At 69.0% G+C, this 112293-nt stretch carries 101 protein-coding genes, 1 pseudogene and 1 riboswitch; of the genes and pseudogenes, 44 read left to right on the top strand and 58 right to left on the bottom strand.

The features are described from left to right. Positions 1-395 precede the first annotated feature (395 nt). From HTY53_RS02370 to HTY53_RS02355, 4 genes are all read left to right on the top strand, one after another. Complete coding sequence (locus HTY53_RS02370; RefSeq protein ID WP_174104796.1) at positions 396-1700, top strand: bifunctional alpha/beta hydrolase/OsmC family protein; 1305 nt, start codon at positions 396-398, stop codon at positions 1698-1700. Between the two features lie 152 nt (positions 1701-1852). Then, positions 1853-2860, top strand: coding sequence for an isocitrate/isopropylmalate dehydrogenase family protein (locus HTY53_RS02365; protein ID WP_174105053.1), 1008 nt, complete (start codon positions 1853-1855; stop codon positions 2858-2860). A 150-nt stretch (positions 2861-3010) separates the two neighbouring features. After that, positions 3011-3739 carry an IclR family transcriptional regulator gene (locus HTY53_RS02360; RefSeq protein ID WP_174104795.1) on the top strand — a complete coding sequence of 243 codons (729 nt, stop codon included), beginning with the start codon at positions 3011-3013 and terminating at the stop codon, positions 3737-3739. A gap of 162 nt (positions 3740-3901) precedes the next feature. Next, the gene (locus tag HTY53_RS02355; RefSeq protein WP_368040885.1) at positions 3902-5236 is read left to right on the top strand and encodes a diguanylate cyclase; all 1335 of its coding nucleotides are present in this window, start codon (positions 3902-3904) and stop codon (positions 5234-5236) included. A gap of 91 nt (positions 5237-5327) precedes the next feature. On the opposite strand, the gene HTY53_RS02350 is transcribed toward HTY53_RS02355, so the two are convergent. Together HTY53_RS02350 and HTY53_RS02345 are read right to left on the bottom strand one after the other, a co-directional pair. Continuing rightward, on the bottom strand, positions 5328-6182 hold the full coding sequence (locus HTY53_RS02350; protein WP_174104794.1) for a citryl-CoA lyase: 855 nt from the start codon (positions 6180-6182) through the stop codon (positions 5328-5330). Beyond that, positions 6179-7420 carry a CaiB/BaiF CoA transferase family protein gene (locus HTY53_RS02345; RefSeq protein WP_174104793.1) on the bottom strand — a complete coding sequence of 414 codons (1242 nt, stop codon included), beginning with the start codon at positions 7418-7420 and terminating at the stop codon, positions 6179-6181. Before HTY53_RS02345 ends, HTY53_RS02350 begins: the two co-directional genes overlap by 4 nt. Before the next feature lie 316 nt (positions 7421-7736). Here HTY53_RS02345 and shc point away from each other — a divergent pair, with 316 nt between their 5' ends. Further along, positions 7737-9773 (top strand): squalene--hopene cyclase, encoded by a 2037-nt coding sequence (shc, locus tag HTY53_RS02340; protein WP_368040892.1) that lies wholly within the window; start codon positions 7737-7739, stop codon positions 9771-9773. Further along, positions 9761-10429 (top strand): annotated as a pseudogene (locus tag HTY53_RS02335) (phosphorylase family protein); the annotation flags it as partial. The gene shc and the pseudogene HTY53_RS02335, both read left to right, overlap by 13 nt. Before the next feature lie 53 nt (positions 10430-10482). Here the strand turns inward: HTY53_RS02335 and HTY53_RS02330 are convergent. Next, on the bottom strand, positions 10483-11325 hold the full coding sequence (locus tag HTY53_RS02330; protein WP_174105052.1) for an MlaA family lipoprotein: 843 nt from the start codon (positions 11323-11325) through the stop codon (positions 10483-10485). 129 nt (positions 11326-11454) lie between these two features. Further along, on the bottom strand, positions 11455-14076 hold the full coding sequence (locus HTY53_RS02325) for an MMPL family transporter (RefSeq protein ID WP_174104791.1): 2622 nt from the start codon (positions 14074-14076) through the stop codon (positions 11455-11457). 104 nt (positions 14077-14180) lie between these two features. Here HTY53_RS02325 and HTY53_RS02320 point away from each other — a divergent pair, with 104 nt between their 5' ends. Next, complete coding sequence (locus tag HTY53_RS02320; protein WP_174104790.1) at positions 14181-14822, top strand: MlaC/ttg2D family ABC transporter substrate-binding protein; 642 nt, start codon at positions 14181-14183, stop codon at positions 14820-14822. 11 nt (positions 14823-14833) lie between these two features. Here HTY53_RS02320 and HTY53_RS02315 read toward each other — a convergent pair whose 3' ends face one another. The 6 genes from HTY53_RS02315 to ispH all read right to left on the bottom strand — a co-directional run bounded on the left by HTY53_RS02315 (position 14834) and on the right by ispH (position 21643). Beyond that, complete coding sequence (locus tag HTY53_RS02315) at positions 14834-15880, bottom strand: lysylphosphatidylglycerol synthase domain-containing protein (protein ID WP_174104789.1); 1047 nt, start codon at positions 15878-15880, stop codon at positions 14834-14836. Beyond that, the gene (hpnK, locus tag HTY53_RS02310) at positions 15877-16725 is read right to left on the bottom strand and encodes a hopanoid biosynthesis-associated protein HpnK (protein WP_217435473.1); all 849 of its coding nucleotides are present in this window, start codon (positions 16723-16725) and stop codon (positions 15877-15879) included. The genes HTY53_RS02315 and hpnK overlap by 4 nt, the downstream gene beginning before the upstream one ends. Before the next feature lie 77 nt (positions 16726-16802). Then, entirely contained in the window at positions 16803-18224 is a 1422-nt protein-coding gene (gene hpnJ, locus HTY53_RS02305) for a hopanoid biosynthesis associated radical SAM protein HpnJ (protein WP_174104788.1), read from the bottom strand. After that, positions 18221-19462 (bottom strand): bacteriohopanetetrol glucosamine biosynthesis glycosyltransferase HpnI, encoded by a 1242-nt coding sequence (gene hpnI / locus HTY53_RS02300; RefSeq protein ID WP_438820916.1) that lies wholly within the window; start codon positions 19460-19462, stop codon positions 18221-18223. Before hpnI ends, hpnJ begins: the two co-directional genes overlap by 4 nt. Next, entirely contained in the window at positions 19463-20641 is a 1179-nt protein-coding gene (gene hpnH, locus HTY53_RS02295) for an adenosyl-hopene transferase HpnH (protein ID WP_174104786.1), read from the bottom strand. It lies immediately after the preceding gene. Between the two features lie 66 nt (positions 20642-20707). Further along, positions 20708-21643 (bottom strand): 4-hydroxy-3-methylbut-2-enyl diphosphate reductase, encoded by a 936-nt coding sequence (gene ispH, locus HTY53_RS02290; protein WP_174104785.1) that lies wholly within the window; start codon positions 21641-21643, stop codon positions 20708-20710. 240 nt (positions 21644-21883) lie between these two features. On the opposite strand from ispH, the gene hpnA reads away from it, so the two are divergent. After that, positions 21884-22885 (top strand): hopanoid-associated sugar epimerase, encoded by a 1002-nt coding sequence (gene hpnA / locus HTY53_RS02285; RefSeq protein WP_174104784.1) that lies wholly within the window; start codon positions 21884-21886, stop codon positions 22883-22885. A gap of 86 nt (positions 22886-22971) precedes the next feature. Here hpnA and HTY53_RS02280 read toward each other — a convergent pair whose 3' ends face one another. Then, positions 22972-23454, bottom strand: a complete 483-nt coding sequence (locus HTY53_RS02280) for a hypothetical protein (RefSeq protein WP_254599753.1) — start codon at positions 23452-23454, stop codon at positions 22972-22974. 250 nt (positions 23455-23704) lie between these two features. Between HTY53_RS02280 and HTY53_RS02275 the strand changes: the two genes are divergently transcribed. Continuing rightward, positions 23705-24043 carry a hypothetical protein gene (locus HTY53_RS02275; protein WP_174104783.1) on the top strand — a complete coding sequence of 113 codons (339 nt, stop codon included), beginning with the start codon at positions 23705-23707 and terminating at the stop codon, positions 24041-24043. Between the two features lie 88 nt (positions 24044-24131). Here the strand turns inward: HTY53_RS02275 and HTY53_RS02270 are convergent, their stop codons facing one another. After that, positions 24132-24728 carry a lipocalin family protein gene (locus tag HTY53_RS02270; RefSeq protein ID WP_174104782.1) on the bottom strand — a complete coding sequence of 199 codons (597 nt, stop codon included), beginning with the start codon at positions 24726-24728 and terminating at the stop codon, positions 24132-24134. A 169-nt stretch (positions 24729-24897) separates the two neighbouring features. Here HTY53_RS02270 and mdtD point away from each other — a divergent pair, with 169 nt between their 5' ends. Then, positions 24898-26346: a multidrug transporter subunit MdtD gene (gene mdtD / locus HTY53_RS02265; RefSeq protein WP_174104781.1), complete on the top strand. Its 1449-nt coding sequence runs from the start codon at positions 24898-24900 to the stop codon at positions 26344-26346. A gap of 25 nt (positions 26347-26371) precedes the next feature. Here mdtD and HTY53_RS02260 read toward each other — a convergent pair whose 3' ends face one another. Continuing rightward, the gene (locus HTY53_RS02260; protein ID WP_174104780.1) at positions 26372-26674 is read right to left on the bottom strand and encodes a hypothetical protein; all 303 of its coding nucleotides are present in this window, start codon (positions 26672-26674) and stop codon (positions 26372-26374) included. 246 nt (positions 26675-26920) lie between these two features. After that, positions 26921-27160 (bottom strand): hypothetical protein, encoded by a 240-nt coding sequence (locus HTY53_RS02255; protein ID WP_174104779.1) that lies wholly within the window; start codon positions 27158-27160, stop codon positions 26921-26923. 149 nt (positions 27161-27309) lie between these two features. Between HTY53_RS02255 and HTY53_RS02250 the strand changes: the two genes are divergently transcribed. Next, on the top strand, positions 27310-28464 hold the full coding sequence (locus tag HTY53_RS02250; protein ID WP_174104778.1) for an AGE family epimerase/isomerase: 1155 nt from the start codon (positions 27310-27312) through the stop codon (positions 28462-28464). Positions 28465-28488: 24 nt separating this feature from the next. Here HTY53_RS02250 and HTY53_RS02245 read toward each other — a convergent pair whose 3' ends face one another. From HTY53_RS02245 to HTY53_RS02235, 3 genes are all read right to left on the bottom strand, one after another. Next, positions 28489-28860 (bottom strand): hypothetical protein, encoded by a 372-nt coding sequence (locus HTY53_RS02245; protein ID WP_174104777.1) that lies wholly within the window; start codon positions 28858-28860, stop codon positions 28489-28491. An 82-nt stretch (positions 28861-28942) separates the two neighbouring features. Continuing rightward, positions 28943-29665 carry an alpha/beta hydrolase gene (locus tag HTY53_RS02240; RefSeq protein ID WP_174104776.1) on the bottom strand — a complete coding sequence of 241 codons (723 nt, stop codon included), beginning with the start codon at positions 29663-29665 and terminating at the stop codon, positions 28943-28945. Between the two features lie 105 nt (positions 29666-29770). Then, positions 29771-30121, bottom strand: a complete 351-nt coding sequence (locus HTY53_RS02235) for a hypothetical protein (RefSeq protein ID WP_174104775.1) — start codon at positions 30119-30121, stop codon at positions 29771-29773. Between the two features lie 511 nt (positions 30122-30632). On the opposite strand from HTY53_RS02235, the gene HTY53_RS02230 reads away from it, so the two are divergent. From HTY53_RS02230 to HTY53_RS02205, 6 genes are all read left to right on the top strand, one after another. After that, on the top strand, positions 30633-31013 hold the full coding sequence (locus tag HTY53_RS02230; RefSeq protein ID WP_174104774.1) for a hypothetical protein: 381 nt from the start codon (positions 30633-30635) through the stop codon (positions 31011-31013). 302 nt (positions 31014-31315) lie between these two features. Further along, positions 31316-31936 (top strand): TetR/AcrR family transcriptional regulator, encoded by a 621-nt coding sequence (locus HTY53_RS02225; RefSeq protein ID WP_174104773.1) that lies wholly within the window; start codon positions 31316-31318, stop codon positions 31934-31936. Positions 31937-32123: 187 nt separating this feature from the next. Next, a complete protein-coding gene (locus HTY53_RS02220; protein ID WP_174104772.1) occupies positions 32124-33773 on the top strand; it encodes a histidine kinase N-terminal 7TM domain-containing protein in 1650 nt (549 codons plus the stop codon). Positions 33774-33823: 50 nt separating this feature from the next. After that, positions 33824-34450 carry a LysE family translocator gene (locus tag HTY53_RS02215; RefSeq protein WP_174104771.1) on the top strand — a complete coding sequence of 209 codons (627 nt, stop codon included), beginning with the start codon at positions 33824-33826 and terminating at the stop codon, positions 34448-34450. Between the two features lie 225 nt (positions 34451-34675). Further along, on the top strand, positions 34676-36319 hold the full coding sequence (locus tag HTY53_RS02210; RefSeq protein ID WP_174104770.1) for a hypothetical protein: 1644 nt from the start codon (positions 34676-34678) through the stop codon (positions 36317-36319). Between the two features lie 70 nt (positions 36320-36389). Continuing rightward, positions 36390-37901: a hypothetical protein gene (locus HTY53_RS02205; RefSeq protein WP_174104769.1), complete on the top strand. Its 1512-nt coding sequence runs from the start codon at positions 36390-36392 to the stop codon at positions 37899-37901. Between the two features lie 72 nt (positions 37902-37973). Here the strand turns inward: HTY53_RS02205 and HTY53_RS02200 are convergent, their stop codons facing one another. The 3 genes from HTY53_RS02200 to HTY53_RS02190 all read right to left on the bottom strand — a co-directional run bounded on the left by HTY53_RS02200 (position 37974) and on the right by HTY53_RS02190 (position 40860). Further along, a complete protein-coding gene (locus HTY53_RS02200; protein ID WP_174104768.1) occupies positions 37974-38756 on the bottom strand; it encodes an alpha/beta fold hydrolase in 783 nt (260 codons plus the stop codon). Next, positions 38753-39790: a M14 family zinc carboxypeptidase gene (locus HTY53_RS02195; protein ID WP_174104767.1), complete on the bottom strand. Its 1038-nt coding sequence runs from the start codon at positions 39788-39790 to the stop codon at positions 38753-38755. Before HTY53_RS02195 ends, HTY53_RS02200 begins: the two co-directional genes overlap by 4 nt. Positions 39791-39972: 182 nt before the next feature. Then, a complete protein-coding gene (locus HTY53_RS02190; protein ID WP_174104766.1) occupies positions 39973-40860 on the bottom strand; it encodes a LysR family transcriptional regulator in 888 nt (295 codons plus the stop codon). A gap of 166 nt (positions 40861-41026) precedes the next feature. Here HTY53_RS02190 and HTY53_RS02185 point away from each other — a divergent pair, with 166 nt between their 5' ends. Further along, on the top strand, positions 41027-41428 hold the full coding sequence (locus tag HTY53_RS02185) for a tautomerase family protein (protein ID WP_174104765.1): 402 nt from the start codon (positions 41027-41029) through the stop codon (positions 41426-41428). Positions 41429-41465: 37 nt separating this feature from the next. On the opposite strand, the gene HTY53_RS02180 is transcribed toward HTY53_RS02185, so the two are convergent. After that, a complete protein-coding gene (locus tag HTY53_RS02180) occupies positions 41466-42128 on the bottom strand; it encodes a histidine phosphatase family protein (RefSeq protein ID WP_174104763.1) in 663 nt (220 codons plus the stop codon). A 149-nt stretch (positions 42129-42277) separates the two neighbouring features. Next, positions 42278-43522 carry a DSD1 family PLP-dependent enzyme gene (locus HTY53_RS02175; RefSeq protein ID WP_174104762.1) on the bottom strand — a complete coding sequence of 415 codons (1245 nt, stop codon included), beginning with the start codon at positions 43520-43522 and terminating at the stop codon, positions 42278-42280. A 410-nt stretch (positions 43523-43932) separates the two neighbouring features. On the opposite strand from HTY53_RS02175, the gene HTY53_RS02170 reads away from it, so the two are divergent. From HTY53_RS02170 to alaC, 4 genes are all read left to right on the top strand, one after another. Then, entirely contained in the window at positions 43933-45180 is a 1248-nt protein-coding gene (locus HTY53_RS02170) for an AI-2E family transporter (protein ID WP_238511037.1), read from the top strand. Positions 45181-45284: 104 nt separating this feature from the next. Beyond that, entirely contained in the window at positions 45285-45923 is a 639-nt protein-coding gene (locus tag HTY53_RS02165; RefSeq protein ID WP_174104760.1) for a PadR family transcriptional regulator, read from the top strand. A gap of 3 nt (positions 45924-45926) precedes the next feature. Continuing rightward, positions 45927-46769 carry a siderophore-interacting protein gene (locus tag HTY53_RS02160; protein WP_174104758.1) on the top strand — a complete coding sequence of 281 codons (843 nt, stop codon included), beginning with the start codon at positions 45927-45929 and terminating at the stop codon, positions 46767-46769. 157 nt (positions 46770-46926) lie between these two features. Further along, positions 46927-48207, top strand: a complete 1281-nt coding sequence (gene alaC, locus HTY53_RS02155; protein WP_174104756.1) for an alanine transaminase — start codon at positions 46927-46929, stop codon at positions 48205-48207. 28 nt (positions 48208-48235) lie between these two features. On the opposite strand, the gene HTY53_RS02150 is transcribed toward alaC, so the two are convergent. Genes HTY53_RS02150 through HTY53_RS02135 form a run of 4 tightly spaced genes read right to left on the bottom strand, consistent with a single transcriptional unit; the run spans position 48236 to position 53111 of the window. Further along, the gene (locus tag HTY53_RS02150; protein ID WP_174105048.1) at positions 48236-49441 is read right to left on the bottom strand and encodes an enoyl-CoA hydratase/isomerase family protein; all 1206 of its coding nucleotides are present in this window, start codon (positions 49439-49441) and stop codon (positions 48236-48238) included. 17 nt (positions 49442-49458) lie between these two features. Further along, a complete protein-coding gene (gene mmsB, locus HTY53_RS02145) occupies positions 49459-50358 on the bottom strand; it encodes a 3-hydroxyisobutyrate dehydrogenase (RefSeq protein WP_174104755.1) in 900 nt (299 codons plus the stop codon). A 38-nt stretch (positions 50359-50396) separates the two neighbouring features. Next, on the bottom strand, positions 50397-51920 hold the full coding sequence (locus HTY53_RS02140; protein WP_174104753.1) for a CoA-acylating methylmalonate-semialdehyde dehydrogenase: 1524 nt from the start codon (positions 51918-51920) through the stop codon (positions 50397-50399). Positions 51921-51977: 57 nt separating this feature from the next. Next, positions 51978-53111: an acyl-CoA dehydrogenase family protein gene (locus HTY53_RS02135; RefSeq protein ID WP_174104751.1), complete on the bottom strand. Its 1134-nt coding sequence runs from the start codon at positions 53109-53111 to the stop codon at positions 51978-51980. Positions 53112-53359: 248 nt separating this feature from the next. Here HTY53_RS02135 and HTY53_RS02130 point away from each other — a divergent pair, with 248 nt between their 5' ends. Then, positions 53360-54397 carry an AraC family transcriptional regulator gene (locus HTY53_RS02130; protein ID WP_174104750.1) on the top strand — a complete coding sequence of 346 codons (1038 nt, stop codon included), beginning with the start codon at positions 53360-53362 and terminating at the stop codon, positions 54395-54397. A gap of 35 nt (positions 54398-54432) precedes the next feature. On the opposite strand, the gene ybaL is transcribed toward HTY53_RS02130, so the two are convergent. Beyond that, positions 54433-56241 carry a YbaL family putative K(+) efflux transporter gene (gene ybaL, locus HTY53_RS02125; protein WP_174104748.1) on the bottom strand — a complete coding sequence of 603 codons (1809 nt, stop codon included), beginning with the start codon at positions 56239-56241 and terminating at the stop codon, positions 54433-54435. 209 nt (positions 56242-56450) lie between these two features. Here ybaL and HTY53_RS02120 point away from each other — a divergent pair, with 209 nt between their 5' ends. Beyond that, the gene (locus tag HTY53_RS02120) at positions 56451-57443 is read left to right on the top strand and encodes a GlxA family transcriptional regulator (RefSeq protein WP_174104746.1); all 993 of its coding nucleotides are present in this window, start codon (positions 56451-56453) and stop codon (positions 57441-57443) included. On the opposite strand, the gene HTY53_RS02115 is transcribed toward HTY53_RS02120, so the two are convergent. The 12 genes from HTY53_RS02115 to HTY53_RS02060 form a co-directional block, all read right to left on the bottom strand. Continuing rightward, positions 57400-58263 (bottom strand): ABC transporter permease, encoded by an 864-nt coding sequence (locus tag HTY53_RS02115; protein ID WP_174104743.1) that lies wholly within the window; start codon positions 58261-58263, stop codon positions 57400-57402. The genes HTY53_RS02120 and HTY53_RS02115 overlap by 44 nt on opposite strands. 61 nt (positions 58264-58324) lie before the next feature. Beyond that, positions 58325-59593, bottom strand: coding sequence for an ABC transporter permease (locus tag HTY53_RS02110; RefSeq protein ID WP_174104741.1), 1269 nt, complete (start codon positions 59591-59593; stop codon positions 58325-58327). A 46-nt stretch (positions 59594-59639) separates the two neighbouring features. After that, entirely contained in the window at positions 59640-60692 is a 1053-nt protein-coding gene (locus HTY53_RS02105; protein WP_174104740.1) for an ABC transporter substrate-binding protein, read from the bottom strand. A gap of 63 nt (positions 60693-60755) precedes the next feature. After that, positions 60756-61844 (bottom strand): ABC transporter ATP-binding protein, encoded by a 1089-nt coding sequence (locus HTY53_RS02100; RefSeq protein WP_174104738.1) that lies wholly within the window; start codon positions 61842-61844, stop codon positions 60756-60758. 201 nt (positions 61845-62045) lie between these two features. Beyond that, entirely contained in the window at positions 62046-62936 is an 891-nt protein-coding gene (gene fghA / locus HTY53_RS02095) for an S-formylglutathione hydrolase (protein ID WP_174104736.1), read from the bottom strand. Between the two features lie 19 nt (positions 62937-62955). Continuing rightward, positions 62956-64062, bottom strand: a complete 1107-nt coding sequence (locus tag HTY53_RS02090; protein ID WP_174104734.1) for an S-(hydroxymethyl)glutathione dehydrogenase/class III alcohol dehydrogenase — start codon at positions 64060-64062, stop codon at positions 62956-62958. 196 nt (positions 64063-64258) lie between these two features. Continuing rightward, entirely contained in the window at positions 64259-65665 is a 1407-nt protein-coding gene (locus tag HTY53_RS02085; protein ID WP_174104733.1) for an NTP/NDP exchange transporter, read from the bottom strand. A 27-nt stretch (positions 65666-65692) separates the two neighbouring features. Continuing rightward, on the bottom strand, positions 65693-66625 hold the full coding sequence (locus tag HTY53_RS02080; protein WP_174104731.1) for an aldo/keto reductase: 933 nt from the start codon (positions 66623-66625) through the stop codon (positions 65693-65695). 162 nt (positions 66626-66787) lie between these two features. Next, entirely contained in the window at positions 66788-68149 is a 1362-nt protein-coding gene (locus HTY53_RS02075) for a GntP family permease (RefSeq protein WP_174104729.1), read from the bottom strand. 108 nt (positions 68150-68257) lie between these two features. Further along, positions 68258-68650, bottom strand: coding sequence for a RidA family protein (locus HTY53_RS02070; protein ID WP_006579898.1), 393 nt, complete (start codon positions 68648-68650; stop codon positions 68258-68260). Between the two features lie 99 nt (positions 68651-68749). Then, entirely contained in the window at positions 68750-70276 is a 1527-nt protein-coding gene (locus HTY53_RS02065; RefSeq protein ID WP_174104727.1) for an N-acyl-D-amino-acid deacylase family protein, read from the bottom strand. Between the two features lie 2 nt (positions 70277-70278). Then, on the bottom strand, positions 70279-71193 hold the full coding sequence (locus HTY53_RS02060) for a MurR/RpiR family transcriptional regulator (protein WP_174104725.1): 915 nt from the start codon (positions 71191-71193) through the stop codon (positions 70279-70281). A 219-nt stretch (positions 71194-71412) separates the two neighbouring features. Here HTY53_RS02060 and HTY53_RS02055 point away from each other — a divergent pair, with 219 nt between their 5' ends. From HTY53_RS02055 to HTY53_RS02040, 4 genes are all read left to right on the top strand, one after another. After that, on the top strand, positions 71413-72714 hold the full coding sequence (locus tag HTY53_RS02055; RefSeq protein WP_174104723.1) for an amino acid deaminase: 1302 nt from the start codon (positions 71413-71415) through the stop codon (positions 72712-72714). 12 nt (positions 72715-72726) lie between these two features. Then, complete coding sequence (locus tag HTY53_RS02050) at positions 72727-73662, top strand: sugar kinase (RefSeq protein ID WP_174104721.1); 936 nt, start codon at positions 72727-72729, stop codon at positions 73660-73662. Between the two features lie 131 nt (positions 73663-73793). Continuing rightward, positions 73794-74435 carry a bifunctional 4-hydroxy-2-oxoglutarate aldolase/2-dehydro-3-deoxy-phosphogluconate aldolase gene (gene eda, locus HTY53_RS02045; RefSeq protein ID WP_174104720.1) on the top strand — a complete coding sequence of 214 codons (642 nt, stop codon included), beginning with the start codon at positions 73794-73796 and terminating at the stop codon, positions 74433-74435. 124 nt (positions 74436-74559) lie between these two features. Continuing rightward, positions 74560-76266 carry a phospholipase D family protein gene (locus HTY53_RS02040; protein WP_174104719.1) on the top strand — a complete coding sequence of 569 codons (1707 nt, stop codon included), beginning with the start codon at positions 74560-74562 and terminating at the stop codon, positions 76264-76266. A 27-nt stretch (positions 76267-76293) separates the two neighbouring features. Here HTY53_RS02040 and HTY53_RS02035 read toward each other — a convergent pair whose 3' ends face one another. Both HTY53_RS02035 and HTY53_RS02030 read right to left on the bottom strand, forming a co-directional pair. Beyond that, on the bottom strand, positions 76294-77262 hold the full coding sequence (locus HTY53_RS02035) for a TerC family protein (RefSeq protein ID WP_254599751.1): 969 nt from the start codon (positions 77260-77262) through the stop codon (positions 76294-76296). Positions 77263-77281: 19 nt separating this feature from the next. Next, on the bottom strand, positions 77282-77788 hold the full coding sequence (locus HTY53_RS02030; RefSeq protein WP_174104718.1) for a universal stress protein: 507 nt from the start codon (positions 77786-77788) through the stop codon (positions 77282-77284). Between the two features lie 200 nt (positions 77789-77988). On the opposite strand from HTY53_RS02030, the gene nhaR reads away from it, so the two are divergent. Then, positions 77989-78912 (top strand): transcriptional activator NhaR, encoded by a 924-nt coding sequence (gene nhaR / locus HTY53_RS02025; RefSeq protein WP_174104717.1) that lies wholly within the window; start codon positions 77989-77991, stop codon positions 78910-78912. 101 nt (positions 78913-79013) lie between these two features. Here nhaR and HTY53_RS24605 read toward each other — a convergent pair whose 3' ends face one another. The 4 genes from HTY53_RS24605 to HTY53_RS02005 all read right to left on the bottom strand — a co-directional run bounded on the left by HTY53_RS24605 (position 79014) and on the right by HTY53_RS02005 (position 81669). Further along, positions 79014-79145 (bottom strand): entericidin A/B family lipoprotein, encoded by a 132-nt coding sequence (locus tag HTY53_RS24605; protein WP_174104716.1) that lies wholly within the window; start codon positions 79143-79145, stop codon positions 79014-79016. A 128-nt stretch (positions 79146-79273) separates the two neighbouring features. Next, the gene (locus tag HTY53_RS02015; protein ID WP_174104715.1) at positions 79274-79780 is read right to left on the bottom strand and encodes a hypothetical protein; all 507 of its coding nucleotides are present in this window, start codon (positions 79778-79780) and stop codon (positions 79274-79276) included. An 18-nt stretch (positions 79781-79798) separates the two neighbouring features. Further along, a complete protein-coding gene (locus HTY53_RS02010; RefSeq protein ID WP_254599750.1) occupies positions 79799-80191 on the bottom strand; it encodes a DUF6152 family protein in 393 nt (130 codons plus the stop codon). A gap of 164 nt (positions 80192-80355) precedes the next feature. Beyond that, the gene (locus HTY53_RS02005; protein WP_174104714.1) at positions 80356-81669 is read right to left on the bottom strand and encodes a hemolysin family protein; all 1314 of its coding nucleotides are present in this window, start codon (positions 81667-81669) and stop codon (positions 80356-80358) included. Positions 81670-81829: 160 nt separating this feature from the next. Here HTY53_RS02005 and HTY53_RS02000 point away from each other — a divergent pair, with 160 nt between their 5' ends. After that, positions 81830-82732 carry a helix-turn-helix domain-containing protein gene (locus tag HTY53_RS02000; protein ID WP_174104713.1) on the top strand — a complete coding sequence of 301 codons (903 nt, stop codon included), beginning with the start codon at positions 81830-81832 and terminating at the stop codon, positions 82730-82732. On the opposite strand, the gene HTY53_RS01995 is transcribed toward HTY53_RS02000, so the two are convergent. Beyond that, positions 82720-83316, bottom strand: coding sequence for an acyloxyacyl hydrolase (locus tag HTY53_RS01995; RefSeq protein WP_254599749.1), 597 nt, complete (start codon positions 83314-83316; stop codon positions 82720-82722). The genes HTY53_RS02000 and HTY53_RS01995 overlap by 13 nt on opposite strands. A 251-nt stretch (positions 83317-83567) precedes the next feature. Next, positions 83568-83748: riboswitch (FMN riboswitch) on the top strand. 235 nt (positions 83749-83983) lie between these two features. Here HTY53_RS01995 and ribB point away from each other — a divergent pair. Both ribB and HTY53_RS01985 read left to right on the top strand, forming a co-directional pair. Then, positions 83984-84703 (top strand): 3,4-dihydroxy-2-butanone-4-phosphate synthase, encoded by a 720-nt coding sequence (gene ribB / locus HTY53_RS01990; protein WP_174104712.1) that lies wholly within the window; start codon positions 83984-83986, stop codon positions 84701-84703. A 237-nt stretch (positions 84704-84940) separates the two neighbouring features. After that, positions 84941-85579, top strand: a complete 639-nt coding sequence (locus HTY53_RS01985; RefSeq protein WP_174104711.1) for a surface-adhesin E family protein — start codon at positions 84941-84943, stop codon at positions 85577-85579. A gap of 40 nt (positions 85580-85619) precedes the next feature. Here the strand turns inward: HTY53_RS01985 and HTY53_RS01980 are convergent, their stop codons facing one another. Further along, entirely contained in the window at positions 85620-86036 is a 417-nt protein-coding gene (locus HTY53_RS01980; RefSeq protein ID WP_254599748.1) for a hypothetical protein, read from the bottom strand. 713 nt (positions 86037-86749) lie between these two features. Here HTY53_RS01980 and HTY53_RS01975 point away from each other — a divergent pair. Both HTY53_RS01975 and mdoH read left to right on the top strand, forming a co-directional pair. Continuing rightward, complete coding sequence (locus tag HTY53_RS01975; RefSeq protein WP_174104709.1) at positions 86750-88330, top strand: glucan biosynthesis protein G; 1581 nt, start codon at positions 86750-86752, stop codon at positions 88328-88330. Continuing rightward, the gene (gene mdoH / locus HTY53_RS01970; protein WP_174104708.1) at positions 88303-90882 is read left to right on the top strand and encodes a glucans biosynthesis glucosyltransferase MdoH; all 2580 of its coding nucleotides are present in this window, start codon (positions 88303-88305) and stop codon (positions 90880-90882) included. The genes HTY53_RS01975 and mdoH overlap by 28 nt, the downstream gene beginning before the upstream one ends. Before the next feature lie 193 nt (positions 90883-91075). Here mdoH and HTY53_RS01965 read toward each other — a convergent pair whose 3' ends face one another. Next, on the bottom strand, positions 91076-91606 hold the full coding sequence (locus HTY53_RS01965) for a hypothetical protein (RefSeq protein WP_174104707.1): 531 nt from the start codon (positions 91604-91606) through the stop codon (positions 91076-91078). A 383-nt stretch (positions 91607-91989) separates the two neighbouring features. Between HTY53_RS01965 and HTY53_RS01960 the strand changes: the two genes are divergently transcribed. The 4 genes from HTY53_RS01960 to HTY53_RS01945 all read left to right on the top strand — a co-directional run bounded on the left by HTY53_RS01960 (position 91990) and on the right by HTY53_RS01945 (position 94890). Further along, positions 91990-93210 (top strand): Bcr/CflA family multidrug efflux MFS transporter, encoded by a 1221-nt coding sequence (locus tag HTY53_RS01960; protein WP_174104706.1) that lies wholly within the window; start codon positions 91990-91992, stop codon positions 93208-93210. A gap of 243 nt (positions 93211-93453) precedes the next feature. Continuing rightward, positions 93454-93735 carry an HU family DNA-binding protein gene (locus HTY53_RS01955; RefSeq protein WP_006577833.1) on the top strand — a complete coding sequence of 94 codons (282 nt, stop codon included), beginning with the start codon at positions 93454-93456 and terminating at the stop codon, positions 93733-93735. 154 nt (positions 93736-93889) lie between these two features. Beyond that, positions 93890-94375: an acyl-CoA thioesterase gene (locus tag HTY53_RS01950; protein ID WP_149318152.1), complete on the top strand. Its 486-nt coding sequence runs from the start codon at positions 93890-93892 to the stop codon at positions 94373-94375. 2 nt (positions 94376-94377) lie between these two features. Beyond that, positions 94378-94890 carry a CreA family protein gene (locus tag HTY53_RS01945; RefSeq protein ID WP_174104705.1) on the top strand — a complete coding sequence of 171 codons (513 nt, stop codon included), beginning with the start codon at positions 94378-94380 and terminating at the stop codon, positions 94888-94890. A gap of 29 nt (positions 94891-94919) precedes the next feature. Here the strand turns inward: HTY53_RS01945 and HTY53_RS01940 are convergent, their stop codons facing one another. The 4 genes from HTY53_RS01940 to HTY53_RS01925 all read right to left on the bottom strand — a co-directional run bounded on the left by HTY53_RS01940 (position 94920) and on the right by HTY53_RS01925 (position 99293). Next, entirely contained in the window at positions 94920-96704 is a 1785-nt protein-coding gene (locus HTY53_RS01940) for a class I adenylate-forming enzyme family protein (RefSeq protein WP_174104704.1), read from the bottom strand. 23 nt (positions 96705-96727) lie between these two features. Next, positions 96728-97492 (bottom strand): SDR family oxidoreductase, encoded by a 765-nt coding sequence (locus HTY53_RS01935; RefSeq protein WP_174104703.1) that lies wholly within the window; start codon positions 97490-97492, stop codon positions 96728-96730. A 194-nt stretch (positions 97493-97686) separates the two neighbouring features. Beyond that, positions 97687-98541: an arylamine N-acetyltransferase family protein gene (locus tag HTY53_RS01930; protein ID WP_174105044.1), complete on the bottom strand. Its 855-nt coding sequence runs from the start codon at positions 98539-98541 to the stop codon at positions 97687-97689. 2 nt (positions 98542-98543) lie between these two features. Next, the gene (locus HTY53_RS01925) at positions 98544-99293 is read right to left on the bottom strand and encodes a Crp/Fnr family transcriptional regulator (protein ID WP_174104702.1); all 750 of its coding nucleotides are present in this window, start codon (positions 99291-99293) and stop codon (positions 98544-98546) included. A gap of 220 nt (positions 99294-99513) precedes the next feature. On the opposite strand from HTY53_RS01925, the gene HTY53_RS01920 reads away from it, so the two are divergent. Continuing rightward, positions 99514-100011, top strand: coding sequence for a DUF962 domain-containing protein (locus HTY53_RS01920; protein WP_174104701.1), 498 nt, complete (start codon positions 99514-99516; stop codon positions 100009-100011). A 279-nt stretch (positions 100012-100290) separates the two neighbouring features. Continuing rightward, positions 100291-100734 (top strand): HU family DNA-binding protein, encoded by a 444-nt coding sequence (locus HTY53_RS01915; protein WP_174104700.1) that lies wholly within the window; start codon positions 100291-100293, stop codon positions 100732-100734. A gap of 181 nt (positions 100735-100915) precedes the next feature. On the opposite strand, the gene HTY53_RS24685 is transcribed toward HTY53_RS01915, so the two are convergent. Then, positions 100916-101302, bottom strand: a complete 387-nt coding sequence (locus HTY53_RS24685) for a hypothetical protein (RefSeq protein ID WP_254599747.1) — start codon at positions 101300-101302, stop codon at positions 100916-100918. Between the two features lie 341 nt (positions 101303-101643). On the opposite strand from HTY53_RS24685, the gene HTY53_RS01905 reads away from it, so the two are divergent. Genes HTY53_RS01905 through HTY53_RS01895 form a run of 3 tightly spaced genes read left to right on the top strand, consistent with a single transcriptional unit; the run spans position 101644 to position 105091 of the window. Further along, positions 101644-102327, top strand: coding sequence for a heavy metal response regulator transcription factor (locus HTY53_RS01905; RefSeq protein ID WP_006580091.1), 684 nt, complete (start codon positions 101644-101646; stop codon positions 102325-102327). Further along, positions 102324-103742: a heavy metal sensor histidine kinase gene (locus HTY53_RS01900; RefSeq protein WP_174104699.1), complete on the top strand. Its 1419-nt coding sequence runs from the start codon at positions 102324-102326 to the stop codon at positions 103740-103742. The genes HTY53_RS01905 and HTY53_RS01900 overlap by 4 nt, the downstream gene beginning before the upstream one ends. 38 nt (positions 103743-103780) lie before the next feature. After that, positions 103781-105091 (top strand): alpha/beta hydrolase, encoded by a 1311-nt coding sequence (locus HTY53_RS01895; RefSeq protein ID WP_174104698.1) that lies wholly within the window; start codon positions 103781-103783, stop codon positions 105089-105091. Positions 105092-105104: 13 nt separating this feature from the next. Here the strand turns inward: HTY53_RS01895 and HTY53_RS01890 are convergent, their stop codons facing one another. Together HTY53_RS01890 and HTY53_RS01885 are read right to left on the bottom strand one after the other, a co-directional pair. Continuing rightward, positions 105105-105473 carry a 5-carboxymethyl-2-hydroxymuconate Delta-isomerase gene (locus tag HTY53_RS01890; protein ID WP_174104697.1) on the bottom strand — a complete coding sequence of 123 codons (369 nt, stop codon included), beginning with the start codon at positions 105471-105473 and terminating at the stop codon, positions 105105-105107. 64 nt (positions 105474-105537) lie between these two features. Then, positions 105538-106632, bottom strand: coding sequence for a malate/lactate/ureidoglycolate dehydrogenase (locus tag HTY53_RS01885; RefSeq protein WP_174104696.1), 1095 nt, complete (start codon positions 106630-106632; stop codon positions 105538-105540). Between the two features lie 304 nt (positions 106633-106936). Here HTY53_RS01885 and HTY53_RS01880 point away from each other — a divergent pair, with 304 nt between their 5' ends. Beyond that, complete coding sequence (locus HTY53_RS01880) at positions 106937-108640, top strand: thiamine pyrophosphate-binding protein (protein WP_174104695.1); 1704 nt, start codon at positions 106937-106939, stop codon at positions 108638-108640. On the opposite strand, the gene HTY53_RS01875 is transcribed toward HTY53_RS01880, so the two are convergent. The 3 genes from HTY53_RS01875 to HTY53_RS01865 all read right to left on the bottom strand — a co-directional run. After that, complete coding sequence (locus tag HTY53_RS01875; protein ID WP_174104694.1) at positions 108630-109778, bottom strand: hypothetical protein; 1149 nt, start codon at positions 109776-109778, stop codon at positions 108630-108632. The two genes, HTY53_RS01880 and HTY53_RS01875, sit on opposite strands and share 11 nt — an antisense overlap. Positions 109779-109863: 85 nt before the next feature. After that, complete coding sequence (locus HTY53_RS01870) at positions 109864-110745, bottom strand: IclR family transcriptional regulator (RefSeq protein ID WP_238510953.1); 882 nt, start codon at positions 110743-110745, stop codon at positions 109864-109866. A gap of 7 nt (positions 110746-110752) precedes the next feature. Beyond that, positions 110753-112293: class I adenylate-forming enzyme family protein (locus HTY53_RS01865; protein ID WP_438820915.1), on the bottom strand; the 1541-nt coding region annotated here is incomplete at its 5' end.

Below are 112293 nucleotides of genomic sequence, written 5' to 3'. Positions count from 1 at the left end.
GTCTGGAATTGCGATGCGGTGGCCGGCCCGCGGCGACTGCCGATTCAGGGGGCGGCGTGCAAGTGGTTTGTAATTGACTTCATGTTAGGAATTGCAACCAAGCGCAACAATGTAGGGATTACCCGTGACGCATCGGCCTTGTCATCCGGCGTCTTTCATACCGCTTTCGCGTGGGTTTCCATGTCTATCGCTTGTCTACACCTTGTCTACGCCATGTCTGCTGCATGTGTTGCTGCATGTGTTGCTGCAAGTCCGAGGTCGCGCGCTCGATCGGCGTTGTTCCGCGTCGCCAGCGGGCCTGTTCGCATGACGCATGACCTTTCGGCCACTTCGATGGTCAGAGCGGCTACAGTAGCAAGGACCCGCCATCGCGCCATTTTCGCCAGGAGCCACGCATGCCCGAACCCGCCAACCCCAAGGTGCAATTTCCCGGTCACGACGGCCAGCCTCTCGCGGGCCGGCTCGATCTGCCGTCCGGCCCGGTCAAGGCCTACGCGCTGTTTGCGCATTGCTTCACCTGCGGCAAGGATGTGGTGGCGGCCAGCCGCATCGCGCAGGCGCTGACCCAGCATGGCATCGCGGTGCTGCGCTTCGATTTCACCGGCCTGGGCGGCAGCGGCGGCGATTTCGCCAATACCAACTTCTCCTCCAACGTGGCCGATCTGCTCGCAGCCGCCGACTACATGCGCCAGCATCTGCAGGCGCCGGCGCTGCTGATCGGCCATAGCCTCGGCGGCGCCGCCGTGCTGGCCGCGGCGGGCGACATTCCCGAGGCCAGGGCCGTGACGACCATCGCCGCGCCGAGCGATCCGTCGCATGTGGTCGGCCTGCTGCGCGAGCACGCCGAGACGATCGCGCAGCAGGGCGAGGCCGAGGTGCAGTTGGCCGGCCGTCCCTTCCGCATCCGCAAGCAGTTTCTGGACGACGTCGCCGAGCAGACGCTGCTGACCCGGGTGTCGCAGCTGCGGCGCGCGCTGCTGATCATGCATTCCCCGATCGACGACACGGTTGGCATCGACAATGCGACCCAGCTGTTCATCGCCGCGCGTCACCCGAAGAGCTTCGTCTCGCTCGACCATGCCGACCATCTGCTGACGCGGCGCGAGGACGCGACCTATGTCGCCAACACCATCGCCGCCTGGAGCCAGCGCTATCTCGGCATCGATGCGGCCACGCTGCCGGCCGCCGCGGTCGAGGAGGGGCTGGTGCGGGTCGAGGAGAACCATGCGGGCAAGTTCCAGCAGCAGGTCAGCGTCGGCAAGCACCGGCTGCTGGCCGACGAGCCGGTCTCGTTCGGCGGCCTGAACGGCGGACCGGCGCCTTACGATCTGCTGCTGGCGGCGCTGGGCGCCTGCACGTCGATGACGATCCGGATGGTGGCCGAGCGCAAGGGCTGGCCGCTCGAACACGTCAGCGTGTCACTGAGGCACGAGAAGATTCATGCCGCGGACTGCGCGGAATGCGACACGCGCGACGGCAAGGTCGACTGGATCGAGCGCGAGGTCACGCTGCGCGGTCCGCTTGACGCGCAGCAGCGCGAGGCCCTGCTGGCCATCGCGGACAAGTGCCCGGTGCACCGAACCTTGCATTCGGAGGTGGTGGTGCGCACGCGCGCGGCGCCGGAAGAAGGGTCGGGCGAACCGGCCATGGGCCCGGGCGGGGCGGGCGCGAGCCCTGCCGACAAGGCGCCTGGCCGCTGATCGGCCCCGCGCCCCCAGCCTGGGCCGTTGTCGCTGGCGTGCTGCTGCCCTCTGTAGTCATTGTCATTTTGTGGAGATCGCCTGTGCAAACCGATGCAAATCCGACCAACAAGGCCGTCCCGGCAAATGGAACGACCACCGGCGGCGCCGCCATCCCCGCCACGCTGATTCCCGGCGACGGCATCGGCCCGGAAATCATGGATGCCACCTTGCAGGTGCTCGACGCGCTGGGCGCGCCGTTTGCCTGGGAAACGCAGCAGGCCGGCATGGCCGCGCTGGAGGCCAGCGGCGATCCGCTGCCCGAGGCCACCCTCGACAGCATCCGCCGCACCGGCCTGGCGCTGAAGGGGCCGCTCACCACGCCGGTGGGCGGGGGCTTTCGTTCGGTCAATGTCCGGCTGCGCGAGCTGTTTCAGCTGTACGCCAACGTGCGGCCGGCGCGCACGCTGATTCCGGGCCGCTACGAGAACATCGACCTGGTGCTGGTGCGCGAGAACGTCGGCGGCTTCTATGTCGCGCACGACTACTACATCGCGGTCGGCGACGATCCGCGCGCGGTAGCGGTGTCCACCGGCACCAATACACGCGCCGACTGCCTGCGCATCGCCCGCTTCGCCTTCGAATACGCGCTGCGCAACGGCCGCAAGAAGGTCACCGTGGTGCACAAGGCCAACATCCTGAAGGCGCTGACCGGCATCTTCCTGGAGGCCGCGCGCGAGGTGGCGGCCGATTATGCGGGGCGGGTCGAGATGGAGGACCGCATCGTCGATGCCTGCGCGATGCAGCTGGTGCTCGACCCGTGGAAGTTCGACGTGCTGCTGTGCACGAATCTGTTCGGCGACATCCTGTCGGACCAGATCGCCGGACTGGTCGGCGGGCTGGGCCTGGCGCCAGGGGCGAATATCGGCGAGCACGCGGCAGTCTTCGAGGCCGTGCATGGCTCGGCGCCGGACATCGCCGGCAAGGGCGTCGCCAACCCGGTCGCGCTGATGCTGGCGGCCGGCCTGATGCTCGAACACGTCGGCCGCCAGGACCTGGCGCAGCGGCTGCGCACCGCGATCGACCGGACGCTGAACGAGGACAACATCCGTACCGGCGACCTGAAGGGCAAGGCCAGCACGCGCGAGTTTGCCGACGCGGTGGTGCGGCGGCTCGGGTAAACGATGCTGCCGTCCCCGCGAAAGCGGGTTCCGGCGGCCCGCGCAGTACCGCATTGACAAAGAAGGCGCCGTTCTATACGGTGCACGGTCGCCGCGCGCCCGCCGAATTCCTCTGCCGAACCCCCTCGCCGACCCGCTCCCTCGCAGCCGATGCCCCGTAAAGCCGCCCAGGTTTCCGAAGCCGACAAGCATGCCGCCGAAGGCGGTGCAGTGGCGGTGGATCGCGCGCTGTTCCTGCTGCGCGCGTTCCGGCTCGGCGATACCGCGCTGACGCTGGCCGAGCTGGCGCAGCGCTCCGGCCTCTACAAAAGTACGCTGCTGCGGCTGCTCGCCTCGCTCGAGCATGCGCGGCTGGTGGTGCGCCACGCCGACGGCCGCTATGGCCTTGGCCCCGAGGTCGCCCGCCTGCATGCGGTCTATGCCGCGTCGTTTTCGCTGGAAACGGCGGTGATGCCGGTGCTGCGCCAACTGGTGCAGGACACGCGCGAGAGCGCCGCCTTCCATGTCGAGCAGGGCGAGCATCGCCTGTGCCTCTATCGGGTCGATTCGCCGCAACCGGTGCGTGACCATGCCCGCGCCGGCGATCTGTTGCCGCGCAACCGCGGCGCGGGTGGACGCGTGCTGCGCGCATTCGCCGGCGCGCGCGGCCAGCTGTACGACACCATCCGGCGGGACGGCGTGGCGACGCTGGTCGGCGATCGTGTGCCCGATATCGCCGGCGTGTCGGCGCCGGTGTTCGGCCCCGGCGGCGAGTTGCGCGGCGCGCTGACGCTGACTTGTCCGGCCTCGCGATATCGGCCGGATTTTCGCGCGGACGTGCTGCGCGCCGCCCGCACGCTGACGGAAACGCTGGGCGGCAGTTTCCCCTTCGACGACTGAGTCGGCGCCGGCCCGCGGGCGGTACGGTCGATGCCGCCGCCGGCCCCCATGCCCGACTCAAGGGGGATGCCCGGCGCCGGTGCGCCGGCTATCATCAAAGGTTTTGGGACGAGCGGCCGTGCCGCCGGGGCATATGCAACGCGGCATTTTCCGAGGGATACCGTGCAGCTAGACCAGCACAGCATTGTGATCGTCATGATGGTGGTGTTTTCCAGCACGCTGCTGATCTCGACGGGCCTTGTGTTCGCGCTGATCCGCACCGATGCCGGCCGCCTATGGGCCGGCGGCCACCTGGTGCTGTCCGCTGGCGGTCTGGCGCTGACGCTCAATGCCGCCACGGCGCATCTGGTCGAAGTGGGCGCGGTGGCGGTGATGGTCTATCTGGCCGGCAAGCTGACGATCTATTGCGGCGTGCGGGTGCATCATGGTTTGCCCGGATTTACCCGCATGCAGGGCGCCGCGGTGGTGGTCACCGTCGCCGCCGCGCTCGATGCGCTGACCGGACCGTATCCGGTGCTGCAACTGCATCGCGTCGCCTATGCCGCGTTGGCGCTGCTGTCGCTGACGACCATCCTGGTGCTGCTGCGCTCGCGGGTGCGCCATAGCGAAATCGGGCTGCCGCTGGTGCTGCTGGCCAGCGCCGTCCAGCTGTGCGCCCAGCTCTATGGCGCGGCCGCGGCCTGGCAGGGCGACGGCGCGATTTCCCCGTCGCCGTTCAACGCCACCAATACCACCGAAAACGCGGTCCTGGTGCTGGCGCCGCTGGTGGCGACGCTGCTTGGCCTATTCGGCTTCACGGTGATGGCGCTGGAGCAGGTCATCGCCAACAAGGAGCGCGGCGCCCGCATCGATGGGCTGACGGGCCTGCTCAATCGCGCCGCGCTCGACAACGCCGCCACCCGCCTGATCGTGTCCGCGCTGCGCAACCGGCAGGCGGTCGCCTGTCTGGTCATCGACGTCGATCATTTCAAGCAGGTCAACGACCGCAGCGGACATCGCGCCGGCGATGCCGTGCTGCAGGCGATCGCCGAAGCGCTCGACAACTCGCGCCGCGCCTCCGATGTGGCCGGCCGCTACGGCGGCGAGGAATTCTGCGTGCTGTGTCCCCATACCGACGAACATCAGGCTACCGCGCTGGCCCGGCGGATCCTGCGCAAGGTCCGCGCGATTCCGCTGCCGGGACCGGCCGGCAAGTTCGCCAGCGTCAGCATCGGCGTGGCGCAGCTGCGCGACGACGGCTCGGACTCGGCGGGCCTGTGGCAGCAGCTGTTCGGCAATGCCGACCGGGCGTTGTACGAGGCGAAGCGGCGCGGGCGGGATCGCTATGTGCTGGCGTCCACGCTGGAGCGCGAGGAGGCGTGGGCCGCGGCCAGCGCCGCCGACAGGCCTGCGGCAGCGGCGGATTCCGATCTGCAGGCCGTCTCCGACTTCGAGCCCGAATTCGACGCCGAGTCCGACGCCACGCTGGCGCCCGGTCTTCGAGGCGACGCTCGCTGACGCGCCAGCGTCAGCCCTGGTCAGCGCACCGGAGCCTTTCACCCCATCCCTTTCACCCCATCCCTTTCACCCCATCCCTTTCACCACATCGTCAGTCCGCGATCGCGTCCGGCACGTCCCGCGGCGGATGCCCGTCGTAAGTCCAGATGAACTCGCGCGGCATCGGCCCCTTGTTGCGGCCGCCTTGCTCGGTCTGCTCCCAGGCATGCGCGAGGATGCCGACCGAGCGCGACAGGCAGAACAGCCCGCGCGCCAGCGGCGGCGGAAACCCCAGCTCGGCATAGATGACCGCGGTGGCGCCGTCGATATTCATCGGCACCGGCCGCGATCGTCCCGCACCGAGTTCGACCTCCACCGCCCGCGCGATCGCGGCGAACCGTCCGTTCACGACGCCATCGGCTGCGGCCTGGTCGACCAGTTCCAGCAGCCGCGGCGCGCGCGGATCGACCGGATGGAAGCGATGGCCGAAGCCCGACACGTACTTGCCGTGGAGTTCCCGCCAGGCCTGCAGACCCGCGCGTACCGCCTCGGGCAGTGCCAGTCCCGCGTCGGCGCGGGCGGCGATATCCAGATAGAGCGCGACCGCTTGCTCGCCCGCGCCGCCATGTACATCGCCGAGCAGATTGACGGCCGACGCCATCGCATTGTTCAGGCCCACGCCGCAGGTCGCGGCCATGCGGGCCACCGCGATGCTGGGCGCCTGCGGACCGTGGTCGACCGCGGACATCAGCGCGGCGTCGAGCAGGGCGGCCTGTCGCGGCGGCGGCAGTTCGCCGCGCAGCATCAGCCAGATCATCTGGGCGAACGTGGTACGCCCGATCAGCTGTTCGATCGGATAGCCGCGATAGCGGATCACGCCCGGCTGCATGTCGATGATGGCGCTGTGCCACCAGTCTTCGGCGCGGCGCTGGCCGGCGTCCGGGGTGGAAGGATCGAATGCGGTCATAGGGCCTGCTCCGCCTGCATGGTGTCGATCTGCTCGGCCGTGTAGCCGAGTTCGAGAAGGATGTCGCGGGTGTGCTGGCCCAGTTCGGGCGGCGGCGCATCGACGGCCGGCGCGGCGCCATCGAGCTTGAAGCCGGTGCGCAGCAGCCGCAGATCGCGCCCCACCCCGGGCGCATCGGGAAACTCCGCGACAAGGCCGCGCGTGGCGACCTGCGGATGCGCCAGCGTCTGCGGCACCGTATAGACGGGCCCGGCCGGCACGCCGGCCTGGTTCAGCAGCGGCCACCAATGCGCCGTGGGCTGCCGCGTCAGTTCGGCCTCGAGCTCGTGCTGCAGCGCGCCGCGATGCTGCAGCCGGGCCTGCCGCTCGGCGAAGCGCGGGTCCGTGGCCAGCTCCGGCCGGCCGATCACGCGGCAGACCGCCTCGAACTGTTCCTGCTTGTTGGCGGCGATATTGATCAGCCCGTCGCCGGTGCGGAAGGTGCCGGACGGGCTCGCGGTCATGTTGTCGTTGCCCATCGGCGCCGGCTCGCGCCCGGCCACCAGATAGTTCGACACCACCCAGCCCATCGTCGCCAGCGTCGATTCGAGCATCGACACGTCGATCAGGTAGCCCTCGGTGCGATCGCGGTCGGCCAGCGCCGCCGCCACTGCCAGTGCCGCCGTCAGCCCGCCGACGGTGTCCGACACCGGATAGCCGACGCGATACGGCGCGGTCTCGGCATCGCCGGTGATGCTCATCACGCCGGCCATGCCCTGAATGATCTGGTCGTACGCCGGCAGGTCGGCGAGCGGACCGTCCTGGCCGAAGCCCGAGATCGCGCAATAGATCAGCCGCGCATTGTCCTGCTTCAGCGTGTCGTAGCCGAGCCCGAGCCGCGCCATCACGCCCGGCCGGAAATTCTCGACCAGCACGTCCGATTCCGCGACCAGCCGGCGCAGCGCCTGCTTGCCGAGCGGATGCTTGAGGTTCAGCGTGATCGAGCGCTTGCCGGGGTTCTGCGCGAGGAAGGACACGCCCATCAGCCTGCGGTTCAGCTCGGCGTCGGCGCCAAGCTGGCGCGCCAGGTCGCCGGTGCCGGGCGTTTCCACCTTGATCACGTCCGCACCCAGATGGGCCAGCTGGTGGCAGCAGAAGGGGCCGGCCAGCACATTGGTCAGATCGAGCACACGGATGCCGCGCAGCGGCTTGCGCGGGTCGCGTTTCGGCGGGTCGGTATCAGGGGAGGCTGGATTCATCGCGGTCGGTTCGATGTTTCGACGTTTCGATGTTTTGCGGTTCTATACAACAGAACATCGGTCTTTTGAAAGGAACAATGCGCGCCAGCATAGAAGGCGGGGAGGGGGCTGTCAAGGCGAGCGGGCACGGCCGGCCGGCTTCGGACCTTGTTGCTATAATCGCCCGACCCCCAACACCGATCGCGAGATTCCACGCGCGCCGGTCCGTGGTCCCGCCCCGCCGGCTGCCTCGCGATGTCATTGCGTGACGAGGAGTGATGTGGCTGAAATCCAGATCGCCTTGCGAGGTTCGCCGCAAGCCGCCGATGCGGCGGATATCGCGAATCCGCCGGATCCCGCAGTCTTCCCTTCGTCATCCCCCGCTTCATCGCGTCACAACCAGGCCGGGTTCGATGCCGCGCTCGATGCCGCGATCGCGCATGCCGTCGACGCGCTGATCGCGCGGCAACGGCCCGACGGCCACTGGGTGTTCGAGCTCGAAGCCGACACCACGATCCCGTCCGAATACGTGCTGCTGGTCCACTATCTGGGCGAGCCGCCCGATGCCGCGCTGGAAGCGCGCATCGGGCGCTATCTGCTGCGCCGGCAGAACGAGGACGGCGGCTGGCCGCTGTTCCATGGCGGTGCGTCGGACATCAGCGCCAGCGTCAAGGCGTATTTCGCGCTGAAGATGATCGGCGAGCCGATCGATGCGCCGGCGATGCGGCGCGCGCGCGAGCGCATTCTTGCGCTGGGCGGCGCCGAAGCCAGCAATGTGTTCACGCGCACGCTGCTGGCGCTGTACGGCGTGATGCCGTGGCGCGCGGTGCCGCTGATGCCGGTCGAGATCATGCTGCTGCCGCTGTGGTTTCCGTTTCATCTGTCGAAGATCTCGTACTGGGCGCGGACGGTGATCGTGCCGCTGCTGGTGTTGAACACGCTGCGGCCGTGCGCGGCCAATCCGCGCCGGGTCGGTATCGACGAACTGTTTCGCGGGCCCAGTCAGGCGGCCCGGATGCCGGGCAGGGCGCCGCACCAGAGCCGGCTCTGGTATGCGGTGTTCCGCGGGGTCGATGTCGCGCTGCGCGTGTTCGAGCCGTTGTCGCCGCGCCGGCTGCGCCAGCGGGCCATCCAGCGGGCCGAGCAGTTCGTGCGCGAACGCCTGAACGGCGACGATGGCCTGGGCGCGATCTTTCCGGCGATGGTCAATGCGGTGATGATGTTCGACGCGCTGGGCGTGCCGCGCGACGAGCCGGCCGTTGCGCAGGCGCGCGCGGCGCTGGACCGCCTGCTGGTCGAACATGGGGATGAGGCCTACTGCCAGCCCTGTTTTTCGCCGGTGTGGGACACCTCGCTGACCTGCCACGCACTGCTCGAGGCCGGCGGCGAACGCGCGCTGACGGCGGCACGGCAAGCGCTCGACTGGCTGCTGCCCTTGCAGGTGCTGGATGTGCGCGGCGACTGGACGGTGCGCCGTCCGCATCTGCGCCCGGGCGGCTGGGCATTCCAGTATGCCAATCCCCACTATCCCGACGTCGACGATACCGCCGTGGTGGCGATGGCCCTCGACCGTGCGGCGCGCGGCGATTCACGCTGGCGCGCCCGTGTCGAGCCGGCGCTGGGCAGGGCCTGCGAATGGATCGAAGGCATGCAAAGCAGCGACGGCGGCTGGGGCGCCTTCGAGCCGGAGAACACGCACCGCTATCTGAACAGCATCCCCTTCGCCGATCATGGCGCGCTGCTGGACCCGCCTACCGCCGACGTGTCGGCGCGCTGCCTGTCGATGCTGGCGCAGCTCGGCAAATTGCCGGCGAACAGTCGCGCGGCCGCGCAGGCGCTGCGCTATCTGCTGGCGCAGCAGGAGGGCAACGGCAGCTGGTACGGCCGCTGGGGTACCAACTATCTGTATGGCACCTGGAGCGCGCTGTGCGCGCTGCAGGCGGCCGGGCTCGGGCCCGATGCCGCGCCGGTGCGCCGCGCCGCGCAGTGGCTGCTGTCGGTGCAGAACGACGATGGCGGCTGGGGCGAGGACGGCAGCAGCTACCGGCTCGATTACCGCGGCCACGAGAGCGCGCCGAGCACGCCGTCGCAGACCGCCTGGGCGCTGCTGGGCCTGATGGCGGCCGGCTGCCGCGATCTGCCTGCGGTCGCGCGCGGCATCGACTATCTGCTGCGGCAGCAGCGGGCAGACGGACTGTGGGACGAGGCGCATTTCACCGCGGTCGGCTTTCCGCGCGTGTTCTATCTGCGCTATCACGGCTATGCGCGGTATTTCCCGCTGTGGGCGCTGGCGCGATATCGAAATCTCGGCGATGCCGGCAATCCCGCCGACAATACCGCCCGCGGTGCGAGCCGCATGCCATGGGGCATGTGAGCGAGCCCGCGAACTGCGCCGATGCGGCCGCGCCGCGCTGGCTCGTCGTGACCGGCATGGCGTTCGAAGCGCGGCTGCTGGCGTGGCCTGGTGCAGGCACGCTGAGCGGCCTGCGTGGCGAAGCCCTCGATGCGGCGCTGACCGCCGCCTTGCATGACAGCGAAGGATTGGCGCACCGCTGCATCGGGCTGATCAGCTTTGGTGTGGCTGGCGGGCTCGACCCCGCGCTGCCGCCGGGCAGCGTGATCGTGGCCGATGCGGTCGCGGCCGGAGATCGGCGCTTCGACACCGATGCCCGCTGGTCCAACGCGATTCGCATGGCCTTGCCCAAGGCGGTCGGCGGAACGGTGGCGGGCGTCGATGCGCCCGCCGCGGCCATTGCTGACAAGCGGGCCTTGCATGCGGCGACAGGCGCCGTGGCCGTCGATATGGAATCGCACCGCATTGCGGCCGCGGCGCGCGCGGCCTGCCTGCCTGTCGTGGTCTGCCGGGCGGTTGCCGATCCGGCAGCGCGCCGCGTGCCTGCAGCGGCGCTGGCCGCGTTCGGGCCGGATGGCGGCATCGATCTGCGCGCGCTATGCGCAAGCCTGCTGAAGCAACCTTCGCAACTTGGCGAACTGGTGCGGCTCGCGGCCGATGCCGCCGCGGCACGGCGCAGTCTGCGCCGGCTGGCGGCAGCGCTGCAGCGCGCGATGGCCGATTCGCGCGATTATCGTGAGGCCGGAGCCGGAGCGGGCGCGGGCGCGGGCGCGGGCTCCGGCGTGGGCAGAGAAGGCGGCTGCGCTCCCGCCGCGCCTTCTCCCTCGCCTCCCTCGCCTCCCTCGTCTCCCTCGTCGCCATAGTCGGGCAGATCGCCGCCCGCGGCGCCGCGCAGCCGTTGGCGCCGCTGCTGCAGATAGGCGTCGCGCACGAAGCTGTATTTGTCCAGCGCGGCCTGCTCCAGCAGGCTGGTAGCGTCCAGCAGATTGCTGCGCGTATTGACGAACTGCAGCGCGAACAGGCTGTTGCGCCAGGCCGGGTCCATATAGCTCACCGGATAGGCGTAGGCGTCGCCGACGCGCCCCACGCCGTCGCGCACGGTGCTCGGCCCGAACAGCGGCAGCACCAGATACGGCCCCGACGGAATGCCCCAGGTGCCCAGCGTCAGGCCGAAATCCTGCGGATGGCGGGGCAGCCCCGCGGGCGTCGCGATATCGATCAGTCCGCCCAGGCCCAGCACGGTATTGATCGCCACGCGCATCGCGCTCTCGGCTGCCGCCACGCCCTTGCCTTGCAGCAGGTTGTTGATCGCATTGCCGACGTCCCCCACATTGTTGAAGACATTGGTCACCGCGGTGCGCACCGGCTGCGGCGTGATGCGGCGATAGCCCTTGGCGACGGGCACCGCGACATAGGTATCGACCTTGTCGTTGACGGTGTAGATCGCGCGGTTCATCGGTTCGAGCGGGTCCGCCGGATTGGCGTTCGGGCCGGTCGCGCAGGCTGTGCAGCACAGCACCGCGAGCGGGACCAGTCGGCGCAGCGGTAGCGAAGGGGGCGAGGGCTCTGGCATCGGGATCATGTTGGCGTCGTGATGGCGTCGTTGTTGTTGCGTCGTTGTTGTTGCGTCGGGATGCGTCTGCGGCTTGGGTCAAGGCCCAGGCAAAGCTCAGGCGAGGCTCGGGCAAGGCTCGGCAAGACTTCATGGGTCTCGGCGCGACTGTCGCGGCCGCCCCATCAGGATAGGCTGGAAAAACACCGCGCCGGCCAGCGTGCACACCAGCGACAGCGCCAGCAGCTTGCCCATGCTGGCGGTGCCGGCATGTTTCGACAGCCACAGGCTGCCGAACGCGGTCGCGGTGGTCGCCGCGCTGAACAGCACAGCATGGGTCAGGCTGGACTGCAGCAGACCGGTCTTGCCCTCGCGCCACGCGATCACGTAGTAGATCTTGAAGGCGACGCCAATGCCCAGCAGCAGCGGCAGCGCGATCACGTTGGCAAAGTTCAGCGCGATGCCGAACACCACGCACAGCTCCAGTGTCAGCACTGCCGACACCAGCAGCGGCACCAGCGTGCGCAACACGTCGCCGAAGCGGCGCAGCGTCAGCCACAGCAGGATGGCGATCGACAGCACCGCCCAGGCGCCCGCCTGGGCGAACGCGCTCAGGATGGTGTGCGCGGAGCCCCGTACCGCGATCGGGCCGCCGGTTGCCTCCGGCGCGATCGCCAGTACGGTAGGCACGAAGACGTCGAGCGCCGCCTCGCGGGCGCGCTCGCCCGGCGGCAGCCGCGGGCTGACCGTGACCAGCGCGCGCCCGTCGGGCGTCAGCCAGTCGCGCACCAGTTCGCGCGGCAGCGAATCGATGGTGACGCGGTTCGCCTGCAGTGCCTGTGTCAGGCCGGCCAGCCCGAGCTGCAAGGGCAGGGCGATGGCCCGTTCGGCGCGATCGCGGGCCGCGGCGTCGGCATCGGCCAGCTTGCGCAGCGCCTGCGCCAGCCGCCGTGCTTCGGCCACGCCGGCGGCAGGCGTGGTGCCCGGCGCCGAGCGGGCGTTCGCCGCCAGGTCGAGCTCGGTGGCGGTCCGGCGCAGCGCGGCCACGCGCAGTGCATCGGTGGCCGCGGGCGCGGCCGGCTGGGTCAGCGCAGGCCGCAGCGCTTGCGCTGCGTTCGCGATCAACGGCAGCCTGGCGTCCTGATCGGGCGGCACGAAGCTGTCCAGCGTGGTGACGCGCGCAACCTCGGGCCGCGCCGACAGCCGCGTCGCCAGCGCGCGTGCCGCGTCGAGCGAGGGCGCCAGCACGCTGACATCCTCGGTGCCGGCCTGCGGCGCGTCCTTCAGCGCGCGCAGCGTCGCCATCGATTCGGAGGCAGGGTCTTTCAGGTTCAGCGGATCGAAATCGAAGCGCAGCTGCGTCAGCAGCGGCGAGGCGGCCACGATGATTGCGCAGGTGACCCACAGCACCGCCGTGCGATGGCGCTCGAAGAATTCGTCGGCGGGCGCCAGCCAGCGGATGCCCGGCGCGACGGTCTCGCCGTCCGGCTGCAGCACGCGGATCAATGCCGGCAGCAGCGTGACAGTGGTGAAGAACGCGACGAACATGCCGACGCCGGCGATCAGGCCGAGCTCGGCCACGCCGCGATAGTCGGTCGGCAGGAAGGCGAAGAACGCCGCCGCGGTGGCGGCCGCGGCCAGCGACAGCGGCACCGCCAGCGCCTGCGCGGTATGGCAGAGCGCCGTGACGATATGGTCGCGGTCGTGCCGCTCGGCCCGGTAGCGCACGCCGAACTGGATGCCGAAGTCGACGCCGAGGCCGACGAACAGCACGGCGAAGGCGACCGAGATCATGTTCAGCGCGCCGACCATCGCCAGGCCCAGCGCCGCGGTGACGGCCAGGCCGGCGAACAGGCTCAGCAGCACGGCGACGATCAGCCGGGCCGACCGCAGCGCCAGCCACAGGATCAGGATCACGACCAGCACCGTCACCGCGCCGTTCAGTGCCGCGCCATCGGCCACCGAGGCAAATTCCTCGTCGGCCAGCGCCTGTGGCCCGGTCAGCCGCACGTCCGCGCCGTAGCGCTGCGCGAGTTGCAGCTGCGCCGCGCTGGCGCGGATCGCCGCGGAGGCATCGGCCCCTGCCTGCAGGTCGCCATAATCGAGCACCGGACTGACCGCGACGAAGGCCAGCGCGGGCCCGGCCGCCGGCGTGGGATCGGCCAGCGTGCGCCACGACAGGGCCGCCGGCCGGCCCGCCAGCACCTGCTCCAGCGTCATCGCGCTGCGCGCCAGCAGCGGGGCCATCTGTGCCAGCGTGACCTGTCCCATCTGCAGCGGCAGGCCGAGCGTCACCGACAGCGTGTCGGCCAGCCCGCGCAAGCCTGGATCGCGCGCCAGTGCGTTCAGCAAGGGTCGCGCATCGGTCAGATCGCGCGTGACCCTGGCCAACGTCGGCGTATCGAGAAACAGCAGCCCATGCCGGGCGAAGAAGGCGCCGCCGCCGGGCCGGCGTACCGCCTCGAAGTGCGCCGGCTGGTTGCGCAGCGACTGCGCGAGCGCGTCGGCGGCGGCCTCGGCGAGTTCGGGTACGGGCGCCCGCACCACCGCGAGGATCAGCCGGTCTCGGTCGGGGAAGGCTTCGTTCAGCGCGGCGTCATAACGGGCCCACGGCGCATCGACATCGAGCAGCCGGCCGATATCGGTATTGATCGCGAAGTGCCGCGCCGCATACCAGCCGCTGCCGGCACACACCACGGCAGCCAGCGCGATCGTCAGCCAGGCGCGCGTCGTCGCCAGCATGACGAGACGGGTGATCGCCGCGGTCAGCATGCCGCGAACCCGTGGGGGGGCGCCCCTGCAGCGACCGCCGCCGCGGGGCTATACTCGTTCGCTCGGATCGCCGTGTTGATCGTCATGCCGTCGGATCGCTGCCCATGTTCCCTTTCCGTTCCCATTCGCCGATTCCCGCTTTGGCCATCGCCGTGCCTGCGCTGATCTGCCCGCTGCATGCGAACGCCGCCGAGCGCGCCGCGCCCGACCGGCTGGTCCGCACCGCCGTGGAAGGGGTCATCTCCGCGGTCCGCTCCGATCCGTCGGCCAGCGCCGGCGATCAGGCCAGGGTCGTCGCCGTGGTGCGGCGCCAGTTCCTTCCCTATACCGATTTCGCGCGCACCACGCGGCTGGCGCTGGGCCCCGCCTGGCGCACGGCCAATCCCGTGCAGCAGCAGCAACTGGTCGAGCAGTTCCGCACGCTGCTGGTCCACACCTACGCGCTGTCGCTGTCGCAGCTGCGCGGACAGAACGTCGATTTCCGCTATACGCCGGCCGAGTCCGGCGCCAATGCCGACGACGTGGTGGTGCGCACGCGCGTGATCACCGCGGGCGACGAAAACCAGATCGACTATCGGCTGCGGCGCGGTGCCGACGGCTGGAAAATCTACGACATCAACATGATGGGCGCGTGGCTGATCGAGGTCTATCGCCGCCAGTTCGCCGACATCGTCGAGCGCGACGGCATCGACGGGCTGATCCGCTACCTCTCCGACCACAACGCGCGCCAGGCCGGCAGCCGCTGAAAGCCGGCCGCTCATCGCTGCGGTCTCCGCATCGTCCCCGCAGCGGCAGGCTGGCCGTGGCGGTCGCGCCAGCGGCGCACCTCGAACCACTGCCACGACAGCAGCGCCGGCACGCCGTAGAGCACCTCGCGCGCGCGGCGCACCAGCGCCAGCGACAGCGCGGTCTGCGCGTCGATGCCCAGCAGCTGGCCGAGCAGCATCACCACCGCCTCCTGCACGCCCAGCCCGCCCGGCACGAAGAAGGCCATATTGCGCGCGGCCATCGTCAGCGACTCGATCGCCAGCGCCTCGCCGAACGAGACCGGATGACCGAGCAGCCGCAGCGCGAACCAGGTCTCGACGGTGCCCGCCGTCAGCCCCAGCAACTGCCAGAACGCTGCGGTAACCGGCGTGCGCAGGCGTCCGAGCAGCGCGCGGATGCGCTGGTCCAGGCCGGCCCCCAGGTCGGCGCCGGCGATCGCATCGACCATCCGGTGTTCCTCGCCCAGCAGGCGCCGGGCCAGCCGCTCCAGCCGCGCGAACAGCGCGCCATGGCGCAACGCCAGCGCAAACGCGACCGGCAGCGGCAGCGACAGCAGCAGCCCGCCGCCGATCGTCAGGGCGCGCTGCTCCTGATGGCCGCCGGGAATCGCCGCGATCAGCAGCAGCACGCCCACCACGCAGAACAGGTACTGCGAGAACAGCGTGACCATGACCTCGACCACCACGCTGGCGGTGACCGCGCTGGTGTCGCCGACCTGCAGACGGCCCAGGCGAATGCCGGCCAGCTCGCCGCCCACATTGGCCGTGGGCAGCAGCCGGTTGACCGCCTCGCGCACGCTGGCCACCCACCACAGGAACAGCATGCCGGGATGCGCGGCGGGCGCCGCGGCGCGCAGCAGCCCCTGCCAGGCGCGCGCGTCGAGCGCGATCGCCACGCCGTGCACCGGCAGCAGCCACAGCAGCGGCCAGCCGGCGCGCGCCACCGTGGTGGCGATCTGGCCCACGCCCTGATGGATCACCAGCGACGCCAGTGCGATCAGGCCGGCGAGCCCCGCCAGCAGTCCGAAGCGCTTCATCGCCGCCACCCCGGCGAGGCGCAGGGACCATGACCTGGGGCCGGTGCCCGCAGCTGATCGGCAAAGCCGCCGCGACGCGGCGCGACCCGCTCCAGTGAGGTGCGCACGCGCGGCGACAGCAGCGCGGCCAGCTCGTCGGCATGGCGGTAGCCGCGCATCGATGGCGAGATGCGTTCGCCGGACACCGTGGCCGGATGCAGATAGAGCTCGCCGACCCCGGGCGGCAGCGTCCGCAAGGCGGCCAGCACGGTCTGTTCGTCCATCGCGCCGCTGCGGGCGATGCCGATCACATAGTCGTTGTGCGCGATGCCGGCGGCATCGAGGCGCCGGCGCAGCAGCGCCAGCCACGGGCGCAGCCACCACGGCGCGCCCGCTTCGCGCGGCAGCCGCATCGCGCGCAGGCCATAGTCGCGGCCGATGGCCAGGATCAGGGACAGCACGGTCGGATGCAGATGGAAATGCTTGTGCGTATTGACGTGATCGAGCGCCAGGCCGGTCGCGGCGAAGGCGGCGAACTGCGCGCGAATCTCCGCGGCGAGCTGCCGGCGCACCGCATCGAACAGGAAGAAGCGCAGTCCGTCGCGCGCCATCGCCGAGCCGAAGCGCCCTTCGGCGTCGACCAGGTCCGGGATCGCGCCCGGCGGCAGCACCGACGGTCCATCGGCCAGCACCAGATGCAGGCCGACGCGCAGCCGCGGCAGCCGGTGCGCGCGCGATACCGCATCGGCCGCGGCCGGTGCGCCGACCATCAGGCTGGCGGCGTCGAGCACGCCGTGCCGATGCGCCAGCTCGACCGCCTCGTTGACGGCCGGATGCAGGCCGAAGTCGTCGGCGGTTACGATCAGCGCGCGCGGCGAGGGGCGCGGCGCGATCGCCGCAGCCGTCGCTGTCCTTGCGGTCGAGGTCGTCGGGATCGGCAGAATCAGGCCTCGTGGGTATGCAGGAAGCGGAAGAACTCGACGCCCTCGCGCAGCCGGCGCCGCGTCATTTCCCAGCTGCCCATCATCTCGCGGGTGATCTCCCAGATCTTGGACGGCCGGAAATAGAAGCGGCGGTAGAAGGTCTCGACGCCGTGATAGATCTCGTCGCGCGACAGATGCGGATAGCTGATCGCCGCCAGCTGCACGCCGCGGTCGTTGACCAGCGGGATCACCTTGTCGTCGGCGAGCCAGCCGTTGTCGAGCGCCTGCCGGTACAGCGCGGTGCCGGGGTAGGGCGCGGCCAGCGAGACCTGGATCGTATGCGGATTGATCTCCTGCGCAAAGGCGATCGTCTTCTCGATGGTGTCGCGCGTTTCGCCCGGCAGACCGAGGATGAAGGTGCCGTGGATCGTGATGCCGAGCTTGCGGCAGTCCTCGGTGAAGCGCCGCGCGATATCGGTGCGCAAGCCTTTCCTGATGTTCAGCAGGATCTGATCGTCGCCGGACTCGTAGCCGACCAGCAGCAGGCGCAGGCCGTTGTCCTTCATGATCTTCAGCGTGCTGTAGGGCACGTTGGCCTTGGCATTGCACGACCACGTCACGCCCAACTTGCCGAGCCCGCGCGCGATCTCTTCCACGCGCGGCTTGAAGTCGGTGAAGGTGTCGTCGTCGAACATGATCTCGCGCACCTCGGGCATATTGCGCTGGATCCATTCGACTTCGGCCAGCACGTTCTCCGGCGAGCGGACGCGGTAGCGGTGCCCGCCGACCGTTTGCGGCCACAGACAGAACGTGCAGCGCGAGCGGCAGCCGCGGCCGGTGTAGATCGATACGTACGGGTGCAGCAGATAGCCGATGAAGTAGTTGCGCAGGTTCAGGTCGCGCCGGTAGATCGGTGAGACGAACGGCAGCGCGTCCATGTTCTCGATCATCGGCCGCGGCGGGTTGTGTTCGATGGTGCCGTCGGGCTGACGGTAGCTGAGCCCCGCGATCTGCGCGAGCGGCATGCCGGCGGCGACGTCGCGGCAGGTGTAGTCGAACTCCTCGCGGCAGACGAAGTCGATCGCCTCGCTGGCGGCCAGCGTGCCGCCGGGATCGACCGCGGCCTTGGCGCCGACCATGCCGATCCGGATGGCCGGATAGCGCCCCTTCAGCGCCTGCGCGAAGCGCACGTCGGCCGGGAACGACGGCGTGCTGGTATGCACGATGACCAGCTGATATTCGCTGGCGATGGCCAGCGTCTGCTCGAGGCTCAAGCCGTCGGCCGGCGCATCGAGCAGGCGGCTGTCCGGCACCAGCGCCGCCGGCTGCGCGAGCCAGGTCGGATACCAGAACGAGCGGATCTCGCGCCTGGCCTGATAGCGCGAGCCGGCGCCGCCATCGAAGCCGTCGAAGGACGGGGCTTGCAGGAACAGGGTCTTCATCGGGGCCTCCGGGATACGGAAGGGGACTGCCTATCGACGCGATCGTGCGGGCGTGGCCTGTCTGCGCGAGCCGCGGCGCTCGCCATCCCATCGCGCGTCCATTCGATGGCAAGGCGCGTGCCGCGCCAGCGTACCTGGCGGCCCGCCATCGCCACCATCCATTCGAGCAGCAGCAGCGTATCGCGCAAGGGCGCGCGCAGCGCCGCGCCCGCATCGCGGCAACGCAGCGACCGGGCCAGCGCGCCGACCACGGCCAGCAGCGCGATTGCGCGGGAGGACGCCAGCAGCAGGCCGAGGGCCAGCATCGGCCAGGTGAAGGTCAGGAAGATCAGCGCGAAGCCGGCGGGATCGAGCACGCGCAGCGTGCGCAGCCAGCGCAGTTCGTGCAGCCACAGCGAGCGCGGTGTGGTCTCGGCGATATCGGTGCTGACCTCGACGTCGGACAGCACGGTGCGCAACCCTTGCCGGCGGGTCAGCTCGCCGAGCCAGTAGTCGTCGGCGAGCCGGTCCGCCACCGCCGCGAAGCCGCCGATCCGCAGCAGCACCTCGCGCCGCAACGCAATGGTGGCGCCGAAACCGAAGCGCTGGCCGCCACCCGCATGCGCGACACGCACTGCAGCAGCGAACCAGTCGTCGATGAACTGCGCACCCAGCCGCGCCCAGGTGTCATGCCATGACGGGCCACCGAACGACCGTCCACGCAACGGCCGGCCGCGATACAGGCAGGTCACGATGCCCACGCGCGGGTCGGCCAGCGGGGCGGTGACGCGCCGCAGATAGTCGGCACGCACCGCGATATCGCTGTCCGCGATCACCAGCCGATCGTGGCGCGCCAGCGGCAGCATGGCCTGCAGATTGGCGACCTTCGGATTGACCGTCGCGACGTCCGAGAGGGCCGGCGCGCGCTGATGCGCGCCGACCGCCACGGCGATATCGCAATCGGGGAATGCCCGCTGCAATCGCTGGACCACCGCCAGCGCGGCATCGTCCGGCGCCCACACGCCGAACACCAGCTGGAAGCAGGGATGGCGCTGCCGGCAGAAGCTGGCCAGATTGCGATACAGCCGCGGCTCGTCGCCGCACAGCGGCTTGAGCACGGTCGCCGGCGCGAGGCCGTCATCGCTATCTACCGATGGCGCGGGCAGGGGACGGCGGCTGGCCCACCAGGCCGCCACCGCATAGCCCGATGCCAGCACGGTCAGGATGCCGCCGGCCAGTCTCGCCCAGTCCATGCGCATTCAATGCAGCGCCGTGGCCTGCCGGTCCGGCTTCGAGGCATGGGTGGAACCGGCCGGGTCGGCGGCCTGGCGGCGGATCTGCTCGAGCTTGATCTCGACATGACGCGAGAACACGTACTCGGCCGGCCGCTGTCGGTCCAGCGCAATGTCGGGCGCCATCGGCCCGTCGGTGCGCACGCCGCGCAGTGCGACGCGCATCGCCTTCAGCGGATGGGCTACGGTATCGGCCACCGCGGTGGCCTCATAGCCGCTGTGGACCATGCAGTTGGCGCATTTCTCGTAGTTGCCGGTGCCATAGGCGTCCCAGTCGGTGTCCTCCATCAGCTCGCGAAACGTCGCGGCGTAGCCTTCGCCGAGCAGATAGCAAGGACGCTGCCAGCCGAACACGGTGCGCGCCGGATTGCCCCAGGGCGTGCAGCGGTAGGTCTGGTTGCCGGCGAGGAAATCGAGGAACAGCGTCGACTGGCTGAAGGCCCATTGCCGGCCGCGTCGGCCACGCGCCAGGATGTCGCGGAACAGCTGACGGATCTTGCCGCGGTGCAGGAAATGCTGCTGATCGGGCGCGCGCTCGTAGGCATAGCCAGGCGAGACGGTGATGCCGTCCACGCCCATCGCCTTGACCGAGTCGAAGAAACGGGCCACCCGCTCGGGATCGGCATCGTTGAACAGCGTGCAGTTGATGTTGACGCGAAAGCCGCGCTGCTTGGCGGCGCGAATCGCGGCGACCGCACGCTCGTAGACGCCGGGCTGGCAGACCGCGCGGTCGTGCATCTCGGGGTCGCCGTCCAGATGCACCGACCAGACGAAGTAGGGGCTGGGCCGGTAGGCGTCGAGCTTCTTCTCCATCAGCAGCGCGTTGGTGCACAGGTAGACGAACTTGCGGCGCGCGACGATGCCTTCGACGATGGCCGGCATCTCCTTGTGCAGCAGCGGCTCGCCGCCGGCGATCGACACCACCGGCGCCCCGCATTCGTCGACCGCCGCCAGGCATTCGTCGACCGACAGGCGCTGGTTCAGAATGGGTTCCGGATAGTCGATCTTGCCGCAGCCGGCGCAGGCCAGATTGCAGCGAAACAGCGGCTCGAGCATCAGCGCCAGCGGATAGCGCTGGCGGCCGGCCAGCCGCTGGCGGACCACATAGGCGCCCACGCGGACGACCTGGAGCAGGGGAATGGCCAAGGCGCGCTTCCTCCTTCGATGTGGGTGGATGAACGCCGGGGCGCGATCTTGCTTCGCCCGGCGGTTTCAGGCCACGGTGACGTCGGCCAGTTCCGCGGGCAGCCGGAACTGCGCGTGTTCTTCGCGGCCGCTCATGGTGCTGACTTCGACGGGCCCCAGCCGGCGCAGCGCGGCCAGCACGTCCTCGACCATCGCTTCCGGCGCCGACGCCCCGGCGGTGATGCCGACGACCGCGGCATCGCGCACCCAGGCCGGGTCGAGCTCGCTGCCGTCGGCGATCAGATAGGACGGCACGCCGCTCTCGGTGCCGATCTCGCGCAGACGGTTGGAGTTCGAACTGTTGGGCGCGCCGATCACCAGCAGCACGTCGACCTGCGTGGCGAGTTCGCGCACCGCGCTCTGGCGATTCTGCGTGGCATAGCAGATGTCGCGCGTATCGGGTCCGACCAGATCGGGGAAGCGCCGTTCCAGCGCCGCGATGATGCCGCGCGTATCGTCGACGCTCAGCGTGGTCTGCGTGACATAGGCGACCGGCGTATCGGCCGCCAGATCCAGCTGCGCAACCTCCGACTCGTTCTGCACCAGGATGACCCGGCCGGGGATCTGGCCCATCGTGCCTACCACCTCGGGATGGCCGGCGTGGCCGATCAGGATGACGATGCGGCCGCTGGCCGCATATTGCCGGCCCTGGTTATGGACCTTGATGACCAGCGGGCAGGTCGCGTCGATCGCATGCAGCTGGCGTGCCCTGGCTTCCTGCTCGACGCTGCGCGCGACGCCGTGCGCGCTGAAGATCGTCACCGCGTCGGCCGGCACCTCGTCGAGCTCTTCGACGAAACGCGCGCCCTTGTCGCGCAGGGTGTCGACGACATGCCGGTTGTGGACGATCTCGTGCCGCACGTAGACCGGCGCGCCGTGCTTGACGAGCGCGCGATCGACGATCTCGATCGCCCGTACCACGCCCGCGCAGAAGCCGCGCGGCTGAGCCAGAATCACCCGCATGGAGACGTTCCCCCTGGCAATACACCGTCGATACGGCGGCATCGGCACAGAGCCATCGATGCAGCGTCATCGACGCAGCGTTGTCGGCAAACCGCCTTGAGGCAGCCGCCTTGTCCGGTGTGCGGGAAGCGCTTCCCGTCGCACGGTGGTTACTATATACCCGCGCCAGCGCCTTTGCCCGGCGGGTCCGGCGCGCCCGGCGAGTTCGACGAGACGATGGACAGGACCATGGAGAGCCCGATGGAGAGCATCGACGATGACGTTCTGGTCACCGGGGCATCGGGGTTTCTCGGCTCGGCGGTGGCGCGGCAAGGCCTCGCACGCGGCTGGCGCGTGCGCGTGCTGGTTCGCGCGGGCAGCCGGCGCGGCAATCTCGAAGGTCTGCCGGTGCGCATCGTCGAAGGCGACATGTGCGATCCGAAGTCGGTCGAGCGCGCCATGCGCGGCGTCCGCTATCTGTTCCATGTCGCGGCGGACTACCGGCTGTGGGCGCCCGAGCCCGAGGCGATCGTCCGCACCAATGTGGTCGGCGCCGAGACGATGATGGGCGCGGCCCGGCGCTGCGGCGTCGAGAAGGTCGTCTATACCAGCAGCGTCGCCACGCTGCGTGTGCAGGGTGCGACCGCGCCGGTCACTGAGACCGCCACGCTGTCGCCGCAGCAGGCGATCGGCGCCTACAAGCGCAGCAAGGTGCTGGCCGAACGCGCGGTCGAACGCGAGGTCGCGGCGGGCTTGCCGGCCGTGATCGTCAATCCCTCCACGCCGATCGGGCCGCGCGACATCCGCCCCACGCCGACCGGCCGCGTGATCGTCGAAGCGGCCAGCGGGCGCATTCCGGCCTTTGTCGATACCGGCCTCAATCTCGCGCATGTGGACGATGTCGCCGAGGGGCATTGGCTCGCGCTGGAGCGCGGGCGCATCGGCGAACGCTACATTCTCGGCGGCGAGGACGTGCCGCTGCGGCAGATGCTGCGCGACATCGCCGAGCTGACCGGACGCCGCGGTCCGCTGGTGCCGCTGCCGCGCTGGCCGCTGATTCCGTTCGCGCATCTGTCCGAAGCGATTGCGCGGCGGCGCGGCAACGAGCCGCTGCTGACGGTCGACGGGCTGGCGATGTCGCGCTATCGCATGTACTTCAGCTCGGACAAGGCGCGCCGCGAACTGGAATACCGGCCGCGGCCGTATCGGGAAGGGCTGCGCGATGCAGTCGACTGGTTCCGGGAAGCGGGGTACTTGCGCTGATTCGCGTGAGCCGGATGATCTCGGATCGGCGCTTCAGCGCATCGGCGGCCGCGACGGCCGCCGATTGCCGGTCCGCAGGATAGCGCTTACCAGCGCAGCTGCTTGTTGCGCTGACCGGCGCTCAGGGTGGTGCGCTTGGTGTTGCCCTGATAGTCCGCGGTGACCTGGTAGGTGCCCTTCGGACCCTTGATCAGACAGCGCGGCCCGGTGGAGCGGAAGTTCGCGACCTGCTTGCCCCCGCGCGACAACGTGATATCGACATCGGACAGGTATTCGCCGCGCGGGCCTTCGGTCATCAGCAGGCCCATATCGTAGTTGCGCGCCTCCGCGCGCATCGCTTGTTGCTCGTCTTCGGCCACGCCGCCGCAAACATAGGTGAAGGGGCCGGCGGTCTGCGGGGTCAGGTCCGCCGCCAGGGCCGGCGCGCTCAATGCCAGCGCACCGAGCGCGGCGGCGCCCAGGCGGACAAGACGGCGGGACTGGCGGGGAGGGTCGGAGCGGCCGGAGCGGCTGGAGCGGCTGGAGCGGCCAAGGCAGGACGATTCGGATGCAAGAGTCAGTGTCTTCATCGATGTTCTCCTGTGACGGGGATAGCAGTTTGACGATGCGAATGCCGGGTTGTTCTCCGCTCGCCGGGAATTCGTCGACGGTTTTCAGCTTTCTTGCCGATCTTGCAAGAGTGCGCCGACCCCCGCTAACCGCCGGGGCTGGTGGCCGGACCGTAATACAGCGTCACAAATGCAACACTTCCCGCGGCCAATATTACGGCGCCGCCGCATACAGTACGGCCATGTTCAACGGTTCCTCAGGGGGACAACCATGAAACGGATTCTCGCAATGGTCGCTGTGGGCGGTGCCATGCTGGCAGCCAGCGCCGCGGCGCATGCCGGGGTGGACATCCATATCGGCGTCGGCGTGCCCGGCGTGGTGGTGGCGCCGGCGCCGGTCTACCGGCCGGCTCCTGTCTATGCCCCCGCGCCGGTCTATGCGCCGGCACCGGTGGCCTACGCGCCGGCGCCCGTTGTCGTGGCGCCGCGCCCGGTGGTGCTCGCCCCGGCGCCGGTGCGTTACGGCCCGCCGTACGGCTACGCCCGCGGCTGGCACCGCCACGACGGCTATCGCGAGGCACGCTGGCGCGATCACGGCCGCTGGCACTGATCGACGCTGGCCCCCCGCCGTACCGGCTCAAGCCTCAAGCAAGGCTCACGCCTCAAGCCTCAAGCGTTGAAGCGTGGGCCGTCAAGCCTCAAGCCGGCGCCGCGGGCGCCGGCGCTTCCTGCAGCATGGCGTGTTCGGTCATGCGCAACGCGTCGACGTCGTAGCCGAGCTCGGCGACCCGATGCAGCAATTGCGAGCGCAGCGCCGGCTCCGGGTCGCGCGCCCGCGTCAGAATCCACAGATAGCGGCCCGACGGCTCGCCGACGATCGACCAGCTGTAGTCTTCGGCGTGGTCGAGGATCCAGTAATCGCCGACGTAGAACGGTCCGAAGAACGACACCTTGAACTTGGCGTTGCGGCTGTCCGGCACGACGCGCGCCTTGCCGCGCGAGATGCGGGGCTTGCCGGTCGCGTCGCGGCCGGCGCGGTTCACGATGTCGATCAATCCATCGGGCCGCAAGCTGTACTCCGCGGTGACCGCGTCGGAGCCTTGCTCGAAGTGGTTCTCGTACCGCGCCATCTCGTACCAGCGGCCCAGGTAGGGGTCCAGTTCCACGTCCTTGTCCGGCTCCGGCACGTGCGGATTGCGCACGGGTTCGCGCGAGCGCGCGGCCAGCAGCAATGCCGCGCCGACGCTGGCAACGCCGGCGAGCGTGGCCAGCGTGGTCATGCGAGCCTTGTTCATGTCTGCCTCCTTGCGGTCGGGTCATCGGCCAGTCTAGGCAGCGAAGACGGCGGGCGGCATCCGTCCGCGTCCTACGCGGCCGGCGCGCCGGCCGCCCGGTCTTGTGGTGTCCGAGTGAAGTGGCGTATCGTGCTGTCTTGACGTGTTTTCTTCATGGATTGCCAGCAGCATGACGCCCACCGAGGACAGCGAAGCGCGCACGCGCAAGGTGATGTTGTGGGTCGTGGCGGTCGGCTTCTTCATGCAGACGCTGGACAGCACCATCGTCAATACCGCACTGCCGGCGATGGCGGCCAGCCTCGGCGAAAGCCCGCTGCGCATGCAGTCGGTGATCATTGCGTATTCGCTGACGATGGCGGTCATCATCCCGGCATCGGGCTGGCTGGCCGATCGCTTCGGCACCCGCCGGATCTTTCAGCTGGCGATCGCGCTGTTCGTGCTGGGATCGCTGCTGTGCGCCTATGCGCCCAGCCTGCCGTTCCTGGTTGGCGCGCGGGTCGTACAGGGCGTCGGCGGCGCGATGCTGCTGCCGGTGGGGCGCCTGGCGGTACTGCGGACCTTTCCGCGCGAGCAGTTCCTGCAGGCGCTGAGCTTCGTCGCGATTCCGGGCATGATCGGTCCGCTGATCGGGCCGACCCTCGGCGGCTGGCTGACTCAGGCGCTGTCGTGGCATTGGATCTTCCTGATCAACGTGCCGGTCGGCCTGCTGGGCGGGCTCGCGACGCTGCGCTACATGCCGGACAGCCGTCTGCCGGAGACAGGCCGTTTCGATCTGGCGGGCTACGCCTTCCTGGCCACGGCGATGGTGACGATCTCCTTCGCGCTCGATGGCCTGGCCGACTTCGGCTTCGAGCACGCGACCGTGCTGATGCTGCTGATCGCCAGCCTGGCCGCGCTGACCGCCTATGCCCTGCATGCGGCGCGGCACGCGCAGCCGCTGTTTCCGTTGTCGCTGTTCCGCATCCACAGTTTCAGCGTGGGCCTGCTGGGCAATCTGTTCGCCCGCATCGGCAACGGCGCCATGCCGTTCCTGATCCCGCTGACGCTGCAGGTTTGCCTCGGCTACTCGCCGCTGTACGCGGGGCTGATGATGCTTCCCGTGACCGCGGCCGGCATGCTGTCCAAGCGCTTGGCGACTCGCCTGATCGAACGGCACGGCTATCGTCGCGTGCTGGTCACCAATACCTTCGTGGTCGGTCTGGTGATCGCCTCGTTCGGGCTGATTTCGCCGACCTTGCCGCTGCCCCTGGTGCTCTGCCAGCTGGCGCTGTTCGGCGCGGTCAATTCGATCCAGTTCACCGCGATGAACACGGTCACGCTGAAGGATCTCGGCGGGGCAAGCGCCAGCGGTGGCAACAGCCTGCTGTCGATGGTGCAGATGCTGGCGATGAGTCTGGCGGTCACGTCGGCCGGCGCCTTGCTGGGGACGTTCAATCGCGTGCTGCAGGAGCATGCGCAGGCCGGGCCGCTGCCGGCGTTTCATGCCACCTTCGTCTGCGTGGGATTGATTACGTCGGCCTCCGCGTGGATTTTCATGCAGCTGACGGCCGAGGACGATACCGGAACGGGCAAGGCTACCCGGGAAACGCGCGAAACCGCCGAGGCGGCCGAGGTCTGAGACCGCGGCCCGGGCCGACGCCGGTTCAGGACTGCCGTTGCTGCGGCACCGAATGCGCGCGGCGGATATTCGGTGCGCAGGGCGGGATGTCGTGGTGCCACTCGCGCGGGATGTCCGGCTCGACATCGAACTCGTTGCGCACGATGGTCTCGATCGCGGTACAGACACCGACCGTGCCCTTGGGCCCGACACAGACCAGGCTGCGCGGATGTTCGGCGTGGCGCGGCACGGCGTACACGTGCATGCCCTCGCGATACAGCGGATGCGTCGGCAGCCGCGCGTTGACCACTTCGACGAAGCGGCGGGGACTGATCACCGGCTTTTCCATGGCGGTCTCCCGGCGAGCGGAACAGCCCCTCTTGCCGGTGCGCCGTCGCGCCGGTGGCAAGGGGTGTCTCCCGTCGTGGTGAGAGTCGGTCGGAGCGGGTCCAGTGAGACGCCGACGGCGTTCGCGCCCTGCCGGCAAGGTGCCGTCAAGCCAGGCCGAGAGCGCGCAGCAGACCCGCGTCGGACAGAAGCCCGACGCCTTCAGGGTAGTGCATATCGGCCGGCGTTCAAGCGCCGGCGCCCGGACTCAGTGCTCGGTGGCGATGCGCGGGCCGTTCAGCAGCCGGTTGCACTCGGCCCAGCCGGCCGCTTGCGCCTCCGCCTGCGTGGGCCATTCGGCGTGGGCGTCGATGATGCAGTCGCAGTCGGCGCTGCCGCAGTGTTCTTCCAGCACCATCTGCCAGGTGTAGGCCTGCGGCTGCAGCTCGATCACGTGCAGCACCACGGTGCGGTGCCGGTCGGACAGGGACAGGGATGTGTTCGGCATGGCGGGTACCCCCTTGCTACCTGATTCATCGTAGCAGTTGGCCAGCGGAGTTCGGCTCGGTGGCCACGGACAGTCCGCCGCTTTTGTTTCGTGGGCATTTACAGTATCTTCTGCGCTTGCCCGTGCCCGCCGCCGATTCCCCTGCATCGATGACCCGCATTTCCCCCTCCGCCGCCGCTTCGGCAACGACTGCCGCCGCCTTGTCCGCTTCCGGCCCTGGCGCCGCCATTGCGGCGCTGCTGGCGCACTACGACACCACCGTATTGCCGTTGTGGACCGGACCGGGCTGGCACGAGTCCATCGGCTTGCCCTACGAGGCCCTGGCCGGGCGCGATGCCAGCCCGCTGCCGGTGCAGCGCTATCGGGCGATGGCCTGCGCGCGGCAGCTCTACGTGTTCGCGCGACAACCGGACGGCCTGGCGCATGCCGATACGCTGTTTGCCGCGCTGCGCCGCCGCTTCGCCGATCCGGAAGGGGGCTGGTACTACAGCATCGATGCCGACGGCGCGCCGCTCGATACCGGCAAGGACCTGTACACGCACGCCTTCATCGTGTTTGCCTGCGCCGCGTACTGGCGGCGCGGCGGCAATGCGCAGGCGCGCGCCGTGCTCGACGATGCGGTCGCGTTGATCGAAGAGAAGTTCGGGATCCGCGGCGGCCTCTACCACGCCGCGCTGGCGCGCGACTTCACCGTCGAGCGCGACGCGGTGCTGCAGAATCCGGTGATGCATCTGACCGAGGCCTATCTCGCCGCTTACGAAGCCACCGGCGAAGACTGGTACGCGCAGCGGCTGCGCGAGATCGCGCGGCAGGTCCAGCGCACCTTCGTCGATCCTGCCAATGGCTGCATCGCCGAGCTGCCATTGGGCGCGCCCGGCAATCGCATCGAGCCGGGCCATCAATTCGAGTGGTATTCGCTGCTGGCGATGTCGCCGTCGGTGTTCGGCGCGTGCGAACTGGCCGAGTCGCTGACGCGCGGCTGTGCCTTCGCCCAGCGGCATGGGGTGGCACAGGAAACGCAGGGCGTTGCCGCGGCGCTCGATGCCGGCGGGCGCATCATCGATGCGACGCAGCGCATCTGGGCGCAGACCGAATACGCGCGCGCACTGGCACTGCGCGGCGACGACGAGGGCCGCGCGGCACTGGCCGCGTGGCTGGCCGCCTTTCCCGGCCGCTTCCTGCATGCACGCGGCTGGCACGAATGCATCGGTCCTGACGATGCGGTGCTGCGCGACGAGATGCCGTCGACCACGCCGTACCATCTCGCGACCGCCTACGAGGCGCTGCGCAAGCTCGCCGACTGAATCCTTCGCGGTAAAGCGGCGCGCTCAGTCCTGCACGCCGTTCTCGCGCAGCAGCCGCTCGCACTCGTCGAGCATGTCGTGCGCGAAGGCCGACTGATAGTTCGGGTCCAGCGCTTCCATCATTTCATGCGCAGCGTACAGCCCTGCCGAGCGCGACAGCGTCTCGGCGAGCTGGCGCGCAAGCTGATCGCTCAATTCCGACAGCAGGCGGCGTTCGGTCAGCGCGAGCTGCAGCTTCGAGCGCGACAGCCATTGCGCGGCCAGCGTGGCGGCCTGCGCGTCGGTCATCCATTTGCCGTGCTCGTAGTAGGCCGACAGACGTTCGGCGGCCAGCGCGAACAGCAGCGCCTTGCGGGTATTGAAATCGAGCAGGGGAGCAGGGGGAATTGCTGACATCGGAAACGAATCGGATTGGCGCGTGCGGGTGGGGCGCCGGACCAACGGGCATGGCGCGATCAGGCGGTCACGAAGGACCTTCTCAGGCCGCGGGACCGGCGCCGATCGCCGCAAGGCGCTGGCCGAGCCAGACGCCGATGTCGGCGATCTCTTCGAGGCAGACCGAATGCGGCATCGGGTAGGTCTGCCACGTCAGCGGATAGCCGCGTTGCTGCAGCAGATCACGGGCCTGCGTGCCGAGCGCCAGCGGCACCACGTCGTCCTGCGCGCCGTGCGCAGCGAAGATCGGCGTGGCAGCGTTGGCCGGCGCAGCTTCGGCGTCCAGCAGCGTGGGCGACGCCAGATAGGTCGACAGCGCGATGATGCCGGCCAGCGGCTCGGGGTGGGTCAGTCCGGCCAGATACGCCATCGCACCGCCCTGCGAGAAGCCCGCCAGCACGATGTGCGAACTGGGAATGCCGCGCGCATTTTCGCGGGCGATCAGCCCCCGGACCATGTCGCGCGAGGCGCGAATGCCGCTCTCGTCGGCGTGGCGGCGCGCATCGTTGAGCGACACGATGTCGTACCAGGCGCGCATGATATAGCCGCCGTTGCAGGTCACCGGGATCAGCGGCGCGTGCGGGAAGATGAAGCGCACCGCGGCGCTCTCCGGCAGACCGAGTTCGGGCACTACCGGCACGAAATCGCTGCCGTCGGCGCCAAGGCCGTGCATCCAGATCACGGCAAAGCGCGGCGCGGGCGCGGTTTCGACTTCGATCGGGGCGTCGGCGGTGGGGGATTGAGCGGCGTCGAAAGCTTGGGTCATGGCAGGGCGCGGAGGTCGTCAATAGCGCCAGGCAGCGCGGCTGCGCAGTATCGCATAGAAGCGGCGCGTGCCTGCCGCGGGGCGCGCGCCGGTGACAGCGATGGCTCAGGCCGCGGAAGGCACGATCGGGACGGTGGTCAGTCCAGCTGCAATGCGCGAAGGCTGGGCGGCGGTCTGCGGCGGAACCGGCACGGTATGCGAAACGGCCGCTTCCGCCCGCTCGGCCTGCTCGGCCGCCGCAGCCTCGCTGGCGCGGCGTTTGTCGACGACCTGTTCGACCCCGGCGGTGGCGACCTCTTCCAGGAAGCCGACCATGTCGCGGTAGTAGTCGACCTGCATCTGCGCCTCCAGCAGGCGCCGTTCGGCCTGGAACAGCGCGAGCCGCATGTCCTGCAACTCCTTGGCGGCGATCTTTTCCGGGCTGGGCGCAATGAACAGTGATGCAAGCGAACGCATGGCGGTGTACCTCCGGTACTGGATTCGATGATCCTTGTGGTCGAAAAACCTCTCAGGCCATGCGATCCAATATAGACGCCAAAGCACGCCGGCCATGTGCGGCGGACCGCATCCGTCGCGGATCGCCCACAACCGCGCGCCGTGACGGATTGTCGGATTGCTGCGGGGCAGGGTAGATTGTTCGCTGTGCCCTCGTCGGGCACACCCATTTGTGAACTTGGCTTCACGTGGCGCTTCTTCGATGCGGGCTGCATCAGGGCGCCTTCATATTTTCCTTGACTATCTATCTATCGGTAGATAACATGCAAGGCATGGAAGCCACAGTCCGTTGATGAAATCAACGAGCTACCGGTCCAGCAGCATTACCGAGCCGCCGAGGCTATTTTTTTGACAGCGCTTATCTATCTACGAGTAGATAATCGATGCCTGGAAAAAAGCGCCGGCGCACCGTTGCCCGGGCCAGGGCAGGGACCACAAGCCGCCCGCCAGCCCATAAGCCAGGAGAAACATCATGCAAGCCAAGTTCGCCAGGACTTTGATCGCCATCGCCACCGTGGCCGCCGCTACCGTCGCCGGCCAGGCTGCCGCCGCCCCTGCGGGCAGCGTGCCGGCCGACCGCTACGGCTACGAACTGCGCACCGGCAAGTTCGACCCGTACAGCGAGGGCGCCCGCACCGGCAAGTTCGACGTCTACACGGAGGGCGCGCGTGCCGGCAAGTTCGACCCGTTCACCGAAGGTGCGCGCGTCGGCAAGACCGATCCATTCACCGACAGCTTCCGCAGCGCCGGCCTGGATCGCAGCGGCGTGTCCGCCTCGCCGTCGCGCCGCTTCGATTCGTACACCGACGGCGCGCGCAGCGTGGACACCTACACCGACGGCGCCCGCGCCTGAGAAGGAGGCGGCCGGAAGGCCGCGGCAATCATCGTGGCCAGGCCGCCGGCATGGCGGTCCGGCTTGTTTTCAGGAGTCGATCGTGGGAATTCGCGACAGTGTTCTGATTGTGTCCGGTTGGCTGCTGCTCTGCGGAGCAAGTGGTTGGCTCGTCACGGCGATCGCGCAAGTGTTGCCGGCCTGATGCCGGCCGCCGGGCCGCACAATGGCTCGCATCTTGCATGACGCTGGACGGCAGGGATGCCGGCAATCCGGGGGTATCCCTCATTGCTAACCTATCTCTTGGTAGATAAAGTGGCGTCATGAAAGCGCAATCCGTCCGCGAGCAACTGCTCGACCATACCTTCGCCTTGATCCGCCGGCGCGGTTTCAATGGTTTCAGCTATCGCGACCTCGCCGACCTGGTCGGCGTCAAGACGTCCAGCATCCACTATTACTTCCCCTGCAAGGAAGACCTGGCGCTGGAAGCCACGCGGCAATACACCGCGAGGATCGCCGAAGAGCTCAGCCATATCGACCCGGCGCTCAGTCCGGTCGAGCGTGCCGAGCTCTATCTGAACGGCTGGCGCCGCAAGCTCGATCCGGACCAGATCTGCATGTGCGGCATGCTGGCGACCGAAACCGAGTGCCTGCCCGAGGCCGTCCATGCCGTGCTGAAGGACTTCTTTCTGCTGCACGAGCGTCTGCTGACCGGCATGATCGAACAGGCGCGCGCGGAGGGCGCCCCTGCCCAGCCGATTCCGGCTGCCGAGCTTGCCATGGTGATCTTCGGCGCGCTGCAGAGCGGTCTGATCTCGGCACGCCTGTTCCGCTCGCCGGAGCGCTGGGAAGCCGCGGCGCAGATGCTGCTCGCCGCGGTCGGCAAGCCCGCCGGCGCCAAGGGCACCGCGACCGAACAGCCCGCCGAAGCGGCCGCGGGTTGAGCGCGGCGGCGCCGCACGCCGACCTCCAGCACCGGTGCCGGTCGATCCTGAGCGGCCACCCGGTGCCACGTCGGGTCCGCCACCCGACCGATCCCGCTCCTGCTTCCGCTTCCGCTTCGGCTTCCGATATCCACTCCGCTCCTGCACGGATTGCCCACCCGGGCCAGGCGTGCTGCAATCCTGCCCGATGGCGATCTCCCTGCTGATTCTGCTGATGGCCGGCGCACTGGTGGTGTGCGCGGCGGTAGCTATCGCGAGTTGGCCGCGGCGCGACGATCCCACCGTGCGGGCCTTTCTGCTTCTGGCTGTCGGCGCGGGCATCTGGTGCGCGGGACGCATGCTGGAAATCCAGGCTCCCAACGTCTCCGAACGCATCGTCTGGGCCAAGCTGCAATATCCGGGCATCCTGATGGTGCCGGTGGGCTGGCTGCTGGCCGTCGTGCGGCTGACGCATCCCCACTATCCGGTCGGGCGCGGCTGGCTGACCTTGGCGCTGACGATCGGGATCGCCGGCATGGCGCTGGTGTTGACCAACGAACGCCATGGGCTGGTCTGGCCGCAGGTCCAATGGTTCGGCGGCGAAGGGCTGCATACGCGCGCCGTCTTCTCCCACGGCCCCGTCTATTGGGCATTGGCCGCCTACAGCTACGGCCTGCTGCTGCTTAGCCTGTATTTCCTGGCGACGGCATCCGCGCATGGCAAGCTGTCGCGCGGCGGCAGGGTGGTGCTGGTTGCCGGGCTGCTGCTGCCGATGTTCGCCAATATCGCCTATCTGCGCGGCTGGACCACGCCGGTGGGCGGCGATCTGACGCCCGCGACGTTCTCCGTGATGGCGCTGCTGGTCTGGCTGTGCGCGCTGCGGCCGCATCTGGGCGATGTCGGCCACTACGCGCGGCTGCGCGTATTCGACGCGCTGCGCGAAGGTTGCGTGATCGTCGACGACCGCGGCCGGATCGCCGATCTGAATCGTACCGCCCAACGCATGTTGCCCGGAATGCGGCGCGGCGATCCTGCGCCGGCTTCGTGGCTGGCTACCCGGCCCTATGTGGCGGGCGTGCCGGACTACGAGCTGACCGTCGAGCCGGTGCGCAATCTGGAAGAGCGGGACATCGGCCGCATCGTCTTCGTGCGCGATGTCAGCGCCTTCCGCACGCGCGAACATGCGCTGGTGGAAGAGAACTCCAATCTCGCGGTCCGGCTGAACGAAACCGTGGACAAGCTGCTGCGCATCGAAGGCGATCTGTATCGCGACCCGCTGACCGGCCTGTTCAACCGGCGCTTCTTCCAGCGCGAGGCCCAGGTGTTGCTGGCCGCGGCACAGGAGCGCGGCACGCCGCTTGGCATGATGCTGATCGACGTGGACTTCTTCAAGCAGTACAACGACATCTACGGCCACCTGCGCGGCGACGAATGCCTGCGCGCGATCGGCGCCACGCTGGCGCAGACGCTCGACGAGGCGGCCAGTTTCTGCGCGCGCGTCGGCGGCGAGGAGTTCGCCGTGGTGCTGCACCAGGCCGATGCCGATCGCACCCGCGCCATCGGCCTGCGCATGCTGCAGGCGGTCAGGTCGCTGCGGATGCCGCATATCGGCGCCGAGTCTTCGCATCCGTTCTTGAGCATCAGCGTCGGGGCGGTCTCGCGCATTCCGGACTCGCCGCTGGTCGAAGAGCTGGTGGCGGCCGCCGATGTCGCCCTCTATGCGGCCAAGCGCGGCGGCCGCAACCGGCTCGTGATGGCCGGCGGCCAATCGCCCGCGCCGGTCCACGGCGACCAGGCGGATGACACCGACAACACGGACCGCACGGACGGCACGGACCCATCCCGCCCGCTGGTCTGACGGCGCGGCCGGCCGGCGGGCCTTCACGCACGCAACGTCACGGAGACAAGATGCCCACGCTCGATACGCTGATCGCCTTCTTCGGCATTGCCGTGCTGCTTGGGCTCGCGCCCGGCCCGGACAATGTCTTCGTGCTGCTGCAGTCCGCCATGCGCGGGCCGCGCGCGGGTTTGACGGTGGTACTTGGCCTGTGCACCGGCCTGCTGTTCCATACGGCCGCGGTGGCGCTCGGGCTGGCGACGTTGTTCGCGGCATCGGCCGCGGCCTTTACCGCGCTGAAGATCTGCGGCGCACTGTATCTGGCGTGGCTGGCGTGGCAGGCGTTTCGCGCGCCGGTCGATGCCCCGGTGCAGACGAGCGAGCGCGCGGGGGATGGCTGGCAGATGTATCGCCGCGGGGTGGTGATGAACGTCACCAATCCCAAGGTCGCGATATTCTTTCTCGCCTTCCTGCCGCAGTTCGTTTCCTCGGCGCAGGGACCGATCGCGATGCAGATCGCGGTACTCGGCGCGGTCTTCATGCTGGCCACGCTGCTGGTCTTCGGCGCCATTGCCTGGTTTTCCGGGCTGTTCGGCACATTGCTGCTGCGCTCGGCGCGCGCGCGGCGGGCGCTGAACTGGTTCGCCGCGACCGTCTTCGCCGGCCTGGCGGTACGGCTGGCGATGGCGCAGCGTTAGGCCGGCCCGGCCCGCGCCATGCAGTCGCGGCATACATCGGGACATACATCGGGACGTACATCGGGACATACATCGCGACATGGCTCGCCGATGCTGTCTGTATAGATTCGGAAACATTGGGTCGCCGCACGTTGGTCAGACGCTATAGAGACGGGCCGGTATCGACAGCGAGCCTGCACGGGAGCGCTACATTGCGCCATCCCGCTCGACTCCCGAGGCCCCATCGTGATTCCTTCAGGCTTTCCTTCTCTCGGCCGTCCGCTCGGCCGGCCGCCTATCGGACCGGAACGGCTGGGCTTATCCCACTGTGATCGCGAGCGGGCCGAGCCCGCCTTCGATACGCTGCATCCGTGCCCGGCACAGGACCTGCTCCAGCCGCCGCCTCCCTCCGAGCCCGTGGCCTCGCGCGTTCCGCTCGATGCGCCCGACCCCGCGAGCCATGTCGATGCCGCGCTGATCTTGCTGCGCCGGCGCACCGGCGTGCCGCTTGCCGAGCGTCTTGCGTCGGGTCTGCCGAGCGATCGGGCCGCCGCCGCCGCGCTGCTCGACGGCCTGATGGCCGACGGCGAGCCGGCCGGTCCACTGGCATCGTCCGGGCGGCTTGCCGCTTCGGAGCAAGGGCGCAGCGCCATCGCGCAGGCGGCGGCGCTGCGCGACCGCTTGACGAGCGCGGCACCGGCAGATGCCGGCACGTTGCAGCACGCGGTGGACGAACTGGTGAGCACCCTGGAGGCGATTCCCTGCGGCCGCGAACATGCCCGGTTGCGCGAGCGGGCCAATACCGCCCTGCGCGCCATCGTCGGCGGTCCCCCCTGGGACCTTGTCGCAATGATCAACAGCGACCGGTTGCCGGATCGGCGGGCCGCCGCGGCGCAGATCGACACGCTGTTGGGGCACCTCCGGGTGCTGGCCAGCCGCCGCACGGAAGCATCCGATGTCGACGTCTTTCCGCCCACGCTGCGCGCGGCGGTGCACCGTCTGGTGCTCGAGGGCGGGCACGGACTGAGCCCCGCGCAGCGGACGGCGCTGCGGCAGTGTCCAGTCCTCGGCCGGGAACTGGAAGCGGTGCTGCTGGCGGGCGGCTCGCTGTCGAGCGCGGCAACCAACGTGGTGGACCGGCTTTGTCGGCAGGCCAGCCGCTGTATGGCCGACGCGAGCGGGCACGCCGGCGATGCGGTCCTTCTTGCGGAACTCGCCGCGCTCGGGGCCAGCGCAAGCAAGCTTGCCAAGAGCGCACGGCCGCTCCTCGGCGACGCGGTTCGGGCCGCTGCCGATTCGCGCTGGCACGGTTCCGGCAGTTCGCAACAGACGCTGCTGCATGATGCGCTGGCGACGCGGCTGTCGACGATGAAGCCGGACGATATGGCCAACCTGCGTCGCTGGTTGACGACGCCGACCATGCTGGCGCTAAGGACCATGGTCCATCGCTCGGCGCGAGCCGGCGAGCGCCATGACGTGAGCACGTCCCGCGCCGCCAGCGCTCTCGCGGCGCAACGCCGCTTGCTGGGCGACTGGCTGGCGGGCTATGACGAACTGGCGGCCTTGCTTGCCATGCGCATGCCGGTGCAAGCCGAGCCGGCAGCCAGGCGCAAGACCGGAAAGGAGACCGCAAGACCGGGAGGGACGCCCGCACCCGGTGCAAGGGAGGGCAAGGCACGCGCAGCAGGAAAGGCGCCTGTCACGGACCAAGGCGCAGTCAACGCTGGCCGGGCCGATTTCACTTCGGCCGATGAGGCGCACGGTGCGTCGCCAGCAGCCGAACGATCGGCCGCGATTACTGCAGCGACCAACCTGTTCCGGCAGCTTTTCGCCACCGACCCCGCGCCGGAGACACCGCCCGAATCGCTCCTGGATTGGGTCAAAGCCTGAAAGCGAAAAAAGCCGAGGGTGGCACGCGGCCCGACGCCCGTCGTGTGGAACGCCGTTTTGTTTTTGTCCGTTGTTCGATCGTTCTTTTGTTCCTTCCTTTGTTCCTTCCTTTGTTCGTTCGCATTGTTCGTTCGCTTTGTTCGTTCCTTTGTTGGGGGATGGGATGTTGCACGCCGTGTTCAGATTCTTCGGCCCGTGCCTGGGCGTCAGGCACAAGGAGCGGCCCGACGCCGCCCAACCCCCGCGCATTGCACGAGACGCGCAGATCCGGCGCTCCGGCCTGTGGTACCGACTTCTGTGCAGGCTGTTCTTCTGGCGCGGCCGGCGTGCCGATCCCGCGCGCACTTGCCGCCAGCCCTTGCCTCGAATCGCCTACGTCTCCACGCCGGCGCCCTTGTCCCACGACGACACGGCGAAGTCGCTCGCCGACAAGCTGGCGCCGCTGCCGCCCGATGCGCTGCATGCGTTCTGTGCCGGATGTCGGAAGGACACCCTGCTCGCGATGGTGGACTGGTGCCGCGCCACTGACAACGATCCGGCCACGCGCGCCACGCTCGAGGCGAGCGCCAGGGAAGCTCTGCGCAAGTTCAAACCGGACGCTGTTCCCGCGCCAGGCGTCAAGCACGTGTTGACGCTGCTGCAGCGCGACCTCGCCGATGTGCGCAACAACAAGGGCGTCCTGACCCTGGCGCGCCGCCGCGACGACTGGGTCAGCCGGCACCCGCGCGACCGCGAGTTTGTGGCCGGCGGTCAGCATGCCGCGGACACGTTCGAGTGGTTCCGGCGCTCGATCGAGGCGCTGTGCCGCTTCGAGATGGCAGGCGGCCTGCGCGAAATCACGCAGTCGCTGGCTGCGCCATGGGCCGATGCCGCCGACACGCTATGCGCGGCGTTGAAAGCGGAAGGTGCGACCGTGGCAGCGCTGGCCGGGTTTGCCGATGTCCTTCGCTTGCAGGAGCGAGACACCGCGCTGGCGTTGATCCGCAACCAGCTCGGCATCGCGGAAGAACCGCCGCAATCGTCCCGGAGCGCCGGCGCGCAGCCCGATGAAGCGGCCGGCGCCGCCCGCACGGTGTCTGGCCAGGCCCAGGTACAGCGCGACAGCGGTCCACCGTCACTCACCCCGACAACGCTGACCGACCTCTTGGTCGATCCCGGCAGCGATGCGCATCGGGCCGCGGCTGCCGTCGATCTACTGGTCCACAACCTTCGCACGGTGGCGCGGCTGCGCGCGCGCGAAGCGATATCCGCCCAGATCGAACAGCGCCTGGACGATCTGCTGGCCCGGACCGGGGCTTGCCTGACGGAGCCGCAGTTGCATCGTCTCGGCGACGCGCTGCAGCGGCTCGATCTGAAAGCCTGGGGCACCTGCCGAAAGCTGCTGGACATTCGTGAGGCGCTGTACGACACCGGCAAGCAGGCGCTGCGCGATGCAATGGCGAGGAGCGCCGGTGTGCGGTCGCGACAGGCCGCGGTGCGCGCGCAGGCGCAGCAGCTATGGCAGAGCATCGGCAAGGTCGATGCTGCGGTCGCACCGGAAGCTGGCCCATCCGGTCGGCACCATGGCGCTGCAATCGGCTAGCCGTTCAAATGCAGGCTCGCGCCGGGCAAACGTCTTGCTGCCGCCTCCACCCTGCCGCGCCGGGGACGATGTCTAGCCCGACGAAGCCTGGCCTGTCGATATCGCGTTCCAGCTCGCCACCTCGTGCGCCACCCAGTCCGGGTCGTCGTGCGGGAGGTCGTGTCCCGCCCAGGGGTGCACCCGATGCGGGACCGACCATGCCGCGGCCAGACGCGCCGAGCAGGCCGGGGACACCAGCCGGTCGGCCGCCGAGGACAGCAGCAGGGTGGGGCAGCGCGGCGGTACCTCCCCGGCCCGGAAGCGGGCCGCGGCAAGCAGTTGGCGCAGCGCATTGCCGCGGCTGACCGGCGCGTCGGCGCGGATCGCGGCCCAGCGTGCCAGATCAGCCTCGCGCGTATCGGTGTTGGCGCAGGTCAGCCGGTGAACGATGGTCTCGCAGCGTGGACCGTCGCGCCACGATCGCATCAGGTCCAGCACCGCGGGCCAGGCCGCGGGGCGCATGCGCTGATGCAGCGCGCCGAATGGCCGCATGCTGGTGTTGATCAGCACCAGCCGTTCGACTTCATCGACATGCCCCTGAGCCCACGCGGTCGCTACCATACCCCCCAGCGACATGGCCAGCAGCCGGTACGGCGGGCGCAGGCCGGCGCTTGCAGCATCGACACGCAGGCGTGACACGATTTGCGCCACCGTCCCCGGCGAGCGCTGGCCGGCATGCTTGCCGTTGCCGGGCAGATCGAGCATTGTCAGCCGGTCATCGTCGGCCACCGCGCCGCTGCGCCGGAGCGCCGCCGGCAGCTCACCCCAATGGCGCGCCTCGCGGGTCAGGCCGCGCAGCAGGATCCAGTCGCTCATCGCGTCGACCTGCCGGCAGGGGCGCGCCAATGTTCGCTGGCCTCGCGCCAGATCGCCTGCCGGGCCGCACCGGTCGGCAGCCAGCGCGCCGGCGCGAAGGCGGCGCGGGCCAGGAAATCGAACAGGCTGACATGGCGGCGCAGCACGCGGGCCGTGCGATGCGCCTTGATCGGATTGAAGAAGCCGTCGCGCGAGAACAGCTGCCGCGGATTCTTCTTGATCCAGAGCCACGAGCCCAGTTCGAGCGTCATCGGCAGAAAGATGTGCGGCGCGGGCGTGCGGTCATAGGCGTAGTCCCACAGATCGCCGTGGACCAGGTACTGATGGCTCTGCGGCTCGAAGGCATAGCCGTGATGCGGGTGGGCCTGCTCGAACAGCGTCTTCAGCACGTACATCTCGGGCAGATGCGGCATCGCGGCCTGCGTCCTGGCGTAGGGAAACCAGATGCTGTCGCGCCAGCCATAGCCGGAATGGCAGTCGACGGCGAAGCTCAGCGGCCGCGTCAGCAATTGGGCCTGCACCACGCGCAGCAGCGCGGTGCTTTCGGCCTCCATCGGCATGCCGGCCTTGCCGCGGTACCACGGCAGCCACGGCCCGATGCGCTGGCCGCCGGCGAGAAAGGGCACGCGGCCCTCTGCGTTTTGCGGGGCGTTGCGCATCAGGTCGACGCCATTCGGATTCGCACGCCGGCCGGCCCACATGCCGGCCGGATTGACGATCGGCATGAACAGCAGCCGGACCTGTTGCAATTGCAGATGCAGCAGCTCGTCCCATTCCAGGCGCTTGAGCAGCGCGCGCATGTAGTCGAGCAGCAGCTGCGTGCCGATCCGTTCCAGGCCGTGAATGCCGCCAAACAGTCCGATCGCGGGCGCGCGCGGATCGCGCGAGCCGATGCCGGCCAGGTACACCGGAAAGCGCCGTCCATGGCTGCTGGCCTCGCATATCACGTCGATATCGAAGTGGTCCGCGCCGACTTCCAGCAGTGCGCGCAGCAGATCGAGCTCGGCGAAACTGTCGGAGGCGGGAAGGGGCATCGGGGCAAATGGACCGGAAGCGGGGGAAGGTGAGTGGCGCGGGCCGTGACGGTGCTGGTCCGTACGACGGAACGATGTTGCAGTCTACTCGCGCAATATGACAGTGCCTTGTGACAACACACGCCTGTCATGTTGCCCCGGGCGAGGGGTCCTTGTTCGACCAGGCCGATCAGCCTGGCCGATCAACCAAGCTGCTCGGCCAGGACCTCGCGCGCGGCCTGCACCACCGGCGCTTCGCCGCGACGCGGCGGCAGCAGGCAGAACTCGACCTGCGGCAGCGCCGGCAGGTGCAGCGACGAGGCGGTCGCCGCGTCGAGCGGGGCCACGCCTGCCGGAATGGCGGACCGGTTCAGGCAGGAGATGCCCAGCCCAGCCGCAAGCGCCATCTGCAGGCCTGCCACGCCGGACGCCGAGTGCGAAACCCGGTAGGGCACGCGGGCGCGCTTCAGGGCCCGCACCACGTACTGGTGCAGCGAGCAGGTGTCGGGCAGCAGCACCAGCGGCAGCGGCGTGCCGATCGCATCCGTTTCGCCGCGGGCGGCGACCCAGGCCAGCGGCTCGCGGCGCAACGGCCGCCAGCCGGCGCGGGAACTCGCGCCGGCGCTGCCGCGCGCTGCCACCACACGCATGGTCAGGCCGATATCGAAGGCGTCGTCGTCGGCGCTGGCGTCGATCGCCGCGCTCTTCATCACCGTCACGTGCAGCCGCAGTTGCGGATGGCGCTCGCGCAGGCGGCGCAGCATGCCGGCAATCTCGCTGGTGCGGTAGTAGTCGGTGATGGCCAGCCGCAGCTCGCCCGTCAGCGTTTCGCCGCGGATGTCCTGCATCGCCAGCGCGTCCAGGTCCAGCATGCGGCGGGCGTGGCCGAGCAGCCGTTCGCCGGCCGGGGTCGGCTGTACGCCGCGGCGGCCGCGCAGCAGCAGCGGCACGCCGGCGCGCTCCTCGAGCTTGCGCAGCTGCTCGCTGACCGAGGACTGCGACAGAAACAGCCGCGGTGCCGCAGCCGACAGGCTGCCGCTGTCGGCGACCGCGACGAAGGTACGCAATTGTTCGAGATCGAAGCCGCGCATGGCTCGCTCCTGGTTTCGGCGATACCGATGGATGGTATCGCATCTTCCCGCTTTTCCGATGGGAGGGGGAGCACTAGGATCGAGTCGGTGGCGGTCGGCAAGGCGATATCGCACCGGCCCGCGCCACCTTCATTCCATGCACCGACCATTCGAAGAGGAAACCGCGATGCCGCATCTCCAGCTGCAGATCTCCGGGCAACCCGACGCCGCGCTGACTGCAAAGGCCGCCGCCACCGTTGCCGAATTGACCCGTACCGTACTGGGCAAGAAGCCCGAGGTGATGGCCGTGGCGGTTCAGTACGTGCCGCACGACGCCTGGTTCATTGACGGCCAGCCGCTGTCCGCGCTCCGGCGCAATGCCTTTCATCTCGATATCAGCGTCACCGACGAGACCAATACCAAGGCCGAGAAGGCGCGCTATCTGGAGGCGGTGCACCACGCGCTGTCCGAGCTGATCGGCAATGTGCACGACTGCTCGTACATCCATGTGATCGACGCCCGTGCGGCGGCGTACGGCTATGGCGGCCGGACGCAGGAATACCGCCATCAGCGCGGCTCGACGCTGTAGTGGGACTCGGCCGACAGCGGACGACCGCGGGGCGGCTTCAACCGGCCGGCAGGCGATACAGGCGCCGTGGCCGCCCGTCCAGCGGCAGTTCGAACACGACGCCGCCGCCGCTGTCGGCCCCGAGTCCCGTCAGGGCGGTGATGACGATCTGATGCGTCACCATCAGATACGGCCCGCCACGCGGGTCGAGCTGATCGATGAAGCGGGACAGTGCGGCGGTCTGCTGCGTGCGCGCGCCGGCGTCGCCGAAGAAGGAATTGAGCAGCGGCAACACCGTCACGGGGCCCAGGCCCATCAGCCGTGCGGTGTCCTGGCAACGGCACCAGGCGCTGGACCAGACCGCACCGGGACGAAACCCTGCCGCGCGCCATGCGGCGCCAAGGCGCTGTGCCTGAGCGCGGCCGCTGGCGTCGAGGTTGCGCTGCGTCGAGCAGGACTGCAGCTGAAAACCGGGCGGGTCGCCGACGCCTGGCGCATAGGCATGCCGCAGCAACACCACCACATTGGGGCGGGCCAGCGCGGAGACCGGCAGTGTGCCGATCGGCTCGGCGGGCGAGGCAGGTTGGGCGGCGGCGCTGGACAGGCCCGCCGGCAAGGCGTACGCCGCCAGTGCCCAGGCGGCGATGCGGGCCACGATGCCGAGGGCGTCGCGACGCCGCGGGGAGGATGTGCCGATGGCGACTCCGCTGCGATCGATCATGTTGCTGCCTCCTTGCACCTCGCCCGCCGCCGGTCCGGCCGCTCAGACCGGGCCGCTCAGACCGGGCCGCTCAGACCGGGCCGCTCACACAGGGCCGCTCACACAGGGCCGCTCACACCGGCGGGCCGCTCACATCGGCTGTCTCACATCTAACGGCAAAGCCCGCGCGCCGAGATCGGCCACAGCGACTCCACCTTGCCGTCGCGCACGCCGACCAGCGTGTCGTACAGGTTCAGCGTCGGATCGCAATGGCCCGGCACCAGCCACAGCGGCTCTCCCAGCTGCGGCAGCGCCGGCATCTCGCCACCGGCACCCGGTACCGGGCGCACGATCCCGTGTTCGTCGTTGGCCGCGACATAGGTCAACCGTGTGCTGCGCTGCCCGCCTTCTCGTTGCCATACCCACGGCAGCCCCGAGTCGACCGCCATCGACTTTAGGCCCGCGTCCACCACGACCTGGCCCGGCGCCGCCGTGCTCATCACCGTGGTGGCGATAAACAGGCTGTGCTCGAAGCGCAGCGCGTCGGCCGCGCTGTTGCCGCCGCTGTCGGAGCCCCGTTCATTGCTGCCGTAATCGCCGTCCATGAACACATACGAACCGGGCTGGATCTCGGTGAAGACGCCGCTGGCCAGGTCGAATTCCGCGCTGCCGCTGCCGCCGCCGGTCACCACCTGACAAGGCGCCCCGGCCGCCGCCAGCCGGGCGGCCACCGCGCCGGCCCGCTCGGCCGCGCGCGCCGCGGCCTCGCGCCGGGCGGCGTGCCCGCGCACATGCTGGATGCCGCCATGGTAGGCCTGCAAGCCGCCGAACGACAGGCGTGGCTGCGCGGCGATCCGCTCGGCCAGGCGCAGCGCGGCGTCGGCGTCGGCCACGCCGCAACGGCCCTGGCCGATGTCGAGCTCGACCAGCACCGTCAGCCGGCTCTGCTCGCGCTCGACCGCCTCGGCCAGCGCGCGGACCTGGACGACGGCGTCGACGCACACGCTGATCCGCGCATGGCGCGCCATTCGCGCGAGCAGTGTGGCCTTGGCCGGGCCGGCGATCTCGTTGCTGATGTGGATATCGGCGACGCCGGCGCGCAGGAATGGCAGCGCCTCGCTGACCTTCTGGCAGCAGATGCCGACGGCGCCGCGCGTCAGCTGGGCCAGCGCGATGTCGGGGCATTTGTGCGCCTTGGCGTGCGGCCGCAGCGCGACCCCGGCACGGTCCGCGGCCTGCTGCATCCGGTGCAGATTGCGTTCGAAGGCATCGAGCACGAGTACGAGCGCCGGCGTGTCGATCGCCTGCCAGGGCTGGCCCGGCTCGGCGATCGGGGGCAGGGCGGGAAGTCCCGCCGGATCGCGCAACACGGGCAGATCGGCGGCAGAGGCAGTCGCGGAGCGGTGGTCTGGCATGGCGGGCGAGGTCTCCATTACGGTCGGGGTCGGGGGCCGGATGGCCGTTGGCGCGGGGGATCATCGGCCGATCGTGGCGGACTGTCAAACGCGATGGGCCCGCAGCAGCGCCGCACGGCCGCGCCGCACAGCCATGTGCGATCCGCCAGGGTGCCGCGGTCCGGCCCGGCCGCTGTCGCGCTTGTCCTACACGGCTTGCGGCCGCCGTCCGACTGCGTGAGGCGGAGGCTGCCGACTATGCTGACAGTCATGCACCGCGCTCGCGCGCGGCGCTGGCCAAGCCTCGCACCGTCCCCCTCGCCATGCAAGCCACGCCCACCCCGCCTGCGCAGTCCGGTGCGCCGTCCAGTGCACCATCCGGTGCACCGTCGGGCTCGCCATCCGCGGCGCGCACGGGTGCGGCGCGACCGGTGCCATCGCGGGACGATACGGTCGTCGACCCGCTGATTGCGTCGACGGCGGCGGGCACGGGAACCGCAACCCATCCCGACTCCTCGGCGATCGGCACGGACTCGCGCGATGACGCGGCGGCGACATCGACGGCGGCCGAACCGCCTCGCGGCCCGGGCAGCGCCCGTACGCTGCCGCTCGCGATCCAGCGGGGCAGCCTCGCGCTGGTGGTGCTGGCGACGCTGGCCTGCCTGTATGCGTTGCATGTCGCCAAGGCCTTCGTGATCCCGGTGGTGCTGGCGGTCATCCTGACCTATCTGCTCGATCCGCTGGTCTCGGCGCTCCATCGGCAACGATTGCCGCGCCCGATCGGTGCCACATTGGTGCTGCTCGGCGTGGTCGCGCTGCTGCTGTGCGGCGCCTATCTGCTGCAGGGCCAGGTCGAAGCCATCGTCGACCGCTTGCCCGAGATCGCGCGCAAGCTCTCGCGCAGCCTGTCGGCGCTGCTCAGCGGCGACGATTCGATGTGGCAGAAGATTCAACGCGCCGCGACGGTGTTGACCGGCGGCACGCAGCACCCGCTGTCGCGCGGTGCCCCGGTGGTGATCGAGAAGCCGGCGGGCGCACTGCACGACATGGTGCTGGCCGGCTCGGTGAGCGCCTTCGCCGCGGCGGGCCAGGCGGTGGTGGTGCTGTTCCTGACCTTCTTTCTGCTGGTGTCGGGCGACATGTTCAAGCGCAAGTTCGTCAAGATGACGGGCCGCACGCTGACGCAGAAAAAGGTCAACGTCCACATGCTGGGCGAGATCAATCGGCAGATTCAGCGCTACATGCTGATGCTGCTGATCACCAATGCCGCGCTGGGCCTTTGCACGTGGGTGCTGCTCAAGGCGATCGGCCTGCAGCACGCCGGCACCTGGGCGCTGGCCGCGGCGGCGCTGCATCTGATCCCGTACTTCGGGTCGGGCGCCACCGCGATCGGGCTCGGCGTGGCCGCTTTCATGCAGTTCGGCACGCTGGGACTGGCCGCGGCGGCGGCGGGCGGCTCGATCCTGATCGCGACGCTGATCGGCTCGGTGGTGCAGACCTGGATGACCGGGCGGATGGCAAAGATGAACCCCGTGGCGGTGTTCGTGGCGCTGCTGCTGTTCACCTGGCTATGGGGCGCGTGGGGCATGCTGCTGGCGATTCCGATCGCGGTGATCGCCAAAGTGGTGGCCGACCATATCGAGGGGCTGGAGTTCGTGGCGGAGTTCCTCGGCGAATAAGGGACCCGTGGCAAGACCCTGCCGGCTGCAGGGCTGAAGGTTGACCTTTGGTGTGGCGATATATATCGTACGATATGTTTTTCGATATAACGTGCGACTGACCCATGCCCCCTCGACATCCTCACGGCCGGCACGGCCACGGCCTCGGCGGCCCCTTCGGCGGATTGGGCTCCGATGCCGACAGCCTGCGCCGCGGCCGCAAGCTCGGTGCCGACGACCTGCAACTGCTGCTGCTCGACCTGCTGGCCGAGCAGCCCAGCCACGGCTACGAACTTATCAAGGCGCTCGAAGCGCGTAGCGCCGGCTTCTACAAGCCGAGCCCCGGCGTGATTTACCCCGCGTTGACCTATCTGGAAGAGATCGGCCATGCGGGGGTCGACGTCGACGGCAATCGCAAGTGCTATCGGCTGGCCGAGCCGGGCCGCGAGTTCCTGCAGGCCAACCGCGAGCGCCTGGCGTTGCTGTGGAGCGGGCTGCGTCATGCCGCCCGCAAGATGGAGTGGGTGCGCCGTGCCCTCGCCGGCGAGCCGCCCCCCGAGCCGGACGAGCAGGGCAGCGGCTGGCTGCCCGAGTTCGTGCAGGCGCGCATGGCGCTCAAGCGCGCGCTGCTGCTGCGCACCGATGCCTCGCCGGCCGAACAGCGGCGCGTGGCGGACATCCTGATGCGCGCCGTCGCTGACATCGAAGACACCGAGGCGGCCGCCGCGCCGCCGCATCCTGCCCGACCACGAACCCCGAGGTAATGCATGTCCACTACCGACCGCGCCAATACTCCCGATACGATTGACAGCCGCAACGCCGCGCTCACCGTCGAGCGCGTCCGTCATCCGCTGAAGTTTCGCCATATCCAGGTGGTCCGCCTGCAGCGGATTTCCCCCGCGCTGCTGCGCGTGACCTTCACCGGCGACGATCTCGCCGACTTTGTCTCGGCATCGTTCGACGACCATATCAAGGTGTTCCTGCCCGCGCCGGGACAGCAGCGGCCGGTACTGCCCGAAATGGGCCCGGACGGTCCGATGTTCCCCGAGGGGCAGCCGCGGCCGATCGCGCGCGACTACACGCCGCGCCGCTACGACGCCGCGGCGCGCGAGCTCGATATCGAATTCGTGCTGCACGGCGATGGCCCCGGCGCCAGCTGGGCGGCGCATGCGCAGCCGGGCCAATGGCTCGGCATCGGCGGGCCGCGCGGTTCCTTCGTGATCCCGTCGGCGTTCGACTGGCACCTGTTGATCGGCGACGAAGCGGCGCTGCCGGCTATCGCTCGCCGTCTGGAGGAACTGCCTGCCGGCAAGCGCGTGGTGGTGATCGCCGAGGTCGACGATCGCGACGCTCGCCTCGATCTGCGCAGCGACGCCGACTGCGAACTGCATTGGCTGTATCGCGCCGAGGGCGACGAATTGCTGACGACCGTGCGCCGACTGGAACTGCCTGCAGGAGAAGGCTATGCCTGGGCCGCGGGCGAGGCGGCAGCCATGCGCGCGGTGCGTGCCTGCCTGGTCGACGAGCGCGGCATCGACAAGCGCCGCATCCGCGCGTCGGCCTACTGGAAGCACGGCGCCGTGGGCGTGCACGAGACGCTCGACGACTGAGACGGCACGCCGTGGCCGCCGGCTCGACGGCGCGCGCCCATCGCATCGCCGCGATAGCGATGGACGTGCGCCCGTAACCCGATTAACATCGTCGCCGGCGGCAGACAACCGCCAACGTCGCTCGGACGGTTCCGGGCGCTTACGTAAAAGGACAACCATGTCAGCCATTCCGGCATCCTCGGGCCCGGGCTCGTCGAGCTCCTCGGGCCAGCGCCGCTTCGCGCGCATCGATCGTCTTCCCCCCTACGTCTTCAATATCACCGCCGAGCTCAAGATGGCCGCGCGCCGTCGTGGCGAGGACATCATCGACATGAGCATGGGCAACCCCGACGGCGCGACGCCCGCGCATATCGTGGCCAAGCTCACCGAGGCGGCGCAACGTCCCGATACCCACGGCTATTCGACCTCGCGCGGCATTCCGCGGCTGCGCCGGGCGATCTCGCACTGGTATCGCGAACGGTATGCGGTCGATATCGATCCCGAGCGCGAGGCCATCGTGACGATCGGCTCGAAGGAGGGGCTGTCGCATCTGATGCTGGCGACGCTCGATCGCGGCGACACCGTGCTGGTGCCGGACCCGAGCTATCCGATCCATATCTATGGCGCGGTGATCGCCGGCGCCGATATCCGCTCGGTGCCGCTGGTTCCCGGGGTCGACTTCTTCGCGGAACTCGAGCGCGCGATCCGCGGCAGCTATCCGAAGCCCAAGATGATCGTGCTGGGCTTCCCGTCCAACCCGACCGCGCAATGCGTCGAGCTCGATTTCTTCGAGCGCGTGATCGCGCTGGCGCGCAAGCACGACATCCTGGTGGTCCATGATCTGGCCTATGCGGACATCGTGTTCGACGGCTGGAAGGCGCCGTCGATCCTGCAGGTGCCCGGCGCCAAGGACATTGCGGTGGAGTTCTTCACGCTGTCGAAGAGCTACAACATGGCCGGCTGGCGAATCGGTTTCATGGCGGGCAACGCCGACCTGGTAACGGCGCTGGCACGGATCAAGAGCTATCACGACTACGGCACCTTCACGCCGCTGCAGATCGCCGCGATCGCCGCGCTCGAAGGCGACCAGCAGTGCGTGCGCGAGATTGCCGCGCAATACCAGTCGCGCCGCGACGTACTGGCGCGGGGCCTGAACGAAGCCGGCTGGCCGGTCGAATTGCCGAAGGCCTCGATGTATATCTGGGCGCGGATCCCCGAACCGTATCGTGCGCTCGGCTCGCTGGAATTCGCCAGGCAGCTGCTGCAGAAGGCCAAGGTCTCGGTCTCGCCGGGCATCGGCTTCGGCGACTTCGGCGACGACTACGTCCGCTTTGCGTTGATCGAGAACGAGTCCCGCATTCGGCAGGCGGTACGGGGAATCAAGGCAATGTTCCGGGCCGATGGGCTGGTTGCGCCGGCGGCGAACGAGCCGGCGCGCGGGGCCGGGGCGAAAGGGTAGTTCGCCGGCGACCACGCGGATCGAAGGATCACGACGTCAAGGCCGGCGGTGCCAGCGGGTGTCGCTTGCCTTGCCGGGGCGAATCGAAGAATGCCCGCACCGCTTCTGCATCGACCTGGTCGTGGCTCGCCACCCGCCAACGCGGCGTCTGATCCTTGTCGACGATCAGCGCCCGCACGCCTTCGATAAAGTCGCCATCGGTGAACGCATGGCTGACCACGTCGAGCTCCATGCGGAAGCAGTCGGCCAGATCGAGCCGGCGGCCGCGCAGCAGCAGTTCGCGCGTGACCGCGGTCATCAGCGGCGAGCGGCCGTGCAGCAGTGCCGCGGTCTTCGCCGCCCAGTCCGCACAGGCCGGATCCTGCTCGCCTGCAAGTCCTTGCAGGATCGCAGCGGGTGTCCGGCCAGGGCGGAAGTGCCGCAGCAGGGCGGGCAAGACCTGCAGCAGCGGGGCATCCGCGGCGGTCGTCGACGATGTGGGAGCCAGCGCGTGGCGCAGGCGCGCCAGCACCGTGTCGCCGTTGTTGCCATTGTTGCCGTTGTTGTCGTTGTTGTCGTTGTTGCCGTTGGCGTGGTCGGACCAGGCGATGTCCGCCAGCGTCGTCTCCAACGCAGACAACGAAGCGCTGTCGACCGCGACATCGGCGAGCCCGCACAGCAGCGTGTCGGCCGCACCGAGCGTCACGCCGGTCAGGCCCACATAGAGCGCCAGTTCAGGCGTCATGCGCGCCAGGAAGTGGCTGGCGCCGACATCGGGCACCAGGCCGATGCCGGTCTCCGGCATCGCGACGCGCGAGCGTTCGGTGACGATGCGCAGCGGCGCCGCCTGCGCCAGGCCCATGCCGCCGCCCATCACGATGCCATCCATCAGCGCCACCACCGGCTTCGGGTAGCGATGCAATTCGAAATCGAGCTGGTATTCGTCGACGAAGAAGCGGCGGTACAGCGGTTCTGCATCCTCGCCGCCCTTGCCCGCTACGTGAGCGCGAAAGCTGTCGTACAGCGCGCGGATATCGCCGCCTGCGCAGAATGCCTTCTCGCCCGCGCCCCGCAGCACCACGGCGACGATCTCTTCCTCCGTAGCCCATTGCCGCAGTTGCGCGCGCAGCGCGAGGATCATCGGATACGACAGCGCATTGAGCTGGCGCGGCCGATTCAGCGTGACGAGCCCGACGCGATTGACGACCTCGAAGCGGACTTCGTCGCTGGCGTTGGCCTCGCGCTGCGGCGGCATGGATTCGACTCTTGCGTTCACGCCGATCCCCCATCGGTATCGAGGTATTGCCGAATCACGCCGGAGAAATCGAGCTGGCCGTCGCCGCGCTGGCACATCGCCTGATACAGCTGCTGCGCCAGCGCACCGAGAAACAGAGGCTGCCGCACGGCGCGAGCGGCGTCGTTGGCCAGCCCCAGGTCCTTGAGCATCAACTCGGCGCCGAAGCCGCCGCTGTAGCCGCGCGCGGCCGGGGCGGTGTCGATCACGCCGGGGTAGGGGTTATAGGTGTCCGAGGACCAGCAGCGTCCGGTCGAGGTATTGACGATGCCGGCGAGCACCTTGGCGTCGATGCCGAGCCGGGCGCCCAGCGCCATCGCCTCCGACACGCCGATCATCGAGATGCCGAGGATCAGGTTGTTGCAGATCTTGGCGACCTGACCGGTGCCGGTGTCGCCGCAGCGGACCACGTTCTTGCCCATGCCGGACAGCACCGGCTGCAGGCGCTCGAACAGCGCGGTATCGGCACCGACCATGAAGGTCAGCGTCCCGGCCTGCGCGCCGACGGTGCCGCCCGACACCGGGGCATCGGCGAACGGATTGCCCTGGCCGGCAGCGAGCGCGGCGAGTTCGCGCACCGTTGCCGGGTCGATCGTGCTCGAATCGACCAGCGGCACGCCGGCACGCACGCCCGCCAGCACGCCATCCTCACCGGTGTAGACGCGCCGCACATGTACCGCCGCCGGCAGCATCGTCATCACGACATCGGCTTCGGCGACCGCCTGCCGCGGCGAATCGGCGCCGCTCGCGCCCGCTTCGCACAAGGCGGCAAGGGCCTGCGCGTTCAGGTCGAATACCGTCAGCGTGTGGCCCGCCTTCAGCAGGTTGCGGGCCATCGGCGCGCCCATGTTGCCCAGGCCGATAAAGGCGATATGCATCGAAGTCTCCTGTGCGTTTGCGTCGACGATGGCGCGCTTCAGCGCAGCGCGATGGTGGTGTTGACGCCGTGATTCACGGTCTCGTCGTCGAACCAGCGTGCCGTCACGGTCTTGGTCTGCGTGTAGAACTGCACCACCTGCCTGCCGTAGGGGCCGAGGTCGCCGAGCTTGGAGCCGCGTGAGCCGGTGAAGCTGAAATACGGCACCGGCACCGGGATCGGGATATTGATGCCCACCTGGCCGACGTCGATCTCGCTCTGGAACTTGCGCGCCGCGGCGCCGCTCTGCGTGAAGACGCCGGTGCCGTTGCCGAACGGGTTGCGGTTGACCAGCGCGATCGCCTCGTCCAGCGTGTCGACGCCGATCACCACCAGCACCGGCCCGAAGATTTCCTGCGTGTAGATCGACATCTCGGTGGTGACGTCGGTGAACACGGTCGGCCCGATGAAGTTGCCGTCCGGATAGCCGGGCACGCTGACGTCGCGGCCATCGAGCGCCAGCGTCGCCCCTTCGTTCACGCCGGCCTCGATCAGGCCGAGGATGCGCTGCTTCGCCGCGACCGACACCACCGGCCCAACATCGGTACCGGGCTCGGCACCGGCGCCGACCTTCAGCGTACGCGCCCTGGCGATCAGATCGGGCACCCAGTCGCGCGCCGCCCCGACCAGCACAGCCACCGAGGTCGCCATGCAGCGCTGGCCCGCCGCGCCGAAGGCGGCGCCGACCAGCGCGTTCAGCGTCTGCTCCTTGTGCGCGTCGGGCAGCACCACCGCATGGTTCTTGGCGCCCATCATCGACTGCACGCGCTTGCCGTGGCTGCCGGCCAGGTTGTAGACATGGGTGCCGACCGCGGTCGAGCCGACGAAGGACACCGCCTTGACATCGGGATGCGTGCACAGCGCGTCGACCACATCCTTGGCGCCATGCACGACGTTCAGCACGCCGGGCGGCACCCCGGCTTCGAGCGCGAGCGCCACCAGTTCCATCGTCGACAGCGGGTCCTGCTCGGAAGGCTTGAGCACGAAGGTATTGCCGCAGACGATCGCCATCGGGAACATCCACAGCGGAATCATGGCCGGGAAATTGAACGGCGTGATGCCGACGCAGACGCCGATCGGCTGCTGCAGCGTGTAGGTGTCCACCGTCGCCGCGACGTTCTCGGCGAAGCCGCCCTGCTGCAGCGTGCCGATCGACGCGGCATGCTCGACCACCTCCAGGCCGCGGAAGATGTCGCCCTCGGCGTCGGACAGCGTCTTGCCCTGTTCGGCTGTCAGGATCGCGGCGATGCGCTTGCTGTGCTCGCGGATCAGCGCCTGGTACTTCAGCATGATGCGCAGCCGCGCGCCGATCGGCGTATGGCGCCAGCTGGCGAAGGCGCGCTGCGCGGCGCCGACCGCTGCCTCGACCTCCGCCCGCGTGGCCAGCGGCACGCGCGCCAGCACCTGCTGCGTGGCCGGGTTGACGACCTGGCGATATTCGGTCGCGGCCGATTCGACCCATTCGCCGTTGATCAGCAGCTTGACGGTCGGGATCGCGGTATCGGTGGCGGGCTGTGTGCTCATGGTGTCTCCGTCGGTTTGTTGTAGCCGGTAAGCCGTAGGGGAAAGGCGAGGGGGGAACTACAGCGAGCGCGCGATCAGCATGCGCTGGATCTCGCTGGTGCCCTCGTAGATTTGCGTGATGCGCGCGTCCCGGTAATGGCGCTCGACCGGGTAGTCCTCAAGGTAGCCGTAGCCGCCGTGGATTTGCAGCGCCTTGGAGCAGACGCGCTCGGCCAGCTCCGAGGCATAGAGCTTGGCCTGCGATGCTTCGGACAGGCAGGGCTGGCCGTCGCTGCGCATGCGCGCCGCGCGATGCACCAGCAGCCGCGCGGCATTGAGCTCGGTAGCCATGTCGGCCAGCATGTTGGCGATCGGCGCGTGCTCGCGCAGCGGCCGGCCGAACTGGACGCGTTCGCCGGCATAGCGGCAGGCCGCGTCGAAGGCCGAGCGCGCGATGCCGATCGCCTGCGCAGCGATGCCGATGCGGCCGCCTTCGAGATTCGACAGCGCGATGCGCAGGCCCTCGCCGGTGTCGCCCAGCAGCGCGTCGTGCGGTACGGCGCAGTCCTCCAGCGTGATCGCGCAGGTGTCCGAGGCGCGGATGCCCAGCTTCTTCTCCGGAGCATGGACATGAAAGCCCGGCGTGTCGGTCGGCACCAGAAAGGCGGACAGTCCGCGCTTGCCGCGCTCGGGCTCGGTGGCGGCGAAGACGATGGCGATGCCGGCGCGCTGCCCGTTGGTGACGAATTGCTTGTTGCCCGACAGCACCCAGCCATCATCGGTCGGACGCGCGCGCGTGCGCAGGTTGTGGGCCTCGGAGCCCGCCTGCGGCTCGGTCAGGCAAAACGCGCCGATCAGCTCGCCGCTGGCCAGCGCCGGCAGATAGCGCGCCTTCTGCGCCTCGGTGCCGTAGTGCAGGATCGGGCCGCAGCCGACCGAGCTGTGCACGCTCATCAGCGTCGCGCAGGCCGCGCAGCCGGCGGCGATCTCCTCGATCGCCAGCGCATAGGCAATGTAGTCGGTATAGGTGCCGCCCCATTGCTCGGGCACGATCATGCCGAGCAGGCCTAGCGCGCCCATCTCGGCGACGATCTCGTCGGGCAGTTGTCCGCTGCGGTCCCATTGCGCGGCGTTCGGCTTGAGCCGTTCCTCGGCGAAGGCGCGCGCGGTGTCGCGGATCATGCGTTGCTGCTCGGTATATTCGCTGTACATGGCGCTGTCGTGGTGGCATCGCGGCGTCGACGATGGACCGCAGTGTAGAAACACGATGCCGGCGCGCGCTATGCCAAAATCCGTCAACTGCACTGAACTGATTTGCCACTGCGAGCCGCTTTGCCGTCGCGCTTTGCCGCCGCGATTTCCGTCGCCGGTTGCCGTTGCTGCGGCAGTCGGCATCGACCCACCTCCACGGACCGTCTCCATGCCTCTGCCGTTGCGTCCCGTCCTTGTCGTCCGAGCCGATGGAAAAAGGTAGCGTCGCGATCTGCTTCGTCCATCATGCGATTTCCGGCCTGCGGGCGCGCGGCGTCGACGCCGAGCCGGTGCTGCGCGCCGCCGGGATCGCGCCGGCGATGCTGGCCGTACCGCAGGCACGCGTGTCGGCGACCAGCTACGGCGCGCTGTGGCTGGCGGTATCGGCGGCCCTGGGCGACGAGTTCTTCGGCCAGGACTCCCGCGCGATGAAGCCAGGCAGCTTCGCGCTGCTGTGCCATGCGGCGGCCGGCAGCCGCACGGTGGGGCAGGGGCTCGAGCGGGTCGCGCGCGGCTTCGGGCTGCTGCTCGACGATGTCGGCGTGCAGTTGCTGCGCCGCTACGATGGCGATGCGCCCGGCGCGGGGCCCGAGCGTGCCGCGCTGGTGCTGACCGAGCCGTCGCGCCGCCGCCCCGGCGTATTCGCGCAGGAGACGCTGCTGATCATGCTGCATGGGCTGATGTGCTGGCTGGCGCGGCGCCGCGTGCCGGTGCGGCTGGCGACGTTCCGCTATCCCGAGCCGAGCTATAGCGCCGAGTACCGCGTCATGTATTCACGCCAGCTCGCCTTTGGTGCGCCCGGCACCGCGCTGGTCTTCGACGCTGCATGGCTGGATCATCCCGTGCGGCACGACGAGCGCAGCGTCAAAGCCTTCCTGCGCGACGCGCCGCATAACGTGGTGGTCAAGTATTCCGACCGCAGCAGCGTGGCGGCGCGCGTGCGGCGGCTGCTGCGGCAGTCGCGCCCCGACGCGTGGCCGACCTTCGAAGGGCTGGCGGCGGCGTTGCATCTGTCCGCATCGTCGTTGCGGCGGCGCTTGATGGAGGAGGGCGCCACCTATCAGCAGCTGAAGGACGAATTGCGGCGCGATCTGGCGATCGAGGCGTTGAGCCATACCGCCTTGCCGATCACCGAGATCGCCGCCGAGATGGGGTTTGCCGAGCCAGGCGCGTTCCATCGCGCCTTCCGGCGCTGGACCGGGCTGCGGCCCGGGGTCTATCGCGGCATGCATGCCGGCGTGGACTGAGGGTGCGACCCGCGCCCCCCCAGGACCGCAGCGATTCAGTTCGGCGCGTCGGCGCGCTGGCCGCTGGTGTCGGCAGCGCTGTTGGCGCCGGCATTCGGTCCTGCCGTGGCGTCCTGCCGCGCGGTTTCCAGCACGCGCCGGATCATCGCCGTTGCCAACTCCTGTTCGCCCAGAAACACCTCGCCGACGCGATCCTGCAGCAGCAGCGCGGCCTCGTCCTCGCTGTGCGTGCGCACCAGGATGCGAATGCCCGGATTCAGCGTGCGTGCGATCTCGACCATGCGCCGCACGCCAACGGTATCGGGCGTGGCGATCACCAGCATCCCGGCGTGCACGATATGGGCCTGGATCAGCACGGACGGTTCGGCCGCATCGCCCGACACCGCAGGCACGCCTTGCTGGCGCAGGGATTCGACGATCTCGCGGTTCTGCTCTGCCACGACGACCGGCACCCCATGCGAGCGCAGCGCGGCGGCGATGCGGCGTCCGACGCGGCCATGGCCCACCAGCACCACCTGCCGCCGCAGCATCGCCTGATCGACGGTGGCGGGCAGCTCGGCCAGCGGATCGGCGCTGCGCTCGAGCTTGCGCGCCAGCGCCGAGCGTCCGCGGATCCAGCGCTGCAGCGGCTCGACCGAGCGAAACACCAGCGGGTTCAGGGCGATCGAGATCAGCGAACTGGCCAGCACCAGATTCTGCGCGTGCGGGGTCAGCATGCCCAGCGTGACGCCCAGCCCGGCGAGGATGAAAGAGAACTCGCCGATCTGCGCGAGGCTCGCCGATACCGTCAGCGCGGTGTTCAACGGATAGCGCATCGTCAGCACCAGCGCGAGCGCGGCCACCGACTTGCCGACGATCACGATGGCCAGCGTGGCGACGACCTGCAGCGGCGCGTCGATCAGCACGCGCGGATCGAACAGCATGCCGACCGAGACGAAGAACAGCACCGAGAAGGCGTCGCGCAGCGGCAGCGTCTCCTGCGCGGCGCGATGGCTCAGCGCCGAGCCGCGCAGCACCATGCCGGCGAAGAAGGCGCCGAGCGCGAACGACACGCCGAACAGCACCGCCGAGCCGTAGGCGATGCCCACCGCGGCGGCGACCAGGCACAGCGTGAACAGCTCGTTCGAGCCGGTGCGCGCGACCTGCCACAGCAGCCACGGAAACACCCGGCGGCCTACCAGCAGCATCAGCGCGATAAAGATGGCCACGCGGCCCAGCGTGGCGCCGACCGTGGCCCATAGCGAGGCGCCGGCGTCGGGCTGCACGGCCCCGTTGCCGCCGGATGCGATCGCCGCGGCCTGGCCTGCAGGCACCGTGCCGAAGACCTCGGCCAGCGCGGGCAGCATCACCAGCACGAGCACCATGACCAGATCCTCGACCACCAGCCAGCCGACCGCGATCCGGCCGTTGACCGACTCCAGCGTGCCGCGCTGCTCCAGCGCGCGCAGCAGCACCACGGTGCTGGCGACCGACAGGCACAGGCCGAACACCAGCGCATCGGCCAGCGGCCAGCCCCATAGCCGCGTGACGCCGGCCCCCAGCGCGGTGGCGAAGGCAATCTGCACGATCGCGCCGGGCAGCGCGATCCGGCGCACCGACAGCAGGTCTTCCAGCGAGAAGTGCAGGCCGACGCCGAACATCAGCAGCATCACGCCGATCTCGGCGAGCTGGCCCGCCAGCGCCATGTCGGCAACGAAGCCCGGTGTGGCAGGCCCGATCACGATGCCGGCCAGCAGATAGCCGACCAGCGCCGGCGCGCCCAGGCGGGCGCAGACGAAGCCGAAGACGAGCGCCAGACCGAGGCCGGCGGCGATGGTGGTGATCAGACTGACTTCATGGGGCACGGGCGGCTCGCAGCGAAGTGATCAGGCGGTGATCGGAAGGGTCGGTGGCGCAACGGTCTGCGGTTCATGATAGCAAGCAGGTGGGGCTCGGCGCTCCGCACGGCCCGCAGCGGGGCGTCGTTTACACTGTCGCCTTCGTTCTTTTTCCAAAGAGCGCGGTCCCTCCCGCGGGTCGTTCCCGCCGGCCGCCCGCCCGCCGTTTCCGCTTCATGTCCCAGCCGTCCCCCGCACCCCATCAGATCGATCTCGTCGTCTATCCCGGCTTCAAGGCCATGGAGGCGGTCGGGCCGATGACAGTGTTCGACTATGCGAACCTGCAGCTGGCCAGGCGCGGCCGGCCGCCGGCCTATCGCACGCGGATCGTCTCGACGCGCGTGGGCCCGGTGCGTTCGGACACGCTGATGACGCTGGAGGCCACCGCCCGGCTCGACACGGTGCTGCTGCCCGATACCGCGGTGATCGTCGGCGCGCGCGATATCGAAAGGGCGTTGCAGGAAGCGGACGAGATCGTGCCGTGGGCGCGCACGGTGGCGCCGCGCATCGGCCGGCTGGTGGCGCTGTGTTCGGGATCGTTCTTTCTGGCGGCCGCCGGCCTGCTCGACGGCAAGCGCGCAACCACGCACTGGAGCGTCGCGCCGCTGCTGAGGCAGCGCTTTCCCGCGGTGGCGGTCGATCCCGATGCGATCTTCGTGCGTCAGGGCAGGCTGTGGACTTCGGCGGGGGTCACGGCCGGCATCGACCTGGCGCTGGCCATCGTCGAGGAGGATCTGGGGCGCGAGATCGCGCTCGATCTGGCGCGCGAACTGGTGGTGTTCCTGAAGCGACCCGGCGGCCAGTCGCAATTCAGCGTGCATCTGGCCAGCCAGACCACCGGCCATGCCGGCGTCAGGCAGGTGCAGGACTGGATCCTGCGCGACCTGACCCGCGCCTTCACGATGAGCGAGATGGCCGCGCGGGCGGCGATGAGCGAGCGCAATTTCCGCCGGGTGTTTGTGCGCGAGACCGGCGCGAGTCCGACCGCCTTCATCGAATCGGCGCGGCTGGAGGCGGCGCGCCGGCTGCTGGAGCAGGGCGAACTGCCGCTGAAGGCCGTGGCCGCGCGCAGCGGCTTCGGGTCCGATGAAGCGCTGCGGCGCGCCTTCCTGCGCCATCTGGGCATCACGCCGCGCGACTATCGGCAGCGCTTCGGCGCGGCGGCGTAGGCCGCGTGTCGGGACTTCCCGCCCCGGCCGTTCCAGCCGATTGACGGGCGGCGCGTCCCTGCAGCCATTGCGCCGCGGCCAGCGAGGCGCACGACAGCACGATCAGCAGGCTCGCCGCCGCCGTGATGGTGGGACTGATCGATTCCCGCATACCGCTCCACATCTGCCGCGGCAAGGTTCGCTGCTCCGGTCCGGCCAGGAAGAGCGCAATCACGACTTCATCGAGCGACGTCACGAACGCGAACACCATGCCCGCCGCAATGCCCGGCGCGATGGCGGGCAGCATGACGCGCCGGAACGCCGTGAGCGGCCGCGCGCCCAGGCTGGCGGCAGCCCACATCAGCCTGTTGTCGAAGCGGGACAGCGTCGCGGTGACGGTGATGACCACGAACGGCGCGCCCAATGCGGTGTGGGCGACGATCAGACCGGCCAGGGAGTTCAGCAGGCCCAGTTGCGCGAAGACAGCGTAGAACCCCACCGCCGTGATGACGACGGGAACGACCATCGGCGCGACGAGTACGGCCATCAGGCCGGCACGCAGCGGGCACTGGCGCTGGCTCAGGCCAAGCGCCGCCAGCGTGCCGAGTACACCCGCGGCAAGCGTGCTGCCGACGGCCACGATCACGCTGTTCTTCAGCGCCAGCTGCCAGGCCTGCGAGCCGAGGAATTCGCTGTACCACCGCAGCGACCAGCCTGCCAGCGGATAGGTGAATGACGGCTCCGCATTGAACGACAGCGGGATGATCGACAGGATCGGCGCCAGCAGATAGATCAGGACGCCGGCGCAGTACAGCCGGAGCAGGAGAGACGAGGCAGGCATGGCAACGCGGGCGGGGTGGCGGTGGGGCGTGGCAGCGAGGTAGCAGCGAGGCGGGGTGCGGTCAACCGATCCGCAGGCGATCGACGCCCACGACCCGATGGAACACCGCGTAGAGCAGCACGATGGCGGCGAGCAGGATGGCGCTCAGTGCGGCCGCCATGCCCCAGTTGCTGACCTGGTTGGCGAAGTAGGCGATGTAGAAGCCCAGCATCTGGTCCTGCGTGCCGCCCACCAGCGAGGGCGTGATGTAGTACCCCAGCGCCAGGATGAACACCATCAGGGCCCCGGCGACGACTCCGGGCATGCTCAAGGGGAGGAAGACACGAAGAAAGGCCTGGCGAGGCGGCGCCCCGAGCGAAGCGGCAGCGCGCAGGTAATTGGCCGGTATGGCCTTCATGGCGCCATGCACGGGCAGGATCATGAACGGCAACAGGATATGGATCATCGCGATCAGCACGCCCGTCCGGTTGTAGATCAGCTCGGGCGGATGGCCTGGATCGATCAGGCCGGTCCAGGCCAGCAGCGTGTTCAGCACACCGTGGTTCTGCAGCACGACGGCCCATGCGGTAGTGCGCACCAGCAGCGAGGTCCAGAACGGCAGCAGCACGAGCAGCAGCAGGATCCGCGCCGTGCGGGGTCCGGCCTGGGTCATCAGATAGGCCAGCGGATAGCCGAGCAGCAGGCAGCCGACGGTCACGCTGAGGCTGACCGCCAGCGTCCGTCCAAGCACGTCGCGATAGATGGCGCTGTCGGGCTCGACGGCGACGATGGCGCCCGACGCCTCGCGGCGCAGATCGAGCGCGGCCAGCAGATAGTGATCGGTGAAGGGCGGCACGGCTCGCCGCAGCGCCTGCCAGATCGGGGCCTCGTCCCAGGCCGGGTCGATGCGGACCAACCGGCCCCGAGGCGAGGGCGCGTCGATGCCGTCCTGTTGTGCGATCGTCCGGGCCGTCCGGATCAGCAGCGACCGAGCGCCGGGCCGATACGTATTGAGCAGGCGCGCGACCGCTGCAACGTCTTCCCGCGAGCCGTTCTGCAGATCGTCTGCCAGGGCGGCGAAGGCGTTCTCATCGGGCAGCCCGGTGCCATCCCATGCGTGCAGTGCCTTGGCCGTGTGCGGCAGCACGCGGCCGATCTCGCGGTTGTCGACGCTTCGTACCAGCAGCGTCGCGACTGGCGCGACGAAGGTGGCAAGCAGAAACAGGGACAGGGGCGCCACCAGTGCCAGCGCCATCAGCTGGCGGCGCGGCGCGATGACCTCTCGGAATCGGCGGCGTCCGGCGCCGGCGATGACACCGGCCGCTTCGGCGTCGCGCAATGGAATCGACATCTGTGTCCCGTCAAGCGATGGATGGTATCCGGTGCGACCCGCCGCGTCAGCGCGCGAGCCACTGGTTGAAGCGCTCGGTCAGTTCCTGATCGTTGTCCGCCCAGAAGCGGGCCGACACCACGAACGCGTTCTTGCTGTTCTGCGGCGCGCTGGGCAGGTCCTTGAGAATGTCCGGCGACAACCGCTGTACCGCTGCCTTGGTGGTCGGCGCGTACCGCAGATAGGCGGGGTGCCTGCTCATGATGTCGGGCCGCGAGGCGAAGGCAATGAACTGCTGGGCCGCGGCCCGCTGCGGCGTGCCCCTGGGAATGGCCCACAGGTCGAAATCCATTGCCTGCCCGTCCCAGACGATCCTGAAGTTCTTGCCGTTGTTCTTCACCGCGTCGAAGACCCGGCCATTCCATGCGGTAGTCATCACGACCTGGCCGTCGGCCAGCAGCTGGACGGGCTGCGCGCCCGCGGTCCACCAGACCTTGACGTAAGGCTTGATCTCGTCGAGCTTGCGAAATGCCCGCGCGACGCCTTCCCTGGTGCCGAGTACCCGGTAGACATCGCGTGCCGGCACGCCATCGGCGATCAAGGCGAACTCGAGCGTCGTGCGCGGCGTCTTCTGCATGGCTCGCGGTCCCGGGAATTTTCTGACGTTCCAGAAGTCGGCCATGGTCGTCGGTCCGCCTGCGGGAAAACGGTCGGCGTTGTACGCGTAGATGGTCGAGTACAGCACCGTGCCGACCGCGCATTCCATGGCAGCACCCTCGACGAATGCTTGCTTGCCGCCGAGCTTGCTGTAGTCGATCTTCTCGAGCCAACCCTCCTCGCAACCCTGCAGCGCCTCGACCGGAAAGATGTCGACCACGTCCCAGGAGACATGACGGCTGTCGACCATCGCGCGGATCCGGGCGACCGAGCCGTCCCACTCGTCCTCGCGGACCGCGATGCCGGTGGCCTTCGCGAACGGCTCGAAGTAGACCTCGCGCTGGCTCTTGCTGTAGGCGCCGCCCCAGGACGCCACGGTCAGCGAAGGCTGGGCCGGCACGGCGGCGGCCCAGATCAGAAACGGCGCGACGGCACCGGCTTGCAGCAGGGATCGGATACGCATGGTCGAGAACGAAAGTACAGGGATGGTGTCGGGATGGTCGATCGTGCCGGGAAGTCTCGGCGTTCAATGCAGGGGCAGAGCGAGGCAGTGGTCCCGCATCCAGCCGATGGTGACGTTGCCGCCGGCGGCGAGGGGAGCGCCGGCGCCCTGCGTCGGCGCCTTGATCAGGACACCGCCCAGGCCGCAGCTGTCCACCCGCACCCGCAGGTGGTCGCCGCAGTAGACGACGCCGGCGATCTGCGCCGGAGCCGTGTTCCAGCCCGCGGCCGCTGCGGGTGCGATCACGATCTTCTCGGGACGCAGCGTCAGCGAGGCGGTCTGGCCCTCGCGCAAACCGGCACCGGCTCGCGCCTGTACCAGCGAACCGTCGGGCAGCCGCAGCGTGCAATGGCCGCCCTCGATGGCGGCGACCTGCGCGGTCAGGGCATTGTTCTCGCCGACGAAGCGCGCGACGAAGGCGTTCGCGGGGTTGTCGTAAAGGTCGGCTGGCGTGGCAAGCTGCTGCAGCACACCCTCGTTCATCACGCCGATCCGGTCGGACATCGTCAGCGCCTCCGCCTGGTCGTGCGTCACGTAGACCACAGTGATACCGACGCGGGCATGCAGCTGCTTGATTTCCCACTGCATCTGCTCGCGCAGCTGCTTGTCGAGCGCGCTCAGCGGTTCGTCCATCAGGATCAGGCTGGGGCGGTACACCAGCGCTCGCGCCAGCGCCACCCGTTGCTGCTGGCCGCCGGAAAGCTGTGCCGGCCGGCGATGGGCGTACGGCTGCAGGCGCACCATCTCCAGTGCCTCGCCGACGCGTTCGCGGATCTGGCGGTTCGCCAGATGGCGCATCTGCAGGGGGAAGGCGACGTTCTGCGCCACCGTCATATGGGGAAACAGCGCGTAGTTCTGGAACACCATGCCGATGTTGCGCCGGTGGGGCGGCACGCGGTCGATGCGTTCGCCGTCCAGATGAATCTCGCCGTGGGTCGGGGCCTCGAAGCCCGCCAGCATCATCAGGGTGGTGGTCTTGCCGCAGCCCGACGGGCCGAGCAGCGTCAGGAATTCGCCCTCGCGCACGCACAGGTCCAGTGCGCGGACGACGGCATGATTGCCGTCGTAAGCCTTGGAAACCGATGCGAACCTGATGAAATCCCCGCGTGCCATGTGCCGATCCCGTTGTCAGCAGGCATCACCGCGATGCCTGGTGCTGCCGAACGCGATCACGTCTCTGGCAGTTCTGATTCGCGGCGCATGTTGAGCGATCCCGCCTGGCGCGGCTATCGCATTCGGGATTCGGGCTTTAGATAACGCGAAGCGGCGCCGGGAGGGCGCCGCCCAGGTGCCCTCCCGCGGGTTGTCTATCGATCAGTTGCCCGGCGTGCCGGCGGCTCGCGGCGCCCCGTCGCCGAGCTGGCTGGCGTGATGGCGCAGATGGTCCTCCATCCACGTCGCGATGAAGTAATACCCGTGGTCGTAGCCCTGGTGCCGCCGCAGGGTCAGCGGCTGGCCGACCGCGGCGCACGCCGCTTCGAAGGCTTGCGGATGCAGCTGGTCGGCCAGGAATTTGTCCGCCAGCCCCTGATCGATCAGGATGCCGCCGGGGAAGGGCGCGCCGGCTTGCGCCTGCATCAGCGCGGTGGCGTCGTACTGCAGCCATTGCGCGCGGTCCTCGCCCAGATAGCGGCTGAAGGCCTTTTCGCCCCAGGGGCATTGCGACGGCGCCGCGATCGGCGCAAAGGCCGATACCGAGCGGAAGCGGTCGCGATGGCGCTGCGCCAGCACCAGCGCGCCGTGGCCGCCCATCGAATGGCCGAAGATGCCGATGCGCTCCGGGTCGGCGCCCAGTTCGCCGACCACCAGATCGTAGAGCTCGCCGGCGACATAGCTTTCCATGCGCCAGTGCGCGTTCCACGGTGCCTGCGTGGCATCCAGATAGAAGCCGGCACCGACCCCGAAGTCCCATTCGTCCGCCTCGCCGGCAATGCCGGTGTCGCGCGGACTGGTGTCGGGCGCGACCAGGATCAGCCCGAGCTGGGCGGCAAGCCGCTGCGCGCCGCCCTTGATCATGAAGGTCTCTTCGGTGCAGGTCAGGCCGGCCAGATAGAACAGCGCCGGCCGCGGCGTGCCGACGCCGGCCAGCGCCGCGGGCGGCAGGAACACCGAGAAGCGCATCGGCAAGCCGACCGCGGTCGATGCATGCCGGTAGAAGCGCTGCACGCCGCCGAAGCAGCCGTGCTCGGAGAGCAGTTCGAGCATGAGCGTTGCGCCTCCGGCCTCAGTACAGCACGACCGAACGGATCGACTCGCCGCGCTTCATCAGGTCGAAGCCCTCGTTGATCCGCTCCAGCGGCAGCGTATGCGTGATCAGGTCGTCGATATTGAGCTTGCCGTCCATATACCAGTCGACGATCTTCGGCACATCGGTGCGGCCGCGCGCGCCGCCGAACGCCGAGCCCTTCCACTCGCGGCCGGTCACCAGCTGGAACGGACGGGTCGAGATCTCGGCGCCGGCCTCGGCCACGCCGATGATGATCGACTTGCCCCAGCCCTTGTGGCAGCACTCCAGCGCCTGGCGCATGACCTTGGTGTTGCCGATGCATTCGAACGAGTAATCCGCGCCGCCGTCGGTCAGCTGCACGATATGGTCGACCACGTTCTCGACGTCGTTCGGATTGACGAAATGCGTCATGCCGAATTGCCGCGCCAGCGCCTCGCGATTCGGGTTGATGTCGACGCCGATGATCTTGTCGGCACCGACCATCTTGGCGCCCTGGATCACGTTCAGGCCGATGCCCCCCAGGCCGAACACCACCACATTGGCGCCGGCCTCGACCTTGGCCGTGAACAGCACCGCGCCCACGCCGGTGGTCACGCCGCAGCCGATATAGCAGACCTTGTCGAACGGCGCGTCGTCGCGGATCTTCGCCAGCGCGATCTCCGGCACCACGATGTGGTTGGCGAAGGTCGACGTGCCCATGTAGTGGAAGATCGGCTTGCCGTCGAGCGAGAAGCGCGAGGTGCCGTCCGGCATCAGGCCCTTGCCCTGCGTTGCGCGGATCGCCTGGCACAGATTGGTCTTGCGCGACAGGCAGAACTTGCACTGGCGGCATTCGGGCGTGTAAAGCGGAATCACATGGTCGCCGGGCTTCAGCGAGGTCACGCCGGGGCCGACCTCCGTGACCACGCCGGCGCCCTCATGGCCGAGGATGGCCGGGAAGATGCCCTCGGGGTCCGCGCCGGATAGCGTGTAGTAGTCGGTATGGCAGATGCCGGTGGCCTTGATCTCGACCAGCACCTCGCCGGCGCGCGGTCCGGCCAGATCGACTTCCTCGACGGTCAACGGGGCGCCTGCTTTCCAGGCGACGGCGGCTTTGGTTTTCATGGCGGCTTTCCTTCGGTGGCGCCGCGCGATGCGCGGCGACGATACGATCGATCGGTGGTTGACGGCCCGGCGGTGCCGGTGCCGCATGCCTGGCTGACACTGTACTGGCTGACACTGTAACGCCTGCGGCGTCGGGCGGGCGGAGCGGTCTGGCCCGCTTGGCCCCGCATGCCGCCATTTTGGCCGAATGCGAGGGCTAACGGCCCGGCATGCGAGTGGCAGGCCCGGCCGTGGAGGGGGCGGTCCGCAGCGGCATGTCGGCGGCCCCTTGATGACGCCGGCCCAGCCACCAGCCAAGCAAGCCCCAGACCAGGGCGAGCACGGCGCCGGCCACGGCCACCACCGCAGGATGGCAGGCCAGCGCATCGATGCCGGTCTTGACCCACGCGCTGACGGCATCGCCGGCGCGATAGACCATCGTGTCGATGACGTTCTTTGCCTTGTACTTGGTCTCGGCATCGACCACGGTGAACAGCATCTCGCGGCCGGGTCGCACCATCGCATACTCGCCGACGCGGCGCAGCACCATCACGCCGGCCAGCACGCCAAACACCGGCCAGATCGCCAGCAGCACGAAGCCGCCGGCCACCGCCAACGGCACCAGCGTCAGCAGCGCGGTGACGCCATAGCGCCGCGCCACCTGGCCGGAGAAGAACAGCTGGATCACGATGGTGGCCGCCTGCACGATCGCATCGATCGCGCTGAACACGCGGGTCTGTTCGGTGCGGCTGGGGAAGGTTTCGGCGACCAGCCGCGCCTGTTCGAAGTACAGGAAGGTGCTGGCGGTCGACAGCAGGATCACGAACAGCGCGATGCCGAGCAGATAGCGCGAGCGCGCGATCAGCGTCAGGCCGGCCAGCAGGCTGCCGCCGATCGGGTCGCGCGGATCGTCGCGTGCCGCGTCTGCATGGTGGACGGAGCCGGCACGCGCCGCGGCATCGCCCGGCGGGATGGTTCCGAGCGCAGCACCGGCCCCGGCCCGCGCCCGCCAGCGGAACAGCCACGCACAACCCGGCAGCGTCGCCGCCAGCAGCACGGCCGACAGCAGCATCAGCCCGGTCAGGCCGATGGGTTCGACCAGCCACCCCGACAGCAGCGGCCCGGCCAGCCCGCCGACGCTGGCGCCGGCCGCGATCACCGGGAACAGCCGGCGCGCCTGTTCGGGGCGGAACACGTCGGCCATCAGGCTCCAGGCCACCGACACCACGAACAGATTGAACACCGACAGCCACACATAGAACACGCGCGCCAGCCAGACATCGTCGGGCCGCGCCCGCGTGGCCAGCGCGAAGACCAGCAGATTGGCGATGAAGAACGCATAGACCCACGGCACGAAGCGCCGCCGCGGCAGCCGCGAGCTGACCAGGCCGTACAGCGGAATCGCGGCCAGCATCACGACGAATGTCGCGGTGAACAGCCATTGCAGGTTGCGCACGCCGCCGGCGATGCCCATCGTTTCCCGCACCGGCCGCAGCATGAAGTAGCTGGCGAACAGGCAGAAGAAGAACAAAAAAGCCGCGACCACGGCCGCGTGTTCGCCCGGACGGATGCCCAGGGCGCCGAGGCGGCCGGGGCTGGACGGCGGTGACGGAGCGGCGGCCATGCCGTATCGGTCCGGGTGCGTCGGGCGCTAGGCCAGCAGCGCGGCGATCTGCTCGCGCTGCTTCGCGTCCGGCATCCGGCCAAGCGCTGCACCGAGGTTGTCGCGCATATGGCGCGGATTCGAGGTGGCCGGAATCGCGGCGGTCACCGCCGGATGGCTGACGATGAATTTGAGAAAGAGCTGGCCCCAGCTGCTGCAATCGAGCTCGGCCGCCCACGGCGGCAGCGGCCGCCCTTGCACCGCGCGGAACAGGCGTCCGTCCTGGAACGGCCGATTGATCAGCACACCGATGCCGCGCTGCCGGCACAGCGGCAGCAGCCGGCGTTCGGCCTCGCGCTCGCCCAGCGAATAGTTGACCTGCACGAAATCGATTTTCTCGTTGCGCACGATCTGCTCGAGCCGGTCGTGCGCATCGGCGCGATAGTGCGTGACGCCGATATAGCGCGTCTTGCCCTGTTCCTGCAGGCGGCGCAGGAATCGCAGGTTCTCCTCCCAGTCGATCAGGTTGTGAACCTGCAGCAGGTCGACGGTGTCGCTGCCCAGCTCCTGCTGCGAGCGCGCCCATTGCGCCGGCGCGCCGCTGGCCGACGCCGAGATCTTGGTGGCGAGGAAGACCTGCTTGCGGCCATTGTGCAGGCGCAACAATTCGCCGGTCACCGCTTCCGCCGCACCATAGCTGGGCGCGGTATCGAGAACGGCGCCGGGGGTTTGCAGCAGCAGCGACATCACCTCGAACAGCGGGCCCTGCTGCAGGCCCTGGGTGCCGGCGTCGAAGGTGTCGGCGGTGCCGAGCCCGATCACGGGCAGCGTTTCGCGCGTGCCCGGGATGGCGCGCCGCAGCGGGGCCGCGCCTGCCGCAGCCGGCGCGGAAGCGGGGCCGGGCTGCGCCCCCACGGCGGACGTCAGCGTGCCCGCCAGCGCGGCGGAACAGGCAAGGAAGCGGCGACGATCGAAGGGCATGGCGACTCCTGTTGGCCGGCGATCATCCGGCCATTGTAGGCAAGGAGCGGCGGGTTGGTGGTGGGGGCAGCCGCATGGCGTCGGCAATGCGCATGGGTCCGGCAGGACGGGGAGAGGGCAGCGGCGTACGCCGCCGCGATGCCCCCGAAGGAAGCCGCCCAATCAGATGATGGTCGCCAGCCCCAGCGTCAGCAGCAGTGCCACCACCGAGATGATCGTCTCGCAGACGGTCCAGGTCTTGAAGGTCTGCGCCACGGTCATGTTGAAGTACTCCTTGACCAGCCAGAAGCCCGCATCGTTGACGTGCGACAGGATCAGCGAGCCGGCGCCGGTGGCCAGCACCAGCAGCTCGGGCCGCGTGCCCGGCACGCTGGCCGCGATCGGCGCGACGATGCCCGCCGCAGTGGTCATTGCCACGGTGGCCGAGCCGGTCGCGATGCGGATCATCACGGCGACCAGCCAGCCCAGCACCAGTACCGAGACGTTGGCACCGGTCGCGACCTGCACGATCGAGTTCGAGATGCCCGAGTCGCGCAGGATGCGGCCAAAGCCCCCGCCCGCGCCGACCACCAGCGTGATGATCGCGGTGGGCGCCACCGATTCGTTGGTGAAGCGCAGGATCGCCTCGCGATTGAAGCCGCGCGCCTTGCCGAAGGTGTAGAAGCTGACCAGCGCCGCGATCAGCAGCGCGATCACCGAATTGCCGATCAGCTTGAGGAAGTCGTTGGCCCAGGTCTTCGGCGTCGTCAGCAGGTCGGCGCTGCTGCCGATCAGCATCAGGATCACCGGCAGCAGGATGGTGAACACGGTGATGCCGAAGCCCGGCAGCGCCTGGGTCGGCGCGGCGTCGTCCGCTTCCTCGATGAACTGCTCGGCCAGCGGGTTGTCGGCCGGCAGCTTGATATAGCGGTCCATCAGCGTGGCGAAGATCGGTCCGGCGATCGCCGCGGTGGGAATACCGACGATCAGCGCATACAGGATGGTGCGGCCGATGTCGGCGCCATAGGCCGTCACCGCCAGCAGCGCCGCCGGATGCGGCGGGATCAGGCCGTGCACGACCGACAGGCCGGCCACCATCGGGATGCCGACCTTGACCATCGAGGTGCCGGTGCGCTGCGCGATATTGAAGGCGATCGGGATCAGCAGCACGAATCCGACCTCGAAGAACACCGGCAGGCCGACGATGAAGGCGATCGTCGCCATCGCCCAGTGCACGTGCTTCTCGCCGAAGAAATCGATCAGCGTGCGCGCGATGCGCTCGGCGCCGCCGGACTCGGCCATCATCTTGCCGAGCATCGTGCCCAGGCCCACCACCAGCGCGATATGGCCGAGCGTGCCGCCGACGCCGGCCTCGAACGATTTGACGATCTCGCCCATCGGCATGCCGACCGAGAAGCCGAGCAGCACCGAGACCACCACCAGCGTGATGAAGGGGTTCAGCTTGAATCGCGCGATCAGCACGACCAGCGCGATCACGGCGATCAGCGCATACAGCAACAGCGTGGTTCCGGTGACTGGGACCATGTTGTCTCCTTGGGGTGCGCGGGGCCGGTCGGCGCCGCGGCGGTATGAAAGAGGCCGCTGGCGCGGCCCGGTTGAAAAAAAGGAAGGGGGTGGCCGGAACCGGCCGAATCAGCCGCCCGGACGCTTGTAGGCGATGCAGTCGATCTCGACCTTGCAGTCGACCACCATGCTCGACTGCACGCAGGCGCGCGCCGGCGGATTGGCGCCGAAATACTGCTTGAAGATCTTGTTGAACGAGGCGAAGTCGCGCGCGTCGTCGAGCCAGACGCCGCATCGAACCACATGCTCGGGGCCGTAGCCGGCCTCGGCCAGGATCGCCAGCACGTTCCTGATGGCCTGGTGGGTCTGCGCGACGATGCCGCCGTCGACGACCTCGCCATCGACCATCGGCACCTGGCCGGACACATAGAGCCAGCCGTCGGCGGCGACCGCGCGCGCGAACGGCATGTGCTGACCACCGGTGCCGGTGCCGCCTTCGACGCCAAAGCGTTGGATATCCATGAAGACTCCTTGGAACGGGATGCTTGAAACGGGAATGCTTGAAACGGGGATAAAACTGGAAACGGAAACGGCAAGGACGGAGATCGCCGCAGCGCGCCGCTAGCTGTCCGTCATGACCGGCGAGCGCTCGCCGCGCGGCAGGAAGCGCCCGGCGCGCGCGCCGGTGGCGCGCCGCTGCGACCACGACAGCGTGCCGTTGACCCAGACCGCGGCGATACCCTCGGCAGGCTGCATCGGCTCGGTAAACGTGGCCGCGTCGCGAATCGTCGCGGCATCGAACAGCACCAGATCGGCCCAATGGCCTTCGCGTACGAAGCCGCGACCCGCGAGCCCGAAGCGCTCGGCCGACAGGCCGGTCATCTTGGCGATGGCGATGGTCAGCGGAAACAGCTCGCGGTCGCGCGAATAGTGGCCCAGCACGCGCGGAAACGCGCCCCACAGCCGCGGATGCGGCAGCGGGTCGTTGGGCAGGCCGTCCGAACCGATCACCGTGGCCGGATGGGCCAGGATGCGGTCGACGTCGGCGTCTTCCATGCAGTGATAGACCGCGCCCGCCGGCTGCAGGCGCCGCGCCGCCTCGTGCAGATCGACCTGCCATTCGGCCGCGATATCGGCGAGCAGGCGCCCGCCCATCTCGGGATGCGGCGTGGACCAGGTGACCATGATGTCGAAGTCGCCGGTGACCTGCTTCAGGTCCAGCGTCGACGAACTGGCGGTGTACGGATAGCAGTCGCAACCGACCGGCTGCCAGCGCTGCGCGGCATCGAGCGAGGCCAGCACCGCGCCGCTGCGGCCCCAGTTGCCCACGCCGGCGCATTTCAGGTGCGAGATCACGACCGGCACGCGCGCATGACGGCCGATGCGGAAGGCTTCGTCCATCGCGTCCAGGATCTCGGCGAATCCGCTGCGCAGATGCGTGGCGTACAGCGCGCCGGCACGCGCCAGCGGCTCGGCCAGCGCCAGCACTTCCTCGGTCGGCGCGGCGAAGGCGTTGGCGTAGGCCAGGCCCGTGGACAGTCCGAGCGCGCCGTGGTCCAGCGCCTCCTGCAATTGCGCGCGCATCGCCGCGATTTCGTCGGCGCTGGCGGCGCGGTCGAGCCGGTCCAGATGATTGCTGCGCAGCGCGGTGTGGCCGACCAGCGCGGCCACGTTGACCGCGGGCCGGCAGGCTTGCACCGCGGCCACATAGGCGGCGAAGCTCGGATACCGGAATGCGTCCGCATCGCCCAGCAGATTCATCGGATCGGGCGGCTCGCCGCGCAAGGCCACCGGTGCCGCGCTGATGCCGCAGTTGCCGACCACCACGGTGGTCACGCCCTGCGACAGCTTGGGTGTCATCTCGGGCTGGCGCACGACGTTGGTGTCATCGTGCGTATGGACGTCGATGAAGCCGGGCGCCAGCACGAGCCCATCGGCCTCGATGACCTCGGCTGCAGTGTTGGCGGGGATGCGTTCGCCAGCATCGTCGTCGGGATTGTCGTCAGGGCCGATATCGACGATGCGCGCGATGCGGCCGTGGCGCAGGCCGACATCGGCGACGCGCGCAGCGGCGCCCGAACCGTCGATCACGGTGGCGCCGCGGATCAGCGTGTCATAGGCGAAGGCGGTGTCCGAGTTCGCTGCCATGGTCAGTCTCCGAGCGGCTGACGGCTGTCGCGCAACGCCGCATTGCCGCGTTCGCTGCCGCCCCGATGCGCGTCCAGCACGTACTTGAGCCGCCGCAGCCGTTCCTGGCTGTCGTCCTGCTGCAACAGCGCCAGCCGCGTGGCCAGCACGTCCAGCACCAGCAACATCGCATAGCGCGACGCCGATGGCTTGAAGATGAAGTCGGTCTCCAGCGCGCGCACCGGCAGCAGCACGTCGGCGCGCGCGGCCAGCGGGGAGCCGAGCGCGGTCACCGCGATCACGCGCGCACCGTATTCGCGCGCGACATCGCAGCTGGCCAGCATCTCCGGCACGCTGCCGCTGACCGAGAAGGCCAGTACCACGTCGCCCTTGACCAGCGTGGCCGCGACCATCTGCTGCAGCAGCGCGTCCTGATAGCTGGCGACCGGCCTGCCCAGCCGCGCCAGGCGATAGCGCGCCTCGTCGGCCAGCCAGGTCGAGCCGCCACCCATGCCGAAAGCGTAGACCATGCGTGCGTCCTGCAACAGGCGAGCGGCGCGCTCGATCTGGGCCTCGTCGATCAGCCGGCGGTTGGCCTCCAGCACCGCGACCACGTCCTGATGCAGGCGATCGGTCAGCGACAGCGGGGCCGGCTCGGCGCCGGCGGCGTCGGACTCGTGCTGCAGGAAACGTTGGCCGACGGCGGTCGCGCGCGCCAGCCGCAGCTTCAGATCGCGCACGTCACGGCAGCCGAGCGCTTTCGCAAAGCGCGTCACGCTGGCCTCGCTGACGCCGGCCTTGCGCGCCAGCGCGTTGATGCTGGCCGAGGCCGCGCCGGCGACGTCTTCGAGGATCACCTGGGCGACCTTCTGCTCGGCCAGCCGCAGCGTGGGGCCGCGCTCGGCGATGCGGGTCAGGATGTCGAAGGTAGCGGGCATGGGCGTGAAGCTGGGCAAAGGCCGGGGTGTTTCTGGGTGCCGGCGGGGTGCCGGCGGGGTGCCGGCTGCCCGGCTCTGGCACCTGGTGAGTCGCCATCCGCGGCGTGTTACTTTATAACAAGGATGAAATATCGTAATTTCGCCGCTATCATTACGTCAATCGAAATTTGCGACGGGACGCTGCAGCGCGCGGCAAGGCGCGGCGGAACAAGGACTGGCATGCGTGAAATAAAGTACCAAAGCGGGATCATCGATCCGCTGAACAAGGCGCTGGGCAAGCTGGAGGTGCCGCTGCCGCCGGCCGAGGCGGCCACCGGCTGGCGCCTGCTCGACGAGGAACTGAGCCTGCCGGCCGCGGTGCTGTACGAATCCCGGCTGGCCCACAACCTCGCCTGGATGCGCCGATTCATGGACGAGTACGGCGTGAAGCTCGCGCCCCACGGCAAGACCACGATGGCGCCGAAGCTGTTCGCCCGGCAGCTCGAGGCCGGCGCCTGGGGTATCACGCTGGCCACCGCGCAGCAGACCGCCGCAGCGCACGCGCACGGCGTCAGGCGCGTGCTGATGGCGAACCAGCTGGTGGGCCGGCGCAATATGGAGATCGTGGCCGACCTGCTGCGCGATCCGGATTTCGAATTCTTCTGCCTGGTCGATTCGGCCGAGCTGGTCGATCAGCTTGGCGGCTTCTTCCGTGCACGCGGCCAGCGGCTGCGGGTGCTGCTCGAACTTGGCGTGGAGGGCGGGCGCACCGGCGTGCGCGACGCCGTGCAACAGCAGCAGGTACTGGATGCGCTGGGCCGCTGGCCCGATGCGCTGACGCTCGCGGGCGTGGAGATCTATGAGGGCGTGCTGCAGCAGGAAGCCGATATCCGTGCCTTCCTGCGCCGCACGGTCGCGGTCACGCGTGAACTCGCAAGGCAGGGCCGCTTTGGCGCGGGTCCCGAACGGCGCCCGGTGGTGCTGTCCGGCGCGGGCTCGGCCTGGTACGACGTGGTCGCGGAGGAATTCGCCGGCGCGGACATTGGTGCGCCGGTCGACATCGTGCTGCGGCCCGGCTGCTATCTGACGCATGACGTCGGCATCTACCGGCAGGCGCAGCAGCGCATCCTTGCCAGCAACCCGGTGGCACAGAAGATGCGAGAGGGGCTGCTGCCGGCCTTGCAGCTATGGGCCTATGTGCAGTCGATCCCCGAGCCGGACCGCGCCATCGTCGGCATGGGCAAGCGCGACGCGGCCTTCGATGCCGGCATGCCGATTCCCGCGCGGCACTTCCGCCCCGGTTCGGAGACAGCGCCGGGAACCGCAGCCGGGCCGTCGCCGTCCATACCTTCTCACTGGGAGATCACCGGCATGATGGATCAGCACGCCTATCTGCGGATCGCGCCGGGCGACGATGTGCGGGTCGGCGACATGATCGCGTTCGACATCTCGCATCCTTGCCTGACCTTCGACAAGTGGCGGCATATTCCGGTGCTGGACGACGAACTGCGCGTGGTCGATATCGTGCAGACCTTCTTCTGACGGCTTTTCACCATGAGCATCGATATCCTGGCCTTCGGCGAAGCGCTGGTCGAGTTCAACCAGCAGCCCGACGCGCCGGAGCGCTATCTGCAGGGCTTCGGCGGCGACACCTCCAACTTCTGCATTGCCGCCGCGCGGCACGGCGCGCAGACCGGCTTCATCAGTGCGGTCGGCGCCGACAGCTTCGGCGAGCGGCTGCTGGCGCTATGGACGCAGGAACGGGTCGATACCCGCCATGTCCGCACCGATCCGCAGGCGCCGACCGGGGTCTACTTCGTCAGCCACGACAACCACGGCCATCGCTTCGACTATCTGCGTGCGGGCTCGGCGGCGAGCCGCTACAGCCATGACGATCTGCCGCAGCAAGCCATCGCCGAGGCGCGCTATCTGCATCTGTCCGGCATCAGTCTGGCGATCAGCAACAGTGCCTGCGATGCCGGGCTGGCGGCGATGGAGCTGGCGCGCAAGGCTGGCGTCAAGGTCTCGCTCGACACCAATCTGCGGCTGCGGCTGTGGTCGCTGGCGCGGGCGCGGGGCATCATGCGCGAAGCGCTGGCGATGACCGATATCTGCCTGCCGAGCTGGGACGATGTCACGGTGCTGACCGGCCTGGACGACCGCGACGCGATCGTCGACCATCTGCTCGGCTGCGGCGTGCAGCTGGTCGCGCTCAAGCTCGGCGAAGAGGGCGCGTATGTCGCCACGCCCGATGCGCGCGCGCTCGTGCCGGCGTACCGCGTGCAGCCGCTGGACGCGACCGGCGCCGGCGATTGCTTCGGCGGCAGCTTTATCGCCCGGCTGTCGGCCGGCGACGAGCCGTTCGAGGCGGCGCGCTATGCCAATGTCGCCGCGGCGCTGTCGACCACCGGCTTTGGCGCTGTCGCGCCGATTCCGTCGGCGGAAACCGTGCTCGCGCGGCTGGCCGAGTCGGTCTCGGTGATCCGCTGATGATCCGCCGATGATCCGCTGATGATCCGCTGATGATCCCTGCAAATCCGCCGATGGCCTCCGTTCGCGTCGCCGCTACGGCGTGATGACGCTTCTCATTGATTCGTTACCACTTCGATCCTGAACACGCCATGCCAAGCCACTCTCCTTCGCTGATCGACCGCCTGGCCGGCGTGCCGGTCATCCCCGTGCTCGAGTTCCAGTCCGTCGACGAGGCGCTGCGCGTTTCCGAGGCACTGGTGGCCGGCGGCCTGCCGGTGCTCGAAATCACGCTGCGCACGCCGGTTGCCATCGAGGCGATGCGCGCGGTCTCGGCCGCCTTGCCGCAGGCCATTGTCGGCGCCGGTACCGTGCTCGACGTCGCGCAGCTGCATGCCGTGCGCGATGCCGGCGCGCAATTCGCGGTGTCGCCGGGGCTGACGCCGCGGCTCGCCGAAGGCGCACGCGATGCCGGCATTTCGCTGCTGCCAGGGGTGGCCACCGCCAGCGAGGCGATGGCCGCGCTCGAAGCCGGCTTTACCTTCCTGAAGTTCTTCCCGGCCGAGGCCGCCGGCGGCATGCCGATGCTGAAGTCGCTGAACGGCCCGCTGCCGCGGCTGCGCTTCTGCCCGACCGGCGGCATCGACGCGGCGCGCGCACCTGCCTATCTGGCGCTGCCGAACGTGGTTTGCGTCGGCGGCTCCTGGGTGGTGCCGAAGGACGCGGTCGCCAGCGGCGATTGGGGCCGCATCCGTTCGCTGGCCGCAGAGGCCGCGGCGCTGCGGCGCAGCTGAGCGCCGGCTCGATTCGCGCTGCATTGCAGCGCCCGGGGCGCTCGGGCGCGCTGTCGGACAAAGGCGGATTGTCCGGGCCCGCTGCGCCCCCTAAGCTGACAGCATCGGGACTGATGGAGTCGGCATGACGGCGTTTGCGGTGTCGTGGGGGAAAGCGAGGCCGCGCACGGCAAGCTGGCTGCGCTGGCTTGCCACGGTGACGCTGGCGCTCAGCGCTTCTGCCTGCGCCAGTCTGCCGCAAGACGTGCCGCGCCGGCCGTCGACCGCGTTCACCGGCTGGGCCGATACCCCGCTGGGGCAAACGGTCGCCCGCAGTACGCCGGACCCGGCGCTGTCCGGCTTTCACCTGGTGTCGTCGGGCGAAGAAGCCTACGGCACGCTGATCACGCTGGCCGACCGCGCCACCCGTTCGCTGGACCTGCAGTATTACATCGTCGCCGCCGACGAATCGTCGCGCGAGATCCTGCGCCGCGTGCGCGCCGCCGCCGAACGCGGCGTCCATGTGCGGCTGCTGGTCGACGACCTGCACAGCGACGGCAAGGACCCGGCCTTCCTGCGTTTTGCGCGCCATCCAAACATCGAGGTGCGCTACTTCAATCCGTTTCCGGCAGGGCGCTTCTCGAAGCTGACGCGCTTCATCAGCGTGGCCGGCGACGCGCGCCGGGTCAATCGGCGCATGCACAACAAGGTCTTCATCGCGGACAACGCGATGGCGATGACCGGCGGTCGCAATATCGGCAATGCCTACTTCCTGCGCGCGCCGGACACCAATTTCGTCGACCTCGACGTGGTGGTGGCCGGCCCGGCGGTGCGCCGGCTGTCGGCCGGCTTCGACGAATACTGGAACAGCCAGTACGCGTACCCGGTGGAGGCACTGGCCAATCCGGACGAGGCGGCGCCGGGTCCGGCGGGTACGCCGCCGGGTTCTGGCGTGCAGGCGTCAGCGGCGCGTGGATCCGGCGGGTCGGCCGGCTCGCGTTCGCAGCCGCCCGAGCAGGCGCTGGTCGACGAGGCCGCGCAGCGCGAGGCCGAGCAGAAGCGGCTCGAGGCAAGCGGCATGACGGCGCCGCAGAAGATCGATCCGGGCAAGAGCTTCCTGGCGCGCGAACTCTCCCGCGGCGGCAAGCTGAATCTCGAATGGGCGCGCGCCAGCGTGCTGGTCGACAATCCCGCCAAGGTCGAGCCCGACAAGCTGCCGGACAGCGACGATACGCTGGCCGACGAGGTCGCGCGGATGATGAACGAGGCGCGCGAGGAAATCATCATCATTTCGCCGTACCTGGTGCCCGGCAAGCGCGGCGTCGAATGGCTCAGCCGATTGGCGGCGCGCGGCGTCAAGGTGCGCGTGCTGACCAACTCGCTGGCGGCGACCGATTCGCCGATCGTGCACGTCGGCTACAAGCGTTACCGGAAGGAACTGCTGCGCGCCGGGGTGGAGCTGCACGAGCTGAAGTCGCGCCTGCAGCGGCAGCAGCGCTCGGTGGGGAATTTCGGCTCCTCGCAGGCGAGCCTGCACGTCAAGGCGGCGGTGGTGGACCGTCAGACGCTGTTCGTCGGCTCGATGAACTTCGATCCGCGCTCGATCACGCAGAATACCGAGACCGGCATCATCGTGCGCAACGGGCGGCTGGCGGGGCAGGTGGCGCAGCTGTTCTCGGGCGCCATCGGCGTCAACAGCTGGCGGCTGCAGCTGTCGGAGGACGACAAGCTGCAATGGGTCGACGGGCAGGGCCAGCAGGCGGTGGTGCTCGACACCGAGCCCGATACCACCTGGTCGCAGCGCTTGTGGATCGACGTGCTGACGCCCTTTACGCCGGAAGAGCTGCTCTAGCCCGGAACGCCAGGACGCCGGCTGCCATCATGTTGCGCTGCGGTCCAGTTTGCGGGCGGACAGGAGCAGGCTGATCAGCACGGAAACCAGGATCACGGTCCCCACGATCGCCAGCGACCACTGAACCGGCATGTGGAACCACGGCGCCGCCAGCATCTTGCCGCCGATGAAGACCAGCACCAGCGCCAGGCCGTATTTGAGCAGGTGGAAACGCCCGGCCATGTCGGCCAGCAGAAAGTACAGGGCGCGCAGCCCCATGATGGCGAAGATATTGGAGGTAAAGACGATGAACGGGTCGGTCGTCACGGCAAAGATCGCGGGAATGCTGTCGATGGCGAAGACCAGATCGCTTGCTTCGATCATGACGAGCACCAGGAACATCGGCGTCGCCCAGCGCAAGCCATCGATGCGCACGAAGAACTTTTCTCGCTCGAAGGTGGGCGTGATGCGCATGTGCCGGCGCAGCCAGCGCAGCAGCGGATTGTTCGCCAGGTCGGGCTGCCGGTCCGCGAATACCAGCATCTTGAAGCCGGTCACGACCAGGAAGGCGCCGAATACGTAAAGGATCCAGGCGAACTCCTGCACGAGCCAGACGCCGGCCAGGATCATGCCGGCGCGCATGATGATGGCGCCAAGCACGCCGTACAGCAGCACCCGCCTCTGCAGCTCCGGCGGCACGCCAAAATAGCTGAAGATCATGACGAAGACGAACATGTTGTCGACCGACAGCGACTGTTCGATCAGATACCCGGTGATGAACTCCAGCGCCTTGCTGTTGGCGACCTCCCGGCCGGCGTGCGCATCGAGATACCACCACAGCAGCGCGGCGAAAGTGAAGGCCATCGTCACCCACGCCGCAACCCAGCCGCCGGCCTCCTTGACGGAGACGCGATGCGCCTTGTTGCCGCCGAAGACGAAGAGGTCCAGCGCCAGCATCGCGGTGACAAAGGCGATGAAGGCCGCCCACATGGGCGCGGTAGCGAACGAATCGACCATGATGACGGGATCCTGCCGCTCAGGACGCGCTCGCCAGCACCAATGCCACCCCGGCTCCCACGCCGGCGGGGATGCCTAACCGTTCCACCATGCCCGCCGGCGCGCCGGCGACTACCTCGACCGGCACTGCGCAGCAATCGAGCAAGCGATTGGTCAGGGAATGTTCGATCGCTCGCACCAGGGCCCCCTTGCGAGTGGTGCCGATCAGCACGCGGTCGCAGCGCAGCCGGCGCGCGGCTTCGGCGATGCATTGGGCCGTGTCCCCGACCTCGCAGTGCGTGAAACAGGGCACGCCCGCCGCTTCGAGCAGCCGCCGCGCTTCGGCAAGTTCCTCCTCGGCACGTTCGCGCTGGAAGTCGGCCCGAAGCTGGCGGCAGACATGGCGTGCGACGTAGCCCGAGAATGGCGGCTGCACGTTCAACAGATGCACTCGACTTGCCTCACCGCGGCGGAACTCGTCGATGGCGTGGCGGACGGCCAGCAGGGCGCTGGGCGAGCCGTCGCAGGGCAGAAGGAGCGTGGCCATGTCGATGTCTCCTGAAAGGCGGGCGGCATGCCGCCAGAACCGGCTGTCTGACACGCGCGGCCGAACGGAAGCACGGCTGCGGGACATGGAAAAATCTAGGTCCGGACACACTGCGCGAAAAGCAGATTGTTTGGATACCATCGTCCGAAAAAGCCGAAGAATTCTCGCGCAGGCGGCCAGCCGCAACGAAGGGAATGCCGATGAACTACAAGCATCTCCACTATTTTCTTCAGGTGGCCAAGCTGGGTGGCGTGCTGCGCGCCAGCGAGCGTCTGCACGTTGCCCCGCAGACGATCAGCGGCCAGATTCGATCGCTGGAGGAGGCGCTGGGCATGGGGCTCTTTGCCAAGAGCGGACGCGGCCTGGTGCTGACCGAAGCCGGTCGCATGGTGCTCGGCTACGCCGAGTCGATCTTCTCGATCGGAGCGGAGCTCGAGGAGGCGATACGGGATCACCCTCGTCAAGGCAAGCTGCTGCAGTTCCGCGTGGGCGTGGCCGACGCGGTGCCGAAAACGATTGCCTGCCGACTGATCGAGCCGGCCTCGCAACTGCCCGAGCCCGTGCGCATCGTTTGCCGCGAGTGGAAGCTGGACATGCTGCTCGGCGAGCTTGCACTGCACCGGCTCGACCTCGTGATTGCCGACGCGCCGATTCCCTCCGACGTCAGTGTGTCGGCCTTCAACCATCACCTGGGCGGTTGCGGCGTCAGTTTCTTTGCAGCGCCGGCGCTGCTCCAATCATGCGGCGGGTGCTTTCCCGCCAATCTCGACGGTGCGCCGCTGGTCATGCCGGCGGAGGATTCGGCCGTTGGCAAGCGGCTGCGGAACTGGTTGCAGGCACATTCGCTGCGCCCGCGGGTGGTGGCCGAGTGCGACGACAGCGCGCTGGCCAAGGAGCTCGGGCGGCGAGGCATGGGAGTCTTCGTGGGTCCCACCGTGCTCGAGCGGGACATCGAGAAGCAGTACGGCGTCCGCGTGCTGGGCGCCACGTACGACGTCGTGGAGGAGTTTTTCGCGATCTCGGTCGAACGCCGCATCACGCATCCGTGCGTGACGGCGATCACCAGGGCCGCGCGCAACGAGCTGTTTGCCACGCCGTTGCGGCGGCGGCAGCGAGGGGGCTGACGCGGGAACCTGCCGCTGGCCCACGGCCAGCGGCATTGCCCGGAGCGCCGGGCGTATCCCTCGGAAGGGCGGCGGCGGTGCCGCGGCCTGGCTGCGGTGCCTTACTTGTGACGATCGGCCGCGCCTTCGAGCTTCTGGCCGCCGCGCTGGATGTCCTGGCCGAGGCCCGCCATCGTGTTGCAGCCGGTCAGCAGCACAGCCAGAACCACACCGAAAATCCAACCTTTTTTCACACTGCGCTCCTTTTGAGGTGTTGCGAACGGGGCGATTTTACAATTGGTGCGGCCCGCTGCGCACAGGGCAGTGTGGCTATTTGTAACGGGCAGCAAAGGGGGGCGGCAGGCAAGGCAGGGCCGGCGCCCTAGACATAGGCGATCAGCCGTCCGGCGGCGATCACCAGCGTCCAGGTCAGCAGCGACAGCACCGCCGCGGTGCGTGCCCAGCGCGGCGGCCGGGCGCCGACGTTCCAGTCGGCCGGGCCCGCCGCCCGCTGCAAGGCGCGATACGGCCACAGATGAAAGACCAGCGCGTTGAGCAGCCCCAGCGCGATCAGGACCAGCTTGGCATAGAGCGCGGGATTGGTCGCCAGCTCGTCGGCATGCGCCAGCAGCAGCAGGATGCCGCTGGCCGCCAGCGCGACGAAGGCCGCCATCGTCAGCGGCAGCACCTGCCGCAGCAGCGCCGTCACCGGCAGATTGCGCCAGAGCCCGGCCAAGCGCAGATCGACCACCGCGATGGTGCCGAACAGCAGCCCCATGCCGGCCAGATGGACGATCTCGACCGCCGGATAGGCCCAGGCGGAACCGCGCAGCGCGCTCGACAGCGGCAGCGCCGCCAGCGTGGCGCCCAGCTCGGTCAGCGATGCCACGGCGCCGATGCGGGAAAGTCAGCGAAGTTCGACGGTCTGGCCGTCGAGGACGATCCGCTCGGCGCGCATCTCGTCGCTGTGTTCCTTGCTGGGATAGCCGACGATCGTGACCTCGCGGCCGACCGCGACCTTGTCGGCCGTCGCGCCGCGCGCCTGCATCCGCGAGATCGGCGCCAGCACGGCGAGCCAGCGCTTGCCGTTGGCCTCGATCCGCACCGTCGCGTGCGGGTTCTCGTATTTGACCTCGGTCAGCTTGCCGGTCAGCGTCATCGTCTTGCTGTCGTCGTAGCTTGACCAGCCGTGATGGGCGGCGGCCGGGCCCGCCAGCAACGCGGCAGAGATGGCGAAGGCGGCAGCGGTGGAGAGCGCGGCAAACGAGGTCGGGCGCATCGAGCGGAACAGGCGGGGCATGGCGGTTCTCCGGGTTCAGCGAAAGGACGAACGGCGGGGCGAGCAACGAACGGAACGCAACGCAAGCCGGGCGGCGCTGCCGTCCGCTGGTCAGTATAGCCGCCGCTCCGGCGGCAGCCCGGCTCGCCGAAGCGGTCCGGCCCCGGCCCGCGCCAGCTCTGCCGTCAGCCGGTCGTATCGGGCTCGGGCTCTTCCTGCGCCGGCAGCGGGGTGGCCAGCACCTTGTCGATACGCTTGCCGTCCATATCGACGATCTCGAATTTCCAGTCCAGCCAGCTGACCGAATCGGCGATCTGCGGCAGCCGTCCCAGCAGCAGCAACAGCATGCCGGACAGCGTGTGATAGCGCTCCTTGTCCTCCTCGGGCACGCTGCGCAGACCGATGCGGTCCTTCAGCTCGGGGATCGGAATCAGGCCGTCGAGCAGCCAGGACCCGTCCTCGCGCTGCACCGCCCACTCGTCGCCGGCGATGTCCGGCTTGAACTCGCCGGTGATCGCCTCGATCAGGTCCTGCAGCGTGACGATGCCCAGCACCTCGCCGTACTCGTCGATGACGAACGCCATCTGGCCGCCCGACGAGCGGAAATGTTCGAGCAGTTCCATGCCGGTGACGCTCTCCGGCACATAGACCGGGGTCTGCATCACCGCGGCCAGGTCGGTCGCCTCGCCGCGCAGCTTGCGCGCCAGCAGCTGGCGCGCGCTGACCACGCCGATCACGTCATGCATGCCGCCGCGCACCACCGGAAAACGCGAATGGTCCGATTCCTCGATGCGGCGCAGGTTTTCCTCCAGCGGCAACTCGACGTCGAGGCAGATCACGTCGCCGCGCGGCACCATCAGCGAAGTCAGCTGCCGGTCGTCGAGCCGGAACACGTTGCGCACCATCGTGTGCTCGTGGCGCTCGATCACGCCGGCTTCCGAGCCCTCGACCAGCAGCGCATGGATTTCTTCCTCGGTGACCGCGGGGCCGGCGCCGCTCTTGACGCCGATCAGCCGCAGCACCAGCCGGGTCGAGCTCGACAGCAGCTTGACGAACGGCGTCGAGGCGGTCGCCAGCCAGGACAAGGGCCGCGCGACCGCACGGGCCAGGGTCTCCGGTGCCAGCTGGCCCAGCCGCTTGGGCACCAGCTCGCCGAGCACGATGGAAAAGTAGGTCAGCCCCGCCACCACGATGGCGGTCGCCACATAGCCGGCGGTGGGCTGCAGCATGCCCAGCCCCTGCAGCCAGATGCCGAGCGGCTGCGCCAGCGCGGATTCGCCGACCACGCCGTTGAGCACGCCGATCGACGTGATGCCGATCTGCACCGTGGACAGGAAGCGGGTCGGATCCTCGCCCAGCTTGACCGCCTCGATCGCACCGCGATCGCCCTCGTCGATCAGCTTCTGCAGGCGGGCCTTGCGAGCCGAAACCAGCGCGATCTCCGACATGGCGAACACGCCGTTGAGCAGGATCAGCGCCAGCAGGATGGCTATTTCCATCGGGTTGCGCGCCCTACGCGCGCGGGTGTTGTCGAGCCGACAAGCATAACATCGGCATCTGACCAGCCCGCCGGCCCGCCTGCCTGTCGACCCGCCGGTCTGTCGATCATTACCTGGCAGGTTATCGCCAGAGCGCGCGCCGCATGCTGTAATGCCGGCCATGGACACGCTGACCCCCGCCTCCGAAACCGCCCTCGACTTTCCCGCCCTGCTGCGCTACTGGCGCGGGCGCCGCGGCTACAGCCAGCTGGCGCTGTCGCTCGCCGCCGGCGTGTCGCAGCGGCATATCAGCTTTCTCGAATCGGGCCGCGCCCGGCCCAGCCGCGAGATGATCCTCGCGCTGTCGGACCGGCTGGGCGTGCCGCTGCGCCAGCGCAACCGGCTGCTGCTGGCGGCCGGCTTTGCGCCCGCGTACAGCGAGCATGCGCTGGCCGAACCGCCGCTGCAGATGGTGCGCCAGGCGATCGCGCTGATCCTCGCCAAGCAGGAGCCGTATCCCGCCGTGGTGCTGGACCGTTTCTGGAATATCAGCGATGCCAACCGCGCCTATCGCCGCATGGTCGACGCACTGCTCGATGGCCGTGCCGCCGCGGTGCTGCCCGAGGGCCTGGGCAGCGATGCCGGTGGGCCGCGCATCAACCTGATGCTGACGGTGTTCGACCCGCAGGGCCTGTGGCCGATGATCGAGAACGCCCATCAGGTCGGCCGCTATCTGCTGCGACGGGTCTGGCAGGAGCTGCAGGCCCAGGCGCACGACCGCGTCGCGCGCGAGATCTTCGCTCGCATCGCGCAGTGGCATCCGGAAATGATCGGGCCGGGCGGCGTGCCGCATGCCGACGACGAAGGCAGCGAGGGGCCGCTGCCGCCGGTGCTGCCGGTGGTGCTGCGCGCCGAGGGCTTCCAGGCCTCGCTGTTTTCGACGCTGACCACGCTGGGCAATCCCCATGACGTCACGCTGCAGGAACTGCGGATCGAATGCTTCTTCCCGGCCGACGAGCCGTCGCGCCTCGCGCTCGAAGCGCTGGGGCGCGACGCCGAGCCCGCTGCCGTTCAGAACCGGTAGCGCAGGTAGGCGGTGTGGAAGTCCGAGCCGGGATTGGGCTTCTTGATGCCGGCATTCGAGATGTGCTGGTAGCGGTAGCCGACGGCGAAGCGCTGGTCCTTGCCGAAGGCGATGCCGACCCCGGCCATGTCGGAGAACTGGAAGGCGGTCGACATGGTGTGGTTGTCGGAGGTCCGGGTTCCGCTCATCAAGCGCACGCCGATCGATGCCTCGAAGAAGGGCACCCAGCGATGGCGCTGCCAGGCCAGCCGGAGCACCGGCTGCGCGCCGATCTCCCACAGGTTGCGGGGATTGGCGTCGCTGGTGCTGTCCCAGCGCGCGACATTGAGCTCCCATAGCAGGCCAAGCCGCAGGCCGGTCGGGTCGCCCCAGCCGTAGCCGGAATCCCAGCCGAAGGCGATATCGACCTTGCGTACGTCGGTGCGGCTGTCGGTGCCGTAGCCGATCTGCACGGTCGGGTCGGCCCATGCCGCGCTGCCGGCGATCAGCAGGGGCAGCGCGGCGAGCCAGCGCAGGGCGCGCGGGGAACGCGTCGGGTTGAAAGAAGGGCAAGGGCGGCGGAGCAGGTCGTCGTCGAAAGGCATCGTGATCGCGGCAAGGGAAACGGGAACGGGAAACGCGGAAAGCGCGCGGAGAGAGCAAGCAAAACCTGCGGGGCGACGGAGGACTTCGGTGCCCGCATGGCGGGCGCGGCGCCCGCGCAAGTCGTTTAGTTGTAGTACAGATCGAGCGCGTACGCTGGGTCACGTGATAACATCGCAACGCCGGCGCGGGCCTGCGCCCCCGCGAATCGAACAAGGATTCGCCGAAGGGCAAGCCCGTTTCGCCGGTTTCGTTACGTCTTCAGGGCGGGGTGAAAGTCCCCACCGGCGGTATGCCGAACGCGTTCTCCGACGCTGCCGGCGAGCCCGCGAGCGCCCGCGCATTTCCATGTGTTTGCACATGGTCGCGCGGGGTCAGCAGACCTGGTGAGAGGCCAGGGCCGACGGTCATAGTCCGGATGAAAGAAGATGGGCGAGCAAGCATCGCTGCCGCTTCACTGCCGTACGGCTGGGTCGGCGCGAGCCTGCCCGGTCGCGTGTCTGCACTTGCGGCCGGCGGTTCGTCGCCTTGCCATGCCCGGACGAACAGCGTCGTGGTCGATCGCCGCGGCCGGCGCCTGGCGCCGGGCATCGTGCGCGTTCCCCGCGTTCCCGCTTGTGTCGCCAATCCCCTGAAACGCCCGTTGATCTTTACGCAAGGAGCGTTTCAATGCTGTCCACGCTGTCGCCTTCCCAAGCCAACCTTTCCCCCGACCACGCCGCCTCCGCACCGGCCGCCGTCGATCATGCCGACGCCATCGTGCCGGCGCTTCCCCACGATCTGTCGACCCGCATCGAGCAGGCCCTGCAGGCCATGCGCGAGGGCCGTCCGGTGGTGCTGATGGACGACCACGATCGCGAGAACGAGGCCGATCTGATCGTCGCCGCCGAGCGGCTGACGCTGGCCAACATGGCGATGCTGATCCGCGAATGCAGCGGCATCGTCTGCCTGTGCCTGACGCGCGAGAAGGTCGCGCAACTGGGGCTGCGGCCGATGGTCGAGAACAATCGCAGCCAGTACGGCACCGCGTTCACCGTCTCGATCGAGGCGCGCACCGGCGTCACCACCGGCGTCAGCGCGGCCGATCGCATCACCACCATCCGCGCGGCGATTGCCGACGATGCCGGCCTCGACGCCGTGGTCAGCCCGGGCCATGTCTTCCCGCTGGTCGCCAGCGACGGCGGCGTGCTGACCCGGCGCGGCCATACCGAGGGGTCGGTCGAACTGGCGCGGCTGGCCGGCCTCGCGCCTGCCGCGGTGCTGTGCGAATTGATGAATGCCGATGGCACGATGGCCCGCGGCGAACAGGCGCTGGCCTTCGCCGCGCAGCACGATCTGCCGGTGCTGACGATCGAGGAACTGGTTGCCTGGCGCGAGCTGGGGCACTGAGCCGGGCGCTGGGTTGGGCTCTGCGTTGGGCGCTAAGTTGGGCGCTAAGTTGGGCGCTGACTTGGGGCACCGAGCGGCCCGGCAAATCGCCGCGGAAGCCGTCGCGCGCTGGCCGCTGCCGGCCTTGACGGCGTCTCGCTGTGCGACAATGCCGGCTGTCGCGCGGCCCGGCATCATCGTGGCCGCGCTCGCCGCCGGTCCCCGGGCCGCCTTCGTTTCACCATCGCGCCCAGCATCATGTCGTCTCGTGCCGCCACGCCCGCACTGCGTCGCCGCGCCCTCCGCGCCGGCGTCGCGTCCTTCGCCCGCTTCCGTTTCCCGTATTCCACGCCGCTGCTGCTGGCCGCCGCACTGACGCTGGCGCCGGCATCCAGCCCCGACGCCCGCGCCGACACCGCGCGCGGCAAGGTGGTGCCGGCCGCGGCCGCGGGGCTCTATCAATGCCAGGGTCCAAACGGCGGTACCGTCTTCCGTTCGACGCCGCGCGAGGGTTGCGTGACGCTGGCCGCGCCGGATCCTTCCGCGCCGGACCCGCAGCGTTGGCTGCCGCTGATGGGCAGCAACGGTGTGATCTCGTATCTGGACCAGCGCTCGGTGCGCCGCAGCGGTGCGCGGGTCGGCGTGGTCGTGATGCGCAACGCGCCGGTCGGCGGCGCCATCCATACGGCCAGCGGCGAGCCGATCCGGTCGTCGCTGCGGCGCATGGTGCTGGACTGCGCCACGTCGATGTATGCGGTGGTCGAACAGACGCTGTTCCCGCGCCGCTTCGCGCGCGGCGAGCCGCTATATACCATCCGTTCGCCGCAACGCGCGACGCCCCAGGCGGCTTCGTCGGGCTCGCTGGCCAGCGAGGCGATGGCGCGCCTGTGCCGCTGAGCGCCGCGCCGGGCGACGCTCGCTGAGGCACTTCCTTCCCTCATTCTTCCTCGACCACGCGCGCACGCCAGCGGCCATCGGGCTGCTTGCAGAACCAGCCGGTCCAGCTTTCCTCTTTGCTGGAGCGCTTCAGTTCGCTGCGGATCTGGCGGCAGGGCTGGCCGTGGTCGGTCCTGCTCTGCAGCGGCGTGATTCTGGCGTAGGTGGCCGCGCGTCGTGGCGTGGCCTGCGTTCGCCACGAGACCGCGGTGCCGTCCTCGGTCGCGTTCAAGGCGCGATTGACGGCCGCGGCGAAGGCCCGCGCCTCGCTCTGCGTCATCGTGCCGACGACGGTGCTGGCCAGATAGTGATCGACATAGGCCCGTGCCGGCAGCGACGCGCTCAAGGCGAGCGCCAACGCCAGGGCGGGGGCAAGCCCCGGGGCCAGCGTCAGGCGGGCAAGCCCTGCGTGCGGCATCGGCATCCCCTTGTCGGCGTGGAGGGCAATGGCGCCGCGCGGTCTTGCCCGGGCGCGCCATCGGCGGGTCGGTCGATTGTAGTGTCCGTCGACACTCCGCGCCGATACCACGCGTGCGCATGCGTGTCCCACACCACCAAGGCCGGCTTTTGTCGGACAGCGTCCGATTGACGTGGCAACGACAGGGACCTAGTTTCAATCGTCGCGCCTCGCTCGGCTCGTCCGATCGCCGGCGCTTGCCGCGACCGAGGGCAGGCCGCACCCGACAGACCCGCGTGCCGTCCGGCGCGCATTCGATCCCGTCACCGAATCGCTGCTCCTTTGCGCACGACGACAGGAGCGGGCAGGCCTTGCGCGCCCGTTGTGACGCAGCCTTGTTGCGGTGCAACTCAGGGGCCATTTATGTCATGAGGAGGATAACCGACGTTGATCATTCAAGAGGCGGATAAGCAACAATCGTTTCAAATTGTTGCAACCGTTGCGTGACCGAAACGTGACTTTTGCTAGGTAAATTTGTTAAGGTTTTGTCCCGCATTGCAGCAAATCCAATACCTTCCAAGCGTCACCAACGTCACAGCCCCCGGCATCGTCCGTCATGGGGCGGCTCAGGCACCGGTCTACCGGCCTGGCCATCGACGAGTTTCCGCGCCCTGTTTCGCGGCTTCCCGAATAACCAATTGCATTACCGACTACCGCCTTTGATGACGGCATTCATGATCGACTCCGCCACTTCCTTGCCGCTTTCCGCCCGTTCACGCCCGCCCAGGTTGCCGGTGCGCTTCGATGGCGTGCGACTGGGACGATGGCTGTGTGCCGGTGCACTGGCCTGCTTCGCGATGACGGCGCAGGCGTTCAGCTTCGATACCGTCGCGGCGCGCGCGCGCCAGCTGGCCAATTCCCCTTACAAGGCCCCCAAGGCCCATCTGCCCACCGAACTGCGCGAGCTGTCGTACCCGCGCTATCGGGAGATCCAGTACAAGCCCGAACGCTTTGTCTGGCGCAATACCAAGCTGCCGTTCGAGCTGTCGTTCTTCCACGAGGGCATGGTGTTCGACCAGCCCGTGAAGATCAACGAGGTCACCGGCAACCGCGTGCGCGAAATGCGCTTCAATCCGGCGGACTTCAACTACGGCTCGCACAAGTTCGATCCCGAGATGCTCAAGGGCCTGGGCTTTGCGGGCTTCCGCGTGCTGCATCCGATCAACGGCAAGCAAAAGGACGAGGTCGTGTCCTTCGTCGGCGCGAGCTATTTCCGCGGCGTCGGCAAGGACCAGTGGTACGGCCTGTCGGCGCGCGGCCTCGCCGTCGACACCGCGCTCGCGTCGGGCGAGGAATTTCCGCGCTTCGTCGAATACTGGATCGAGCGTCCCGCGGCGGGCGACAAGCATCTGACCATCTATGCGCTGATGGACTCGCGCCGCATGAGCGGCGCCTATCGCTTCGTGATCAAGCCGGGCGCCGATACCGAGACCGAGGTCAAGGCGCGCCTCTATCTGCGCGAGAACGTCACCAAGCTGGGCCTGGCGCCGCTGACCAGCATGTATCTGTTCGGCGAGAACCAGCCGCCGGCGACGCCGGACTTCCGCCCCGAGGTGCACGACTCCGATGGTCTGTCGATCCAGCTGGGCACGGGCGAATGGATCTGGCGTCCGCTGGTCAATCCGAAGCGCCTGCTGGTGACCTCGTTCTCGGCGACCAATCCGCAGGGTTTCGGCCTGATGCAGCGCGACCGCTCGTTCTCGAGCTACCAGGAAATCGGCGAATGGTATGAACGCCGGCCGAGCGGCTGGGTCGAACCGCGCGGTAACTGGGGTTCGGGCCGGGTCGAGCTGGTGATGATCCCGACGCCGGACGAGACCAACGACAACATCGTGGCCTACTGGGTTCCGGACAATCCGCCCAAGCCCAGGCAGCCGTTCGATCTCGAATACCGGCTGCTGTGGCAGAAGGATCGCGAGCGCATGCCGCCGCTGTCGTGGGTCACGCAGACCCGCCGCGGCCAGGGGCTGACCCGCAACAAGGAAGACACCAGCTTCTCGCTGCTGGTGGATTTCGAAGGCCCCGCATTTAAGAAGCTGGATCCCGCCGCGCATCTGGATGCGGTGGTATCGGCCGATGGCAACGCCGAACTGCTGCGCACGACGACGCAGCGTAACGAGGCCACCGGTGGCTGGCGCATGACGATGTTCCTGCGCCGCAAGGACGAGAACAAGCCGGTCGAGTTGCGCGGCTATCTTCGCAACGGCAACACAACCCTGTCAGAGACATGGAGCTACATCTTACCCCCAGGCTAAAGCAGCGCTCGGCCGCGGCGGCGTGCGAGCGCTATGTCGACCGCCTGCCGGTTTCGCCGGAACAGCGCCGCGACCTGCTGGCCGATACCGCGCTGCATGAAGGCATCGTCATCAAGGGCGATGCCGCCGGCGACGACGCCGGCGTGCGCTCGCTGCAAAAGGCGTTGGCCAACGGCGACGGCGCGGCTTCCCCCGCCGGCGCGGCCTACGCGTCGATCGAACGGCGTCTTCAACTGGCCTACGGCGAACCCAAGGTCGGCGGCGAACCGCTGATCGAGCGGCGCGCCGACGGCACGGTCCATGTGGCCACCGGCCCCGAACCGAAACGCGCCTCGATGGTGCCGCGGCCGTGGCCGCCGCATCTGGTCGCCGCGTTCGTGCGCAATGGCGTGCGCAAGCTGCTGGGCAAGCCGCCGGTCCCGGAAACGTGGGACACGCTGCACGACGGCCCCGATGCCGAGGGCAAGTGGCATCCCGCGGGCGCGCACCGTCGCTGGGTGCTGCTGTTCCTGGTGATCGTGCAGACCATGATGGCGACGTACTTCATGTCGACGGTGCTGCCGTACAAGGGCAACGACACCCTCGAGATGATCACGCTGGGTCTGTTCACGGTGCTGTTCTCGTGGGTCTCGGCCGGCTTCTGGACCGCGATGATGGGTTTCCTGGTGCTGGCCAAGGGCGGCGATCGCCATCTGATCTCGCGCTCTGCCAGCGGCAACGCGCCGATCGCGCAGGAGGCCCGCACCGCGGTGATCATGCCGATCTGCAACGAGGACGTGACCCGCGTCTTTGCCGGCCTGCGCGCGACCTACGAATCGCTGGAACGCACCGGCGAGCTCGCGCACTTCGATTTCTTCGTGCTGTCCGACAGCGGCAATCCGGACCTGCGCACCGCGGAAACCGATGCGTGGATGGAAGCCTGCCGCGCGGTGAACGGCTTCGGCCGCATCTTCTATCGCTGGCGCCGCCATCGGGTCAAGCGCAAGACCGGCAACGTCGCCGACTTCTGCCGCCGCTGGGGCAGCAAGTACCGCTACATGGTGGTGCTCGACGCCGACAGCGTGATGAGCGGCGATTGCCTGGCCACGCTGGTGCGGCTGATGGAGGCCAACCCGGGCGCGGGCATCATCCAAACTGCGCCGCTGGCGACCGGCCGCGAGACCATGTATGCCCGCGTGCAGCAGTTCGCCACGCGCGTCTACGGACCGCTGTTTACGGCCGGCCTGCATTACTGGCAGCTGGGCGAATCGCACTACTGGGGCCATAATGCGATCATCCGCATCAAGCCCTTCATGGAGCATTGCGCGCTGGCGCCGCTGCCCGGCAAGGGGCCGCTGGCCGGCGAGATCCTGTCGCACGATTTCGTCGAGGCCGCGCTGATGCGCCGCGCGGGGTGGGGCGTGTGGATCGCCTACGACCTGCCCGGCTCGTTCGAGGAACTGCCGCCCAATCTGCTCGACGAGGTCAAGCGCGACCGCCGCTGGTGCCAGGGCAACCTGATGAACTTCCGGCTGTGGATGAAGCAGGGTTTCCACACGGTGCACCGCGCGGTGTTCCTGACCGGCGTGATGGCCTATCTGTCGGCGCCGCTGTGGTTCCTGTTCCTGCTGCTGTCGACCGCGATGCTGGCCAAGCATGCGCTGGTGCCGCCGGAGTATTTCTCGCAGCCCTATCAGTTCTATCCGAACTGGCCCGAGTGGCATCCGGAGAAGGCGCTGGCCCTGTTCTCGGCGACCGCGACGCTGCTGTTCCTGCCCAAGCTGTTCGGCGTGGTGCTGCTGATGAAGCAGGCGCGCCGCTACGGCGGGGCGCTGCGGCTGATGCTGTCGATGCTGATCGAGGTCGTGATCTCGGCCTTGCTGGCGCCGGTGCGGATGCTGTTCCATACCCAGTTCGTGCTCGCCGCCTACATCGGCTGGGGCATCTCGTGGAAGTCGCCGCCGCGCGAGGACGCCGAGACGACCTGGGGCGAGGCGGTGCGCCGCCACGGCTGGCACACGCTGCTCGGCCTGGGCTGGGGCGCGCTGGTGTACTGGCTCGATCCGGGCTTCGTCTGGTGGCTGCTGCCGATCGTCGGCGCGCTGGCGATGTCGATACCGTTGTCGGTCTGGCTCTCGCGCGTCAGCCTGGGCCGTGCCACGCGCCGGGCCGGATTGTTCGTGATTCCCGAGGAAGCCGAGCCGCCGCGCGAGATCGTCGACACGCAGCGCCATGTGGCCGAGGCCGGCGACACGCCGGGCTTCGTCGACGCAGTGGTCGATCCGGTCACCAATGCGCTGATGTGCGCGACCGCGACCGCCCGCGTGGTCCAGCCGGCCGGCACGCAGCGTCAGCACGCGGTGCTGGTGCAGCAGGCGCTGACCAGCGGGCCGGACAAGCTTACGCCGAAGCAGAAGCTGCTGTTGCTGAACGATCCGCTGGCGCTGTCGCGCCTGCACGAGGCGGTCTGGTCGTCGCCGCTGGCCGACGACGGCTGGAAGGCCACCCGCGCGCTGCTGCGCCGCGCGGCCAATGTGGTGCCCCTGCGCCCGCGGGGCAGTGCGGCGGCTTGAAAGATCGGTGATTCACGCTTGCCGATGATTCCCTCTCCCGCTTGCGGGAGAGGGGTGGGGGAGAGGGCAAGGGCGATGGTTATGCGATCGCGCTTGAAACCCCCCTGTCCCCAACCCTCTCCCCCTGAAGGGGAGAGGGAGAACACCCCAGGCCCAAATGGTGTCAGCGGGTGTCAGCGCGGGACGAATCTTCTCAGCGCAGCGCCGCCGTGCAGATCGGGCCGTTGATATAGACGTCGCCGACGCGGCGCTCGCCTCGCGCCTTGCGTGTCATGTAGCGGAACATCATGCTGACGCCCAGCTTGGTCAGGATCTCGACGTCGCGATTCGCGCAGATATTGCGCTGTAGCGGCGCGGCATAGCTGACCTCGAAGCTGGCGAGGTCGAGCATCGGCCCGCTGTAGTTGGTCAATTCCAGCTGGAACAGGATGTGTTTGCCGGGCACCGCCTGGCAGCGGCGCAGACGCGTTTCCTTGTCGATGTCGATCGGCAGCGCGTCGTTGAGTTGGCGGCAGGCGCGCGCCAGCACGGTATCGGGCCGGCGCGAGCTGCGCAGGAATTCCGGCACGCCGGCCGCGCCGGTATTCTGGCCGGTGGCCGCGCCGCGCAGCATGCGGGTCAGCGAATCGGCTTCATCGACCACCACCGCGGCGCTCGCGCCCGGATGCGCCGCGACCGTGCGGGCGGTGACCGGCGCCGCGCAGGCGGACGAGGCCCACAGCAAGCAGGTTGCGGTAGCGATCCCGATGGAGGCCGACGTTCCTCGGGCGATCGATGCAGTCGTGTGGTTCGATATGGTTCGCATGCAGGGGAAGAACGCCTGGAACGGCACGGGGCAGGGCTGCGCTGTCGTCCCGCGATCGAGGCCGGCGATGATGACGGACCGGCAATGTGTCGACCGGGTGCATTGTACCTGCCGACCCCGGGACGCGGAACCCGCAAGCGCGCGATACATCACGGTGTGCAACAATTGCGGCTTTCGCTTGACGTCGTTCCCGTCGTCCGCCAGTGCGTTGCCGCAATGATCGCGTCCGCTTTTGCGCCCGCCGTTCGCCGGTCCTCCACGCGCTCTCCGAGGCCGGCGCGGACGCGATTCCTCCCATCGCAATGACCCAATCCTCCCGCCCGGCGACAACGCCGCGTTTCCCGCTGTGGCTGCTGATCTGCGCGTCGCTGACCGCGCTGGCGCCGCTGTCGATCGACATGTATTTGCCGGCGTTCCCGACGCTGGCCGCCGATCTCGGCGTCGACATCGGCAGCGTGCAGCTGACGCTTGGCACCTTTCTGGTCGGCCTGGCGATCGGGCAGTCGTTCTACGGCCCGGTCAGCGATCGCTTCGGACGCAAGGCTCCGCTGTATGTGGGCCTGATCCTCTATGTGCTGGCGTCGGTGGCCTGCGCGCTGTCGAGCGACGCCCCGGCGCTGATGGCCTGGCGCTTCGTGCAGGCGGCCGGGGGCTGCGCCGGCATGGTGATGGCGCGCGCGATGGTGCGCGATCGGCTCGAGGCCCATGAGTCCGCGCGCGCGTTTTCGTCGCTGATGCTGGTGATGGGCCTCGCGCCGATCCTCGCGCCGATCGTCGGCGGCGCGATCCTGACCACGCTCGGCTGGCGCGCGATCTTCTGGGTGATGGCGGCGGTCGGCACGATGATCCTGCTGCTGGTGCATTTCCGGCTGGAGGAGTCGCTCGATCCGCGACGCGCACTCCCGCTGCGGTTGGCCGAAGTCTTCCGCAACTACGGCGCGTTGCTGCGCGACCGGGAATTCCTCGGTTATTCGCTGTGCGCCGGCTTCGCGCAATCGGGCATGTTCGCCTATATCGCCGGCTCGCCCTTCGTGCTGATCGAATTGCACGGCATCGATCCTTCCCACTATGGCTTCGTGTTCGGCGCCAATGCCTTCGGCCTGATCGCGATGTCGCAGCTCAATGCCGCACTGGTGCGCGGCCGCTCGCTCGATCGCGTGCTGCGGCTGGCGCTGGCGGCGCCGTGCGCGGCGGGCTCGCTGCTGGCTCTGGCCAATCTTGCCGACGTGGCGGCGCTGCCCGTGCTGCTGATCGGCTTCTTCGTCTACGTGGCAGCGCTGGGCTGCATCATGCCCAATGCATCCACGCTGTCGCTGGCGCATCAGGGCCATCGCGCCGGTACCGCATCGGCGCTGATGGGCACGCTGCAATTCGGCATGGGCACGCTGGCCGGTACCGCGGTCAGCGTGTGGCACGACGGCACTGCCTTGCCGCTGGGCGTGGTGATGGCCATCGGGGGCATCGGCGCGGTGCTGATGCGCATGCTGGGCCGTCGTTCGGCTGCGACGGTGGCCGCCGAGTAAAACCCCGGGCGTCCGCCGTCCCGAACTGCGCATTGGGGATAACCCGCTGTCCGGCCCGCTTCAAAGCTCGGAATTGACGGGGTAAATCTCCCCGAAAGCCGCTTGACGGAAGGATTTCCGGGATTTTCGTTGCGCCGGTGCGACTGGGGATTGCCCAATGCGCAAGCGGCGGATTAGACTGCGCCGGTCGGTGAAACGGCTCAGGCTGGTCACCGGTGACGACGACCAACAAGGGATACAGCCATGAATAAAGGTGAACTGGTGTCTGCCATCGCCGCAGACGCGGAACTGAGCAACGCTGCAGCGGAGCGCGCCCTGAACGCCGCGCTGGAAAACATCAAGAAGGCGGTTGCCAAGGGAGATTCGGTCACGCTGGTGGGCTTCGGCAGCTTCGGCGCCGGCAAGCGCGCCGCCCGTACCGGCCGCAACCCGCGCACCGGCGAAACGATCAAGATTCCGGCCGCCAAGACGGTCAAGTTCTCTGCCGGCCAGGGTTTCAAGGACGCTGTGAACAAGAAGAAGTAAGAGCGGGCATCCAGGGATGCCAACCGGGAGAGCGGCCCATGCGGGCCGCTTTTTCATTTGGGCGCCGCCATCGCACGGTCGCGCAGCCGCGCTACACTCGCGTTCTGCAAGGGCATCCTTGCACCGCATTTCTCAACCCACCGCGCCGCTCCCGATGAACGACCTCTCGCATCAACTGTCGATGACCGTGCTGATGACGCCGGACATGGCCAATTTCTCCGGCAATGTCCACGGCGGCACCATCCTCAAATATCTGGACATGGTCGCCTATGCCTGCGCCAGCCGCTACGCGGGCCGCTATGTCGTCACGCTGTCGGTCGATCAGGTGGTGTTCCGCCAGCCGATCCACGTCGGCGAACTGGTGACCTTCCTCGCGGCGGTCAACTACACCGGCCGCAGTTCGATGGAGATCGGCATCAAGGTCATCACCGAGAACATCCGCAGCAAGCTGGTGCGCCATACCAACAGCTGCTATTTCACGATGGTCGCGGTCGACGACGACGGCAAGCCGGCCGAGGTGCCGCCGCTGGTGCCGCGCGACGAGGTCGAGCGCCAGCGCTTCGCCGCCGCGCAGCTGCGCCGCCAGCTGCGCCAGGAAATGGAGCACCGGCACGACCAGATCCAGGGCGCGGTGAGCTGACCATGGCGCACGCTTCCCGTCGTCCAATGGCCGCATGGTCGGCGGCATCGCCGACTGCAGTGCTGGCTTGCGCTGTTGCCCTTGCATGGACCGCGCCGGCGCACGGCGAAGAGATCGGCAGCGTCAACACGCATTTCCGCGTGACCGGCTCGGACCGCGTCGTGATCGAGGCCTACGACGATCCCGAAGTCGACGGCATTACCTGCTACGTCTCGCGCGCCCGCACCGGCGGCATCAAGGGCTCGCTCGGCATGGCCGAGGATCCGGCCGAAGCGTCGATCGCCTGCCGCCAGGTCGGCAAGATCGGCTTCAAGGGGCCGCTGCGTCAGCAGGACAATGTGTTTTCGGAGCGCATGTCGATCCTGTTCAAGACCCTGCACGTGGTGCGCGTGGTCGATCGCAAGCGCAACACGCTGGTCTATCTGACCTACTCGGACCGCATCGTGTCGGGCAGTCCGAAGAACAGCGTGACCGCGGTGCCGGTGGATGCCGGCACGCCGATACCGCTGCGCTGAGCGGCTCGGCACGCCGCCGGGGAGGGTGCTCAGGCGCCGGCGCCGTCGTCGAACAGCTTGCGCAGTTCCGACTTCAGGATCTTGCCGTTGGCATTGCGCGGCAGCGTTTCGTTGCGCACGATCACGCGGACCGGCACCTTGAACGCCGCCAGCCGCTGGGCGACGAAGGCCTGCAGCTCGGCCTCGGTGACGCTGGCCCCGGGCTTGACGCCGACCACCGCGCCCGGCTCCTCGCCCAGCGTGCGGTGCGGGATGCCGACCAGGGCCGCGTCCATCACCGCCGGGTGCTCGTACAGCGCGCTCTCGACCTCGATGCAATAGATGTTCTCGCCGCCGCGGATCAGCATGTCCTTGGCGCGGTCGACGATATAGAGGAAGCCTTCCTCGTCCAGCCGCGCGATATCGCCGGTGCGCAGCCAGCCGTCGACGAAGGTGCTGGCCGTGGCCTCGGGCTTGTTCCAGTAGCCGCGCACGACGTTGGCGCCGCGCACCATCAGCTCGCCGACCTCGCCGGGCGGCAAGGCGCGGCCGCGGCCGTCGACCACCTTCATCTCGCCGATCGGCAGTGCGGGGCCGCTGCTGTCCGGGCGATGCAGATACTCCTCGGCGTTGTGGCTGGTGAAGGTCGCCGAGGTCTCCGTCATGCCCCAGCCGATGCCCGGCATCGACTTCGGAAAGACCTCGACGATGCGGCGCACCAGTTCGGGGGAAGCCGGCGCGCCGCCGTAGTTGACGCTCTCCAGCGAGGACAGGTCGAAGCGCTCGCGCTCGGGATGCTCGACCAGTTGCCAGGCGATGGTCGGCACGCCGCCGGCCACCGTGCAGCGCTCGCGCTCGATCAGCGCCAGCGCGCGCAGCGCGTCCCAGCGGCGCATCAGCACGATCTTGCTGCCGGCGTGCAGCGCGCCGTTCAGCACCGACATGCAGCCGGTCACATGGAAAAAAGGCACCGACAGCAGTGTTGCCTTCTGCGGTGCAAGCGGATCGGGTTCGGGGATGGGCTCGCCCCGGCGCAGACAGTTGCGCGCCGGGCCGAAGCCGCCGCAGAAGGCCACCGTGGTCGCATTGCGGTGCGTGCCGATGGCGCCCTTGGGCTTGCCGGTGGTGCCGGAGGTATAGAAAAGCGTGGCATCGTCTTCGGGATCGATGGCGACACCCGGCAGCGGCAGTTCGGGCAGCCGGTCCCAGGCCATCACGTCGCCGATGGTCCGCTCCAGCGGTACCACGCGCGGGTCGGCATCTGGCGCATCCGCTGCGCCGCGGCAGACATGGACGCGCACCAGCGCAGGGCAGTCGGCCAGATGCGGGCGCAGCCGCTCGAGCCGTTCGTCGTCGACGATCGCGACCTTGCAGCCGGAATCGGCGAGCCCGTATTGCAGTTCGGGTCCGGTCCACCACGCGTTGAGCGGCGTCGCGATGGCGCCGGTCAGCAGCGCGCCGTAGAACGCGGCCGGCCATTCGGGCAGATTGCGCATCGCCACCGCGACACGATCGCCCGGACGCACGCCGTCCTCGATCAGCGCATGCGCGACCGCCAGCGCGGCGCGCGCGAAGCCGGCATAGGAGACCCGCTGGTCCTCGTAGACGACGAAGGTGCGCTCGCCGCGCGCGCGAGCCTGCAGGAACAGGTCCCGCAGCGTCGGCGGCGCGTGCTTCCATACCGTGGTAGGGATGCCGCGGATCTCGCGCACCTCGGTCTCGAAGGGCGCGCCGGGCGCGGTCAGGCGGGCGTGGGCATCGGCCAGCGAGATCGCCGGCCAGGCAGGCGAAATTCGCGGCGAATTTCCCGGTGCACTGCGGGCGGACGGTGCCATGGCGGCGGCGAGCGGGCGGCCGCTCAGATCGTCACGCCGCCGTCGACCACCAGCGCCTGGCCGGTCATGAAGGAGCTTGCGCTCGAGGCCAGATAGACCGCCGCGCCGGCGATCTCGATCGGTTCGCCGATGCGGCGCAGCGGCGCGTTCTCGGTCGACTGCTTGTAGCGCACCGGATCTTCCCACAGCGCGCGGGCGAAATCGGTCTTGATCAGGCCCGGGGCGATGCAGTTGACGCGGACATTGTGCGGGCCGAACTCGACCGCCAGGTTGCGCGCGAGCTGGAAGTCCGCCGCCTTCGAGATGTTGTAGACGCCGATGGTCGGCGAGCCGCGCAGGCCGCCGATCGACGACACGATGATGATCGAGCCGTCCTTGCGGTCGAGCATCTGCGGCGCCACCATCTGGATCAGCCAGTGGTTCGAGATCACGTTGTTGTCGAGCACCTTGCGGAACTGCTCGTCGGTGACCCCGCCCATCGGGCCGTAGTAGGGGTTCGACGCGGCATTGCAGACCAGCACGTCGATCTTGCCGAACACGCGGTTGGTCTCGTCGACCAGATGCTGGAGCTCGCTCTTTGACGAGATGTTGGCGGGCACGGCAATCGCGGTGCCGTCGCCGTGCCTTGCATTGATGGCGTCGACCACTTCCTGGCAGGCCTCGGCCTTGCGCGACGAAATGACCACCTTGGCGCCCTGGACCGCCATCTGCTCGGCGATCGCACGGCCGATGCCGCGCGAAGATCCGGTGACGATGGCGACCTTGCCGCTCAGATCGAACAATGACATGGGGTGTCTCCTCTACCGATCCCGTTTTCCGGTGGACTCTGATGTTGTTGTGGCGCCGCGGTTGGCAATGCGAGGCGGCGCCGACCGGCACATTATGGTCGGTGGGTCGGGGCCCGTCCACAGGCCGGCACGCGTTCTTTGGCCCTTATCAGCATTCTTTCTGCGCAGGATTCACGGCGTGCATGGTGGGTCGATCAATCGGCGCGCCGCGCCAGCCATGCCGTCAATCCGGCCGCGGTCTCGTCATCGAGCCGCACGCCGATCCGTTCACGCAGCGTAGCGACGATCTGTGCCGGCGTTTCCAGCGCCACCTGCCGGCTGCCGCCATCGGCATCGCGTTCGGTCAGTTCGCCGTTGGTCATCGTCAGCCGGACCTCGCCGTCGGTGCGCGCCGCCATCAGCCGGTGCAGGAAGATGCTGTCCGGATGCGTGCAGACATACCAGTTGCGCGCCGCGTAGTCGATCCAGGCCTGCGGCGACAGGTCGAAGCGATAGAGCTTGATCCATTCGTCCCCGCTCTTGAGCTCGAGGTCGAGCAGATGGAAGGCGCCGCTCGAGGTCGCACTCAGGGGCGCGCCGACCAGCCGGTACGGCAGCCCCTCCGGCGCCGGCTCGGACAGCGGCAGCGAGCAGGGCGGGTTGGGGCCGCCGAAGCCGGCATCGGCGATGTAGTCGCGATGGGCGACGCGCACGCGCAGCAGCAGATGCGACTGCGGCGTCGGCACGCCTTCCTCGATGCCGAAGCGCACGCGCGCCGCGAGCGGCACCACATCGAAGTCCAGCGCGGTCAGCGCGGCGGCCAGCAGCGTGTTGTGCTCGAAACAGTAGCCGCCGCGTTCGCGCGTCACCAGCTTGTCGAACACCGCGTCGAGCGCGATATCGATGGGGCGGCCGAGCAGCACGTCGATATTCTCGAAGGGGATGCGCTGCAGGTGGGCGGCGACGATCGCGTCGAGCGCTTCGCGGGTGGGGGTGGGGCGTTGCGGCAGGCCGATGCGATGCAGATAGGCGTCGAGTCGGGCGGCGTTGAGCGCCGGCTGGTCTGGCATGGTCACGTCAGGGTCTCCAGTGTCAAGGGATCGAGCAGTTCGATGTCGGCATAGCGCAGCCGCAGCAGGCCGCGTGCCTCCAGTTCGCGCAGCGCGTGGTTGACCGTCTGCCGGGACAGCCCGAGCATCTGCGCGAGCTGTTCCTGTGGCAGATGAATCGAGCGATAGGGCTGCCGTGCGGGCACCCCGGGCTGCCCCGTCTGCGGCGTGTCGCCATACGCGCGGGCGATCGCGGCGAGCCGGCGCGCGGTGCGTGCCACCGGCGGCAGCAGCTGCGCCTCCTCGACATAGCGGAACGCCTCGCGCGTCTTGCCGGCCAGCAGCTTGCCGAATTCGCGCCACCAGCCGGGTTGCTCGCCGAGCATCGCGTCGAGCCGGGCACGCGGGACGTGCCACACCGCGGCACGCGTGGCCGCGCGGGCGTCATGCGTGCGCAGCAGCCCGTCGAACAGGCAGATTTCGCCGAACCATGTGCCCGCTTCGAGCAGGCCGAGCAGCGCGGCCTTGCCGCCGGCATCGTGCGCATGCACCAGTACCGCACCGGCGATCACCGCGTACAGGCCGTCGAAGGGATCGCCGCGCTGGAACAGCACCTCGCCCGCTTCAAGCCGGCGCATCGCGCCGCCCTCGAGCAGCGCCGCGCGCATGTCGTCGGGCAGGCCGCGAAACCAGCTTCCCGTGCGCAGCGGGGCCAGCGCGTCGGCATCGCGGCTGTTGTCGAGCGCGGGGCGGGCAGGGGGCGGAAGGCCCATGGCGGTCTCCATCGTCATCGCGGCGCAGGGCGCCGGTGCGCGCGCCGGTCCGCGAGGCAGTGCAGCCCTCGGTGCAAACCCGGACTGTCAAAATTCGGACAGACCGCGCCCGGTGCGCCCATTACTATAAATCGATCGCGCCGGGCCGGCGCGTGCGGCCGTGCGCCGGCTCCGGCCAACGGCATGCCGCATCGCGCCGCTGCTCACAGGAGGAGACGTCATGAAAACGCTGGTCGACCACCTATCCCAGTACGCCGCCTATCACCGCGACCGCCGCAACGTGGCAACGCACTTCGTCGGCATCCCGATGATCGTGCTGGCGGTCACCACGCTGCTGGCGCGCCCGCAGATTCCGCTCGGCGACGGTGCCGCGGTGCTGACGCCGGCGATCGTCGTCTACCTGCTGTCGTGTCTGTTCTACCTGCGGCTGTCGGCGGGCTTCGGCTTTGCGATGACGCTGATCCTGGCGATGTTCGTCTATGCCGGCCATCTGATCGGCGAGATGTCGACCGCCGCATGGCTGGCGATCGGCATCGGCCTGTTCGTGCTCGGATGGGCCATCCAGTTCGTCGGCCACTACTACGAAGGGCGCAAGCCGGCCTTCGTCGACGATCTGGTCGGGCTGCTGATCGGGCCGTTGTTCCTGGTGGCAGAGACCGCTTTCGCGCTGGGCCTGGCGCGCGATACGCGCGAACGGATGGACGCGCACGCGCATTGAGTCCGCTGCGCCGGCGAAGGCGCGTGCCATCACGAACTCACGCGCGCAGCGCAGCGATGCGCGTCGATCGCAGCCGCCAGCGTTGCCTTGCACGTGCATCGATGCATCGGCGCGACAGACAGCGGGACTTTTCACCGGGTTTTTACGGGGTTTTAGGGGGGTAACGGGCCAAATCCCCTTGGAAATGCGTCACTTTCCGCTATGATTCGGTGGCCGCCGCAGCCGTACGCTGTTTTCGCGGGGTTTGCGGCGCCAACCGTTCAACTCTATCTGACCAATATGGCGACCAAAGCGAAATCGACCGCGAAAGCTGCAACCAAGACCACCGCGACCAAGAAGGCACCGGCAACCAAGGCGCCCGTGAAGGCTGCCGCGAAGAAGGCCGCTGCGCCGGCAACCGCAACCCCGCGTCCGCTGAAGGACACCTTCAACAAATCCAGCCTGGTCGCTCACCTGGTCGCGCAGACGCAAGTCGAGCCGAAGGCCGTGAAGACGGTGCTCGCCCATCTGGAAAACACCATCGTCAGCGCGCTGCACAAGAAGGGCGCCGGCGAATTCACGCTGCCCGGCCTGCTGAAGATCACCGCGCAACAGGTCCCGGCGAAGAAAAAGCGCTTCGGCAAGGATCCGTTCACTGGCGAAGAGCGCTGGTTCCCGGCCAAGCCGGCCAGCGTCAAGGTCAAGGTCCGTCCGCTGAAGAAGCTGAAGGACGCTGCGCTGTAATTCGTCATCGACGTGGCCGTCACGGGTATCTGCCCGTGACGGCAGGCAGTGAAAAAGGGAGCCGCGTTGCGGCTCCCTTTTCTATTGGCGGCCCGGCACGCTGCCGTGTGTTTGCAATTAACCGCCAAGCATTTAGACCGCCCACCATTCATGGCGAGCAGCGGGTCGGAGCCGTCCCGAGCTAGGCGCTGTGATCGGCCGGCGTTTCCTGCGTATGCGCACCGTCGCTGAAGCGATCGCGATGGTCGGCGCTATGCCCGCCCTGCGTGAAGCTGTCGCGCGGGCCGAGGCGGTTCGCGCCTTCGGTGAACACATCGAACTTCTGGGTCGCGCTGCGGGCACCGTCGGTATAAGGGTCGCTCGTGCGCGGCGCAGCCTTGGCCGACAGCGAGACGGTGGCGCCAATCATCATTGCCATCGTGGGCAGCAACGCGGCCAGCATCGCGCGGCGGCGCGCCTGCCAGCGCTGGCGCAAGGCGCGCACCCGCTGGGCGGCGAGCGGCGGACGCGGGCGGGGTGGGGCGCTCGTCGCTCGGGCAGTGACGGTGGTTGGGGTCGATCGAGTCATGGCAACACTCCTTCGGTTCAGATTGGGTCCGGGGGCGGTTCGAGGAACCTTGACGAGGGGAGACGGCTTGGCCAAGCACGGTTTGCAGTCTACGAACCGGGCCGGACGCGGCGGTGACGCCAGCCTGACAATTGCGTCAGGATCCGAGGGCCTTCGCTGCACCGCGATGCGTGCCCCAAATACCGGCGGCAGCATGCCGTTCGGGCCGGGTCGGCGCGCTGGCGGCAAGCTGACAACGTTGACAGGTTCGGCCGGCGGCTTTCACCTATAGTTGCCGGAAATGGCGGGGCCTGGCCGTTGCGGGCGCCGCGAACCATTCCCGGACACGGAGGGCCGGACACATGAAACTGTTGTTGGTAGAGGACGAGATCAAGACCGTCGACTATCTGCGCCGTGGACTGTCGGAGAACGGCTATGTGGTCGACACGGCGACCAACGGTGTCGACGGCCTGCATATGGCCTGCACCGAGCCCTACGATGCGATCGTGCTCGACGTGATGCTGCCCGACCTGGACGGCGTGTCGATGCTCAAATCGCTGCGGCGCGAGCAGCAGACGCCGGTCATCATGCTGACCGCGCGTGACGATCTCGACGACCGGCTCAACGCCTTCGACGCCGGCGCCGACGATTACCTGGCCAAGCCGTTCTCCTTCCTGGAGCTGCTGGCCCGGCTCAATGTGCTGACCCGCCGCGGCCGCCAGAGCGAGCCGTCGCAGCTGACGGTCGGCGACCTGCGCATCGATCTGCTGTCGCGGCGCGCGATGCGCGGCACCCGGAGGCTCGACCTGAGCGCGCGCGAATTCACGCTGCTGTCGGTGCTGGCGCGGCGCCAGTCGCAGATCGTGTCGAAGACCGCGATCACCGAGCTGGTCTGGGACATCAGCTTCGACTGCAACACCAATGTGGTGGAGGTCGCGATCAAGCGCCTGCGCGCCAAGCTCGACTGGCCGGGCGAGCCGAAGCTGCTGCATACCATCCGCGGCATGGGCTATGTGCTCGAGTGCCGCGCCGAGGAAGTCGCGTGAGCCGCCGCCGCTCGATCGCCACGCGGCTGGCCGCGATGTTCGCCCTCGCGGCGGCGCTGGTGTTCTCGGTCACCGGCTTCGTGATGTATTACGTCCAATGCGTCGAACTCGAGAAGCGCCAGGTCGAGGAACTGGAGGCGCGCTTCCAGCTGATCGGCCCGAAGGCGGCCCACTACGGCACGCAGCCGCAGTGGGAGCGCTTTGGCGCGGTGCTGACCGGCATGACGCCGGAAGACGACAGCCTGCGTTATTTCGTGGACACGCCTGACCCGCGCTTTCGCTTCGGCAAGCCGTTTCCGCGCGACGCGGTGACGACGCAGCGGGCGCCCGATGTGTGGACGGTGCAGTTCGACGACCGCAGCTTCCTGATGCTCAAGCGCATCATTCCCGCGCTGGACGAGCGCCCCGCGCTGGCGCTGGTGGTCGCGGTCGATCAGGCGCCGTTCTACCAGACCAGCCGCGTGCTGGGCGTCGCACTGATCGTCTGCTCCGCGCTGGGCGTGCTGGCCGTGGCGGTGCTTGGCTGGCGCATCGCCAAGGCGGGGCTGGCGCCGATCGAGGCGCTGTCGCGCCATGCCGGCGAGCTCAATCCGCGCAAGCTGGAGCGGCTGCCCGATACCGATCTGCCCGCCGAACTGTGCGGCCTGGTGCTGGCCTTCAACGGGGCGCTCGACAAGCTCGAGCGCGCCTACGTGCAGCTGTCCGCGTTCAATGCCGATGTCGCGCACGAACTGCGTACGCCGCTGGGCAACGTGATCGGCCAGACCCAGGTGGCGCTGTCGCGGCCGCGCAGCGTGCGCGAGTTGGAGGACATCCTGCAGTCGAACCTGGAGGACCTCGAACGGCTCGGCCGCATCGTCGTCGACATGCTGTTTCTCGCGCAATCGGACCGCGGCGCGCTGGCGCGCGATCTGGTCGAGGTATCGGTAGCCAATGAAGTGCGCCGCAGCGCGGACTTCCTCGACATGCTGTTCGAGGACGCCGGCGCGACGCTGGAGATCGTCGGCGACGCGCGTGCCCGCGTCAACGCCTCGCTGCTGCAGCGGGCCATCACCAATCTGCTCGGCAATGCGCTGCAGCATGGCCTGCGCGGCCGGCCGGTCGCGGTCGAGATCGGCGACGAGGCCGGCCTGGTGACGATCGCGGTACGCAACGAGGCCGAGCCGCTGTCGACCGCGCAGATGGACCGGCTGTTCGACCGCTTCTACCGCGTCGACAGCGCGCGCGCCGACAGTCGCCAGAACCACGGGCTCGGACTGGCGATCGTCAAGGCCATCGCGACCATGCATGGCGGCGCGGTGTTCGCGCGCCAGTCGCGCGGCGTGGTCTGCATCGGCCTGACGCTGCCCGCGCTGCCGCCGCAGGCGCCGGCGTCGGACAGCCTGCCGCCATTGACACAGGCGGCCACGGCATGATCGGCGGCAGCAAACCGCGCACGCTGCAAGGCGTGCGCATGGCAGACCGTGTCCGCCGCCTCGGGGCCGCGGCGCTGATCGCGACCGCGGCGGGGCTCTCCATGGTGTTCGCTGCGGCCTGCAGCACCACTGCGCAGGACGACACCGCGGGCCGCACGCCTGCGACCGCGCCGACCTTCGCTGCCCATCGCGCGCAAGCGCTGGCGGCGCTCGAGGGGCGCCGCCGCTATGTCTCTGCCGATATGCGTGCCGAAACCGAGTGGAACCTGCCGCGCGAATGGCGCCCGACCAGCACGCCGCAGGGCGGCGCGCTGCTGGTGCACGGGCTCGGCGATTCGCCGTGGTCTTTCGTCGATATCGCGCCGAGGCTGGCCGAACGCGGCCTGCTGGTGCGTACGGTGCTGCTGCCGGGACATGGCACCGCGCCGTCGGACCTGATGGGCGTCCGGCTGGAGGACTGGCAACGCGTGCTGCGCGAGCAGGTCACGGCGTTGCGGGACAGCGTCGGGGAAGGGCCGCTGTATCTCGGCGGTTTCTCCACCGGCGCCAATCTGGTGCTGGACTATGCGCAGGCACATGCCGAGATCGCGGGGCTGCTGCTGGTGTCGCCGGCGCTGCGCTCCGGCAGCCGCTGGGAGTGGCTGACGCCTTGGCTCGCGCCGGTGGTGCCGTGGTTATTGTCGACAGGCGATGACCGGCCGCAACAGACGCCGGTCCGCTATCTGAACACGCCGACCAACGGTTTCGCGCAGTACTACCGCAGCAATGTCGCGGCGCGCGCGGCGCTCGATGCGCGGCCTTACGACAGGCCGGCGCTGCTGATCGTCGCCGAGCACGACTCGGTGGTCGACGCGCATTACGTGCGGGAGGTGTTCGGCACGCGCTTCACGCATCCGGCCAGCCGGCTGATCTGGTATGGCACGGAGCAGGGCAAGGCAAGCGCGGACGCACGCACCGACGCAAGCACCGACGCACGCACCGACGCACGCACCGACGCAAGCACCGACGCAAGCACCGGCCGCGTGCTGGTCCGGCCGGACCGCCTGCCGGCCGAGCGCATCAGCCAGTTCTCGCACATGGGGGTGCTGTTTTCCGACGGCAATCCGCTCTACGGGCGGCAGGGATCGCTGCGGCTGTGCCTGAACGGGCAGGAGCCGACCGACTATCGGCGATGCGTCGACGGCGACGAGGTCTGGTTTTCCGACTGGGGTTATCGGGAGCGGGGCAAGGTGCACGCGCGGCTGACCTACAACCCGTATTTCGCTTGGCAGACCGGCGTGATGCTGTCGGTGCTGGGGCTGGACGGGACCGCCGCGCCCGCGCCGATTTCCGCGACGGCATCGCAATAGCCTGGTGCGGCCTTCAGCCGCCGATCACCTGCTTCGCATAGCTGGCGCGCTCCATTTCCAGCACCTCGACGCTGACCTGTACCGGCGTATTGTTGGCGCCGGAGCGGACCGCTTCGGCAATCACCTCGCAGACAGCCTGACCCAACGCCTGCCGCGTCGCGACGTCGCGGCCGTCGAGAATCGACAGCCGGCCATGGACGAAGGCGCGTTCGACCGGCTCGGTGCCCTGGCGGTAGGTCTGCAGCGTGATGCAGCGCGACTTGATGTCGGGCTCCTGGAATTGGCCGGACGCCAGCAGCGCGGCGTTGGCCTGGTCCAGCAATTCCTCGGGCGAGCAGTTCAGGCGCGCGTTTTCGGTGATTTCGATGACGAGATGGGGCATGAAAGACTCCGTCGGGTAGCGAGAAAAAGATAGCGGAAATACGGCGGGGAAAATCGCGGACGCCTCAGCGCCGGCACAGCGGCGACAGCGGCCCCGGCGACCGCCCGGTGGCCGCGGCCACACGCGCCGCCGCATCGTCGAGCTCGGCGAGCGTGCCGGCGTCGATCGGGATGGCCTCGGCGCGCCGGCGGCGCGCCTCGCATTCGGGCTCGCCCGGCAGCAGGATCGCATCGCAACCGGGCTGGCGGCGCGACGCGCGCACCCAGTCGACGAACGCCTGCACTTCGTGGCCGAACGCGGTGCTGTCGGCCAGCCGGGCCGGATCGAACACGATCGCCAGCATATTGTTCCAGACCGCGTGCCGGTGCGTCAGCGTCTCCGGGCGGATGGTATGGCCGCCGGTCACCGCGGCACCGAGCAGCTCGCACATCATCGCCAGCACGTAGCCCTTGTGCTCGCCGAAGCCGAGCAGCGCGCCACGCGCCTGGCCGTCGGCGGGGTACATCACGCCGGCGTCGGTGGTGGGGTGGCCCTCGGCATCGACGAGGCAACCGGGCGGCACCGGCACGCCCTTGTTGTGCGCGACGCGGACCTTGCCCAGCGCGATCGCGCTGGTGGCGAAGTCCAGCACCAGCGGCGGCGCGTCGGCGACCGGCACGCCGATCGTAAACGGGTTGGTGCCATAGCGCGCTTCGTAGCCGCCATGCGGCGCGACGATCGGCTTGGACAGCACGTTGACGAAGTGGATCGAGATCATGCCGGCCGCGCAGGCCTGCTCGGCCCAATGGCCGACACGGCCGAGATGGTGCGCATGACGCAGGCCCATCACGCAGACGCCATGCTCGCGCGCGCGCTCGATCGCCATGGCCATGGCCTGCTCGGTCACCGCCTGCCCCATGCCGCGGTTGCCGTCCAGGCTCAGCAGGCTGCCGGCCTGCTGCACCACGCTGACCTGCCGGTTCAGCTGCAGCTCGCCGGCCTGCCACGACAGCACGTACTTGGGGATCATGCCGACGCCATGCGAGTCGTGCCCGCTCAGATTGGCGCCGACCAGATGGTCGGCGGTCAGCCGCGCCTCGCGCGCGTCGGAGCCGGCGGCGAGCCACAGCTCGGTGACCCATCGGTGCAGGGCTTCGGTCGGGAGCAGGGGTTCGGTCATTGCGTCGTTCATCGTCTCGCTCTCATCGTTCTTGTTCGCTCCCGCGTGCGTTGCTGTTGCGGCGGGCGTTGGCCTTGCCGCCGGCATCGGGTGCGGCGCGGCGCGGCGCGGGGCAATCATGATAAGCGCCGTGCCGTCGCATGGCCAACGCCGGCGCCGGCATGCGCCGCGGCGGCCCGAAATTTTGGCGCGATAATCGGTCCTGCCTTGTCGCGCGTTTTGCGTTCCCCTGCACAATGGGGCGCTAGACGACCGCCGTCCCGCTTCCGATTTCGACCCCGATTCGATGAGCCAGCCGATGACCATGCCTATCGCCTCTACCGCCGACCTTCCCGAATCTCACGCCGGCACGCCGGCACCCGCGCCGCGCAGCGGCGGCCGCATCCTGGTCGATGCGCTGCGCATCCACGGCGTCGAGCGCGTGTTCTGCGTGCCGGGCGAGAGCTTCCTCGACGTGCTCGACGCCCTGCACGATCAGCCCGCGGTCGACCTGGTGGTCTGCAGGCACGAAGGCGCGGCGGCCAATATGGCCGAGGCCGACGGCAAGCTGACGGGACGTCCCGGCATCTGCTTCGTCACGCGCGGACCGGGCGCGACGCATGCCAGCGTGGGCGTGCATATCGCCGCGCAGGACTCGACGCCGATGATCCTGTTCGTCGGGCAGATCGCTCGCGAACACCGTGGCAGGGAAGCGTTCCAGGAGGTCGACTACGCGGCGATGTTCGGCGGCATGGCCAAATGGGTGGCCGAGATCGACGACCCCGCCCGGATCCCGGAACTGGTGGCGCGCGCCTTCCAGGTCGCGACCTCGGGCCGGCCCGGGCCGGTGGTGCTGGCGCTGCCCGAGGACGTGCTGGACGGCAATGCGGTCTGCCGCGACACCGGCGCGTATCGGCCCGTGGTGGCCTCGCCTTCGGCCGCGGATGCTGCCACGCTGGCCGAGCTGCTGTCCGCCGCGCAGCGCCCGCTGGTGATCGCCGGCGGCGCCAATTGGCGCGACGAGGATGCGGCGGCGTTCGCCCGTTTCGTGCATGCCTGGGATCTGCCGGTGGCCTGTGCCTTCCGCCGCCAGGACGTGCTCGACAATCGCGACCCGCACTACGTCGGGCATCTGAGCCTGGGCGTCAATCCGCGCCTGGCCGAGCGCGTGCGCGGGGCCGATCTGATCGTTGCCTTCGGCACGCGGCTCGGCGATGTCGCGACCGACGGCTATACGCTGCTCGAGCCGCCGCGCCCGCGCCAGCGGCTGGTGCATATCCATGCGGATGCCGCGGAACTTGGCCGCGTGTATCAGCCGGAGCTGGCGATTCACGCAGGCATCGGTCCGGGCGCTGCGATGCTGGACGGCCTGGCGGCCCCGGCCACGATCCGTTGGCGTCAGTGGACTGCCGCGGCGCGCGCCGATCATCAGGACTTCGTCGCACCGGCGGCGCCGCATGCGCAGGCGAGCGGCGTGGACATGACCGCGGTGGTCGACCATCTGAACCGGACGCTGCCGAACGATGCGATCGTCACCAACGGTGCCGGCAATTACGCGGTCTGGCTGCATCGCTACTTCGCCTATCGCCGCCCGCGCACGCAACTGGCGCCGACCTGCGGCGCGATGGGCTACGGGCTGCCGGCCGCGATCTCGGCCAAGCTGCGCCACCCGGAGCGCACGGTGGTCTGCTTCGCCGGCGATGGCTGCTTTCAGATGTATCCGCAGGAGCTGACCACCGCCGCCGCGGTGGGCGCCAATGTGGTGGTGCTGGTCGTCAACAACGGCATGTACGGCACGATCCGCATGCATCAGGAGCGACGTTATCCGGGCCGTGTCAGCGGCACCGGTATCGTCAATCCGGATTTCGTTGCGCTGGCGCAGGCCTGTGGGGCCTGGGCCGAGCGTTTGGCCAGCGCGGCGGGGTTCGCCGGCGCGTTCGCCCGGGCCTGTGCCGCGGGCAGGCCGGCCCTGCTGGAACTGTGCACCGATCCGCGGCAGATCACGCCGGCGATGCGGCTCAGCGAATAGAAGGGGACGAGTCCGCCGGACCCGCGGCAGCGGTGATTGGCCTTGCCGACGCGGCGACGATCAGGCGCTTGATCTCGCGGTCGCGCAGCTCCAGCGTGCATAACTCGTCGGCAACGAGCAGCCAGTCGGCGCGCAGCCATGCACCGATGCGCCGGACCACGCCCACGGGCAGTCTGAACTCTCGGAACGGCGAATGCCTCGCGATCTCGCCGCGCCACCAGTGCTGTTTCCACACGTCGGTCAGGCGCACGGCGAGGTCGGCCAGCTTGTCGTCCTCGGCATCGGCCGCGTTGCAGATGGCCTGCATCATGTCGCGCACCTGAGGGTACGCCGACGATTCGTTGCCCGCGCGGGCCCGGCGCAGGTATGTGACCACGGCGGCCATCTGTGCCAGTACGACGGCGGCGACGACGTCCAGGCATTCGGGCGGGTCGTTGCGTACGACCGAGAGGACCACGTCGCGCCATTTCTCCTTGCTTTCGAAGAGCTTGCAGCGGCTGGCCTTGCCGATGCGTTCGGCGAGGGACCGCAATCTTTCGCGGTGCAGCTCGGGAGGCATCGACGCGGCCATCCGTGGAGGCAGATCGGCAACGGCCATGCCGGTATCGCCCGGCATGGCCGGTTTCCCCTGCGGTGGCGCAGCGGCGGCCGCAACCACACCGGCACGCTGGCGCAGCCGCCCGATGGTGTTCGAAACGGCGCGGAACTGGCCGCGATTCGGCCGATCGCAGCGGTTGGTGTCGCGTGGCGCCACGCAGCGGAGCAGCGTCACCACTACGCGACGAAACCAGCCCAACTCGCGCCAAGTGCGTTCCAGCCGAATATCGACGGGGTTGCCGGCATTGGCGTTGCGGGCTTTCTCGACGACCAGCCTGACGCCGCGTCCGCCGACGAAGAAGTTGGCGCGCCGATTGACGATCGGCCGCAGCGTGGATACGTCGCTTCCTGTTGCCAGGGCTTCGAAGAAGTCGTGCGGCGTCGCGAAGTGCGCGGCAAGGGCGGTGCGAGCGCAGAAGGGCAGAGTAGGCATGCGAGGACCGATCCGGGAAATGCCGCACGGACGCGCGGCAGTGGAATTGCCGCTTCGATGGGCCGCGCCGCCAGGCGGGCCGATCGGTGCGCGGAACACCGGGATCATGGCGGCATGCTGGCCGCTTGCTTGCGAATTTTCCGCAGCCAGTGTCGCAAACGGTAGCCGGCTGGCGACGTGCCGGCCGTTGCCGTCAGCGCCGCGGCGTGCCGGCCGCCGCTCCGCCGCTGCCGAGTTCGCGCTCGATGCGCGCCACGCATTCGATCAGCACCGGCCGCACCACGTCGAGCAGATGGCGGGGCGGGACGACCGCATTGGGGCCGCTGCAGCTCAACGTCATTGGCGGCAGCGCGGGTCCCGGATGAAAGGCGGCGGCGATCGAGTTGATGTCCGGCAGCCATTCGCCGAACGAGCTGGTGCAGCCGATCCGGCGGACTTCGTCGCGGCTGCGCGCGAGTACCGCCTGCGCGTCGGCCTCGGACAGCGCGTCGTCGGCGCGGAAGGCAGCCAGCGCCTGCCGCGCATCGGCCGCCGGCAGGGCCTGCAGATAGGCGCGGCCCGCGGCGGTGGTCAGGCCCGAGATGCGCGTGCCGACCGCCACCCGCAACGTCAGATAGCTTTCGGCCTGGCAGTTCTCGAAGATCAGCATGCGGCCGCGATCGCGCAGGATCAGCGAGGCCACGCCTTGCGACAGATCGGCCAGACGTTGCATATGCGGCCGCACCACTGCCAGCACATCGGCGCCTTCGCGTGCGGCCGGGGCCAGTGCCAGCGCGGAGCTGCCGAGGCGGTATTTGCCGGCGTCGGGCTCCAGCCGCAGATAGCCCAGTTCGGTCAGCGTATGGGTCAGCCGCGACACGGTGGACTTGGGCAGCCCGCAGCGCTGCGCCAGTTCCGCGTTGCCCAACCGCGCGTCGAAACCGCGGAAGCAGGCCAGCACGTCGAGGCCGCGCGCCAGCGCGGTGACGAAGTGCCGGTCCTCCTTGTGGCGCGGGGCCTGGTCTTCTGTGCGGCGGGCGTCGACCCGGGCGGCGGGCTCGCGCAGCATCGCTTCGGCCTGGTCCTCGGTCGTCATGGCGAAATCAGAACTCGCCGGCGGCCAGCATCTCGCGCAGCCGAGCCTTCAGGATCTTGCCCGACGGCGCAGCCGGCAATTGCGCGACCACCTTGATCTCGGCCGGGATCTTGTACGGCGACAGGCGTTCACGCAGAAAGGCCTTCAACGCGGCCGGATCGAGCGTCATGCCGGCCCGAACCTCGACGAAGGCGATCACCTCCTCGTTGCCTTCGACCGCGCGGCCGACCACGGCCGACTGCACCACCGCCGGATAGGCGTTGATCGACTGTTCGACTTCCTCGGGATACACGTTGAAGCCCGAGTGGATGATGATTTCCTTCGAGCGGCCGACGATCGAGATGGCGCCGTCATCGTCGATCTTCGCCAGGTCGCCGGTATGCAGCCAGCCGTCGGCATCGATCGCCTGCGCGGTCAGATCGGGACGCTTGTAGTAGCCCTTCATCACGTTGGGGCCGCGCACCAGCAGCTCGCCGCTGCCGTCCGGCAGCGGATTGCCGAGCCGCACCTCGACGCCGGGCACCGCCTGGCCCACCGAGCAGTCGCTGCGCGGCGCATCGACGCGGGTCTGGCTGACCGTCGGCGAGGTCTCCGTCATGCCGTAGCCGTTGTGCAGCGTGATGCCGAAGGTCTGCTCGAACGCCGCCTTCAGCGTCGCGGTCAGCGGCGCGCCGCCCGACTGCGCAATGCGCAGGGCCGGCGCGCGCAGCGGCGTCGGCTGGCTGCGGCCCCATTCGATCAGCTTGGCGTACATCGCCGGCACGCCGTGCAGCACAGACAGGTTCTCCTCGACCAGCGCGCGCGCCAGCCGCTCGGGACGGAAGCGCGGCTCGTAGTAGACGGTGGCGCCGTTGGACAGCGGGCCGACCAGCAGCACCGACAGGCCGTAGACATGCGAGATCGGCAGCACGCCATAGACGCGGTCGCCGGGCTGCACGCGCGCCTGCACGCGGTTGCTGTGGCCGATGAACATCAGGTTCGAATGCGTCAGCATCACGCCCTTGGACGCGCCCGTGGTGCCGGTGGTGTAGATCACCGCCGCTACCTGTTCGCGCGCGTCCGCCTGCACCGGTTCGGGCACCGCCTCGGCATTGAGCTTGCCGATCAGCAGGCGCCCGACATGCGGCCATTCGGCCCACTGCGCGCCGCGCGCCAGGCCGTGCTCGCGCGCTTCGGGGTAGGCGTTGTCCAGATACAGCGCCAGGCGGGCACCGGCGTGCTCGATGATGTTGTCGATCTCGCGCGCCGACAGCCGCGCGTTGACGGGAATCGCCCAGGCGTCGAGCGAGCTGAGGGCCAGGATCAGCACCGCGCAGCCGACGCTGTTCTCGGTCACCAGCACCACACGATCGCCGCCTCGCACGCCGGCCTTGGTCAACGCCGCCGCGGTCTGGCGCAGGGCGTCGTCCAGCTCGCCATAGCGGATCGAGCGCTCGCCGTCCATCAACGCCACCACGTCCGGGCGGTCGGCGACCCAGGGGGCGATGGCCTGGTGCAGCCGCGCGTACGGCGCGACGAAGGCCGGTACGGTGGCGGTGGGGACGGAGG

Source organism: Cupriavidus gilardii, from assembly GCF_013314895.1.
In the GTDB taxonomy this organism is placed as follows: domain Bacteria; phylum Pseudomonadota; class Gammaproteobacteria; order Burkholderiales; family Burkholderiaceae; genus Cupriavidus; species Cupriavidus gilardii_C.
This window is presented reverse-complemented; position numbering and strand designations above follow the sequence as displayed.

Excerpts from the sequence above, each read along its gene's own strand:
- HTY53_RS02370 (WP_174104796.1), top strand. The coding sequence starts at position 396 with ATGCCCGAACCCGCCAACCCCAAGGTGCAATTTCCCGGTCACGACGGC.
- HTY53_RS02360 (WP_174104795.1), top strand. The coding sequence starts at position 3,011 with ATGCCCCGTAAAGCCGCCCAGGTTTCCGAAGCCGACAAGCATGCCGCC.
- HTY53_RS02350 (WP_174104794.1), bottom strand. The coding sequence starts at position 6,182 with ATGACCGCATTCGATCCTTCCACCCCGGACGCCGGCCAGCGCCGCGCC.
- HTY53_RS02345 (WP_174104793.1), bottom strand. The coding sequence starts at position 7,420 with ATGAATCCAGCCTCCCCTGATACCGACCCGCCGAAACGCGACCCGCGC.
- HTY53_RS02330 (WP_174105052.1), bottom strand. The coding sequence starts at position 11,325 with ATGCCAGAGCCCTCGCCCCCTTCGCTACCGCTGCGCCGACTGGTCCCG.
- HTY53_RS02325 (WP_174104791.1), bottom strand. The coding sequence starts at position 14,076 with ATGCTGACCGCGGCGATCACCCGTCTCGTCATGCTGGCGACGACGCGC.
- HTY53_RS02320 (WP_174104790.1), top strand. The coding sequence starts at position 14,181 with ATGTTCCCTTTCCGTTCCCATTCGCCGATTCCCGCTTTGGCCATCGCC.
- HTY53_RS02315 (WP_174104789.1), bottom strand. The coding sequence starts at position 15,880 with ATGAAGCGCTTCGGACTGCTGGCGGGGCTCGCCGGCCTGATCGCACTG.
- hpnJ (WP_174104788.1), bottom strand. The coding sequence starts at position 18,224 with ATGAAGACCCTGTTCCTGCAAGCCCCGTCCTTCGACGGCTTCGATGGC.
- hpnI (WP_438820916.1), bottom strand. The coding sequence starts at position 19,462 with ATGCGCATGGACTGGGCGAGACTGGCCGGCGGCATCCTGACCGTGCTG.
- ispH (WP_174104785.1), bottom strand. The coding sequence starts at position 21,643 with ATGCGGGTGATTCTGGCTCAGCCGCGCGGCTTCTGCGCGGGCGTGGTA.
- hpnA (WP_174104784.1), top strand. The coding sequence starts at position 21,884 with ATGGAGAGCATCGACGATGACGTTCTGGTCACCGGGGCATCGGGGTTT.
- HTY53_RS02280 (WP_254599753.1), bottom strand. The coding sequence starts at position 23,454 with ATGAAGACACTGACTCTTGCATCCGAATCGTCCTGCCTTGGCCGCTCC.
- HTY53_RS02275 (WP_174104783.1), top strand. The coding sequence starts at position 23,705 with ATGAAACGGATTCTCGCAATGGTCGCTGTGGGCGGTGCCATGCTGGCA.
- HTY53_RS02270 (WP_174104782.1), bottom strand. The coding sequence starts at position 24,728 with ATGAACAAGGCTCGCATGACCACGCTGGCCACGCTCGCCGGCGTTGCC.
- mdtD (WP_174104781.1), top strand. The coding sequence starts at position 24,898 with ATGACGCCCACCGAGGACAGCGAAGCGCGCACGCGCAAGGTGATGTTG.
- HTY53_RS02260 (WP_174104780.1), bottom strand. The coding sequence starts at position 26,674 with ATGGAAAAGCCGGTGATCAGTCCCCGCCGCTTCGTCGAAGTGGTCAAC.
- HTY53_RS02255 (WP_174104779.1), bottom strand. The coding sequence starts at position 27,160 with ATGCCGAACACATCCCTGTCCCTGTCCGACCGGCACCGCACCGTGGTG.
- HTY53_RS02250 (WP_174104778.1), top strand. The coding sequence starts at position 27,310 with ATGACCCGCATTTCCCCCTCCGCCGCCGCTTCGGCAACGACTGCCGCC.
- HTY53_RS02245 (WP_174104777.1), bottom strand. The coding sequence starts at position 28,860 with ATGTCAGCAATTCCCCCTGCTCCCCTGCTCGATTTCAATACCCGCAAG.
- HTY53_RS02240 (WP_174104776.1), bottom strand. The coding sequence starts at position 29,665 with ATGACCCAAGCTTTCGACGCCGCTCAATCCCCCACCGCCGACGCCCCG.
- HTY53_RS02235 (WP_174104775.1), bottom strand. The coding sequence starts at position 30,121 with ATGCGTTCGCTTGCATCACTGTTCATTGCGCCCAGCCCGGAAAAGATC.
- HTY53_RS02230 (WP_174104774.1), top strand. The coding sequence starts at position 30,633 with ATGCAAGCCAAGTTCGCCAGGACTTTGATCGCCATCGCCACCGTGGCC.
- HTY53_RS02225 (WP_174104773.1), top strand. The coding sequence starts at position 31,316 with ATGAAAGCGCAATCCGTCCGCGAGCAACTGCTCGACCATACCTTCGCC.
- HTY53_RS02220 (WP_174104772.1), top strand. The coding sequence starts at position 32,124 with ATGGCGATCTCCCTGCTGATTCTGCTGATGGCCGGCGCACTGGTGGTG.
- HTY53_RS02215 (WP_174104771.1), top strand. The coding sequence starts at position 33,824 with ATGCCCACGCTCGATACGCTGATCGCCTTCTTCGGCATTGCCGTGCTG.
- HTY53_RS02200 (WP_174104768.1), bottom strand. The coding sequence starts at position 38,756 with ATGAGCGACTGGATCCTGCTGCGCGGCCTGACCCGCGAGGCGCGCCAT.
- HTY53_RS02195 (WP_174104767.1), bottom strand. The coding sequence starts at position 39,790 with ATGCCCCTTCCCGCCTCCGACAGTTTCGCCGAGCTCGATCTGCTGCGC.
- HTY53_RS02190 (WP_174104766.1), bottom strand. The coding sequence starts at position 40,860 with ATGCGCGGCTTCGATCTCGAACAATTGCGTACCTTCGTCGCGGTCGCC.
- HTY53_RS02185 (WP_174104765.1), top strand. The coding sequence starts at position 41,027 with ATGCCGCATCTCCAGCTGCAGATCTCCGGGCAACCCGACGCCGCGCTG.
- HTY53_RS02180 (WP_174104763.1), bottom strand. The coding sequence starts at position 42,128 with ATGATCGATCGCAGCGGAGTCGCCATCGGCACATCCTCCCCGCGGCGT.
- HTY53_RS02175 (WP_174104762.1), bottom strand. The coding sequence starts at position 43,522 with ATGCCAGACCACCGCTCCGCGACTGCCTCTGCCGCCGATCTGCCCGTG.
- HTY53_RS02165 (WP_174104760.1), top strand. The coding sequence starts at position 45,285 with ATGCCCCCTCGACATCCTCACGGCCGGCACGGCCACGGCCTCGGCGGC.
- HTY53_RS02160 (WP_174104758.1), top strand. The coding sequence starts at position 45,927 with ATGTCCACTACCGACCGCGCCAATACTCCCGATACGATTGACAGCCGC.
- alaC (WP_174104756.1), top strand. The coding sequence starts at position 46,927 with ATGTCAGCCATTCCGGCATCCTCGGGCCCGGGCTCGTCGAGCTCCTCG.
- HTY53_RS02150 (WP_174105048.1), bottom strand. The coding sequence starts at position 49,441 with ATGCCGCCGCAGCGCGAGGCCAACGCCAGCGACGAAGTCCGCTTCGAG.
- mmsB (WP_174104755.1), bottom strand. The coding sequence starts at position 50,358 with ATGCATATCGCCTTTATCGGCCTGGGCAACATGGGCGCGCCGATGGCC.
- HTY53_RS02140 (WP_174104753.1), bottom strand. The coding sequence starts at position 51,920 with ATGAGCACACAGCCCGCCACCGATACCGCGATCCCGACCGTCAAGCTG.
- HTY53_RS02135 (WP_174104751.1), bottom strand. The coding sequence starts at position 53,111 with ATGTACAGCGAATATACCGAGCAGCAACGCATGATCCGCGACACCGCG.
- HTY53_RS02130 (WP_174104750.1), top strand. The coding sequence starts at position 53,360 with ATGGAAAAAGGTAGCGTCGCGATCTGCTTCGTCCATCATGCGATTTCC.
- HTY53_RS02120 (WP_174104746.1), top strand. The coding sequence starts at position 56,451 with ATGTCCCAGCCGTCCCCCGCACCCCATCAGATCGATCTCGTCGTCTAT.
- HTY53_RS02115 (WP_174104743.1), bottom strand. The coding sequence starts at position 58,263 with ATGCCTGCCTCGTCTCTCCTGCTCCGGCTGTACTGCGCCGGCGTCCTG.
- HTY53_RS02110 (WP_174104741.1), bottom strand. The coding sequence starts at position 59,593 with ATGTCGATTCCATTGCGCGACGCCGAAGCGGCCGGTGTCATCGCCGGC.
- HTY53_RS02105 (WP_174104740.1), bottom strand. The coding sequence starts at position 60,692 with ATGCGTATCCGATCCCTGCTGCAAGCCGGTGCCGTCGCGCCGTTTCTG.
- HTY53_RS02100 (WP_174104738.1), bottom strand. The coding sequence starts at position 61,844 with ATGGCACGCGGGGATTTCATCAGGTTCGCATCGGTTTCCAAGGCTTAC.
- fghA (WP_174104736.1), bottom strand. The coding sequence starts at position 62,936 with ATGCTCGAACTGCTCTCCGAGCACGGCTGCTTCGGCGGCGTGCAGCGC.
- HTY53_RS02090 (WP_174104734.1), bottom strand. The coding sequence starts at position 64,062 with ATGAAAACCAAAGCCGCCGTCGCCTGGAAAGCAGGCGCCCCGTTGACC.
- HTY53_RS02085 (WP_174104733.1), bottom strand. The coding sequence starts at position 65,665 with ATGGCCGCCGCTCCGTCACCGCCGTCCAGCCCCGGCCGCCTCGGCGCC.
- HTY53_RS02080 (WP_174104731.1), bottom strand. The coding sequence starts at position 66,625 with ATGCCCTTCGATCGTCGCCGCTTCCTTGCCTGTTCCGCCGCGCTGGCG.
- HTY53_RS02075 (WP_174104729.1), bottom strand. The coding sequence starts at position 68,149 with ATGGTCCCAGTCACCGGAACCACGCTGTTGCTGTATGCGCTGATCGCC.
- HTY53_RS02070 (WP_006579898.1), bottom strand. The coding sequence starts at position 68,650 with ATGGATATCCAACGCTTTGGCGTCGAAGGCGGCACCGGCACCGGTGGT.
- HTY53_RS02065 (WP_174104727.1), bottom strand. The coding sequence starts at position 70,276 with ATGGCAGCGAACTCGGACACCGCCTTCGCCTATGACACGCTGATCCGC.
- HTY53_RS02060 (WP_174104725.1), bottom strand. The coding sequence starts at position 71,193 with ATGCCCGCTACCTTCGACATCCTGACCCGCATCGCCGAGCGCGGCCCC.
- HTY53_RS02055 (WP_174104723.1), top strand. The coding sequence starts at position 71,413 with ATGCGTGAAATAAAGTACCAAAGCGGGATCATCGATCCGCTGAACAAG.
- HTY53_RS02050 (WP_174104721.1), top strand. The coding sequence starts at position 72,727 with ATGAGCATCGATATCCTGGCCTTCGGCGAAGCGCTGGTCGAGTTCAAC.
- eda (WP_174104720.1), top strand. The coding sequence starts at position 73,794 with ATGCCAAGCCACTCTCCTTCGCTGATCGACCGCCTGGCCGGCGTGCCG.
- HTY53_RS02040 (WP_174104719.1), top strand. The coding sequence starts at position 74,560 with ATGACGGCGTTTGCGGTGTCGTGGGGGAAAGCGAGGCCGCGCACGGCA.
- HTY53_RS02035 (WP_254599751.1), bottom strand. The coding sequence starts at position 77,262 with ATGGTCGATTCGTTCGCTACCGCGCCCATGTGGGCGGCCTTCATCGCC.
- HTY53_RS02030 (WP_174104718.1), bottom strand. The coding sequence starts at position 77,788 with ATGGCCACGCTCCTTCTGCCCTGCGACGGCTCGCCCAGCGCCCTGCTG.
- nhaR (WP_174104717.1), top strand. The coding sequence starts at position 77,989 with ATGAACTACAAGCATCTCCACTATTTTCTTCAGGTGGCCAAGCTGGGT.
- HTY53_RS02010 (WP_254599750.1), bottom strand. The coding sequence starts at position 80,191 with ATGCCCCGCCTGTTCCGCTCGATGCGCCCGACCTCGTTTGCCGCGCTC.
- HTY53_RS02005 (WP_174104714.1), bottom strand. The coding sequence starts at position 81,669 with ATGGAAATAGCCATCCTGCTGGCGCTGATCCTGCTCAACGGCGTGTTC.
- HTY53_RS02000 (WP_174104713.1), top strand. The coding sequence starts at position 81,830 with ATGGACACGCTGACCCCCGCCTCCGAAACCGCCCTCGACTTTCCCGCC.
- HTY53_RS01995 (WP_254599749.1), bottom strand. The coding sequence starts at position 83,316 with ATGCCTTTCGACGACGACCTGCTCCGCCGCCCTTGCCCTTCTTTCAAC.
- ribB (WP_174104712.1), top strand. The coding sequence starts at position 83,984 with ATGCTGTCCACGCTGTCGCCTTCCCAAGCCAACCTTTCCCCCGACCAC.
- HTY53_RS01985 (WP_174104711.1), top strand. The coding sequence starts at position 84,941 with ATGTCGTCTCGTGCCGCCACGCCCGCACTGCGTCGCCGCGCCCTCCGC.
- HTY53_RS01980 (WP_254599748.1), bottom strand. The coding sequence starts at position 86,036 with ATGCCGCACGCAGGGCTTGCCCGCCTGACGCTGGCCCCGGGGCTTGCC.
- HTY53_RS01975 (WP_174104709.1), top strand. The coding sequence starts at position 86,750 with ATGATCGACTCCGCCACTTCCTTGCCGCTTTCCGCCCGTTCACGCCCG.
- mdoH (WP_174104708.1), top strand. The coding sequence starts at position 88,303 with ATGGAGCTACATCTTACCCCCAGGCTAAAGCAGCGCTCGGCCGCGGCG.
- HTY53_RS01960 (WP_174104706.1), top strand. The coding sequence starts at position 91,990 with ATGACCCAATCCTCCCGCCCGGCGACAACGCCGCGTTTCCCGCTGTGG.
- HTY53_RS01955 (WP_006577833.1), top strand. The coding sequence starts at position 93,454 with ATGAATAAAGGTGAACTGGTGTCTGCCATCGCCGCAGACGCGGAACTG.
- HTY53_RS01950 (WP_149318152.1), top strand. The coding sequence starts at position 93,890 with ATGAACGACCTCTCGCATCAACTGTCGATGACCGTGCTGATGACGCCG.
- HTY53_RS01945 (WP_174104705.1), top strand. The coding sequence starts at position 94,378 with ATGGCGCACGCTTCCCGTCGTCCAATGGCCGCATGGTCGGCGGCATCG.
- HTY53_RS01940 (WP_174104704.1), bottom strand. The coding sequence starts at position 96,704 with ATGGCACCGTCCGCCCGCAGTGCACCGGGAAATTCGCCGCGAATTTCG.
- HTY53_RS01935 (WP_174104703.1), bottom strand. The coding sequence starts at position 97,492 with ATGTCATTGTTCGATCTGAGCGGCAAGGTCGCCATCGTCACCGGATCT.
- HTY53_RS01930 (WP_174105044.1), bottom strand. The coding sequence starts at position 98,541 with ATGCCAGACCAGCCGGCGCTCAACGCCGCCCGACTCGACGCCTATCTG.
- HTY53_RS01925 (WP_174104702.1), bottom strand. The coding sequence starts at position 99,293 with ATGGGCCTTCCGCCCCCTGCCCGCCCCGCGCTCGACAACAGCCGCGAT.
- HTY53_RS01920 (WP_174104701.1), top strand. The coding sequence starts at position 99,514 with ATGAAAACGCTGGTCGACCACCTATCCCAGTACGCCGCCTATCACCGC.
- HTY53_RS01915 (WP_174104700.1), top strand. The coding sequence starts at position 100,291 with ATGGCGACCAAAGCGAAATCGACCGCGAAAGCTGCAACCAAGACCACC.
- HTY53_RS24685 (WP_254599747.1), bottom strand. The coding sequence starts at position 101,302 with ATGACTCGATCGACCCCAACCACCGTCACTGCCCGAGCGACGAGCGCC.
- HTY53_RS01905 (WP_006580091.1), top strand. The coding sequence starts at position 101,644 with ATGAAACTGTTGTTGGTAGAGGACGAGATCAAGACCGTCGACTATCTG.
- HTY53_RS01895 (WP_174104698.1), top strand. The coding sequence starts at position 103,781 with ATGGCAGACCGTGTCCGCCGCCTCGGGGCCGCGGCGCTGATCGCGACC.
- HTY53_RS01890 (WP_174104697.1), bottom strand. The coding sequence starts at position 105,473 with ATGCCCCATCTCGTCATCGAAATCACCGAAAACGCGCGCCTGAACTGC.
- HTY53_RS01885 (WP_174104696.1), bottom strand. The coding sequence starts at position 106,632 with ATGACCGAACCCCTGCTCCCGACCGAAGCCCTGCACCGATGGGTCACC.
- HTY53_RS01880 (WP_174104695.1), top strand. The coding sequence starts at position 106,937 with ATGCCTATCGCCTCTACCGCCGACCTTCCCGAATCTCACGCCGGCACG.
- HTY53_RS01875 (WP_174104694.1), bottom strand. The coding sequence starts at position 109,778 with ATGATCCCGGTGTTCCGCGCACCGATCGGCCCGCCTGGCGGCGCGGCC.
- HTY53_RS01870 (WP_238510953.1), bottom strand. The coding sequence starts at position 110,745 with ATGACGACCGAGGACCAGGCCGAAGCGATGCTGCGCGAGCCCGCCGCC.